This is a genomic window from Dyadobacter ginsengisoli DSM 21015 (assembly GCF_059568735.1).
The window spans coordinates 346,027-461,369 of sequence record NZ_JCANTY010000006.1 but is presented as its reverse complement, the minus strand read 5'-3'; the positions used below and the strand labels follow the sequence as shown (position 1 = coordinate 461,369).

General features: G+C 48.6%; 86 protein-coding genes, 1 tRNA gene and 2 pseudogenes (2 of these 89 only partly in view). 52 read left to right on the top strand and 37 right to left on the bottom strand.

Annotation, left to right across the window (positions count from 1 at the left end; all coding sequences use genetic code 11):
- Together BP71_RS23640 and hslV are read left to right on the top strand one after the other, a co-directional pair.
- Positions 1 to 1,000: the 3' portion of a pyruvate dehydrogenase complex dihydrolipoamide acetyltransferase gene (locus BP71_RS23640; RefSeq protein WP_496383828.1), read on the top strand. 683 nt of this gene lie to the left of the window's left edge; only the last 1,000 of its 1,683 coding nucleotides appear in the window; its start codon lies off the left edge, out of view; it ends in the stop codon at positions 998 to 1,000.
- A gap of 117 nt (positions 1,001 to 1,117) precedes the next feature.
- Positions 1,118 to 1,657, top strand: coding sequence for an ATP-dependent protease subunit HslV (gene hslV, locus BP71_RS23635; protein ID WP_496383826.1), 540 nt, complete (start codon positions 1,118 to 1,120; stop codon positions 1,655 to 1,657).
- Between the two features lie 180 nt (positions 1,658 to 1,837).
- On the opposite strand, the gene dacB is transcribed toward hslV, so the two are convergent.
- Positions 1,838 to 3,310, bottom strand: coding sequence for a D-alanyl-D-alanine carboxypeptidase/D-alanyl-D-alanine endopeptidase (dacB, locus tag BP71_RS23630; protein ID WP_496383824.1), 1,473 nt, complete (start codon positions 3,308 to 3,310; stop codon positions 1,838 to 1,840).
- Between the two features lie 203 nt (positions 3,311 to 3,513).
- Between dacB and BP71_RS23625 the strand changes: the two genes are divergently transcribed.
- Genes BP71_RS23625 through BP71_RS23605 form a run of 5 tightly spaced genes read left to right on the top strand, consistent with a single transcriptional unit; the run spans position 3,514 to position 8,821 of the window.
- Positions 3,514 to 4,935, top strand: coding sequence for an MBL fold metallo-hydrolase RNA specificity domain-containing protein (locus BP71_RS23625; protein ID WP_496383822.1), 1,422 nt, complete (start codon positions 3,514 to 3,516; stop codon positions 4,933 to 4,935).
- Between the two features lie 38 nt (positions 4,936 to 4,973).
- Positions 4,974 to 5,930, top strand: a complete 957-nt coding sequence (locus tag BP71_RS23620) for an acetyl-CoA carboxylase carboxyltransferase subunit alpha (protein WP_496383820.1) — start codon at positions 4,974 to 4,976, stop codon at positions 5,928 to 5,930.
- A 7-nt stretch (positions 5,931 to 5,937) separates the two neighbouring features.
- Positions 5,938 to 6,573 carry an HAD family hydrolase gene (locus BP71_RS23615; protein WP_496383818.1) on the top strand — a complete coding sequence of 212 codons (636 nt, stop codon included), beginning with the start codon at positions 5,938 to 5,940 and terminating at the stop codon, positions 6,571 to 6,573.
- Entirely contained in the window at positions 6,563 to 7,762 is a 1,200-nt protein-coding gene (locus BP71_RS23610; RefSeq protein ID WP_496383816.1) for a site-2 protease family protein, read from the top strand. Before BP71_RS23615 ends, BP71_RS23610 begins: the two co-directional genes overlap by 11 nt.
- A 48-nt stretch (positions 7,763 to 7,810) precedes the next feature.
- Positions 7,811 to 8,821, top strand: a complete 1,011-nt coding sequence (locus BP71_RS23605) for a phosphotriesterase family protein (protein WP_496383814.1) — start codon at positions 7,811 to 7,813, stop codon at positions 8,819 to 8,821.
- 1 nt (position 8,822) lies between these two features.
- On the opposite strand, the gene BP71_RS23600 is transcribed toward BP71_RS23605, so the two are convergent.
- From BP71_RS23600 to BP71_RS23565, 8 genes are all read right to left on the bottom strand, one after another.
- A complete protein-coding gene (locus tag BP71_RS23600; RefSeq protein WP_496383812.1) occupies positions 8,823 to 10,115 on the bottom strand; it encodes a sensor histidine kinase in 1,293 nt (430 codons plus the stop codon).
- Positions 10,112 to 11,482: a sigma-54-dependent transcriptional regulator gene (locus BP71_RS23595; RefSeq protein WP_496383810.1), complete on the bottom strand. Its 1,371-nt coding sequence runs from the start codon at positions 11,480 to 11,482 to the stop codon at positions 10,112 to 10,114. Before BP71_RS23595 ends, BP71_RS23600 begins: the two co-directional genes overlap by 4 nt.
- A gap of 220 nt (positions 11,483 to 11,702) precedes the next feature.
- Entirely contained in the window at positions 11,703 to 12,869 is a 1,167-nt protein-coding gene (locus BP71_RS23590) for an ABC transporter permease (RefSeq protein ID WP_496383808.1), read from the bottom strand.
- 33 nt (positions 12,870 to 12,902) lie between these two features.
- The gene (locus BP71_RS23585; RefSeq protein WP_496383807.1) at positions 12,903 to 14,147 is read right to left on the bottom strand and encodes an ABC transporter permease; all 1,245 of its coding nucleotides are present in this window, start codon (positions 14,145 to 14,147) and stop codon (positions 12,903 to 12,905) included.
- Between the two features lie 157 nt (positions 14,148 to 14,304).
- Positions 14,305 to 14,967: an ABC transporter ATP-binding protein gene (locus tag BP71_RS23580; protein ID WP_496383805.1), complete on the bottom strand. Its 663-nt coding sequence runs from the start codon at positions 14,965 to 14,967 to the stop codon at positions 14,305 to 14,307.
- A 130-nt stretch (positions 14,968 to 15,097) separates the two neighbouring features.
- Positions 15,098 to 16,543, bottom strand: a complete 1,446-nt coding sequence (locus BP71_RS23575; protein WP_496383803.1) for a TolC family protein — start codon at positions 16,541 to 16,543, stop codon at positions 15,098 to 15,100.
- 7 nt (positions 16,544 to 16,550) lie between these two features.
- Positions 16,551 to 17,795: an efflux RND transporter periplasmic adaptor subunit gene (locus tag BP71_RS23570; protein ID WP_496383801.1), complete on the bottom strand. Its 1,245-nt coding sequence runs from the start codon at positions 17,793 to 17,795 to the stop codon at positions 16,551 to 16,553.
- Positions 17,796 to 17,976: 181 nt separating this feature from the next.
- Positions 17,977 to 19,239 (bottom strand): asparagine synthetase B, encoded by a 1,263-nt coding sequence (locus tag BP71_RS23565; protein ID WP_496384274.1) that lies wholly within the window; start codon positions 19,237 to 19,239, stop codon positions 17,977 to 17,979.
- A 171-nt stretch (positions 19,240 to 19,410) separates the two neighbouring features.
- Here BP71_RS23565 and BP71_RS23560 point away from each other — a divergent pair, with 171 nt between their 5' ends.
- The 3 genes from BP71_RS23560 (at position 19,411) to BP71_RS23550 (ending at position 21,841) form a co-directional block, all read left to right on the top strand.
- A complete protein-coding gene (locus BP71_RS23560; protein WP_496383799.1) occupies positions 19,411 to 20,655 on the top strand; it encodes an ABC transporter permease in 1,245 nt (414 codons plus the stop codon).
- 114 nt (positions 20,656 to 20,769) lie between these two features.
- Positions 20,770 to 20,853, top strand: a tRNA-Leu gene (locus BP71_RS23555).
- Positions 20,854 to 21,412: 559 nt separating this feature from the next.
- Positions 21,413 to 21,841: a hypothetical protein gene (locus BP71_RS23550; RefSeq protein ID WP_342083990.1), complete on the top strand. Its 429-nt coding sequence runs from the start codon at positions 21,413 to 21,415 to the stop codon at positions 21,839 to 21,841.
- 602 nt (positions 21,842 to 22,443) lie between these two features.
- Here BP71_RS23550 and BP71_RS23545 read toward each other — a convergent pair.
- On the bottom strand, positions 22,444 to 23,340 hold the full coding sequence (locus BP71_RS23545; RefSeq protein ID WP_496383797.1) for a helix-turn-helix domain-containing protein: 897 nt from the start codon (positions 23,338 to 23,340) through the stop codon (positions 22,444 to 22,446).
- Positions 23,341 to 23,625: 285 nt separating this feature from the next.
- Here BP71_RS23545 and BP71_RS23540 point away from each other — a divergent pair, with 285 nt between their 5' ends.
- From BP71_RS23540 to BP71_RS23515, 6 genes and pseudogenes are all read left to right on the top strand, one after another.
- Entirely contained in the window at positions 23,626 to 24,039 is a 414-nt protein-coding gene (locus BP71_RS23540; protein WP_496383795.1) for a (R)-mandelonitrile lyase, read from the top strand.
- Between the two features lie 65 nt (positions 24,040 to 24,104).
- Complete coding sequence (locus BP71_RS23535; RefSeq protein WP_496383793.1) at positions 24,105 to 25,091, top strand: carboxymuconolactone decarboxylase family protein; 987 nt, start codon at positions 24,105 to 24,107, stop codon at positions 25,089 to 25,091.
- A 21-nt stretch (positions 25,092 to 25,112) separates the two neighbouring features.
- A pseudogene (locus BP71_RS23530) lies at positions 25,113 to 27,032 on the top strand (pyrroloquinoline quinone-dependent dehydrogenase).
- Between the two features lie 721 nt (positions 27,033 to 27,753).
- A complete protein-coding gene (locus BP71_RS23525; RefSeq protein WP_496383791.1) occupies positions 27,754 to 30,114 on the top strand; it encodes an ABC transporter permease in 2,361 nt (786 codons plus the stop codon).
- A gap of 232 nt (positions 30,115 to 30,346) precedes the next feature.
- Positions 30,347 to 34,603 (top strand): T9SS type A sorting domain-containing protein, encoded by a 4,257-nt coding sequence (locus BP71_RS23520; RefSeq protein WP_496383789.1) that lies wholly within the window; start codon positions 30,347 to 30,349, stop codon positions 34,601 to 34,603.
- A 39-nt stretch (positions 34,604 to 34,642) separates the two neighbouring features.
- On the top strand, positions 34,643 to 38,893 hold the full coding sequence (locus BP71_RS23515; protein WP_496383787.1) for a T9SS type A sorting domain-containing protein: 4,251 nt from the start codon (positions 34,643 to 34,645) through the stop codon (positions 38,891 to 38,893).
- Positions 38,894 to 39,065: 172 nt separating this feature from the next.
- On the opposite strand, the gene BP71_RS23510 is transcribed toward BP71_RS23515, so the two are convergent.
- Positions 39,066 to 40,433: an MATE family efflux transporter gene (locus tag BP71_RS23510; protein ID WP_496383785.1), complete on the bottom strand. Its 1,368-nt coding sequence runs from the start codon at positions 40,431 to 40,433 to the stop codon at positions 39,066 to 39,068.
- Between the two features lie 748 nt (positions 40,434 to 41,181).
- Here BP71_RS23510 and BP71_RS23505 point away from each other — a divergent pair.
- Both BP71_RS23505 and BP71_RS23500 read left to right on the top strand, forming a co-directional pair.
- Positions 41,182 to 44,004 carry a T9SS type A sorting domain-containing protein gene (locus BP71_RS23505; protein ID WP_496383783.1) on the top strand — a complete coding sequence of 941 codons (2,823 nt, stop codon included), beginning with the start codon at positions 41,182 to 41,184 and terminating at the stop codon, positions 44,002 to 44,004.
- Positions 44,005 to 44,514: 510 nt separating this feature from the next.
- Positions 44,515 to 46,695 (top strand): YCF48-related protein, encoded by a 2,181-nt coding sequence (locus BP71_RS23500; protein WP_496383781.1) that lies wholly within the window; start codon positions 44,515 to 44,517, stop codon positions 46,693 to 46,695.
- A 239-nt stretch (positions 46,696 to 46,934) separates the two neighbouring features.
- On the opposite strand, the pseudogene BP71_RS23495 reads toward BP71_RS23500, so the two are convergent.
- Positions 46,935 to 47,033: pseudogene (locus tag BP71_RS23495) on the bottom strand (RNase III inhibitor); the annotation flags it as partial.
- A gap of 272 nt (positions 47,034 to 47,305) precedes the next feature.
- On the opposite strand from BP71_RS23495, the gene BP71_RS23490 reads away from it, so the two are divergent.
- Positions 47,306 to 47,632, top strand: a complete 327-nt coding sequence (locus BP71_RS23490) for a hypothetical protein (RefSeq protein ID WP_496383779.1) — start codon at positions 47,306 to 47,308, stop codon at positions 47,630 to 47,632.
- A 102-nt stretch (positions 47,633 to 47,734) separates the two neighbouring features.
- Here the strand turns inward: BP71_RS23490 and BP71_RS23485 are convergent, their stop codons facing one another.
- Entirely contained in the window at positions 47,735 to 48,385 is a 651-nt protein-coding gene (locus BP71_RS23485) for a hypothetical protein (RefSeq protein ID WP_496383777.1), read from the bottom strand.
- Positions 48,386 to 49,154: 769 nt separating this feature from the next.
- Between BP71_RS23485 and BP71_RS23480 the strand changes: the two genes are divergently transcribed.
- The 7 genes from BP71_RS23480 to BP71_RS23450 all read left to right on the top strand — a co-directional run bounded on the left by BP71_RS23480 (position 49,155) and on the right by BP71_RS23450 (position 60,303).
- Positions 49,155 to 52,238, top strand: a complete 3,084-nt coding sequence (locus BP71_RS23480) for a sensor histidine kinase (protein ID WP_496383774.1) — start codon at positions 49,155 to 49,157, stop codon at positions 52,236 to 52,238.
- Between the two features lie 13 nt (positions 52,239 to 52,251).
- On the top strand, positions 52,252 to 52,881 hold the full coding sequence (locus BP71_RS23475) for a response regulator (RefSeq protein WP_496383772.1): 630 nt from the start codon (positions 52,252 to 52,254) through the stop codon (positions 52,879 to 52,881).
- A gap of 391 nt (positions 52,882 to 53,272) precedes the next feature.
- On the top strand, positions 53,273 to 53,779 hold the full coding sequence (locus BP71_RS23470; RefSeq protein ID WP_496383770.1) for a phage tail protein: 507 nt from the start codon (positions 53,273 to 53,275) through the stop codon (positions 53,777 to 53,779).
- A gap of 27 nt (positions 53,780 to 53,806) precedes the next feature.
- Positions 53,807 to 54,853: a phage tail protein gene (locus BP71_RS23465; RefSeq protein ID WP_496383768.1), complete on the top strand. Its 1,047-nt coding sequence runs from the start codon at positions 53,807 to 53,809 to the stop codon at positions 54,851 to 54,853.
- 23 nt (positions 54,854 to 54,876) lie between these two features.
- Positions 54,877 to 55,392 carry a phage tail protein gene (locus BP71_RS23460; RefSeq protein WP_496383766.1) on the top strand — a complete coding sequence of 172 codons (516 nt, stop codon included), beginning with the start codon at positions 54,877 to 54,879 and terminating at the stop codon, positions 55,390 to 55,392.
- 28 nt (positions 55,393 to 55,420) lie between these two features.
- Positions 55,421 to 56,479, top strand: a complete 1,059-nt coding sequence (locus tag BP71_RS23455; RefSeq protein WP_496383764.1) for a phage tail protein — start codon at positions 55,421 to 55,423, stop codon at positions 56,477 to 56,479.
- A gap of 29 nt (positions 56,480 to 56,508) precedes the next feature.
- The gene (locus tag BP71_RS23450) at positions 56,509 to 60,303 is read left to right on the top strand and encodes a right-handed parallel beta-helix repeat-containing protein (protein WP_496383762.1); all 3,795 of its coding nucleotides are present in this window, start codon (positions 56,509 to 56,511) and stop codon (positions 60,301 to 60,303) included.
- Positions 60,304 to 60,723: 420 nt separating this feature from the next.
- Here the strand turns inward: BP71_RS23450 and BP71_RS23445 are convergent, their stop codons facing one another.
- Positions 60,724 to 61,032, bottom strand: a complete 309-nt coding sequence (locus BP71_RS23445; protein ID WP_496383760.1) for a hypothetical protein — start codon at positions 61,030 to 61,032, stop codon at positions 60,724 to 60,726.
- A 423-nt stretch (positions 61,033 to 61,455) separates the two neighbouring features.
- On the opposite strand from BP71_RS23445, the gene BP71_RS23440 reads away from it, so the two are divergent.
- Together BP71_RS23440 and BP71_RS23435 are read left to right on the top strand one after the other, a co-directional pair.
- Positions 61,456 to 62,088 (top strand): response regulator, encoded by a 633-nt coding sequence (locus BP71_RS23440; protein WP_496383758.1) that lies wholly within the window; start codon positions 61,456 to 61,458, stop codon positions 62,086 to 62,088.
- Positions 62,089 to 62,298: 210 nt separating this feature from the next.
- Positions 62,299 to 67,980, top strand: coding sequence for an FG-GAP-like repeat-containing protein (locus BP71_RS23435; protein WP_496383756.1), 5,682 nt, complete (start codon positions 62,299 to 62,301; stop codon positions 67,978 to 67,980).
- A gap of 60 nt (positions 67,981 to 68,040) precedes the next feature.
- Here BP71_RS23435 and BP71_RS23430 read toward each other — a convergent pair whose 3' ends face one another.
- Positions 68,041 to 68,334 carry a hypothetical protein gene (locus BP71_RS23430; protein WP_496383754.1) on the bottom strand — a complete coding sequence of 98 codons (294 nt, stop codon included), beginning with the start codon at positions 68,332 to 68,334 and terminating at the stop codon, positions 68,041 to 68,043.
- Between the two features lie 55 nt (positions 68,335 to 68,389).
- Between BP71_RS23430 and BP71_RS23425 the strand changes: the two genes are divergently transcribed.
- The 4 genes from BP71_RS23425 (at position 68,390) to BP71_RS23410 (ending at position 74,463) form a co-directional block, all read left to right on the top strand.
- Entirely contained in the window at positions 68,390 to 70,153 is a 1,764-nt protein-coding gene (locus BP71_RS23425) for a DUF8693 domain-containing protein (RefSeq protein WP_496383752.1), read from the top strand.
- Between the two features lie 2 nt (positions 70,154 to 70,155).
- Complete coding sequence (locus BP71_RS23420) at positions 70,156 to 70,479, top strand: T9SS type A sorting domain-containing protein (protein WP_496384273.1); 324 nt, start codon at positions 70,156 to 70,158, stop codon at positions 70,477 to 70,479.
- A 484-nt stretch (positions 70,480 to 70,963) separates the two neighbouring features.
- Complete coding sequence (locus tag BP71_RS23415; protein ID WP_496383750.1) at positions 70,964 to 71,734, top strand: hypothetical protein; 771 nt, start codon at positions 70,964 to 70,966, stop codon at positions 71,732 to 71,734.
- A gap of 413 nt (positions 71,735 to 72,147) precedes the next feature.
- Positions 72,148 to 74,463: a BspA family leucine-rich repeat surface protein gene (locus BP71_RS23410; protein WP_496383748.1), complete on the top strand. Its 2,316-nt coding sequence runs from the start codon at positions 72,148 to 72,150 to the stop codon at positions 74,461 to 74,463.
- Between the two features lie 43 nt (positions 74,464 to 74,506).
- Here the strand turns inward: BP71_RS23410 and BP71_RS23405 are convergent, their stop codons facing one another.
- From BP71_RS23405 to BP71_RS23390, 4 genes are all read right to left on the bottom strand, one after another.
- The gene (locus BP71_RS23405; protein ID WP_496383747.1) at positions 74,507 to 74,974 is read right to left on the bottom strand and encodes a glycosyl-4,4'-diaponeurosporenoate acyltransferase CrtO family protein; all 468 of its coding nucleotides are present in this window, start codon (positions 74,972 to 74,974) and stop codon (positions 74,507 to 74,509) included.
- 421 nt (positions 74,975 to 75,395) lie between these two features.
- Positions 75,396 to 76,049 carry an NADPH-dependent F420 reductase gene (locus BP71_RS23400; protein WP_496383745.1) on the bottom strand — a complete coding sequence of 218 codons (654 nt, stop codon included), beginning with the start codon at positions 76,047 to 76,049 and terminating at the stop codon, positions 75,396 to 75,398.
- Positions 76,050 to 76,146: 97 nt separating this feature from the next.
- The gene (locus tag BP71_RS23395; RefSeq protein ID WP_496383743.1) at positions 76,147 to 76,755 is read right to left on the bottom strand and encodes a Crp/Fnr family transcriptional regulator; all 609 of its coding nucleotides are present in this window, start codon (positions 76,753 to 76,755) and stop codon (positions 76,147 to 76,149) included.
- Between the two features lie 10 nt (positions 76,756 to 76,765).
- Positions 76,766 to 77,443, bottom strand: a complete 678-nt coding sequence (locus BP71_RS23390) for a hypothetical protein (protein ID WP_496383741.1) — start codon at positions 77,441 to 77,443, stop codon at positions 76,766 to 76,768.
- 539 nt (positions 77,444 to 77,982) lie between these two features.
- Between BP71_RS23390 and BP71_RS23385 the strand changes: the two genes are divergently transcribed.
- Complete coding sequence (locus tag BP71_RS23385; RefSeq protein WP_496383739.1) at positions 77,983 to 78,549, top strand: ExbD/TolR family protein; 567 nt, start codon at positions 77,983 to 77,985, stop codon at positions 78,547 to 78,549.
- A 234-nt stretch (positions 78,550 to 78,783) separates the two neighbouring features.
- Here BP71_RS23385 and BP71_RS23380 read toward each other — a convergent pair whose 3' ends face one another.
- A complete protein-coding gene (locus tag BP71_RS23380) occupies positions 78,784 to 79,092 on the bottom strand; it encodes a hypothetical protein (protein ID WP_496383737.1) in 309 nt (102 codons plus the stop codon).
- Between the two features lie 457 nt (positions 79,093 to 79,549).
- Between BP71_RS23380 and BP71_RS23375 the strand changes: the two genes are divergently transcribed.
- The 5 genes from BP71_RS23375 (at position 79,550) to BP71_RS23355 (ending at position 83,624) form a co-directional block, all read left to right on the top strand.
- The gene (locus BP71_RS23375) at positions 79,550 to 79,909 is read left to right on the top strand and encodes a ligand-binding sensor domain-containing protein (protein ID WP_496383735.1); all 360 of its coding nucleotides are present in this window, start codon (positions 79,550 to 79,552) and stop codon (positions 79,907 to 79,909) included.
- On the top strand, positions 79,903 to 80,451 hold the full coding sequence (locus BP71_RS23370) for a response regulator transcription factor (RefSeq protein WP_496383733.1): 549 nt from the start codon (positions 79,903 to 79,905) through the stop codon (positions 80,449 to 80,451). The genes BP71_RS23375 and BP71_RS23370 overlap by 7 nt, the downstream gene beginning before the upstream one ends.
- A 271-nt stretch (positions 80,452 to 80,722) precedes the next feature.
- Positions 80,723 to 82,033, top strand: coding sequence for a sensor histidine kinase (locus tag BP71_RS23365; protein WP_496383731.1), 1,311 nt, complete (start codon positions 80,723 to 80,725; stop codon positions 82,031 to 82,033).
- Between the two features lie 146 nt (positions 82,034 to 82,179).
- Positions 82,180 to 82,929, top strand: coding sequence for a glucose 1-dehydrogenase (locus BP71_RS23360; protein ID WP_496383730.1), 750 nt, complete (start codon positions 82,180 to 82,182; stop codon positions 82,927 to 82,929).
- Between the two features lie 113 nt (positions 82,930 to 83,042).
- On the top strand, positions 83,043 to 83,624 hold the full coding sequence (locus tag BP71_RS23355) for a TetR/AcrR family transcriptional regulator (RefSeq protein ID WP_496383728.1): 582 nt from the start codon (positions 83,043 to 83,045) through the stop codon (positions 83,622 to 83,624).
- Positions 83,625 to 83,734: 110 nt separating this feature from the next.
- On the opposite strand, the gene BP71_RS23350 is transcribed toward BP71_RS23355, so the two are convergent.
- The 8 genes from BP71_RS23350 to BP71_RS23315 form a co-directional block, all read right to left on the bottom strand.
- The gene (locus tag BP71_RS23350) at positions 83,735 to 84,478 is read right to left on the bottom strand and encodes a class I SAM-dependent methyltransferase (protein ID WP_496383726.1); all 744 of its coding nucleotides are present in this window, start codon (positions 84,476 to 84,478) and stop codon (positions 83,735 to 83,737) included.
- A 405-nt stretch (positions 84,479 to 84,883) separates the two neighbouring features.
- Positions 84,884 to 85,588 carry a 3-keto-disaccharide hydrolase gene (locus tag BP71_RS23345; protein ID WP_496383724.1) on the bottom strand — a complete coding sequence of 235 codons (705 nt, stop codon included), beginning with the start codon at positions 85,586 to 85,588 and terminating at the stop codon, positions 84,884 to 84,886.
- 150 nt (positions 85,589 to 85,738) lie between these two features.
- A complete protein-coding gene (locus tag BP71_RS23340; RefSeq protein ID WP_496383723.1) occupies positions 85,739 to 86,926 on the bottom strand; it encodes a tail fiber domain-containing protein in 1,188 nt (395 codons plus the stop codon).
- 197 nt (positions 86,927 to 87,123) lie between these two features.
- Complete coding sequence (locus BP71_RS23335) at positions 87,124 to 87,450, bottom strand: DMT family transporter (RefSeq protein WP_496383721.1); 327 nt, start codon at positions 87,448 to 87,450, stop codon at positions 87,124 to 87,126.
- Positions 87,451 to 87,517: 67 nt separating this feature from the next.
- Positions 87,518 to 88,081 (bottom strand): Crp/Fnr family transcriptional regulator, encoded by a 564-nt coding sequence (locus BP71_RS23330; RefSeq protein WP_496383719.1) that lies wholly within the window; start codon positions 88,079 to 88,081, stop codon positions 87,518 to 87,520.
- Positions 88,082 to 88,099: 18 nt separating this feature from the next.
- On the bottom strand, positions 88,100 to 88,459 hold the full coding sequence (locus BP71_RS23325; protein WP_496383717.1) for a DUF4180 domain-containing protein: 360 nt from the start codon (positions 88,457 to 88,459) through the stop codon (positions 88,100 to 88,102).
- A 102-nt stretch (positions 88,460 to 88,561) separates the two neighbouring features.
- On the bottom strand, positions 88,562 to 89,776 hold the full coding sequence (locus BP71_RS23320; protein ID WP_496383715.1) for an MFS transporter: 1,215 nt from the start codon (positions 89,774 to 89,776) through the stop codon (positions 88,562 to 88,564).
- Positions 89,777 to 89,817: 41 nt separating this feature from the next.
- Positions 89,818 to 90,465 carry a FadR/GntR family transcriptional regulator gene (locus BP71_RS23315; RefSeq protein ID WP_496383713.1) on the bottom strand — a complete coding sequence of 216 codons (648 nt, stop codon included), beginning with the start codon at positions 90,463 to 90,465 and terminating at the stop codon, positions 89,818 to 89,820.
- A 480-nt stretch (positions 90,466 to 90,945) separates the two neighbouring features.
- Here BP71_RS23315 and BP71_RS23310 point away from each other — a divergent pair, with 480 nt between their 5' ends.
- From BP71_RS23310 to BP71_RS23300, 3 genes are all read left to right on the top strand, one after another.
- Positions 90,946 to 92,559 carry a sensor histidine kinase gene (locus BP71_RS23310; protein WP_496383711.1) on the top strand — a complete coding sequence of 538 codons (1,614 nt, stop codon included), beginning with the start codon at positions 90,946 to 90,948 and terminating at the stop codon, positions 92,557 to 92,559.
- Positions 92,552 to 92,965: a response regulator gene (locus BP71_RS23305; RefSeq protein ID WP_496383709.1), complete on the top strand. Its 414-nt coding sequence runs from the start codon at positions 92,552 to 92,554 to the stop codon at positions 92,963 to 92,965. Before BP71_RS23310 ends, BP71_RS23305 begins: the two co-directional genes overlap by 8 nt.
- A gap of 294 nt (positions 92,966 to 93,259) precedes the next feature.
- The gene (locus BP71_RS23300; protein ID WP_496383707.1) at positions 93,260 to 94,108 is read left to right on the top strand and encodes a glycosyltransferase; all 849 of its coding nucleotides are present in this window, start codon (positions 93,260 to 93,262) and stop codon (positions 94,106 to 94,108) included.
- Between the two features lie 35 nt (positions 94,109 to 94,143).
- On the opposite strand, the gene BP71_RS23295 is transcribed toward BP71_RS23300, so the two are convergent.
- Positions 94,144 to 95,031: a DMT family transporter gene (locus BP71_RS23295; RefSeq protein WP_496383705.1), complete on the bottom strand. Its 888-nt coding sequence runs from the start codon at positions 95,029 to 95,031 to the stop codon at positions 94,144 to 94,146.
- A 405-nt stretch (positions 95,032 to 95,436) separates the two neighbouring features.
- Between BP71_RS23295 and BP71_RS23290 the strand changes: the two genes are divergently transcribed.
- The 4 genes from BP71_RS23290 (at position 95,437) to BP71_RS23275 (ending at position 100,442) form a co-directional block, all read left to right on the top strand.
- Positions 95,437 to 95,844, top strand: a complete 408-nt coding sequence (locus BP71_RS23290; protein WP_496383703.1) for a lipocalin-like domain-containing protein — start codon at positions 95,437 to 95,439, stop codon at positions 95,842 to 95,844.
- A gap of 103 nt (positions 95,845 to 95,947) precedes the next feature.
- Positions 95,948 to 96,499 (top strand): hypothetical protein, encoded by a 552-nt coding sequence (locus BP71_RS23285; protein ID WP_496383701.1) that lies wholly within the window; start codon positions 95,948 to 95,950, stop codon positions 96,497 to 96,499.
- Between the two features lie 100 nt (positions 96,500 to 96,599).
- A complete protein-coding gene (locus BP71_RS23280) occupies positions 96,600 to 97,715 on the top strand; it encodes a hypothetical protein (protein ID WP_496383699.1) in 1,116 nt (371 codons plus the stop codon).
- A 177-nt stretch (positions 97,716 to 97,892) separates the two neighbouring features.
- Entirely contained in the window at positions 97,893 to 100,442 is a 2,550-nt protein-coding gene (locus BP71_RS23275; protein WP_496383697.1) for a glycoside hydrolase family 20 protein, read from the top strand.
- A gap of 72 nt (positions 100,443 to 100,514) precedes the next feature.
- On the opposite strand, the gene BP71_RS23270 is transcribed toward BP71_RS23275, so the two are convergent.
- From BP71_RS23270 to BP71_RS23240, 7 genes are all read right to left on the bottom strand, one after another.
- Positions 100,515 to 101,096: a DJ-1/PfpI family protein gene (locus tag BP71_RS23270; RefSeq protein ID WP_496383695.1), complete on the bottom strand. Its 582-nt coding sequence runs from the start codon at positions 101,094 to 101,096 to the stop codon at positions 100,515 to 100,517.
- 144 nt (positions 101,097 to 101,240) lie between these two features.
- Positions 101,241 to 102,416, bottom strand: coding sequence for a cytochrome-c peroxidase (locus BP71_RS23265; RefSeq protein ID WP_496383693.1), 1,176 nt, complete (start codon positions 102,414 to 102,416; stop codon positions 101,241 to 101,243).
- 152 nt (positions 102,417 to 102,568) lie between these two features.
- Positions 102,569 to 103,192, bottom strand: a complete 624-nt coding sequence (locus BP71_RS23260; protein WP_496383691.1) for an SCO family protein — start codon at positions 103,190 to 103,192, stop codon at positions 102,569 to 102,571.
- 81 nt (positions 103,193 to 103,273) lie between these two features.
- Positions 103,274 to 104,182: a transporter family protein gene (locus BP71_RS23255; protein WP_496383689.1), complete on the bottom strand. Its 909-nt coding sequence runs from the start codon at positions 104,180 to 104,182 to the stop codon at positions 103,274 to 103,276.
- 19 nt (positions 104,183 to 104,201) lie between these two features.
- Positions 104,202 to 105,296: a cytochrome-c peroxidase gene (locus BP71_RS23250; RefSeq protein WP_496383687.1), complete on the bottom strand. Its 1,095-nt coding sequence runs from the start codon at positions 105,294 to 105,296 to the stop codon at positions 104,202 to 104,204.
- Positions 105,297 to 105,302: 6 nt separating this feature from the next.
- Positions 105,303 to 106,136: an MbnP family protein gene (locus BP71_RS23245; RefSeq protein WP_496383685.1), complete on the bottom strand. Its 834-nt coding sequence runs from the start codon at positions 106,134 to 106,136 to the stop codon at positions 105,303 to 105,305.
- Positions 106,137 to 106,249: 113 nt separating this feature from the next.
- Positions 106,250 to 106,612 (bottom strand): hypothetical protein, encoded by a 363-nt coding sequence (locus BP71_RS23240; RefSeq protein WP_496383683.1) that lies wholly within the window; start codon positions 106,610 to 106,612, stop codon positions 106,250 to 106,252.
- Positions 106,613 to 106,839: 227 nt separating this feature from the next.
- On the opposite strand from BP71_RS23240, the gene BP71_RS23235 reads away from it, so the two are divergent.
- The 7 genes from BP71_RS23235 (at position 106,840) to BP71_RS23205 (ending at position 115,176) form a co-directional block, all read left to right on the top strand.
- Positions 106,840 to 107,424 carry a TetR/AcrR family transcriptional regulator gene (locus BP71_RS23235; protein ID WP_496383681.1) on the top strand — a complete coding sequence of 195 codons (585 nt, stop codon included), beginning with the start codon at positions 106,840 to 106,842 and terminating at the stop codon, positions 107,422 to 107,424.
- Between the two features lie 75 nt (positions 107,425 to 107,499).
- Positions 107,500 to 107,910 (top strand): OsmC family peroxiredoxin, encoded by a 411-nt coding sequence (locus BP71_RS23230; RefSeq protein ID WP_496383679.1) that lies wholly within the window; start codon positions 107,500 to 107,502, stop codon positions 107,908 to 107,910.
- Between the two features lie 231 nt (positions 107,911 to 108,141).
- Positions 108,142 to 110,556, top strand: coding sequence for an FtsX-like permease family protein (locus BP71_RS23225; protein ID WP_496383677.1), 2,415 nt, complete (start codon positions 108,142 to 108,144; stop codon positions 110,554 to 110,556).
- A 124-nt stretch (positions 110,557 to 110,680) separates the two neighbouring features.
- Positions 110,681 to 111,277, top strand: coding sequence for a TetR/AcrR family transcriptional regulator (locus tag BP71_RS23220; RefSeq protein ID WP_496383675.1), 597 nt, complete (start codon positions 110,681 to 110,683; stop codon positions 111,275 to 111,277).
- Between the two features lie 24 nt (positions 111,278 to 111,301).
- Positions 111,302 to 112,453 (top strand): FAD-dependent oxidoreductase, encoded by a 1,152-nt coding sequence (locus tag BP71_RS23215; protein ID WP_496383673.1) that lies wholly within the window; start codon positions 111,302 to 111,304, stop codon positions 112,451 to 112,453.
- Between the two features lie 306 nt (positions 112,454 to 112,759).
- The gene (locus BP71_RS23210) at positions 112,760 to 113,263 is read left to right on the top strand and encodes a methylated-DNA--[protein]-cysteine S-methyltransferase (RefSeq protein ID WP_496383671.1); all 504 of its coding nucleotides are present in this window, start codon (positions 112,760 to 112,762) and stop codon (positions 113,261 to 113,263) included.
- Positions 113,264 to 113,586: 323 nt separating this feature from the next.
- Positions 113,587 to 115,176 carry an ABC-F family ATP-binding cassette domain-containing protein gene (locus tag BP71_RS23205; RefSeq protein WP_496383669.1) on the top strand — a complete coding sequence of 530 codons (1,590 nt, stop codon included), beginning with the start codon at positions 113,587 to 113,589 and terminating at the stop codon, positions 115,174 to 115,176.
- A gap of 56 nt (positions 115,177 to 115,232) precedes the next feature.
- On the opposite strand, the gene BP71_RS23200 is transcribed toward BP71_RS23205, so the two are convergent.
- A protein-coding gene (locus BP71_RS23200; protein WP_496383668.1) for a mucoidy inhibitor MuiA family protein crosses the window boundary here: on the bottom strand, positions 115,233 to 115,343 show its final stretch. The gene runs 1,791 nt beyond the window's last position; 111 of the gene's 1,902 nt are visible here — the last part of the coding sequence; its start codon lies off the right edge, out of view; it ends in the stop codon at positions 115,233 to 115,235.

Here is a 115,343-nt window from a genome sequence, read left to right as displayed (position 1 = left end):
AACCGCCGCTGCATCTGCTCCGGGGGAACAGGCCACGGCACAGGTAAACGGGTCTGACAAAGCTGTATCAGTAGCCGATTCCAATGAACGGGTAAAGGCATCTCCCCTGGCAAAACGTCTCGCCGACGAGAAGGGCATTAACCTCAGCCAGGTTTCGGGAAGCGGCGACAACGGCCGTATCGTGAAACGCGATGTGGACGAGTTCAAGCCTGCTGCCAAAACCGAAGCTACCGGAGTGGCAGCTCCTGCTGCACAGCCCGCTCCTGCTGCAAAAGCAGAAGCGGCACCAGGTACGCCTTCGTCTGACGCCGCAACCGGAGACTTTACCGATACGCCGGTCTCGCAAATGCGTAAAACCATCGCACGCAGATTGAGCGAAAGCTTGTTCACTGCTCCGCATTTCTATGTAACCATGGAAATTACGATGGATAAAGCGATGGCTTTGCGTCCGCAGCTGAACGAAGTAGCTACTGCCAAGATCTCTTTCAACGACATGGTGATCAAGGCCTGTGCAATCGCATTAAAGCAACACCCTGCTGTAAACTCGGCCTGGCTCGGAGATAAGATCAGAAAATACAATTATGTCAACGTTGGTGTAGCAGTAGCAGTGGACGAAGGTTTGCTGGTGCCTGTGATCCGCGATGCCGATAAGAAAACATTGTCGACGATTTCCGGCGAAGTGAAAGACCTTGCGGGTAAGGCGAAGGACAAGAAGCTGCAACCCAAAGACTGGGAAGGCAATACATTTTCCATATCTAACCTGGGGATGTTCGGAGTGGATGAATTCACCGCGATCATCAACCCGCCGGATTCCTGCATCCTGGCGATCGGCGCGATCAAAAAGGTAGCTGCCTTCAAAGAAGATGGAACAGTTTATCCGACGAACATCATGAAAGTAACGCTTTCCGCTGATCACCGTGTTGTGGACGGAGCAACAGCAGCTCAGTTCCTTCTCACTGTGAAAAAGCTGTTGGAAGAGCCTATGAGCATGCTCGTATGATCCGAAAACATATGACAATATGCAAAAGTGTCAGGCCCATCCGCCTGGCACTTTTGTTTTAACCGCCGTTCTGCCGGTTTATGGCAAGGCAAAAACAGAAGATATCAAACGATTAATATGGAAAAAATACACGCTACCACCGTCCTTGGTGTACTGCATAACGGCACCGTTGCCCTGGGCGCTGATGGTCAGGCCACAATGGGTAATACCGTTGCCAAGAGTAATGTAAAGAAAATACGGTCACTGATGGGCGGCAAGATCCTGGTAGGCTTCGCCGGATCCACAGCCGACGCGTTTACCCTGCTCGACCGTTTTGAAGAAAAACTGAACGCCTACGGCGGAAATATGAAACGCGCCGCCATTGAACTCGCCAAAGACTGGCGCACCGACCGCTACCTCCGTAAACTGGAAGCGATGATGATCACAGCAAATAAGGAGGAAATTCTGGTTATTTCAGGAACCGGTGACGTATTGGAACCTGAAAACGGAATCGCATCGATTGGCTCCGGTGGAAACTTTGCGTTGTCGGCTGCTCAGGCGCTTAAAAAACATGCGGGCCACCTTTCGGCCGAGGAAATGGTAAGGGAAGGATTGACCATCGCGGCTGATCTTTGCATTTATACCAATCATAATCTGGTGATCGAGCAGGTACAGTAATGTATTTCAGGTAAAATTCTGGCTTGAATTTTTACCTGAAATACATCTAAATCTCCCTGGATTTCTATAACAAGACCAAGTAATCCTGATAAGTTACTTGGTTTTTTATTAGAAATCAGACTGAAATTTCCCGTATTTAGACTCATATGCCGGATTGGCATTCTAGTAATCTGACTTACTTCACAATTCCGCCATTAACGTCATCAACTTGACAAGCGAATCAGAAATCACCCGATTGCTCCCCGGTACATATTTGTGGGCGATGATTGTGAAGCTTAGCAGTGCGCCCGATTTCGACGTCACGTAACCCGCAAATGCACGCGTACCTTCGATAGATCCGCTTTTCGCATGCACATTACCTGCCGCACGAGTTCCTTTTCCCAGATTCCGGACTGTCCCGTTCTGCCCGAGCACGGCTATGCTCTTGTAAAAATCATTAAAACTTACATCCTTATGCGCCAGGTTCAGTATGTCTGTCAGGCTGGTGCAGGTAATAGACCCTGAGGGTGACAAGCCGCTCCCGTCTTTGATATAAAATCCCCGCAAATCGGCCCCGCGACCCGACCAATACGCGGTAATCGCCGTTGCCGCATCATCAAAGCCCGATTTTCCAGCGAGCCTCTTACCCGCCTGCTTGAAAAACGCATCGGCAAAGAGGTTAATGCTCCAAAAATTGGCCTGCTGACAAAGCTCTTTCAATGGCGGGGATTTGTATTCGTCTATTATACGCCTGGGGTTAGCAAATTGGGTGCTTGCACTCCTCTCAACATACTTTGTTTCAAGCTGCAAAACAGAAGCAGCCAGTAAGCGTTGCTTTAATGCATAGACAATGTAAAACGACGGATCCGGAATTGCGCCCTTTATTGAGAATACAGGAACTCCGGCCGGGATCGTGCCAGATAGCAGGACATTGTCTCCCAACGGATTACCGTAAATAACCGTCTGATCTCCTGAACCTCTCTCGCCCGTTGTAACCTCGTTGGCAAAGGACAGATAGCCAACAGCGGGCTCAGTACCCAGGAATTCGGTGGGATCCCCCACTTCACTACCCGGTTTTAATTTTACGCGATATAAATTTTCATTAAAGTTGATACCATAAACACCTGCTCCGTAATAATTTCCTATGTCTCCCCAAATCCAAGTATCACCGACACCTTTATCGTCAAAAATAGACGCGTCCGATTCTATCCGTCCAGCAATATATTTGATCCCCTTTGATCTGACAGCGTTAGTCCACCTGTTAAGAAGCTGGTCAGCAGATAGATAATCTTTAAACCTGTCACTTCCGAGTGAAGGATCGCCAGCACCACGGATATACAGATTACCGAACAACGTATCATTTCTGATGACACCATCATGCTCCAAAAACGTCTGGAATTTGAAGTCGCCTCCAAACAATGCCAGAACCGTAGCACTCGAAACCAGTTTGAGCGTGGATGCGGAAGGTAGGGACCGCTCCGGATTCAATGCAAAAATGTGTGTGCCTTCCTTAACCGATTTGACACTGACCGCCAGGGAACCACTCCGCATGAATTCGCTATTCTGAAGTTCCAGAACAGCGTCACTGAAATTGGCCAGACCCGTCGTGTCGATCACCTGACCAAAGGCAATATGGCAAACTAGAAGAAAGCTTGCGATAAAGGAGAGTTTCATAGATTTTCAATAAATCATTGGGTACAAAAATCACTAACCCTTATCGAATCTAATAACTAATCTCCGATTCCCAGGCAGTTTTTTGGTACTTTTGTAAGATATTAGCCGAACAATTGGTAGTTTACAAAGAAAAGATACAATAGTGATATTGATTTTTCCGACGAGGGAAAAATCCCAATATAGCTTTCACCCATACTATTTATATGAAATTGACTTTTTGGGGAGCTACGCAGCAGGTTACAGGTAGCATGTTCCTTCTGGAAACAGATGACTACCGGATCCTGATCGACTGCGGCTCCGATTTCGATCTGGATGAGATCGGCAAGAAAACCAGGTATGAACAACAAAAAAGCGTTTTCCCGTTTGAACCGAGCCTAATCAATACCGTGCTGCTTACTCACGCGCACATCGACCATTCGGGGAACATTCCCAATCTTTATAAAGAAGGATTTGAAGGCAGGGTGGTTTGCACGGAGCCCACCATGGCGCTGACCTCCCTCCTGCTCAAAGATGCAGCGAACCTCCATCAGAAGCGGCTAAATTCCCGTCACGGGTCATCCAAAAGGAAAGGAAAGAAAAAGCGGGAGGTGCCCATGGATTACTTTGTTGAAAAACATGTGATCGAGGCACTGGATAATTTCGTCCCGGTTGCTTTCGGGCAGCGTTACCGCATTGCCGACAACGTTACTGTGACTTATTATGCAGCCGGACATTTGCTCGGGGCTGCGCATATCGTGCTGGAAGTGTATGAAGACGGTGAGAAAAAACGGGTCTGCTTTTCAGGTGACATCGGTCGCCGGAACTACCCGCTGCTGATCGATCCGCAGGAGATCCCTCAAGTGGATTACCTGATTTGTGAATCGACCTACGGAAACCGGGTGCATGAAGACAAACGCGGATCGGCGGAAACGCTCGCTGATGTGATCAAGCGCACCTGTATTGATATTCCGGGAAGGCTTATCATCCCTTCATTCAGTGTAGGCAGAACACAGGCATTGCTTTACACCCTCAACCAGCTATATCTGACCCATTCGTTTCCCTTCATTAAGGTCTTTTCCGACAGTCCGCTGGCACACAGCAGCACGAAGGTGTATCAGCGTCATACTCGGATGCTGAACAAGGAAGCCCGGGATTTTCAGGAAGACAATGACATGCTGTTTGATTTCGAAAACCTGATATACCTGGAAAGCGCGGATGCCAGCCGGGCGGTCTCCAATTATAACGAACCCTGCATTATCATTTCTTCGTCGGGAATGGTACAGGGGGGGCGCGTCGAGCACCACGTCGAGGCCAACATTGGCAACCCCTACGCGACGATTCTGATGATCGGTTATGCGTCGGAAGGAACGCTCGGATGGCGGCTGCTGAACGGGCAGGACACGATCTCGATTCGCGGAAAGCAGTACCCGGTCTTGGCTAATGTTGAAAAAATTGACGTATTTAGCGGCCACGGAGACCAAAACGACCTAATTCAATTTGTAAAAATGCAGGATCCGGAAAAACTCAAACGCATTTTTCTCGTCCACGGAGAGCAGCAAAGCATGGCTGAGTTCCAGAGTAAAATTCAAGAACACGGCTACGAATCGGTTGAAATACCGTTGAGAGGCACTACCTACGAACTCTGATTCCTCTCATCGCGCCCACTAATTACCAGAACCTAAATATGAGAACATACCTGGATTTTGAAAAGCCTATGGCCGAGCTCGAACGCAAGCTCGAAGAAATGAAAGCGTTGGCAAATGAAAATAATGTGGATTTTTCAGATGCCATTGCGTTGCTGGAAGGCAACATCACCAACCTTCGAAAAGAAATATTTGAAAACCTCACGCGCTGGCAGCGTGTACAGCTTTCCCGCCATCCTGACCGCCCCTACACACTCGACTACATCGAACTGATCTGTGACGAGTTTATCGAACTGCACGGTGATCGCCAGGTACGCGACGATCCGGCTATTATCGGCGGACTGGCCAATGTCGACGGGCAGTCATTCATGCTCATCGGACAACAAAAAGGCCGTAACACCAAGCAACGCCAGCACCGCAACTTCGGAATGCCTAATCCCGAAGGTTATCGTAAGGCATTGCGCCTGATGAAACTGGCCGAGAAATTCAACAAGCCTATTGTCACACTAATCGATACACCGGGAGCTTTTCCAGGCATGGAAGCCGAAGAGCGCGGACAAGGTGAAGCCATTGCACGCAACCTGAAAGAAATGTTCATGCTTAAAGTGCCGGTGATCTGTATCGTGATTGGAGAAGGAGCTTCCGGGGGCGCATTGGGGATTGCTATCGGTGACCGCGTGCTGATGCTCGAAAATACCTGGTATTCGGTGATCTCCCCGGAAAACTGCTCGGCTATTCTTTGGAGAAGCTGGGATTTCAAAGAGCAGGCAGCCGAGGCGATGAAGATCACCGCAAAGGATATGAAAAACAATAAACTCGTAGACGGTATCATTGCCGAACCACTTGGCGGCGCCCATCTGGACCACAAATGGATGGCCGACGAACTGAAAAGAGTAATCCTCGAAAACATTGGCGAATTGTCCGCGATCAGCGAGCAAGACCGGATCGATCAGCGTATCGACAAATTCTGCTCAATGGGTGTAGTCGTAGAAGCGTAAAAAATCCATGAAAAACGATCAGATCAAGAATATCATTTTCGACCTCGGCGATGTCATCCTGAACATCGATGTTCCTATCGCTTCCAGGTCATTCGCTGAATTAAGTGGTAAGGAGCAAAGTGAAATTCTGACCATTTTTAAAGAAAATGAGCTCTTTCGCCAGTTCGAAACCGGTTTGCTGGATGAAGCTACATTCCGGAACTATGTTCGCGAAATCCTGAATTTTCCTGATCTGTCGGACGAAGCCATCGACACGGCATGGAATAGCCTGCTTCTGGACCTGCCGCCGGAGCGAGTGGAATTGCTCAGAAAACTGGCAACCCGTTATCGGTTATTCCTGCTGAGCAACACCAGTTCCATACACATTACCCAGGTAAATAAGATATTAAAGGCTTCGACAGGCGTCGACAGGCTCGATGACCTCTTCGAAGTCGTTTTCCTTTCCTACGAAATGGGGCTGATGAAGCCCGATGCCCGTATTTATGAGAAAGTCCTCGATAAAGCCGGACTGAAAGCGGAAGAAACTTTATTTCTGGACGACAACCTGGACAATATCCGGGCCGCCTCCCAACTGGGCATAGACACCATTCATGTCCAAAAGCCGGTCACTATTCTGGAATACCTCAAAGACTATGCCGTCTAGCACACGAACCCACATCATCCAGGCTGTTTTATTCGTCGTAACCGTCATTACCACCACTATGGCCGGTGCGGAGTGGATGTTCGGCAACAAATTCGGGTTCGTTTACGACTTCTTTTTTTTCCTGGTCGGGAAAAAGGAAGAGTTGGTAATCCCTGCGAATTTCAAGTCGATGGGCTGGGCAGAGTTCGTTCAGGGATTTCATTTTTCCATCCCGTTCCTGCTGATACTAACCATTCACGAGTTCGGGCATTATTTCGTTGCCAGAGCGCACAAAGTAAAAGTGACGCTTCCCTACTACATTCCGCTATGGTTTGGTATTTCGGAGAGCATCGGAACGCTGGGTGCATTCATCCGGATCAAAGAGGCGATAAGGTCACGGCTCAAATTCTTTGATATCGGTATTGCGGGGCCACTGGCCGGCTTCATTGCCGCATTGGTGGTGCTTTGGTATGGCTTCACGCATTTACCTCCCCCTGAATACATTTTCAGCATTCACCCGGATTATGCCCGCTTTGGACCAAACTACCCACAGTTCGTGTATGAAAACCCTGCGGGAAACCTGATGCTGGGCGACAATATTCTTTTCTGGTTTTTCAAAACCTACATAGCAGACCCTGCCAGGCTGCCCCATTCGTATGAAATGATCCATTATCCCTACCTCTTCGCAGGCTACCTGGCGCTCTTTTTCACTTCACTGAACCTCATTCCCATTGGTCAGCTCGACGGCGGGCATATTCTCTATGGATTAATCGGGAAAAAACGTTTCAACGTCGCAGCCCCCATTCTCTTCGGTATTTTTGCATTCTATGCCGGGCTGGGGATTTTCCGGACCGAATCCTTTGCTACCGGAAGCAATGCGGTGTTTTATGAACGCCTGCTATACCTCGCGATTTACATCTATTTCCTGTACATCTGCTTCAAACGGGCTTTCGATAACACTTCCACGGCATTGATGGTCAGTCTGATCATCGTATTAGGCCAGTTCGCAGTAACCTACGTGCGTCCTGACTGGAACGGGTCCGTGAACCTGTTGCCATTCGTCTTCATTCTGGGCCGTTTCCTGGGTATCAAGCACCCTGAGACCGAAGACAACACGCCGCTCGATACGCCAAGGATCATTCTGGGCATTTGTGCACTCATCATCTTCGTCATCTCTTTCAGCCCTACACCGTTTATTATTATCGAGTAAAGGAGATTAAAGAAATCAGGGCCTTTCGTTTGGGTAAATGGTCTTGGTATGACAAGTCAAATCTCACGGAGGCACTTTCTTACGGCGCTTGCTGCAACGCCATTGATAGCTGCGAGGTTGCCGGAGGCCTCCTTCACTTACTCCGTACTCGGTAAAATTAAAACGGCCAAATTCGGCAGAGCACTCATACACGAGCATGTCCTGGTCGATTTCATTGGTGCGGACCAGATCACGCCTGATCGCTGGAAACACGATGACGTGATCAGGAAAGTACTCCCCTATCTTCTGGAAATTAAAGCAAAAGGTATCAGCACCCTGATGGAATGCACGCCGGCATTCATCGGAAGGGATGTCCTATTGCTAAAAAAACTTTCCGAAAAATCGGGCCTGAATATCCTGACCAATACCGGCTATTACGGTGCCTCGAACAACAAGTACCTTCCCTCTCAGGCATTTACAGAAACCGCAGAACAGCTTGCCGACCGATGGATCAAAGAGTTTAATGAGGGCATTGAGGGAACAGCTATCCGGCCCGGATTTATCAAAACTGGCGTCAATAATGGTAAATTGTCCGATTTACATCAAAAATTAGTCCGGGCGGCCGCCATCGCCCACCTCAGGACTGGCCTGACCATTTGTTCTCACACAGGTCCCGCATTACCCGCGCAGGAGGAGATCAACATACTTCGCGAAGCGGGTGTTCATCCTTCCGCATTCGTGTGGGTGCATGCCAGCGGGAGCGCACTAGCAATGGAGCGTATTGCACAAAGTGGCTGCTGGATCAGCCTGGATGGCGTAAATGAAGACAATATCAGTCATCACGTGGAATTGATCACTTCCCTGGCGTCAAAGGGCTGGTTGGAACAAATCCTGATTTCACATGACGCTGGCTGGTATCGGCCCGGAGAGCCTGATGGCGGCCAATTTCTTGGTTTTACGACCATATCCGATAAATTGCTCCCGGCTTTGAGACAGAATGGCCTTACCCAACGGGAAATTGATACACTGATGATCCGAAATCCTGCACGGGCATTCGCCATTCGTGTCAGGAAAATATGAGTTATCCGATCTCGATCCTGAACTCCGTCCAGCCGTCGCTTCCGGTCTGTAGAGTAAATGCAAATCCGTGATTGCTCAGAATTTCCCTTGTCAATGTTAGTCCGATCCCCTGACCATCGCGCTTGGTACTGAAAAAAGGATTGAATAGTTGTGCATTCACCTCCGCTTCAATGGCTTTGCCGTTATTTCGGATCAATATACTTTCCGCAGTGACCGAAACGATGATTTCATTCCGGACTTCGCAGGCCTCAACGGCATTTTTGATCACATTCACCAAAACCTGTTCCATCTGGCCCTGATCCATATCGCTGAAAACCGGTATTTGGCCTAAATCACATTGAATGGTTACGCCGCGATCGGAAGCTGTACTTTCCATAAACAATGCTACGTCGGCAACCAGCTTACGAACATCCGTATGAGTGAACGTGGGTGCAGGCAGGCGTACCACATCCGCGAAGTTCCGCATAAACCGGGTGAGCCTCCGGTTACGCTCCGAGGCGATTTGCAATGCGTCCTTTACTTCCCGGTAATCAGCATCGGGAAGAAGACAGGTGGTTGTCTGCAATATCGAGTCGGTAGCACCCAGCGTGTTGTTTACTTCATGTGCCATCATCCGGATCACCTTTCCATAGGCATTCTTCTCCGATTCCAGGATTTCGTTCGTCAGCTCCTCGATCATAAGAAATGAACGGCGGAACCCTCGGTCCATGAAATGCGACCGCTGTACTTTGAACGTAACAATGCCGTTGGTTTTAACCATCCTCGATTCGCTATCCTGCATTCCAGAAAGCTCTGCCAGCAACGGCTGACCCGTTTCAGTAAGCTTCCTTCCTGCCAGCGTAGTTCCCGCTTCTTCAAACTGCGCCTTAGCCTTGCTGTTGAACGATTCGACGCGCTCATCGAAATCAAGGATGATGATCGAAATAGGCGATGCTTCAATGAGCTTTTCCAGAAAAAAATGCTGCTCGTTCAGTTTGACACGCTCTTCGCGCAGCTGATCGATCATCATATTGTACACTTCAATCAGCACGTCCACCTCACCCTTGCCGGTCGGGACGAACTTGATCGAAAAATCCTTGTCTTTAATAGCTTCGATTCCGGACTTCACAAATTGGATAGGTTGCATAAAGTTGTTATAGAGCACAATGGAAGTAACCGCCGATGCGAGCAGGAAAATCTCGGAGGCTATAAAAACTATTTTGTCCTGAAAAAGAACCTTATAAACCAGCAACAACAGAACCACGTGCAGTGTGGCGATATAAAAAATGTATTTCTTCTTCGTGGATAGCCTCATACCTCCTCCGAATCAAAAGATATGCCGTATTTTTCCAGCCTGCGATACAATGCAAAACGGGTAATGCCTAGTGAACGGGCGACTTTGCTGACCTTATTCTGGTGATACTGCATGGCACGCACAATCATCTGGTACTCCATCTCTTCCAATGTAATACTACCGACTTCGGGCAAGCTCTTCGCTGGTACCGCATTGCCGGCATTCAGGTTGCGTTGGAAATCGGCGATATCGAGAACATCCGTTCCCGCCAGGAGCACCGTCCGTTCGACCAGGTTTTTAAGCTGACGGATATTTCCCTGTAATGGTAGATTTTTAAGCCATTTCACCGCCTCGGAGCTTAGTTTCAGCTCGGGCCGTCCATAGATCATTTTCAGGTTATTGACAAAAAATACCGACAGCAGGGGAATATCGTCGGGTCGCTCGCGCAATGCAGGCAACTTCACCGTAATGAGATTGATCCGGTAGTACAGGTCCTCTCTGAAGGTCCCTTGCGCCACCATCTCTTCCAGATTACGGTTTGTGGCGCATATCACCCTAATGTCCACTGTACGGCTCTTGCTGCTTCCAAGTGGCTCAAATGTACGTTCCTGCAATACACGCAGCAATTTGACCTGACTGGAAAGATCCAGCTCTCCGATTTCATCCAGAAAAATGGTGCCCCGATTCGCCATTTCGAAACGTCCGGTACGGTCTGTCTTGGCATCTGTAAACGCACCGCGAACATGCCCGAACAGCTCACTTTCAAACAATGTGGAAGAAATGCCGCCGAGGTTTACTTTCACAAACGGACGCACTTTCCGTCTGCTGTTCAAATGGATGGCTTCCGCGATCAGTTCCTTACCGGTTCCGCTTTCGCCTGTGATCAGTACCGGCGCGTCCGTAGGCGCAACCCGTCCGATCGTTTCCAGTATACTGAGCAGTTTGGGATCTTCCCCCACAATGTTGTCGAAATGATACTGCTGATCCAACTTCCGCCTGCTCCCCGCCTCCTGTGCCGGTCTGGCAAGGTTCAGGGTCGTGCGGATAGATTGCAACAGATAATCGTTCTGCCAGGGCTTGGTTACAAAGTCGGCAGCCCCCTCTTTCATTCCCTGTACCGCCAGGTCGATCGTCCCCCACCCGGTGATCAGAATCACCGGAACCGTGGCATTCAGTTTTTTGATCCGCCGCAGCAAATGCATCCCTTCCTTCCCCGATGTTTCAATCGAAAAGTTCAGATCGAGCAATATCATTTCGGGTATCACTGTTTTCAGCACGTCGAATGTCTCTTCCGGCGAACTTACCCCCTTCACGTCAAACCCTTCTTTTTTCAGCATCAGTACCAGGGAAGTACGGATCGCAAGATCGTCGTCAACTATCAGGAGCATATATATTTTAAACTTTGGCTGTCGGCTGTCGGCTGTCGGCTGTCGGCTGTCGGCTGTCGGCTGTCGGCTGTCGGCTGTCGGCTGTCGGCTGTCGGCTGTCGGAAACCTGTCAGTCCGGCGATGGGTTCATTTTATTCCGGTTGTAAGGCAAAAAAATCAAAAATAAATTACCAGGTCATTTTGATTCCGCCGTGAGCCATTCAATTGTTCAATCATCACCCTACTCCTCATGCAGCGCCACCGCCGGATGAATGCGGGATGCCTGCTTGCTGGGGAACCAGGCACAAAGCGTTACAATGATATAAATTACAACGACGGCTGCCAAAATCGCCATCATGTAAATTTCCTTATCCAGATCAAAAACATTCATCAGAGGAAATTGGACTGCAAAAATGAGTCCCAAAATCAGGCTGAATGTGGCAAGCACCCACACTTCCCCCAGAAACAGGGTAGTTATCTTTCTTTCCGTTGCTCCCATGGCGCGACGGAGGCCTATTTCACTTTTACGCCGGGCAATGTTCAGGTTCAGGATCCCGAAAAGACCAAGCGCCACGTTGGTTAGCAGAAACCCGCTTACAATCAGAAATATCAAGACCGGCACAAGCGTCAGGTTTTCCCGGTTTTTGCGGGAGTCCTTGAGATAGCCTACCTCGACACCCCAGCCAGGCAACATCATCGCGATATCCTTCACAAGACGTGCCTCGAAGTTTGCGTCAGTGCCCGGTCTCGTTTTAATAAGGATATTCAAATTCCACTGGTCGTCCTTGGCGATCATCTGAAAAAGCGCAGGATTATCAGACATAAACTGACCTTTTGCCTTGAACTTATCTACGATTCCTACCACTTTACCCGAAGTCTTGTCGTCCAGCTTCACCACCTTGTTCAACCCCGACTCGTTTAGAAAGAGCTTATCCTCCATTTTCTGATTGATTACCAGGGGGATGAACTTGCCCGCCCGGTCACCGTCGCTGTACCACCTGCCCTTTTTCAACGGCAAGTCGATGGTTTTACTAAGTCCTCCATCCGTATAATAGAAATCTGCGCCGACACTTACTTTGTTGTACGTAACCGAATTACCGATCTGATTGGCCGAAAATGGCGTATTACTGCTCATCCGGCTCACCGAAACAACTTCCCTGTAAGACCGGATCCGCTGCATTACCCGTTCCAGCTTCAAACCGACCTCGGTGGTATCCTGATAGCGCGCCAGTTCCAGGTTCCATACCTGCTCATACTGGAACCCGATGGGTTGCATATAATTACGAACGTTATAGACAATAAGCGTCAACACACCGAACAGTACCAGGAAAGCGGCCCAGATTTCGATGATGAGCAGGGAATGCGCGCCTTTTTTATTCCATATCAATTTAAAAAGATGTCCTAGCATGACAATTTGCGATTTAAATAAAGATTATTAACATCAGGCTTTGAGCGCGTCGGCAATTTTCAGCCGTGACATTCTGAAAGCCGGCAAGACGCCCGATAGCAACCCAAAAACCAGGCAAACCAACATGCTGACCAGAAATACCGGGACATTAACGGTCAGATCCGCATAGGCGATCCAGCCACTGGAATTGATAAACCGGATCACAACCAGCGACAGTACCAGCGCGAATGCCCCTCCGATGAAGGTGATGAAGATGTTTTCGATGATAAATTGCCATAAAAGCGCTTTCGAAGGGGCTCCGAATGCTTTTCGGACACCGATTTCCGACGCTCTCTCGAGTATACGGCTTACATTGACGTTAACCAGGTTTACAGCGGGTAGGCCCATGATCATCAGCAGCACCAGCGCCGCAACCGAATAAAACATTACCTTCTCCTTATCACCTCTCGCGAATGTGTTCAGGAAGTGGTCAAAGTACCTTTCCGCCTTCACCACCAGTATATTGTACCTTTGCCCGTCCTGGATTTCCGAACGCGGGATCCGCGAGATGTTACTATCAAACTCCGACTGGACGGCCGGGATATCAGAGGCCGTTTTGGCCAGCACGATGGCTACAAAACGTCCCCGCATACCTTTCTCTTCATAATTGCTCTTGGGTGATGTGTACGGGAAATAAACATCCGAATAGGTGTAAACCCTTGTAGGTGGGCTGCCTTTCACCACTCCGATGATACGATAGTGTATATTTTCTATTTCGATGTTCTTCCCGACTACTGCCTGGTCATCCTTTCCAAAATACTGGTCCCTGAGCGCATCGGTAATTACAGCCACGTGATCGCTATTACGGATATGGGTCTCGTTGTAAGGTTTTCCTTCCAAAAACTGAAAATCGACGACATGCCAGAAATCGGCATCGGTATACTTCGTGTTGAGCTTGATCCGCTTCCCGTTCCTGTATGCATTGGAGAAACCGAAATTGTTCATAATGGAAACACGTTCGACGGTCTTGAGTGATTTGGCATATTTCGTCAAAAAATCGAAAGACGCAGGTCCCGACGACATGGTGGTGTTGGCCGAGTCAGTCTGAAGAATGGTAGCGATGTAAAGCGAACGGCCGCGTTTGGTCTCCGGATAATGTGCGCCGAACAAATGGTCGAGGAACGATGTCACCACCATCAGCACCGTTAGCGTAAGCGTAATACCGAACAGCGTGATGAATGTATAGAAAGGATGCCGCAGCAAAACTTTCCAGGCAATTTTGATATAGTTGGATAGCATAGGGCAAGACTGAATGGTTGAATGACTAAATGAGTGAACGGGCGAACGAGTGAATATTCGATTTTGGATGAATGAACAAACCAATGGAATTCCAGGCGGCCATTTTTAGCAAGGCATGAAACAACATTCGGTCATTCAATCATTCACCCATTCAAAATTAACTAACCTGCGTCCCGTCAAACAGCCTGATCAGCCGGTCGGTTTTTTTGGCCATGGCTTCGTCGTGTGTGACCATTACGATTGTCGCTCCGTCGCTGTTCAGTTTTTGCAGGATGCCAAGGATCTCATTGCCCATAGCGCTGTCGAGGTTACCGGTAGGTTCGTCGGCCAGGATGATTTCCGGGTTACCTACAATGGCTCTGGCAATGGCGACACGTTGCTTCTGCCCTCCCGAGAGTTGCTTCGGAAAATGCTTCATCCGATTGCTAAGCCCTACTTTTTCCAATGCTTCCTGCGCAAGCTCCTTTCGCTGCTTTCCGGACGAATTGCGGTAAAGCAGCGGAATTTCGACGTTATCTATCACTGATAGATCATTGATCAGGTGAAAGCTCTGAAAAATAAAACCCAGCTTCCGGTTGCGCAGCTCGGCGAGATGTTTGTCGGTAAAACGCTCCACCGGAGAGCCATCGATCTCGATTCTACCCTTCGAAGGCGCGTCCAGCAACCCGATAATGTTGAGCAATGTACTTTTCCCGCAACCCGACGGCCCCATGATCGAGACGAACTCTCCTTTCTTTACATCCAGGTTGATGTTGTTAAGGGCTAATGTCTCAATCGAGCTGGTACGGTAAACTTTTTCAACGTTCTGTAATTTGATCATGGCACGGTACTTTAAATTGAATGATGGATTGACTGAATGACTGAATTTTGAATAAGTGAACGTCAGGTTAATAAATTGACGGACTTATCTAATGGCTAAGCCTGAATTCTCCCTTCTCCCTTCTCCCTTACTAATAACTAATCTTCTGATTTTTTTCGAAATCGTATAGTGTTAGCAGCCGTAAACTGTAATATGCCTGCCAATAATCCCTTAATGCCAAAATATAATCGCGGCGGGCGATATCTTTTTCCTGGGTGGCGATGCCGAGGTCGGTTACGCTGAGATCACTGAGAATGAAACGTTCTTTGGCGATCTGGTAACGGTCGGCGGCGATGCCATCGGCAACCTGTGTCAGCTTTACCTGTTTTTGCAGCATTTGCAACAGGGTTACCTGGGTAAATATTTCCTGCTCAAAGGTGAGCTTGTCCTGTTCCACCGATTGCTGCGCAAATTCCTGATTGGCCCTGGCTACTTCCGTCCTGGCTTTATTCCGCCCCCAGGTCAGAATGGGAAGGGTCAGTTGCAACTCCACAAACTCGCGGTCCTGCGGGCTTATGTATACGTCACGCGGGAGATTGCCCTGGTTCGATAACCCGAATGTTGCATTCAGTGTGGCATTCAGCCCATTGTCCTTCCGGGCCTGCTGGACATCACGCTCGGCTTCCAGTAACCGTCTGCGGAATGCGACAGAAGCTGAGCGGTTGGCAAATGCCTCATCCAACGCAACCTGTGTGTTGATCTCAAATTGGGCTGCTTCGAGGGGAATGTCTAATTCCAATTCCCGTTCGTCCCGGGATCCCATGTACATTTTAAGCTTCAATGATGCAACCGCCGCCGACTGTTGGGCGGAGGCGAGATCCTTTTGCGCCGTCAGCAAACCCATTTGCAGTTGCAAAAGATCGTTCTGCGATATTTTACCCAGTTCAAGCTTGTGACGTGCAATCTTGAACAAGGTATCATTGTTGCTCCTGTTCTTTTCCGCAATCTGTAAATTCACCTGCGCCACCAGCAAATCAAAGTAATAACCGGTCGCATTCAGCGCCACCTGTTCGAGCGACTGGATAAACTGCTGGCTTCCTTCCTGGTATTTCAGCGGTTGTATTTTCCGGTCCCATTTCAACGGATTAAACTGAAACAGCGGTTGTTTAAACCCGACCTCAAACGGTATCCCATTGTAACGTGTGACATCACCCTGAAAATCATCGAAACGCTGCATTTGCTGTTGCACATAAACAGTTCCGCCCGTCCATGCGATACTTTGGCTCAACGACAGGTTCAATAGTGAGTTATTCTTCGAAACCTGCTGAAAAGAGACCGTCCCATCCGGCTGCACGACCTCGATGTATGATCTCGTAAAGCCGGGTAATGTACCGGTCAGGCTCAATTGCGGCTTATAATCGGCCAAAAATGAGCGGTATTGCCAGTAATTGGTTTTTTTCTGCGTAACGGCCTGTTTCGAGGCAATAGACTGCGTCCGGGCTTGCTGAACCACTTCGTCCAAACTCAGCTTACGCACCTGGGCCAACGCGCCGCACACCTGAAACAATACAATCAATAAGGGGAAGAGATTTCTCATGAGGCGGTCATTGAATAGTAATCTCTTCCAGGTGTTCATAATCATTCATATTCGTCAGAATCACCCGCTCGCCTGCTTTCAGTCCACCTTTAATCTCTACAAAATCAAAATTTGCCAGACCGGTCTCGATCTCACGCCGGTGCGCTGTGCCATTTTGCAATACATACACATACTGCTTTTGTTTTCCATTGAAAGCTGGACCATTGCTTACACGCAGCGTCCTGATGCTTTTACTCGTCACGACATACACCTCAACTTTCATATTCGGCCTGAGTGACTCGTTTCTGGCATTGTCCAACTGGATCGTAAAGCCGATTACGCCGTCTTTCACGGCAGGTTTTACCTGTGTGATCACGCCACGCAATTGCACCTCATTGATTTTGATGATCGCAGTCAAACCCGCTTTAACCTGATCCGCATATACGTCGGAGCAGCTCCCTTCTACGCGGAAGCTACCCAGATCGGCCACTTTCGCCAGCATTTCACCTTCATTGACCGACGAGCCAATATTTTCATTCACCCAGGTAAGTACTCCCTTGCGGTCGGCGACGATGTCGGCCATTTTGAGTTTATGCTGCAACTCCTGCAAGTTCTTACCTTCGATCTGCGCACCCAGTTCGGTTTCTCGTAAACTGGCCCCCATCGATTCACGATTGTACCGGAGGTCATTTTCCAGCTGCTTCTTTTCCAGCTCCGCAATTTTCAGTGCATTCTCTGCACGGGTAATATCCTCGACGGTACCGCCACCTACTTTCTGCAGGCGCCTGGCATCCTCATAGTCCGCTTTCAGTTTATTGATATTCAAAGATTTAATCTTGTCATTGATCTCTGCATCATAGAGATCTTTATTGAGCTTCATCCGCAACTGATCGATGCTGTTCTTTTTAAGCTCCAACTGGTCCTTGTAGCGCTCGGACTCTATTTCCGTAAGAGATTTGTCGAGTTCCACAATAGGTTGTCCCGGTTGCACGCGGGTGCCGGGTGTCAGCAGGATCCGTTTAATGCTAGCACGAATGGGGCTGGTGAATATTTGTTCGTACGCCGGTATGATCTCCCCGGCAGCGGTGATCGTATTTTCGACACTGCCGGTTTCGACTGTGCCAGTCCTGATGCGTGTCCGTTCAATGGTACTGGACAGCGATTTTTTAAAAAAATAGAGGATGACGACCAGTCCTACCAGAGCCGCGCCGATGATGATCCACCGTCGGTTTCTCGTATGCCTGACAAAATCCGGTGCAATTTCCCGATCCATGAGGGTTGGTTTTAATTGGAAAAATCCATGGCTAATATTCCCTCTTTGTATCCGAAATCCGTGCCAATAGCTAAAAAGCTAACAATCAATTAATTACATCGATTTTAAAAACAAAAAACCGTGCGATAACGCACGGTTTGTGTGATTGGGAACGCATATTCTTCCGCTGTTAACTTTTCGATCAAGTTTTCAATTTTTTCTTCTTGGCGGCAGGAAAAAGTATATTATTCAGGATCAAACGGTAGCCTGCCGAGTTGGGATGCAGGTTCAGGTCTGTCGGCTCTTCTCCTACCCGATGCTGGTAATCCTCCGGATCGTGCCCGCCATAAAAAGTAAAAAAGCCTTTCCCATGTGTGCTGTGAATGTAGCGGGCCTCTTTTGAAATTTTGTTCTCAGCCAGAATGATCACCTCGGGCTTGATCAGATGGTTCTTGAATGCGGTTGTTTGCCCCAGGAAACCTTTAATCATAATCTGATGGTTCTGCGTCAGCATACTCGGGACGGGGTCCCATTTGGCGGAGAACTGGAATAATGAAAAGAAGTCGTTCCCTTCCGTGACGCCCCGTTCTTCGGGCTGGTTATCAATATCCGAAAATTCAATTTCATATGGATATGAAATGGCTTTGAAGTCACGGAATGCAAACGTATTGTCGTAGTTCAACTTCCCATTGGCGGTAGGATCTGCCGGGGTACCATCGTACATCGCATCTACAATATCAACGCCATCGGCGGCCAGCGCGATATCGAACGTATCGGTAGCATTGCACATGGCAAACATATAACCACCGCCGGTCACGAACTCCGCGATTCTTTTGGCCACCGCCAGCTTCATCTGCGGAACATTGTTAAACTGAAATTTCGCGGCTGTCTCTTCTGCGTCCTTTTTTTGCTCGCGGTACCAGGGCCGGTCTTTATACTGAAAAAACTTGCCAAACTGTCCGGTGAAATCCTCATGGTGCAAATGCAGCCAGTCGTATTCAGGAAGTTTGTTGTTCAAAACTTCGTCGTCGTAAACCACATCATAGGGAATCTCTGCATAAGTCAACACGAGTGTTACCGCATCGTCCCACGGAAGCTTGGATTTGGGAGAATAGACGGCGATTCTGGGCGCCTTCTGCAATTTCACGGCATCCATATTCACGTCTGCGGCACTGATCTGGCTGAGAATCTGGCCCGCCTGACCCTCAGATATGACTTCGAAACTCACGCCTCGCACCGTCATTTCAGACGCAAACTGCTGGTTGTAAGCCACCATAAAACTGCCACCCCGGTAATTGAGGAGCCAGTCCATTTCCATTTCATAATTTTTAAGTATCCAGTAAGATATGCCATACGCTTTCAAATGATTCTTCTGTGTCTCGTCCATCGGGATCAGAAGTCGATTGGCAAGCGCATTGAACGTGCCTGCCAAAAAAATGACAAGCGGGATAAAGAGGCGTACCACTGGTTTGATTCTTTCGACTTTCATGCGCAGTTTTACATCAGGTAGTGAATAAATATATAAAGAAACCGCAACGATCTGAAATTTGTCATAAAAGTCGTACCGGTTTTTGATCTGCCCAAGTCCATATCTAACGATCAAATTTCGTTTCTGGTGCACCAGTTTTAAATCGCCATGATCATACGCGAAAACATTGAGGAAGGCCTGCGTTCCATTCAAAGCAATCTGCTCAGGACTGTCCTGACTGCCCTGATTATCGCAATTGGGATCACTTCACTCGTAGGTATCCTCACGGCTATCGACGGCATTCAGGGGTCTGTCAACAGCAGCTTCGCCGACCTCGGAGCCAATACCTTCACCGTCCGCAACAGGTCGGACGATGATTTCCGGAGCGGCGGTCGTCGTAACAAGCAATATCCTGCGATCACCTATCGCCAGGCCAAAGCCTTTGCGGAGAAATTCAAGGCGTCGTATACCGCCACCGCTTCGCTATCTGCCGACATCGCAGGGGCAGTTCAGGTGAATTACCGGAGCAACAAAACCAATCCCAACAGCCATGTCGTAGGCTCCGACGAGCAGTATTTGCCCATCAACGGTTATAAAATCGACCTGGGCCGCAATCTGGATCGGAATGATATGGAAAACGCTTTGAATGTTGCAGTGCTGGGACAGGAAATCGCCCGCAAGCTTTTTGAAAGGGTTGATCCTATCAACAAAGAGATCACATTCAAAGGCAGCAAGTATAAGGTAGTGGGTGTGTTGCAAAAAAAAGGCTCACTCGGCGGCAGTAGCGATGGTGACCGGCTCATTCTGATACCGCTTGAAAATGGTCGGGGGCTCGCGGCGAACCGTACGCTCACGTATAACGTCACAGCCTCCGCCCCAAATGTAACGGACGGCGACTTCATTGTCGAAGAAGCCCGTGGAATCATGCGCCGCATCCGCAATGACGCATTGGGCAAAGAGGATTCCTTTGCAATCGACCGCGCTGACGCTATGGCGAAAGATTTCGAGAATATCACCGGTTATCTGCGCATCGGCGGTTTTGTCATCGGAACCGTTACACTACTGGGCGCGGCCATCGCGCTGATGAACATCATGCTCGTGTCTGTCACCGAACGTACACGCGAGATCGGCATCCGAAAGTCGCTGGGGGCAACGCCAAGGGTAATCCGGCTACAGTTCCTCATTGAAGCCATCGTCGTGTGCCTCATCGGAGGGATCGGCGGACTGATTCTGGGAATTATCGTGGGCAACGGCATTACGGGGCTCATCAGTTCCAACAGTACTTTTGTGGTCCCCTGGCTATGGATGGCAGTAGGCATTGCAATATGCGTAATGGTGGGGGTACTTTCCGGCATCTATCCAGCCATCAAGGCCTCACGGCTCGACCCCATCGAAGCATTACGCTATGAATAAGCACATTATCGAATGCTTTGGAAATTCCTGTCAAAAATCCACGAAAAATTTGCGTCCGGAGCTTGCTTAATCTCTTTTTCTCCCTACTTTTGCACTCCCAACAAGTAAGAGAATGCCCAGATGGCGGAATCGGTAGACGCGTTGGTCTCAAACACCAATGAGGTTACACTCGTGCCGGTTCGACTCCGGCTCTGGGTACGGAAGCTCTTCAACGCAAGTTGAGGGGCTTTTTTGCATTTACAATCACTGAAAATTGCAATTCGGACTTTCTTTGATCACTTCTTAACAGGCTTTTGGTTCGACTTCGGTTGTGGGGACTAAACAGGATTTTTCATGCAAGCCTATAAAACCAAGGGGAAGATTATACTATATTAATTTGATTTTCAGCTAGATACAAATCAAAACCGGAGTATATATCCGGTTCGACATGCTATGCTCTGAAAGCCACCAAACAAGCCAAGAGTTTGGGTGCCATTATTGGATAATTTGTATCATAAGCCAGTAGATCAAAGTTTTTGAGTCATTCAAATGTGAGATGGCTATATGAGATTAGGTCTCCAGGCGCGGGTAGGTGCTTGTCATTATTCTTCGGTCTTGGAAAACGTCGGTGGCAGTTTTGCAACAGCCACGGAGGTTTTCGGAGACTAAGATATTTGGTGTAATGAAACTATTAAGGACGTTACATCCGTGATTAATAAAATTCCAAGGTTTCCAACTATTACGGATCAACACCCATCCTATTCAAAAACTTCAAAATATGAAAAATCTCGTACTAGCACCAATACTCCTGTTTGCTTTTTTTGCTTGTAAAAGCGATAATCCAAAACCGGCTCCGGAAATCGAAGGCATTGTTGGCACTTGGAAATATGTGGCCACAGAAACAATTGTGAATGACAAACCAGAATGGGTTTCTGTCCCTGGAGAATCGAATGTCAGTTTTAGGCACGATGGTGTTATACTAGATTCTAGGAATTTGCCTAATTGCTGCGCACCCAAGGCGTATCAGGTAAACGGGGAGTGGTTTGTCATAAATAAAGATACAGCGAGGGAAATTTCCGAGAAATGTGGGCCAGTAGATTGTATGGTTTGCACTACTGCATGGAACATTTTTCAGACAAATGATGAGCTAGTAGTATTTTCAGGTTGCGCGCCGCGCGTGTTAACGAAGAAATACATCCGAGAGTAGTTACTAGATTGTTTACTTATCCATGAGTCTCAAAAAACCCTCATTTTTTTGTGACGAAGGTTGTCGCATCCGTCTATTTGGCTGTATACAAAACCGCTTGAATGTGTGCGGCTATATTCCTGGCGCTCCAAGGAAACGGCAAGAAGATACCCATCTATATTTTGAAAAGTTTCAATGTAATAACTTCGGACAGATGCTACACTTCCTGTGTCACGGCCTCGCACACGAGGAGTTTTCATCGCAGCCACCACACATTAATAAATTAATCAACAAATAATAATTTCATTTTTAGATAATTATATCTGACAACTTCTGTAACTCGATCAGAATTTGGTTCGACATTTGTTCCGTTGCGGGTACGGAAGCCCTTCACTTGCGTTGAAGGGCTTTTTTGTGCCAAAATTCTAGAAATATTATACTCCGGCCTCGTTTTGATGTAATTGTTGACGCAACAAGTGGTTCGACATCCGGTTCATGACGGCACCCGAAATTTGTAAGCATTCGATCAAAAATCCAGAGAGCGCAACATACAGTAGTGGGTATTGCCCTGAAATAGCTTCGCATTGAAACTTGCCCTGACGGTAAGTAGATAAATTATCCATTCAGTTTAGCGACCGATAGTCATTCGGTGTAAGCCCGTTCGCCTTCTTGAAAAGGCGGGTAAAATGCTGTGGATATTTAAAACCCAGCTCGAATGCGATTTCACTGATAGATTTGCGCCGGTTCAGAATTTTCTCCTTTGCGAGATTCATGACTTTCAATTGAATGTACTCCGTGGGGGTTTTTCCTGTTTCCTTTTTGACGAGATCGCCGAAATAATTGGCTGAAAGATGCAGCTGGTCAGCACAGTAGCTGACAGACGGCAACCCGATAACCTGGGGCTTGTCAGACTGAAAATAGCTATTCAACAATGCCTCAAACTTTTCCAAGCTGTCCCTATTGACATCCTGTCGGGTAATAAACTGGCGGTCATAAAACCGCATGCAGTAGTTCAAAAACAGTTCGATATTGGAGGAAATGAGCGTCCTGCTGTGTTTGTCTGTTCCCTGTTCGAGTTCATACTTGATTTTCTCAAAACAATCCAGGACGATTTTTCGCTCTTTTTCGGATAAATGAAGGGCCTCTTTGCTTTCGTAGGAAAAGAAGCTGTAATCGTCGATGTGCTTACCTAGCGGGGTTCCGCGAACCAGGTCGGGATGAAACAGCAGCGCATAACCTTGAGGCTTATAATCCTTGTTGATGTCTACATTGATGATCTGGCCCGGTGCTACAAAAACCAATGTCCTGTCCTGGTAGTCGTAGGTGTGGCGGCCATACTTCATATCACCGCACTTTACATCTTTTAAATACACCGCATAAAAGCCGAAATTCATTTTCGACGCATATACCTCCGGCGTCCTGCCGGTGAAGTCAATGACGCTTACCAGAGGGTGTAGGTTTTGTTGATGGTAAAACGCATCGTGTTGGCTCACGGTGTCAATCCTCAAAATGTTATCCATATCCCTGGTGATTTGTTGACGCAAATTTACCGGTAATTGAATGCTAACCACGTCTGTAAGTCCGAATCTGTAAAAATGGTAGGTAAACCTGTAAACTGTATAAGTCCGGATTATCAGCACTGTATGACCTTTGTGCAGATAGCACATACACTGGTAGTAGATGGCGGTTACAGTATTCACTAGCTAAAAATTATGGGTACATTCATCAAAAGTATTTTCATTATTCTATCCGCCTCAATTCTGATCTGCATGACCGGTTGCAGCATTAAAAACCAACCGAAAATCATGTCAGAGCAAACGAATTCTTCTATTTTTCCCAAGGGCGAAACGCTGCCAGCCTCCTATTTCACTGGCAATGCATTTGTGTATACCCTGGCTTCCAGAGACAAAAACAATGAGTTCGCGCTCGGTAGTGTGACCTTCGAGCCGGGTGCGCGCACGAATTGGCATGCGCACCCCAAAGGTCAGGTGCTGATCGCTACGGAGGGAGAAGGGTTTTATCAACAGAAAGGGAAACCCGCACAAGCCCTGAAAAAAGGAGATGTAGTAAATATCCCGGAAGATACCGAGCACTGGCATGGGGCGTCTGCGACCAGCAAATTTGTCCATATCGCCATCACTAATTTCAAGGATGAGCAGAATGTGGTCTGGCTTGCGCCAGTGACAGATCAGGAATATGCCACAGTCAATCAAAAATAATAGGAACTATGACCAATCCCGGATTTTCGAAATGGATTTTAACAGGGATAATTCTGCTAATTGTCATGGATGTAAACGCGCAAAACAGCCGCACGGATGATCAGTCGCTCGACGCCCAGCAGCGTAGTATAGTGGCGATTTCCGCCGCCACAGCGACCGGTGATCTACCGACATTGAAAGTATCGTTGAGCACTGGCCTTGATGCGGGCCTTACTGTCAATCAAGCCAGGGAAATACTGGTACAGCTGTATGCCTATTGCGGTTTTCCACGTAGCCTGAATGGGATCAATACTTTGATAGCGGTTTTAAGTGAAAGAAAGGCGAAGGGCATTGCTGATAAAGAGGTGACCGAGCCGGAAATCAGGGCAGATACAACCGACAAATACGAGAAAGGCCGAAAGGTCCTTGAATCGCTTACAAAAGTGCCTCAGGCAAAACCTGCACCGGGTTTTGGAGCGTTTGCGCCACGCATTGATGCTTTTTTGAAAGAACATTTGTTCGCCGATGTTTTTGAAAGCAGTGTTTTAAACTATCAGCAGCGGGAACTAGCCACCATTTCGGCATTGGCAGCGATGACGGGCGTGGAGTCACAATTGAAAGCCCATCTTTCCATGGGAGCTAATACAGGCCTTACACCGAACCAGCTAACCCAGGTAATCAGGCAGGTAGGAAAGCAGCAAACTGGAACTGCACAGGTATTATCCGGACAGGTAATTAATGCAAGTCCATGGATCGTCCGCCTGGCAAAACTTGAAATTCATCCCGATTTTCTGGACCAATATAAAGCTGCTATTGAAGAACATACTCAGGCGGCGTTGGAATCAGAGCCTGGCGTTCTTACCCTTTACGCGATGACCGAAGAAAAGCATCCGAACCGGGTAACGGTTTTGGAAATATATGCCAGCAGTGAAGCGTATCAGGCTCACCTGAAAACAGCGCATTTCATAAAGTACAAGACAGGAACGCAAAAAATGGTGAAGTCACCCGAATTGGTCGATGTTGACGCGATTGCATTTGGAGCGAAGTCCGATGTGCTGCAATTGAAAAAATAGTGATCGATAGACTGCAAAATTATGAGAAAACTGAAATTGGTAGCATTCATCGCACAAATCGTTGTGTTGGCTACCCCCATTCTTTTTACCGGATGCAAAAAGGATCAGGAAAAAGACAGGACGTGGTCGGTTTATAAAGCCGATGCCAACAGTTCCAATTATTCGCCTTTGGATGAAATCAACATTTCGAATGTAGCTCAGTTGAAACTTGCCTGGACATTTGCCATCAAAGACAATGCAACCCGAACCCGCCCGAGCCAGGCTAATCCGATTATCGTCGATGGTGTCTTATATACCACTTCTGCAAGCCAGCACGCCTATGCCATCAATGCGAAAACGGGCGAGCAGCTTTGGTCTTTTGATCCCTTTAATGGCGGGGAAAGCGGTGGAGAAGTAAACCGTGGACTCACGTATTGGGAGAGCGGAACGGACAAACGGATATTGTTTACTGCAAACAATAATCTCTTTGCTTTGGATGCGACTACCGGTAAACTGATCAGCTCTTTTGGAAATGCGGGTAAAGTGGATATGCGGGTTGGTTTGCGTGACACTTCCGAAGATATTTACGTTTCGTCCACTTCTCCGGGGATCGTTTATAACGACCTGATTATTATGGGTTGCCGGGTGCCTGACGTTTATGGCGCGCAGCCTGGCTACATCAGAGCATACGATTGCCGGACGGGTAAGCTAGTCTGGACATTTCATACAGTGCCGCTACCTGGCGAGCCTGGCTATGAAACCTGGTCAAAGGATGCGTATAAGGTTGTGGGTGGGGTTAATAATTGGGCAGGCATGAGCCTGGATAAGGAACGAGGAATGGTGTTTTTAGCCCTCGGATCACCTTCCTACGATTTTTACGGTACTGATCGAAAAGGAGAAAACCTATATGGTAACTGCGTACTGGCGCTTAATGCGGCGACAGGCAAACACATCTGGCATTTTCAGACCGTACACCATGATTTATGGGATTATGATCTACCTGCACCGCCCAACCTGGTGACGTTGCAACGTGATGGAAAGCGTGTCGATGCGGTGGCGCAGATCACCAAGCAAGGTTTTGTATTTGTATTTAACCGGGAAACCGGCGAACCTTTATTTCCGATCGAAGAAAGGAAAGTGCCTGCATCCAACCTGCCTGGGGAACAGGCCTCACCGACCCAGCCGTTTCCGGTCAGGCCCAAACCATTTGCAAGGCAATGGATCACCGAAGCCGACCTTACCAGTTACTCAACCGCAGACCATGATTCGCTGGTCAGGAAATTCAGGTCGATGCGTTACGAGGGACTTTATACTCCGCCTGACCTGAAAGGAACGCTTCAACTGCCCGGGACGCGTGGCGGTGGCGAATGGGGCGGCGCTGCTTTTGATCCTGCGACTAATTTCTTATATATCAAGTCTAATGATGCCCCGGATATAATTTCTATTATTAAAGGTGATCAGACGAAAGCAAGCAGTGAGTCCGCCGCTCCGTCGAGCCTGTCGAGCCAGCTAGGCACGACGGAGCGTTTTGCAAAGGCGGATCAATACCTGAACGCCACGGGGTATAAAACCTGGAAAGACCCAAGCAGCAACCCCGCCATTCAGCCACCCTGGGGAACCCTACATGCATTGAACCTTTCTACCGGGGAATATGAATGACAGATTCCGTTAGGTAACGATGAGTCACGGCAGATTAGAGGAGCGCCTGAGACTGGTCAGGAAGGCAAAGCAGGGCCAATTGTCACGGCGGGTGGTTTAATCTTTATCAGTGGTACCGAGGATAAAAAATTGAGGGCTTTTGATAAGTCGACTGGAAAACTACTTTGGCAGACTACATTGCCTGCATTTGCCAACGCTACCGCATGCACATATCAGGCTGGCAGGAAGCAATACGTGGCTATTTCCGTAGGCGGAACAAAAGAAAATCCGGCCGGATATGTGATGGCATTTGCGCTGCCTTGACTTAGCTAACTTATTAATGATCTGTCGGACAAAAGTGATGTCTTGGCCGACAGATCTCTTTTTCTCCTTATTCCACAAAGATGCGCTCGTTCACGAGTGCGCCCAACAGAGCCACACACACCAATCTACTTATTATCAATTACTTAATTGACAAATACTTTGCAAATCGACCAGCATTTGGTTCGACATTTGTTCCATTGCGGGACGGAAGCCCTTCAGAGAAAACTGAGGGGCTTTTTGCGTATAGAGCTGCTAAAAAACATGAATAGCAGGGCCCTTCAGAGCAAGCTGCCGCATCTTCATTTCAGCCTGCGTCGAAACGCATACGAATGCTTCCGTAGATTCCCGAAACGAAACTTCCGGACCGATCATTTCAAGAATCACCTGGACTGGCAACAAATTGCATTCCGCTAGCAAGCTCAAAAAGCTACTTGGGGTGAAGGCTGGCAACAGATACAATACCCACCTCTTTAATGAATAATGCTAAAAGGCCCTTTTGACAAATCAGTTACTAGCCTTTATAGAGACAATGGGTATCTCTTTTCTACACCGACGCGGTGGAAAAGGTGGTCGATGGTAAGATGGAATTGACTGTAAATGTTTCTGAAGATGAACGAGTATGGGTCAACGATATAACCGATAAATAACGTTTGCTTATGAGGTATCGCAACATTACTACGACTAAATTAGTAATGCTTATAAATACTTAACATCCTTAGCCATGATCCGAAATTATTTAAAAATTGCCTTTCGCAATCTGCGTGCGGGCGGCTGGTATTCTGCATTGAACATTGGCGGCCTGGCCGTAGTACTGGCGGTAAGTCTGCTATTGTTTTCATGGGTTCGCAATGAGCTAAGTTTTGACCGTTTTCATACCGATGCCCAACGGATCTATCAGGTTAATGTTCATTTCGGTAAAGGTGAGGATGAATACACATCGACGTCAACACCCGGCCCTATTGCAGCAGCAGCACTTAGGGAATTACCCGAAGTGGAAAGTGCTGTGCGAATGGGTGACTATCCGTCAGCAACATTCCGGGCAAACAACAACACGTTCACTGAAAAGGATAATCTGGCCTATACAGATACAAATTTCATTGAAATCTTTGATGGTTTTAAAGTGCTTTATGGTGACAGAAATGCACTTTTCCCTTCTCCTGATGCGGTTGTGATTTCTGAAAAACTCGCCCGTAAATTTTTTGGAAAAACTGATGTCATCGGCAAAACCTTCTCCAATGTTGAACGCAATACCATCTTCACAGTAAGCGCAGTTTTAGAAGATGCCCCGGACAACTCATCATTTAGACGAGATATGTACGTAAATCTGGCCATTTTGAAAGCCGTTGATCCACAAAAAGGTACTCGCCGCCCTGTGGACGAAAATTGGGATGATTATGGCTTTGGAACTTATATCAAACTGGCCGCCAATGCAGATCCCTCAACGATTGAAAAAAAGCTGACCGCTTTGCAGGCCAAGGCTCACAGAGATGCCTCCAATCCGTCTGAATTCCTGTTACAACCGCTTTCCGAAATTCACCTTTACCCCGTGGAGGGTAGTGAATCGGAGAGCAAGCAAGTGGGCATGATGGGAGCCGTTGCGCTGCTTCTACTCAGCATTGGCTGTATCAACTATGTGAATCTGACCACGGCCAGGGCCACGAGGCGGTCTAAAGAAATTGGCATTCGTAAAATTGTAGGCGCCGGCTCGCCGCAACTGGCCATGCAGCTGCTAGTGGAATCATTGCTGACATTAACCATGTCTCTGATTTTGTCAATAGTGCTGTTGCAAGGGATGCTGCCGTTTTATGCCAGTATAACCGGCAAGTCAGGTCATTTTTCACTTTCTGATATGCACACCTGGCAGATTCTAGTGGGTGCGCTTACTTTCTGCTTCGTTATGGCAGGCATTTATCCTGCATTTTTGATTTCAGGATTTAGTCCGATTCAGGCCTTGAAAGGCCGTTCCAGCCGGATGAGTGGTGCTGTACTACGCAAATCATTGGTAGTAGCGCAGTTCGCACTGGCCACTATGCTTATTGTGGGCACTTTTGTAATTGGCAGTCAAATGCGTTTTATAAGAGATCGCGATCCGGGCTTTGACAGAAAACATACCTTCACATTTGATGGGCGCAATTTTACCCCACAAATTAAGCAAGCGCTAAGTGGAGAGTCGAGCATCCTGGGTGTAAGCACCTCTACGGATACGCCCGTCAATGTCTTAACGGGAACTTTATCCACGGATTGGGATGGAAAAGCCAAGGATAGGGCGCTGATCATGGCGCAGCTAAGCGTAGACCCTGACTTTATTCCAAATTTCAAGCTAAAACTGCTCGCCGGGCGGAATTTTAGAGGTACCAAAGCAGATTCAACTTCCATTATTTTAAATGAAACGGCTGTTAAACAAACAGGAATAAAGGATCCAATTGGGAAGCGGTTCAAATTGAATGACACGGAAGGCACCGTCATTGGTGTTGTGAAAGATTTTAATATCACCTCGATTCGCGAGCCGATCATGTCTTTGGTTATATACAGTCATCCGAACCAAAATTACAGAGTGCATGTGCATACGACACAGCAGCTAGCTCCTGATGCGATAAAGAAAGCCGAAAAGCTGTGGAAGCAGTATATGCCTGCCTACCCATTCGAATATGCTTTTCTGGATGCAGACTACAATGTAATGTACCGCACGGATGAACAAACCAGACAGCTCTTTAATTTTTTTGCCGGCATTGCGATTGTGATCTCATGCCTTGGACTTCTGGGGTTAACATCCTTTACCACCGAACAGCGAACCAAAGAAATCGGAATTCGGAAAGTGCTTGGCGCAACGATTTTGAATATTACTACGCTACTTTCCAAAGATTTCTTGAAACTAATCCTGATTGCCATCGTGATCGCTTCGCCCATAGCCTGGTTTGGCATGGATCATTGGCTGGAAGATTTTGCTTACAAGGTGGAAATTCAATGGTGGATTTTCCTGCTGGCGGGACTGTTGGCCATGGTCACCGCACTGCTTACCATTTGTTTTCAGAGTATCAAAGCGGCTTTGATCAACCCCGTCCAGTCGATCAAAGCTGAGTAAAAGCGACACGATCAAGGTATAGTCAATATTTTTCATACAACGGCGCCTTTTATGGATCACAACGTTTCAACCGGATCGCCGGGCCGCCCTCCAAAATTAGTTATCTGGATTTCTTGACAATTGTATTTCTAGCATAAAAAATTTTCCAAAAACCGGGTGTGGTCAAATATATACTTTTGGTTACACTCGGTCATTTTCATTATGTTTGGGTGGTTTAATACTCCACCTCTCTATGAAAATTGCTTACCTCCTTTTTGCCTGGATTTTTATATCCTCTTTCTCCGCTTTTGCCCAATCCCCTTCCATTACCATTACCTATCCCGAAACTGCCTGTCTGAATGCAGTTCAGAAAATTCAGGTGGCAATCAGCGGCAAGTATAATCCCGATAATAAGTTCGCCGTGCAGATCAGGAAAGAGGAAAACGAGCAAGTGGTCGCTGAAATCCCCGCACGGTTGGTCGATGGCAAAATCGAGGTGATACATTCCGATTCCAGCCTTTCGCTACTCCGCTATATTCAGGTCCGTGTCGTGACGATTTCTCCCAAAACAGAAAGCAATTGGAGTAATGTCATCATCGATACGAAAGGAAGCGTCAGCCTCGCGCTGGCCGCGCCGGATACCATCAACGCAGGGGAAGACCTGATCCTCAAATTCACGACATTCAGCCGCAGTACGGCGGAAGTGACGCTCAACGACAGTTCTTTCTTCACGCTCTCGTCTTTTGAGGCCGGGTATTTTAACAGCTACCATCATAAGGGCGTCAATGCAACCACGCCTTTTTACATCGCGCATGCCAGGAACGCCTGCGGTCCCATGAAGGTGAGCGGCCAGGTGAAGGCTACGATCAATCCTACTGCAATAAGGGTGTTGTCTGTTTCGCCTACTGCGGCTTGCGAGGGCAGCGAAATGAAAGTGAGCTTTGGCACCTCCGGCCCGGCGCTTCCTGCAAATACGCGGTACCGGCTGCGGATCGCGGTGTTTAGTGGCGATCACATTAATCCAAAGACAGCGGAAGTACCTGCCCAGTTGAAGGATAATGTGCTCGTAGCCAACTTCCCAAAGGCGTTCAATCTGAATAGAAGAAGCGAGTACAAGCTGCGGATTGTGACGGATAATCCGGCACTTCTCGGGACGGATACGGATTTCAATTTCATCGTGTATCCGGGAGGCGCCGTTACGATCAATACACCGAGCAAAAGCATCGAGATTGGCGAAAAATTGCCGCTCGGATTAACGTTTTCCGGTATTGCGCCTTATTCCGCCACTTTGCAGGACGGTACGATCATTTCTTCTTCTCAGGGGCACACCCAGGTAGACCTGCGTCCGGAAAAGACAACAGCATATTCCATCAAAAGTGTAACCAGCGGCTGCGGCACGCAAGCCATTACTGGTGGTCAGACGATGGTGGCCACTGTGAAACCAGGCATTGCCTTGGATCCAACAACAGGCGAACGCACCTTTTGCGCAGGCACGCAGGCGAAGATGAGAATGATGTCGAATATTGAATTCAATGCAGCGACTACTTTCACGGTCAATGCTATCATCAATAACCAAACCGCCTATTCATTTCCTGCCAAAAAGAATGGCGATTTTCTTGAATTTCAAATTCCGGTTTTGTCCAAAAACGTTGACTATGCATTGAGCTACGACAAGATTTCCGGATTTTTTATTTCTACCAATAATCCTGCCTATCAATCGAAATATTCATCCGAATACTTTATCCGAAGCATGCCGGACATGGTTGTATTGCCTCATTCGGATTTAAAATATACCGCACCCTCAGAGGCTAATTTCGGATATGAGCTGCGTGGTAACGGGCCTTATAAAATTGAAGATGCTGCGGGTAAGATTTACAATATCGACGGTTATTCGGCGTGGTATCCAAGTTTATATGTTAAAAATAGCTTTGATTTTAAGCTAAAATCGATCAGCAATGCCTGCTTTAAGAATGAAACGCTTCCCACAGTCCACGTCACATTTGATACGACCAAAGCGGAGCCCGGCATTTTTATACAGCCGTTGGAAAAAACGATTTGCCGGCAGGATAGCATTGAGATTACTTTCATCAAAACCGGGACGTTCAACCCTGGTAATGTTTTTAAAATAGAAGGTTACATAGACTGTTGCACGTTCCAGACGCTGGCGTCCGTAAGCAAGGATGGCACCTACAAAGTGAAAATACCGGTGAGTCAAGGCCAGGTAGCCTACCCGAATTTCAGGATCAACTCCACCAGTCCGGCACTCACGAGCAGGCAGTTAGAAATATTCCTGCAAAGTCCGCCGACCGATTTTGAGATCAGGCCCGCAGGCACGCGGGAAGCGCCTGCCGAGTTTCTGCTGGGACAGGAAGTTGGTTTTTCGCTTTCCAGCCGCAATAGCGCCATTTCATCGTTTGTATACACCGATGGTGTGACGGAAAGAACGCAGGAGTTGGAGCCATCGGTATGGCAAGCCGTTGTGAAGCCGCCTCTCGGTACGGTTACTGCATACACGATCAAATCGGCGCGTAACTACTGTGGCAGCTTCCCCGTCGACCTTACGACTTACATCCGTGTAATCCCTTATCAGATCGCCATTTTGAATGGTGAAGGAGCAAGGGACATTCCGGCTTGCCAGAACGGCAACATCGCGGTTCCGTTCGTGATCCTGAATGGGGATGCCTCGAATGCAACCTTCTCGCTGCAAATCGCGCCGGAAAAGACGTCCGATTTTGTGGATATCGCCAAGGGTGTTACCTCACGCATTTTTAATGCGACCATACCTGCCAATGCTACGACCGGCCGCTATCTGATGCGAGTGGTGTCGTCGGAAGGAAGCGTTTCCAACAGCGTCGGCCTGGTGATAGGCTCGAAGCCTTCCGCTACGATCAGCTCCGCCGAGCAAGGGCCTATTGTCCTGAATCCGGGCCAGGGAATTTACACGGACGTCAATTTCACCGGAACAGGCCCGTGGACGATGGTGTATGAAAACAGCGAAAAGCAAACCACCGACCAGAACCCCTACAAGCGGTCCGTCTCAGCTACGGAGTCGAAAGATTTTTCGCTGATTTCAGTTTACAATGCCTGCGGCTACGGACAGGTCTCGGGTAAAGTTTCCGTAAAGGTGAACCCAACGCTTCACGCGAATGCCGAGACGGAGGATGTTTGCAGTGGCGCAAGCGTTCGTGTCAGGTACGTACTGCAAGGCGATGCAACGCTGGAAAGCGATTACATTGTCTTCCTGCTCGTGGATAAACAAACCGAAAAAATTACCCGCCTGGATTCCACCCGCGTACGGGAAGGAGCATTGACATTAAAAATACCGGCGGGCCTCACGGGCGATTCATATGATGTTCGCTGCGTAGTCAGGAGCTACAATCTTTCGGCGCTTGTGAGATTGAATATCAAAAACAAGGTCGATGTTTCCATTAAAGGAAATACCACCATTAATGCCGGCGAAAGTACTCAACTGCAACTGATTAGCAATATGCGGGCCAACGAGGCTATCAAATACCAGTTGTCCGACGGAAGCGCGGGAACATTCTATGGTGGTACTGCAAATTCCGAATACTTCGTGAAGGTAAGCCCTACCAAAACGACCACCTATACCATTATATCTGCCGATAATGGCTGCGGTGAAGGTAAAAAATCGGGAAGTGCCACCGTGGAAGTGAATCCGGCGGGCGAGCGCACTGTGTCGGTTACGAAATGGGAGCCGTCGGACGGTTCGGCATTCTGCCTTGGGGACGCTATTCTCGTTTACTATACATCAAAGGGCAGTTTTTCAGCCGGAAACGTTATGACCGTACAGTTTTCGGATACTACCGGCCGCAACTTCAAATCAGTAACGACTACCGGCAATGCTTCTCCATTGAAAGCGGCTATTCCCAATGATTTTTTTACAGGTAAAAAATACCGCGTCCGCGTGGTAGCATCCGACCCGGGCACAGGCAGCGGTGCTTATGAATACCCGCTGGCACCCGGTAAAAAAGCTTCTGCCAGGTTTTCTTCCGAATCGCTCGTACAGGATGGATCAGGGACACCCAAACTCGTGATGTCGTTTACTGGTACCGGGCCATGGGAATATGATTTGGGCAGTCCGCTCGGCACGAAGCATTATTACAGCAGTGCCGCTATTGACTCAGTCCATCTTACCGAACAGCCGCTTGCGGAATATTACCAGATTCTTAGCGTGATGAACCAATGTGGCCCTGGCACAGTGGAAAAGCCGGATGTGGTGAGGGTAGAAGTGATTACAGCCGAGCCGAAACCGGCCGGTTTATGGGTGAGTGCAGCGCCTAATCCCGTGGCAGACGATTTGATTGTCAAGTTTGCGGATACTTCCGACAAAGTGATCCGGCTTGCTAATGCGGCTGGGATTACCATATTAACCAAATCGTCTTCACTCAAAGAAGAAACGATCAAAATCAGTCACTTGCCTTCCGGTATCTATGTACTGAGCGTTGAAGGGAAGCATTTTAAAACTGCACATAAAATCATCAAGCGTTAGCCCAACCAAGGCATCCGATTACCGCAAACGATAGTAAAAATGAAGCAAATTTTACTGGGAATACTCTTTTTGGTCCAGGCATCGTTCCTCGCTAACGCCCAGACTCCCTCAGTTACCATTTTGTATCCCGAACTGGCCTGCCTGGGTCGGGTCCAGCGCATACCAGTCACAGTTACGGGCAATTTTAACGCAGATAACAAGTTTTCAGTCCAGGTAAGAGCAGACGATAAATCGGCCGTTTTGGGAACTATCCCGGCAGTTTTGAAGGGCGACAATATCGAAGTGCTTTACCAGGATTCGACGCTGTCGGTTTTGCCGATGCCGCAGCTCCGGATCGTGTCGAGCGCGCCGAAAACGGAAAGCGAATGGAAGTCATTTAAAGTCCATAGCAGAGGCATTATCCAGCTTAGCGCAGCCATTTCGGATACTGTAAATTTGGGGGAAGAGCTGGTTTTGAAATTTACGACATTCAGTTCAACAGAAGTCGACGTGACGCTGAATGACGGTTCGCAACTGGAAATATCTCCCTATTCACAGTCGGAATTTGTTACTTACCACACCATTGGGGCCCGCAGTACCGAGCCATTTGCGATCCGTTCGGCCACTAACTCCTGCGGCGCCATGCAAACAAGCGGGATCATCAAGCCCGTGACCAACGCTACTTCCGTGCGCACCAGATCGGTGGACGCATTGAATGTCTGCGAGAATAGCGAGATCAGGATAGCATTCACGACGATCGGGCCGGCGCTTGCTCCCGGTTCCAAATACCGGGTACGGTTCAGGTCGTCGGACAGTTCGCCTTATTCCCCCGTCCGGACTATGGAAGCGCCTGCGGAGTTGAAGGACGGGTGGATCGTAACCCGTGTCCCTGATCATTTGAAGTTACAAGACAAACATAATTTTAATGTGATCATTCTGGCCGATGCACAGGGTATTGTAGGCTCGCCCGGCAATTTTGTCCTGACGGTTTTTCCCAAGCCATCGGTTAGTTTCTTTACCCCGGATGTCAATATCGGCATAGGTACCGAAACCCGCGTCGGTGTTATTTTCAAAGGCGTTCCGCCATTTTCGGCACAGCTCGGTGACGGTTCTTCCATTACCGCCAGTTATTCGGGAGAGGTCTATGTTTACAAAAGTCCGGAAAAGACGACGGTTTATGGCATTGAAAGCATGTCGTCAGGTTGCGGGGTAACCAACCTTCCAGCCCGGCAAAGTATGACGGTGCGGGTGAGTCAGGGGCTTGCACTGGTGCCTGAATCTAATCCGCAGATACTGTGCGCAGGCACCAGGGCGAGGGTCAAAATCAGGGCGAACGGCAACATCAATGCCTCAACCTCCTACACCGTACATGCCTATTATAGTTCTCCCAAATCGTATTCGTTCCCGGCAACACGAAACGGCGACTACCTGGAATTTATGATCCCTGAACTGCCCGCAGGAACGGCGCCCGAGCAGCTTTATGACGGCCTTTATTATTTGTATGTAACCTCTCAAAGTCCCGTCCTGAAATCGGAGCCTACTTACATTTATGTTATCCAGAGCAAGCCACAGGTCGTTGCATTCAAGGGTCAGTACACTTTCGATGAGCCGGGCATGGTTACATTGAGTTACACATTTTACGGAAAGTCGCCATTTACCATCGAAGACGAAGCCGGGAACCGCACCCTGGTGAAAGGTGACTGGTGGGCGCCACAGGTTTATCTCGATAAGACCAAGGATTTTAAGATCAAATCCATCAGTAATAGTTGTTCTAAAACAGAGAATATCCCCGCTACACGTCTTACGCTCACCAATAATGCTGCTCCGGGCATCTATCTCGAACCCGTTCCCGCCCGGGCTTGCGCGAACGACAGCCTGGAAGTGCGGATCGTGGCCCCGGGGAAATTCAATGAGGATAATGTGTTTCAAATCCAGGCCTATGCCGATTGCTGTAATTTCATAACCCTGAAAACCGTTCGCGCCGGTGGTACTTACAAGGTAAAAATCCCGGCCAGCCAAAATGGTTACACGTACCCTGCGTCTATAAAGGTCGTTTCCACAAATCCTTTTTTAACCAGCGAAACCTATCAATTCGGTGTCGATATGCCGTTGAAGGACTTTGTGGCTAATCCGGCCGGTACCGAAGCAAAGCCTGCATTGCTACCCAATAATGGCGAGCAAGCCATTAATTTCTCTGCCACAGGCGGAGGATTGCTGTCGGCGGTCTATTCGGATGGAAGTGCAGACAAGCACGTGACTTTTGAGGAACCTTACAAAACGGCCATTCCGATTAGTCCGGTGTTGGGGCAAACGACGATGTATACCCTCAAATCGATGACCAACAGCTGCGGTACCCAACCGGCCAACATCTCTACCTACATTAAAGTACTACCATACGAGGTCAAAATCGCCGATTTTGACTTTACCGTCAATAAGTTTTGCGCAGGAAATGAGATCCAGGTTCCTTTTTCGATCATGAACGGCGCCGCCGGTAATGCGACCTTTGGGATAGAAATTTCGCGTGCAGACGAGAGCAATTACCGAACGATTGCCACCGGGCAACGTTCCTCGGTCGTTAAGGCAACCCTTCCAGCTGATCTGGCGGAAGGAAATTATAAGATCAGAGTCGTGACTTCGGACGGCGTGGCATCTAATGCGGCCAGCTTCCAACTGGCAGTGCTACCCGGCGCTACCATTTCGAGCAACTTGCCACAACCGATCACGGTGTCGGCCGGAGCGCGTTTGGAACTTGATTTGCGTTTCACAGGAACATCCCCGTGGACAGTAGTTTTTGAGGACAATACCAATATCACCACTACCTATAATTACGATTTCAAAAGAACGGTTAATCCGACAATCGGGAAAGTATTCGGGCTCAAAGCAGTCTACAATCAATGCGGCTACGGAGCTATTTCCGGCTCGGTAGAAGTGAAAGTACCTGTACGCCTGGAATTCTCTGCCGATAGTTACACAGCTTGTAGTGACAACAACTATAAGGTTAACTATGAGCTTTTCGGGGATACCAATCTCGCTAAGGAATACATCCGTTTCGAGCTCATTGATCCGCAAACTTCGAAGACTATTGCGCTGGATTCGACCAAAATCAGGAAGGGAACTATTGATCTGAAAATGCCGGCCAACCTGACAGGCAGCATTTATCAGGTCAGGTGCACTTACAGGGAGTCGGGGCTGAGCAGTGAATTCGGCATTTACATTACCCGGCCGGTGCACGCGACGATCAGCGGAAGCACCGTTATCAACAGCGGTGAAGAAACGCTATTGTTTGTGCAGACCGACAACACGGTCCCTGAAACCGTCAGCTATCAACTTTCAGACGGTAAAAAAGGTACTTTTTTCGGTGGTTCCGGTAATGAGTTCATTAGCGTAAAGCCCGAACAAACAACTACCTATACTTTTACATCCGTATCCAATAGCTGTGGCGTCGGGAAATGGTCGGGCAGCGCGACAGTGGAAGTAAACCCGCCCAGCGAACGTACCGTGAACGTAACAAGCTTTGGCTCTCCCACTTTTGGTTTTTGCGTGGGCGATTCGATACTTGTCTACTACGAGCAAATCGGCTCATTCACCCCAGGCAATGTGCTCACCGTCCAGCTTTCGGACTCTACGGGAAGGACATTCAGATCGATCCCAACTACCGGAAAAACTTCACCATTGCGCGCAATGCTCCCGCTCGATCTGTCGGCGGGCAAGCAATACCGCATCCGCGTGGCGGCTTCCGATGCAGGTACGGCCAGTGGAGCCTACCGGTCGGCGTTGTTTACTGGACAAAAAGCCACTGCCAAATTTGCCTCCGACTTTGCTGCTTACAAGGAGGGCAGCGATCCGGTAGCCGTCGTGCTGTTATCTGGAAGCGGGCCCTGGCAATACGAAATTGGCCTGGGCAACGACAAGCAAACCATGTATACTGCCAGTGCCGTTGACTCCGTGGTACTTTGGCAGGCGTTACCCGGCCAGGTTTACAAGCTGCTGGCTGTGTACGGCCAATGCGGTCTCGGGAATGTATTGACTCCTTCGACGGTGACGGTGTCGCTCATTACGGCAGAACCCGGAGCTGTGAATGCACGTGTAATTGTAGCACCAAATCCGGCCAGAGAGTATTTGCAAATCACCTTTGAAACCGCGCGTCCCAGAAACGTCACGTTGTTCGACAGCCGGGGAATTTCAGTTTGGCAGGGGAAATTTCAAAGACAAGAAGAAGGCCTCAACATCGCCGACTTTGTTCCGGGCGTGTACTTATTGCGGATTGAAGAATCGGGTAAAGAACGTGTTTACCGGGTTGTCAAACATTGATCGGTATCATTCATTTGTCGATCCAGACTTCGAATTAGCCAATCGATACTTTGTCATCGGCCAAGTAGCGGAGCGGGCCCCTGCCCTGGATTGCCTCGCGAAACTCGAATGGATATTCCTCTCCAAAGTGGCTCAGGAACACTGGTTTACTTAGAACCGAACTTTCGAAAGATCAAATATTCGGCGCAATCGCGCTCGCTGCGTAATATCGGTTGCTATAAAACATGGTGTATGCACCGATAAGTATAAACGTCAGTATTTCCGCCAAAGAGCGAGACAACCAGATACCTGGTAAGCCAACGTAACCAGGTAGGATCAGCAGTGCCGGGATCACTAGAACAAGCCCTTTTGACAAGTTGACGCAAAGAGAAAGTGTCGTTTTTCCCGTACTTTGCAGAAAAGCGGCAAGCAGATAGTTGGGGCCGGCGGCTAAAAATAGAAGAAAATACAGGCCCATTGCCTGACTCGCAGTTTTCCGATAAACTATATCCTGTTCTCCTGCAAATAACGCAACTAGTTGGTCGGATAAGAGCAGGCCGATAGCAGTCACCGCAGCGCCCAATAACAATGTAAAGCCCAGCGAAAAACGTAAAGCTTCCAAAACACGTTGCGGTTGTTTTGCACCGATATTGAACGACATAATGGGAAGTGCGGCAATCATCGCAGCAGTAAAAGGGCGAATGAGCAGAAAGCTCAGGTAGTTTACCAAGCCAAACGCGGCCACAGAGGTGGACCCATAACGGATCAAGGACTGGTTTATCAACAGCAAGCCAGATGAAAATGCAATTTCAGATGCGAATGAGGGAAGTCCGATTTTAAAGTACTCCTGCCATTGTTGGAATTTCAAGGTAAAGCGAAAAGAAGAAAAGCTAAGATGCGTATTACCCCTGAAAATGTAGATGAAAAGATATATAGCGCCGCTGGCTAATGCGATTGATGTTGCTATGGATGCACCTTCTACCCCCATGCCGCAACCGACGATCAGTATCAGGTCCAGGATGATATTGACCCCGGTAGCCAGAATGGATGCATTCCGCGCCGTTTTCGGTGCATTGTTCGCCCGGACAAAATTACCCCAAATCATTCCAAGGAAGAAGAAAGGGAGGCTCGTCAATTGCCAAAAAGCATAATCCGCAGTGTTTTTAACCAAGGTTAAATCACCGGTGCCCACCAGGAACCGGGCGAGTAAGTTTACTGTGAACGGTGCACTGATCGCGACGCAACCTCCAATAAGAACCACCAGAGTTGTGGCAAATTGAAATACTTTCTGTACTTTTTCAAAGTCTCCCGCTCCAATACTTTTGCCGATTAATACACCGCCACCTATCATTATTGGCAGACTCAGCGCCACCAAAACAATTACTACCGGACCGTATAGCCCGACTGCTGCCAGACCATCCTTTCCTATTTGTTGACCAAGAATCAGTCCATTGATAACCTGATGGATTATTGACGAGAGCAGGCTGATTATCGCCGGACCATAATTTTGAAAAAATAGCGTCTTAACAGGAGCTTCTCCTAATTGATTTGCGGCAGTCATGGCGAGACGATTTGGAAAATGGGGGCGCAAAGGTAGCATAATCGCCTAGCTTTGCAAGCTACCCGTTCCAATAACTTGCTATTTAAATGCTTCTTACACCAATCAGTGTCGCATCAGGGCAGACAATTCAGGCTAACGCCTCTACCCTGCCGCCATTCAAACGGGGTACACCTTAGCAACCGCCTACCTGTATTCGAAAAAAAAATCCAACTACACCACAATTAACTCATAATAGGGAATTTAATATCAATGTTAAATCTTCAAGAATCCGGTTCGATATTTATTCCGTTGCGGGTACGAAAGCCTTCCGGCGAAAGTTGGGAGGTTTTTTGTTGTTTAATGCCTCAAAAATGTCGATTGGCTGGTTCTTATTTGATTTTTGGTTCGACTTCGGTTTTGGCAACCAAACCGTATTTTAGCTGCCCATATTTTCTAACGAAACACCCCCTGACGTTAAAACGTTGACCAGATGACTTATCCAGCAAAGACATTGGTAATAAGTTAAATATAGGTGGAAACAGTCAAATACCACATCAAAAACACCTACATCAAACTCCAGATATCTAGCCGGAGCGAGTTGCTGCTGGGTTTCAGGAATCCGTTGGGATATTCCTTGCCGAATTGGTGAAGTAACGACGCAAAGACAGCAAAACGGACACAAAACTACCCGGATGGGTAGGAACTGCTTCGCGCATTGCAATTTCCTTTGCGAAGAGGATCGTGATACTTGAAAAACCTCCATCAATCTATGTTTGATCTCAAAAAACTTGTTCTGTCTATTAGCTTCGTCCTTTACCTTTCTGCCGGGGTTGTCCACGCGACTGTATATAATGTGACTAATACTACCGACGGCATTGGCCTTAACCAGTTGAGAGGTGCGCTCATGGAAGCAGGAAAGACCGCCGGAACACACACGGTCAATATCAGTGCAGGGACTTATTACGTGGATTATGGCTTAATTTTGATTGGAACGGCCAGCAATGTCACTGTCACAATCAATGGAGCAGGAATAGGGAGCACGATTATTGACGCGCGCCAGCTCAGTCGGGCTTTTGTGATTGACCCCGCTAGCAATCATGTTAATGTTAAAGTCTATTTCGTTGGGCTAACTATCCAGAATTGTAAATCAACGTCCACCACTGGTGGCGGGGCGGTTCTTGCTTTGGGTCGTGAAGGATCTGCTTACAGCTTTGATAACTGTGCATTCCTTAATAATACGGCCACGAATGGGACGTCGATTGCATCCGGAGGCGCAATTTTGTGTGCCATCTCTTCTCTTTCTATCTCCAACTGTCTGTTTTACAATAATAGAAGCGAAACGGGAGACGGAGGGGCCGTATATGTTAAATTCACCTCCGGAAGCCGCGGGGTACTCTCGGGGTCCGTCACGATTTCTAATTCCGGGTTTACCTCTAACTCTGCTTCGTCAGAATTTGCTCGCGGAGGAGCTATTTTGGTGTTCGTGGACGGGGCCGGGGGAACGTTTTCGACATCGGTGACTGAAAATACATTTACCTCAAATTCGGCGCCATATGGCTCTATGGGCGCAATTGGAATAACAGGATATGTAAATAATTGTCCGGTAAACGTCAATTATAATCGATTCTCCAGCAATACTTCAAGTTCTGAGTTATCAGATCGAGGCGCGGTTTACATCTTTGGAATAGCAAGTCCACTCGATGGTAAAAATAACTGGTGGGGTTGCAATGACGGCGCAACAGGATGTGCTGATCGCGGAGTGTGTGGTGTCGAGAGTGCGGGAGACATATTTTCCCCCTATTTACAGTTAAAGACAACCATCGATGCGGAAAGCATCTGCTATGGTACCGGCAATACAGTACAAATCTCGGGCGGCTTTACTTCAAACTCTGCCAACGAAGCAATTGACGCTTCAAACCTGGGTGCCTTAATCGGGCAGTCGATATCTTTCTTAGTCCCGAATGCCTTGGGTAACCTGACCGGTACGCAAACGACCATTCAGCCAAATGGCATGGCTACCCGCACGTTCACTGCCAACGGTACCCCCGGCACAGGCAATATTCAATCCATTTGTGACGGCACAGTTTCGGAGGGAGTACCGCTTACGGTGAATGTAGCAGGTAGCTGGCTTGGGACATCCAGCACGAACTGGGACCAACCCGCCAACTGGTGCGGCGGAGCCGTTCCTACCTCTGGTACCAATGTCAACATCCCGGCGGGTACACCCTATGCACCAACCATTGGCTCTACCAGCGCTGTTGTCAATAACGTTACCATTGCAACGGGCGCAACACTCACACAGGCAGCGTTTTCCGTCATGCATGTGAAAGGAATTTTTACTAATAACGGAACCTTTTACGCAAATGCTTCCGGTGCAATTACTGCATTCTCTGGTGCCGTTGCCCAAACCATCCCGGGAGGAGACTACGCAACCCTGGCTGTGGACGGTGGTTTAAACAAAACACTTGGTGCCAATGTTACAGCACATGCTGGCTTTTTATTTACCGGTAATACCAAATTGTTACTGGGAAACCATACTTTAACGCTCGAAAGTGGCGCTCGTTTTACTGGCCACAACGCGTCAAATTACATTGTTACAAATGGCACAGGCGGCGTCAGAAAGAAGAGTTTAGGCTCACTGGGCTTTACTTTTCCAATAGGTTTGGAAACATCTCACAATCCTGTAGCAGTAAGCAATGACGGAACTCTGGATCATTTTACAGCCCGTGTTGGTAATGGCGTTCACCTCTCTTACGTGAACGACGTGCCCCAGGGTAGTGCCATAAGTGAAAAAGGAGTAAACAGGACATGGTATATCAGTGAAGATACTCCGGGAGAATCTAACGCGATAGTTACGGTAGGATGGACTGTTGCAGACGAACTAACCTCGTTCGTACGCAGCAATTGTTTTATTTCACATTATGAAAATAATAAATGGGATGTTGTGGCAGGCACTGCCGCGATTGGAACCAATACCTATTATCAGTCCCGCTCCGGCATCACTAGCTTCTCCCCTTTTGCCGTCACCAATCCCGATTCGCCCCTACCTGTTACACTGGCACGCTTCGATGCGGTGAAGGAGGGTACCACGGCCCTGCTGAGCTGGTCGACCACAGAGGAGACCAATAGCGACCGTTTCGAAGTAGAGCGCAGCATCAATGGAAAAGTCTGGAAGAAAATCGGCACCGTCAGGGCAAATGGCGAAAGCAAAGTCTGGGCGGACTACCGCTTTACAGATGAACAGCCGGTACTTTCGCAGGAAAATCTTTACCGTTTGAAGATGATCGACCGGGTGCCGGACCACCACCATGAGGGCGCATTTGCGTACAGCCGTATCAGAAGCCTCAAATTTGATAGCGATAACGATCCCGTAGTTTTCCCCAACCCGGTAAATGATAGACTATTTGTACAAGATTTTACCCGCGTTTCAGGTCTTCGTATTATAGATGTAAGCGGTAAGGCAGTCTACCAATCAGGCACAATGAAAAACAACGGAATCAGCGTCAACAAACTCACGGCAGGGCTACACCTTGTGGAGATCAAGTGGCTCGATGGAAGAAAAACAGTAAAGAAAATTGTGATCAATCCGTAGGTCGGGCCGCGTAGGTTTCATTCCAAAGGCTGGGCACACAATACCACTATTTTAGCGTCGCCTGGCCAATTGCCGCCAGAAAGATATACAGTTCATTCTCAGTTATTTATTTTTGAAATTTAATTTTAGGCGCCAAACAATCGGTTCTACATTTGTTCCGTCGGGATTACAAAAGCTCCTTAGCGCAAGCTGAGGGGCTTTTTTGCTTTTAAAACTTTTGACAAAGGCATATTCCAACGCTACAAGCAACATCACTGGTTCGATTCAGGTTGAGTTAACTAAATTATCTACCAGTAATCGGCCGCTGAATTCCCCCCAACACCTCACCCTGAGGGTTTAGCTGCCCTTGTGCACCTTTTGTATACCCCCGTTTAAAGGTCGTTTACCTTTTGTGTACCCCCTGAAATTGTTGCCGGCATTTATCCGCCCTAGGTTTGCATTGCCTTCGGAGCAGACATTCTAGTTTGTTTTCCAGAAGGGCAGTTCAGCCATTATTTCAAATTATCAGTCATGAAAAAAATTGTTACCACCAGACCATTCCATTATTTCATTCACACACTGACATTTGTTTTTTTATTATTAAAAATCCTCACTGCGAATGCTCAAATTCAATGGACAGGCTTGACACTGAGCCCGGAGCAACAGCTTCAGGACGTGGCCTTTGGAGCGGGCAAATATGTTGCAGTAGGTGAAAATAATATCATCCGTACTTCGACAGACGGCGCAACCTGGAAAACACAGCAGTCTGGCCTGGGCAACACTGGCACATTATACGGAATCGTATTTGCAAACAACTTGTTTGTTGCAGTCGGCAGTCCGGGTGTGATCCTCACTTCGCAGGATGGGATTTCGTGGAGCAAAAAATCGCTCGGTACGGGACAGCTACTCAAGAGTGTCGCCTACGGTTCCGGAACATTCGTAATCGTAGGCTCAGCAGGCGCATTACTGACATCGACAGATGGCCAAAACTGGACACAACAGCCAAATGGTCTGGATAATCTGAATGACGTTGCCTATCTGAATTACATGTTTGTTGCCGTAGGATCGAACGGAGTGATCAAAATTTCTCAGGACAATGGCACAAACTGGTCCGTGAGAAGCTCTGGCACGAATAATGAGTTGCGGGCGGTAAAAGGTGGCTTGAACGGAAGTGCTGTAATCGTTGGTGACAAGGGAACAATTTTGTATTCAAACACCGGTATATTCTGGACTTACACGCCAAACCAGGACAAAACGTTGTCCCTGAGTGGTCTCGACTGCAATCCGTCGAACGGCCGGTTTGTAGCCGTTTGCTCGAATAAAAGTGTGGCACTGGTGTCTCCCGATGGCTCAAACTGGGGCGACGCACCCAAGCCAACCGGATCAGCCTGGTATTTCAACTGCGTCCGTTTTTTACAGAATTCATTTCTGGCTATTGGAGGCAAGGGAACGTTCCGTTCATCGTATAACAACGGTTATTCGTGGTCTTCAACAACCACCAATTTCAGAACCATGCAGTTGAATGGCTCGGCCTACGGAAACGGGACTTTTATAGCGGTAGGAAGTGCCCCGCTGGACAATGGAACAACGGGGCTTGGAAATACAAACCTCGCTATTGCCTCGACAGACGGGGTGAATTATACGGTCGGGCAAACGATAAAGCTGGTCGGTGGCGGAAAATCAATTCATGATGTAGCTTTCGGAAATAATTTATTTGTAGCCGTCGGGTCGGATGCATTGATCCAGACTTCGCAGGATGGGAAAAACTGGAGTTATAGCCAGGTTGAATTTGGAAAAAATCTTTACGGCGTCACATTTGGCAATGGAAAGTTTGTGGCAGTCGGGAACCATGGCCTTATTCTGTATTCTTACGACGGAAAGGTTTGGAAGAAATCATCTAACACGGTCCTTTACTCATTCAATAGCGTGGCCTATGCAAACGGAATGTTCGTGCTCGTCGGAAATTCGGGTGTTGTTGCAACTTCGACGGATGGAAATGCCTGGTCGTACCATTACAGCGGCACTACGAACCACCTCAAAGGTGTGGCATTTGGGCACGAACAATGGATTTTGGTTGGACACAATAATACCATCCTCACCTCTCCCAACGGCAATAAATGGACACCGCTAACCCCCGCAATTAATATAGGCCAGACCGACTTTACAGATGTCATTTACCACAATCATTTTGTGTTTACCGGGACTAACGGTAAGATTTTAAGATATATACCCAACACATGGTGGTCAAACCCATCATCATCCACCTATAAACACCTGAATACCATTACCTACGGCAATGGCCTGTATTTTGCGGGTGGAAATTCCGGGGCATTGATAACATCGGTTGATTATGTTTTTCATCCTGATACCCCGGCTTCGCAAGCCGAGGAAGCTGCCTGCGACATCTGCCGCACGGCCCAGGATGAAAATGTGGCGGTCGAAGAAGAAACCCCGAAAGTAGCGTTCAGCGCTACTACTTATCCTAATCCCGTGGATGATCAGTTTTCTGTCAATATAGAAGGTGTTGGAGGAAAAAAGGTAAGGCTGCAGCTGCTGGACATCTCTGGCCGTACGATCCTGGATAAAGTGATGACCGCCGGAACAGGCACCTACCAGGAGACCATATCGATGGCTCAAAAACAAGCCGGAATGTACCTCCTGCGAGTTAGCACCGCCGCTCACACTCAAAATTTGAAAATACTGAAAAGATAGGTGCAGATGCACTGGTCTAATTGGAAGAATCATGTGCGGGGGCAGTAATTACTCACACATTCATCAAATCTATTAAACCTGGTTCCGGATGCAGTACCTCAATGCATACTTGCGCCATGTCAGAACAGTCACGCCCAAGTTTTTACAGTACCAGCCTAGCTAAGGCCGTCATTGATACTTGGCGGGTCTCGTTCGTCGCTTAACTCCGCTAACATCACTATAACTTCATTTATTGAATACCCATCCACCCCGCCACCTCCAAGGAGCGAAGTGTTCGCCGCATTGACAATGGCATCAACTGCAATTTTCGTAATGTCCCCTTGTATGATTTCAATCATCAGCTATCGTAGCCCGCAATTCCTTCATATTTACTATGTTTTTGGTAATAACCATAATATCTGGCTGGCGTTTCCAATCACGTCGTTTTCTGAGTCGATCCGATGGCGGTTCAACGATCAACAATGAACGTGTTGGTTTCGATCTTCTGCTAAGACCTAAATGCTATCTTTGGCGTGTCGAACTCGCACGTATTTTTTAAAACTCCGGCGTACACGTCAACGGTCAGAGCTGACATAGAAAAAGAGTTTACCCGTTATTTAACCACAAGGCAATGAAGGAATCAATCAGCAAAAAGGTATTTATTCCAATAGGGATGCTGCTCAGTTTGGGTGTACTATTGAGCTTCGTCTTGTGGTTCAAAGTGACTCTGGTCAACAAGATTGATTTTGAGACCGCCAGGCAGTTGTATCTATCAAATTATCCGCCATTCGTAAAAAACGCCCGTGTTCTAACCGCGTTACATATCGTTCTGAGTGTATTAGCCATCATCTGTCTTTTAAGGACTCCACTTTCTTCACCCAAACTCACTGCACTGGTTAGATTTTTCGTTATTCTCAATGTTGTGATGATGATGTGGCAGATCTTTAGCTTAATGTAAGGTCCAAGACATTTTTTCAAAACTTATAGACCATTTGATGTTACTCGTTTTTTGAGACGCCAAGAGAAGTAACACTCAACCCATTTTTGTATCCGGTAAGCTTCACTCAACAATAAACCCAAAGCTTTCTTCCAAGCCCTGTGGCAGTACCGGATAAATTTCGTTGATTCGGTTGTTCCTCGACCTGATCCGGATCATAGCGTTGTATTTCTCAGAGTCGCCGAGCATGCAGGTACCTTTCGGGAGCACTTCTTCGGTTTGCAAAAAATCCACCGCGGGATAAATATCGAATGCCCCCTTCCTTTTGGCAACAAAACCAATGTTCAGGTTCCAGAAGCCGCCTTGGTTAATGGCCTCGAAGCTGTAAGTGGCTGTTTGCTTGCCATTGCGGACAAAAGTATCAAAATAAGTATGAAAGACACGGACAATAGTGGTATCCACCGCAAACGGTGAGGTGCTGGTAAAATAAGAAGCCGTCGAAAGTCTGAAGAACAGGCCAAACCGGCCGCGCACCGCCACCGGTCGGCCGCTTAGTGAATCAAATATGGCTTCGGGAATATGCGCGCGAATGAAAATAGTGTCGCCTACTTTCATTTTCCTGGAGGTGGTCCAGATTTCGGCTTCCTGATAACCGAATTTGTATTTCTGCGGAATGTAGGTGCTACATTTCTTTTCAAAAATGTCGAGGTCAAGAAAATTACATCCCAAGCATACCGGGAGCAAAAGCGAGATTAGGAAGTATCGATGCTTCATGGCGCTGTCCGCTAACTATCACTGAAGTAGGTTGCTTTCAAATTACAAAAAATTCGTACAGGAGAATACGGCTCACGAGTATTGTAGGCCCGAACCAGCACTAATGGCAAATTGTGACAAATCACTCCTATTTGAAACCTCCAAATAAAGAAAGCCGGGACATGCAAGTTCTGACAATTGTTATTCGAAAAGAATGCCACGCGGGAAAAATCCATCGTAAAAGAAAGCCTCAAAGCACTTAAATAAAGGTGGTCATATTTAAAAATCACCAATAACTTAAATCGCATATTTTTCGCAAATCATTCAATACCTGGTTCGACATTTGTTCCTTTGCGGGTATGGAAGCCTTCCAGATTATCGCTGGGAGTTTTTTTCTTTTTTATCCTATAAAAAACTCTCCCTATTTATTTTTTGGCATATTTGGGAGTTCATTTTAGGCTGACCAGATCATTTCGGTTTAAATTCCCTACTCTATCTTTCTTTTTCGAAATACAGCGAATTACGGCTGGTGGTCAATTTGCCACGGAATAAGATGGTCGGAGGCATCGTATTTTTTCTAACACAAGACCCTTTCTTTGTCAATTACTGAGGGCGGCGAGTTTTACGGCAACCGTTTAAAATGTGACGTTTTCGTGACGTCCTGTTTTAACGATTCCGCAACATTAAGTGCTTTATTTGCCAGGTTACCAGTTTTTATCGTGAACAACATAACGGATGGCACCGGTATCGACCTGCTTCACACCATTCTGACTAAAAAGACCCTTTCCTAATGAAAACTTTCTCCGTTCCGGATTTAGCCAGAGTATCTAGTGTGTCCGGCAAACAGGGCGATTTTTGTCGGAAGTTTATTTTCCCGGTATTGCTGGGTTTCTCTTTACTTTCCTTTACGCACGCCTCCGGGGTCAGGTTACAGATAACGGACATATCTCTTCCCAGGCAGTTCAAGGATCGCAATATTAAACAGGCGGTCTACGACTCAAAAGGGCTTCTCTGGTTTTTTACCAACCGGGATATATACCGCTTCGACGGAAATAATGTTATAGGACTGGGCCCACAATTTGGGATACAGCCTTATACCATCAAGTTTATTCACTGCGATGGTCACGACCGCCTGTGGATAGGCACCCGGCAAATGCTTATCCGGTTAGACCTCAAAACCTGGAAACATCATTCTTTCCCATTTCCTACCGCTGCACAGGATACGGATAACGCTGGCGCTACCGGTTATGTAATGCAGACCCGTGCAGGACGTGTACTGGTAGCGGCAGGATGGGGAAAACTTTTTGAGGTGAAATCAGACAGTTTGCATCTGGTATTTGACCTGAAAGACAACATTAATGAAGGGACAAGGAAAGGGGCGGTCAACTGGATTCACGAACAGGCCGACGGCGATATATGGCTTACTACCGGCTACGTTGGCCGCATCGTGAGGCTTCATCCTGAAACTGACAAATACCTGCTGAAAGATATCATCAGGCAGGACAGCTTGTCTGATAAATCTATTCAACACCCGGTCTACCACAATTCGGGAAAAATACTGTTTCTGACCGACCGGGGAGAGCTGAAAATACTGGATTGCAATTCAAAAACCATACAAAACGTGGGACTTCCCCAACCCATGCGCTGCGCTTACCTAACCCCGCTTTCCAAGCATCAGGTATTGGTAACTACCATCGAAAATGAGCTTTTTATTTATGATTTTAATAGCAGCCGCATTACATCGGCCGGCCAGGGAGTCCAAAGCCTTATCGCCGGAAAGCGCATTCCCGAACACAATAATTACAACCTCAGCCAGCTTATCGTGTACGAATCCGGTCAGGAGAGAGGAATTTTTCAAGTCGCCCTTGCACCGGACAAACCAGGCATCGAGGCTATCGATCTGACCCGGGGAAACAGCATAAGATCCATTTACAAACACCCGAACGGAGATATATTCCTGGGGACCTACTCAGAAGGGTTTCTCAAAATTGACGGAAGCACCGGCATCAAAAAGCAGCTAACCAATTTGCTTTTCGTCTACAAAATCGTCCCGTGGTCGGCAGATACGCTCCTACTGGGCATTGAAGGCGGTGGTTTGTATTGGTACGACATTCCAAAAGGAACCTTTTCGCAGGCCATGAACGGATACAGGCATCCGTACGAAAAATATGTCACCTCTATTGTCCGTACAGGCGATCTTGTTTGGGTGGGATGCTACCAGGGTTTTTATCTTGCTGATCTTAAAAAGAAGCAAATCATCGAAAGCAATGGAAACAATGCTGAATTTGCTGCGCGCCAGGTGCATGTTTCCGCCTTATACATGCAGGATAACCTTTTATGGGTATGTACTGTCGATGGCCTTTTTGTTTTTGAATATGGTAAGAAAGGAGTTGGCAAAATTGTCTACCGCAGCAACGACCAGACCAGTTGTACCTCGCTTGCTTTTGTAGGAAACCGGGTTTATATAGCCACCATTGGCAAGGGGCTTGTCGTGCTCGATCGGCGTACCTTTTCCAGGGTAGCATGGATCGATGAAACGAAGAACCTGGCCGGTAGCCTGGTCTACTCCATTAGTTTTCGGAAGAATGTGCTGCTCGCAGGTACAAACAACGGGCTCAGCCGGATCGACCTGCAAAACGGCCTGATCCGGAACTACAGAGAAAACGACGGCTTACCCTCGAACGAATTTAACACCGGCTCCTCATTTTTGGCGGGCGATACGCTCTTCCTGGGAACCGTCAGCGGTGTAGTGGTAATACCTATCGACAAGCTTCTGGCATCCGGCCCCAAAGCTCCGGGGGCACTTTACGTGACCCAACTTCTTACTCAGACAAGAGACAATGACCGGAAATCTGATTTTACGCTTCTGTATCATTCAGGGAAAGAAATCGTGATCCCCTCTGACGTCATCTCATTTACGGTCCACCTGGGTGGGGACATCAGCGGAGCTACCGATGAGACCCCCTATTTTTTCAGGCTCAATAAAGACATGGCATGGAGCAGGCTGGGAAGTAACAAAGAGATTTCACTCGTAAGGCCGCAGCCGGGATCTTACCGGCTTGAAGTGGGTACGGCTGCGCCCAACGGGCAGGTCAGCACGATCGTGGCGGCGGAAACAATCATGATAAAGCCACAATTTTCAGAAACGATATGGTTTAAAATATGGATAATCATTGCCGCCCTGGTTTTGGGGGTGGCCGTATTCCGATACCTGGAGCGGCAAAAGGAAAAAGAAAGAGGTCTGCGGCTCAAAATAGCCGAAGATCTTCATGACGAGGTAGGCGGACTGATTTCAGGTCTTGCCCTTCAGGCTGATTTTCTCCAGTATGCCGACGATAGCCAACAAAAGGAATATCTCCGCAAAATTATAGAGACAGGGCGTTTGGCTGTAAAAAGCATGCACGACGTGGTGTGGAGCATCGATCCACGGAACGACAATGCCAAAACATTAACCGAACGGATGAAAGATTATGCCGAATTTGCCCTGAAGCCTCTTGGGATACAATACGGGTTTGAAAATGATGGAATTAATGAGCTCACTTTTCTTTCCCAGCAGGTTCGACAGAATATGTGGCTCATCTATAAAGAGGCGATCACCAACGTATGTAAACATTCGCAAGCCGGGGAAGTGCAGATTACCCTTGATTTCAACGATTCGCAGTGGCGAATGTGCATTACAGACAACGGGAAAGGGCTCGGTGATTTTTCCAGCCAGGGAAACGGGCTTAAGAATATGCACAACAGGGCGCACAAGATTCGCGCTGAGCTAAAAATAGAATCCGGAAAACGGGGAGTAATGGTCACATTGGCAAAGAAGCAAAGCGGTATAGAACTACCTGTACGGGTGGGAAAACACACCCAGGATCCCGCTTAACTTTACAGCTACGATGAATAGACTAGCTATTATTGAAGACACAGCAGGCATTCGGCAGGTGCTGATCGACTTTTTTGAAGTGCAACCCGATTTCGAACTCATCCTATCTGCCGCTTCGTTTGAAGAATTCGTGGATCGTTGGAATCCCGCACAACGTCTTGACCTGCTCCTGTGCGACATCGGCCTGCCGGGAAGGTCCGGGATCGAAACTGTATGGCACATTAAAGAAAGCAGCCCGCAGGCAATGGTGATGATGTACACCGTGTTTGAAGACCGGGAGAAAATATTCCAGTCACTTTGTGCGGGGGCAACCGGCTACATGCTCAAAAGCTCTCAGTTGAGCGAACTCCGGGCCGGGCTGAGAGAAATGCTGGCCGGAGGGGCAGCCATTTCTCCGAAAATTGCCATGGTAGTAATCCGTTTTTTCAACCGGCCCCAGCAAAAGCAACCGGACGCTAAATTAACCGTCCGGGAAATCGAGATATTATCGTTACTACAAAATGGCTTATCCAACAAAGACATTGGTGATAAGCTGTACATATCGGTGGAAACCGTCAAATACCACATCAAAAACATCTACATCAAGCTCCAGATATCGAGCCGAAGCGAGCTGCTGCTGCGTTTCAGGAATCCGTTGAGATAGTTCGCACCGGATTGGCGAAGTAACTCTGCAAAAAATACCAAAACCGATTTAAAACTACCCGGATGGGTAGGAAATGATTTGTGAATAGCAATTTCCTTTGCAGAGAGCATTGTGATACTCAAAAAACGCTATCAATATATGGTTTGATCTCAAAAAACTGGTCTATCGGTTAGCTTCGCCCTTTGCCTTTCTGCCGGGGCTGTCCATGCGACTGTATGTAATATGACTAATACCACCGACGGCAATGGTCTTGACAAACTGAACACGCTTTATTTGTCACACTTCACTCCACGGTCGGTCGCGGGAACAAGATGCTGCAAGATCTTCTATCATTTACCTATTTCAAAATTTATCAGATTTCAACCCTTAACCACATTCAATATCAGATAATATGGAACCCTACGTTGGTGAAATCAGGGCTATTGGCGGAGTTAAACTTCCGACTGACTGGGCTTATTGCGACGGTTCGCTGCTCGCAATTGAAAAATACTCGGTGTTGTACACGTTAATCGGCACCACTTATGGCGGCGATGGGATCACGAATTTCGCGTTGCCGGATCTCCGGTCGCGAATCCCGCTGGGGCAAAGCTCCAACAATCCCATCGGGCGCCAGGGAGGCACGGAAACTGTGAAGCTGGCAACGGAAAATTTACCCGAACACAGGCATGCGCCCGCATGCAGTACCGACGACAAGACTAACTCGAAAAACGCTACGGACGCTTTCTGGTCGGCTTCCCCGGATCACGGGAAGCGGTACGCACCGCCGCCGGCAACCATCGGCATGAACGTGGAAGGGATACAAGCGGAAGGTGGAAATCAGCCGCATGAAAACCGGATGCCTGTTCTTGCCGTCAACTACATTATATCGTTGTTTGGCCTGTACCCGCCACGTGGATAGTAATCAATCTTTAATCATTCAATCACAATGAGACCATACATTTCAGAGATCAGGATGTTCGCCTTTCCGTGGCTGCCACAGGGATGGAGGTTCTGCGACGGCTCGGCGTTGTCTGTCCATCAACATCCCATATTATACCAATTGATCGGCAATACTTTCGGAGGAGATGACGACTATTTTAATTTGCCCGATCTCAGGAACAAAGTGATTATTGGCAGGGGGCCGGAATATCCGGCTTTTACCATGGGAGGCGAGGAGACTCATGAGCTTACCGTTCCGGAAATGCCTAAGCATCGCCACCAAGCGATAGCGAGCGCAAACGGATCGGACACTGCCACTCCCAAAGACCATTTCTGGCCTTCGGATGCCGGGTATGTGATGCAAAGTAACGGCAATATGAGCGATCAGGCCACCGAACCGGCCGGTAGCGGCATTGCACACAGTAATATGTCGCCCTATCTGGCCATCAATTATGCGATGAGCCTCCAGGGTGGTTATCCCGACGATACTTATCGGGTTCAAGATGATTTCATCGGTACGATCAGAGCTTTTCCAAAAAAATTGACGCCCGGCTGGTGGGTTCCCTGCGATGGGACGATTTTGCTGGTTGAAACCCATTGGTCATTGTTCCTTGAGATCGGTGCGACTTATGGCGGGGATGGGAAAACTACTTTTGCATTGCCCGATCTGCGGGGACGTTCGACGGTCTTTTGCGGCGAACCTAAGGGGCTTTCACATTACAAGTTGGCAGAAAAGGGCGGGGAAGCGTCGGTAAAACTGACCGTTGCGGAAATGCCCCGGCACAGCCATCTCCCGCTGGCAGCCGCAAAAGCCACCACTTCAAATCCTGTCGGGCAGGTATGGGCGAATGAAGACTTGCGTCCGCCGATCAACGGCTTCGCGGGAGCGAAAGGGGCGGGTGAAGTAATGAACCCGGCAGCGATCGGCGAAGCGGGGGAAGATGCGCCGCACAACAATATGATGCCTTACCTCACGATGGAGTATATGATTGCAGCCGGGGGTGATCGGCCTTTGTCTTCGGATGAAATCCGTGATAGTAATATTAACCCTTAACCTCAATTCAAATACTAAATAATATGGAACCTTATGTTGGAGAAATAGCACTGTTTGCCCTGGATTTTGTGCCCATTCACTGGGCCCTTTGTAATGGCGCCATCCTTAAGATAGCGGATTACTCGGTCTTATTCCAGTTGCTGGGCAACCGGTACGGGGGCGACGGGGTGACAAATTTTGCACTGCCCGACCTGCGGTCACGTATACCGCTGGGCCATAGTGACCGTAATCCAATCGGGAGAATGGGCGGTTCGGAATCAGTCAGGCTGGGATTGGAAAACCTGCCTCGACACAGCCATATCGCTAATTGCAGTACTTCTGACAAGGTCGACTCGAAAGACGCAACCAATGCGCTATGGTCGGCTTCTGAAGAACACGGGCGCCGGTACGGCGCAGCCGACGTTTTCCCAAACAATATTCTAATGAACACGGAAAGTATCATGCCGGAAGGAGGCGATCAGCCACATGAAAACCGGATGCCGATCCTGGCACTCGTATACTGTATTGCGGTTGACGGCGAGTTCCCGCCTTTTGTTTGATCACGTCTAATTCTTAATCGATTTTTTTATGGCACAAGGATTTATCGCAGAAATCAGAATGTACGCTTTCCCAGGGGAGATCAAATATTGGGTACCCTGCGATGGCAGAACATTGCCAGCAGACAGGTACCATGCCCTTTTTGATCTGATTGGCACGACATTCGGCGGAGATAACAGAAATTTCAAGGTACCGGACCTTCGCAACCGGGTGCTGATCGGCAATGGCCCGGATTATCCGAGCTTTGCTCACGGCGGGGAAGAGGCCCACGGCCTTGTCATGCAGGAGATGCCGAAGCACAATCATAAAGCCCTGGCAAGTTCCTATACCTCAAACGTTATGAGCCCGTCAGATAACTACTGGCCTTCGGACCCCGTATACGTCAGGCAGCCCAACGCCACAATGAGTGATCAGGCCCTCAGCCAGGTAGGGTTTGGCGTGCCACACAATAATATGTCGCCGTACCTGGCAGTCAACTATATGATTTGTGTAGATGGCATTTTTCCGGGAGAAGACTTCCAGCTCGAAGGTTATTTAGGATGTGTCAGGATCTTTGCCGGGAACGTGAAGTCGGAAAAGTGTCTTCCCTGTGACGGGCGACTAATGGTAGGCAGCAAGAATACAGCGATGCTTTCCCTCCTCAAGAAAACCTTCGGCGGTGACGGCGAGACCACTTTTGCATTACCTGATTTGCGCGGAAGGGCCGCGGTTGGTTGTGACCTGTATGGGCAGATGTCGCCACCGAAGCCCGAAGAAGGACCGTCGGAGCAACTTACATCTTACAAATTCACCGAAGCAGCGGGCGAAGCAACGGTGAAACTAAGTGTCGCACAAATGGCGACGCATTATCATCCGGCTTTTGCCAGCAAGTTTAAAGGCAATATAAAAAACCCAAGTGGCCAGATGTGGGCCAATGCGGATAACCGGCCTCCGATAACCTGCTTTACAAACACCAAAGGGGGGGGCAATGTCATGAGCCCGGCGGCCATCAGCGAGGTCGGTGGGGACCAGCCTCACAACAACATGATGCCCTACCAGGCGATTAGATACTTAATGTCTACTTCAGGCGTTTACCCGCCTCGGTCGTGATGAGCCAAGCTCACTCAATAATTTACACTATGATGAAAATTTCTATCAGTTTTTTCCTGAGCAGGGTACTGGCTGTTATGTTGTTAGGTGCCGGCGTAATAATGAACGCTCATGCCAATACTTTTAACGTAACCCAAACCACCGACGGCAACGACCCGTCGCAGCTCCGCGGGGCGATCCTGGCGGCAGACGCCCTCGGGGGCGGGCCGCATACCATTAACATACCTGCCGGCACTTACAACCTTACGCTTGGAACTATCGAATTCGGTACCAAAGCTCAGAATATTTCGATCATCGGGGCCGGGCCGGGCTCGACGGTCATCAATATGACTACCACGATGCAGGGGCGTATATTCTTCATCAACCCGCCTGGGACTGTGTTCGGTGTGACTACCGCTATTTCCGGCATCAAATTCACGGGTGGGAAGAACTCCGACAATTATGGAGGAGGGGCGATAATCTGTGGAGGGCCTGACAATGTTACCAACATTTCCAATTGCACATTCGAAGGCAATGTAGCCGAATTTTTGGGTGGCGGGGCTTTGGCGATGGCAGGTGGAGGCGCGTTGACCGTGGATAATTGTACATTCCACGATAACAAGGTGCTTTCTTTGACCGACAACGCCACCGGCGGGGCGATATCGATCAGTTATTACAACTCGTCCATCACGACAACCGGCAGTGCGACGATCATCAATTCCACATTCACCAATAACCTGGCAACTTCCGGACATTTTACTTCCGGCGGAGCGATCGGCCTAAGCGCCGCCTATTCGGTTTCGAGCCCTTCTTTTTATACCAAAATCGAAAAGAATAAATTCCTGAATAACACCACGGGGTTGACGAGTAACAGCGAAGGCGGGGCTGTTTCTATCATCAGCAGTTTTGCAGTTGATATTAATTACAATGTTTTTACCGGAAATAAACTGGGTAATGTAGTGAAGGATGCCTTGTCGGTCCGCAAATCGGTCAATGGCGCGGTGAATGCTACCAACAACTGGTGGGGCTGCAACACCGATCCGCAGGCGGGGGGAACATGCAGTGAGCCCGCTTATATGATCGACGGGTTGGGTACCGCTTCTCTGACGACCACTCCCTGGCTTGTTTTGAAGCCGTCGGTCGTCAATTCAACACTTTGTATTCCTTCCGCGAGCCAGACCACCGTTACCGCCAGCTTCCTGAACAACTCGGCTGGTACACCCCTATCACTATCCAATCTGAGCCAATTGATCGGCTTGCCGGTCAGTTTCAGTGCTGTAAATGGCAGTATTTCAGGTGCTCAGGCCAGTATTCAGGCGGATGGCAAGGCCACGGCGACCTATACGGCAAGTGGCGCGGGGAATGGCAGTTCCAATGTCATGGCCGGTTATTTGACCAATGCCGATCCGACCGGAAGTGTTGCTATCGTCGCGGGTGCGTCACCTGCGATCAGTGTGGCTCCCGTGAAGGTCACAACTTGCCCCGGTACTTCATCAGTTAATTTCTCGGTAACGGCTGGCAGCGCTACCACGATGTCTTATCAATGGTATCTTGGAAACACACCGCTGTCTAATGACGGCAAATACAGTGGCGTCAACACGGCGATGCTGACGGTCCATAACATTGTAGCCGGCGACCATGGAGGGCTATATAAAGTTAAAATCACTAACACGTGCGGCGATACTTTCTCAACCGCGGTGGGGCTGAATGTACTCTCAGGCCGCTTGTATGTGGCCGAAGGAGCATCAGGGGAAGGTTCAGGATGGGGCGATGCGCTCGGGGATCTCAGCACTGCGCTGAACATCGCGACGGGCTGTCCGGGTATTACCGAAATATGGGTAAAGGCCGGAACGTATAAGCCTTCAGGTCAGCCTTACAACCTCAATCTGGGTGGTGCGCGACACAATGCATTTTACCTGATCAACAATGTGTCGGTCTATGGTGGCTTTAAAGGGGATGAAACCCAGCTTTCCGCAAGAAATGCGGGGGCTAATCAGACTGTTCTTTCAGGAGATATAGGTTCCGCAGGGGATACCGATAATTCCTATCACGTTATTGTTGCAGTAAATACCAATTCGGCCGCACGACTCGATGGCTTTATTATCCGCGACGGGAACGCCGATGGAACGGGCCTCAGTGTCAGTATATTCGGAGCATCCGTAGACGCGTCCGCGGGCGGTGGGATTACCTTGAACGCGTCGTCACCGAAGATCACTAATTGTGTTTTTACAGCTAATAAAGCCAATAATGGAGGAGGAATTATGCTGTTTGGAGATGGTACCGCACCGACGATCAGCCAGTGTGTGATTTCTGATAATTCGGGCACGAGTGGTGGCGGTGGGATTTTTAATGGATTTCACTCCACGGGAACCATTCACCATTGCACGGTCGCACGTAACACATCTGTGATCGAGGGAGCCGGGATATACAACATGTTGTCAACTCCATTGATCGTCAATACGGTGGTATGGGGTAACAGCGGACAGGACCCGGCGGGGGTCCACGATCTGATCTCGACTCCGGTCGTAGCGCATTCCATTGTGCAGGACGGACACAGTGGTACCGGGGTTGTGAATGCGGACGCATTGTTTACCAGCCAGGCGGATCCGGATGGTGCGGATAACAAATGGATGACGGCCGATGACGGACTTAGGCTGTCGCCTTGCAGCCCGGGGATCAACACCGGTTTTTTTGCCGTCAATATTCCGCCGACGGATATTCTGGGGCTATCTCGGGTATTCGACGTGACAGCGGATATGGGCGCTTATGAATTGCAATCTTACCGCGATGGCAGCAGCTTGTCATTGAATGGCGATGTGGTTTCCCAGACGATTGTCGGCAGTACTACCAATGGTTTCGTGGTATCCGGGTGCCGGGTCATCGCGCAGGTAACGCCTTCGGGCGCAGTGCCGGTGAGCGGGAGCGTACAGGCGAAGGTGTTCGTGGAAGGAGCGGTTATTCCGGCAGCGGCGGTTCAGTTTGTCCAGCGGCATTATGACATCCTTCCCGCGAGCAATGCAGGAAGTGCTACCGCGAAGATCAAACTGTTTTTTCTCCAATCTGAGTTCGATGCATTCAACAGCAGTGTGAGCGGTCCAAAATTGCCGGCTTCGCCTTCCGACGGATCGGGGAAAGCCAATCTGCTCGTTGTCCAATACCACGGAACCTCGGCCATCGGCCAGCCCGGGTCGTACAGCGGCAGCATTACCACCATCGATCCAGCCGACAGCGACGTCTCCTGGAACGGCGATCTGAGCCGGTGGGAAATCAGTTTCGACGTTACCGGTTTCAGTGGTTTCTTCATCAGTAATGTCGATCCGCTCCCTTTGAAACTGATCCGCTTTGCGGCTAAAAAGGCTGAAAATACGACAACGCTTGAATGGCTGACGGCGGAAGAAGCCAATACTAGCCATTTCGAAATATATCGCAGCTCTGACGTCCGTAACTGGGTACTTTTGCCTGAGCAGCCCGCGGCCATGGGTTCGGGCGGGCATCGCTACTCTGCTACCGACTACCATCCGGCAACGGGTTTAAACTACTACCGCCTGAAAATGGTGGATACCGACGGTTCGTTTGCATGGAGCCAGATCGTGAACGCCGATCACGGGAATGCGGTTCAGATACAAGTGTATCCCAACCCGGCAACCACGGTGCTCCAACTCGAAATGGCCGGAGTACTTTCGGGTAATGCCGCATTGATTAGTTCAAATGGTGTAGAGGTGATCAAAGCCGATTTAAAAAACGGTCGCACTTCATTGCCGGTAGGGGATTTGCCGAAGGGTATTTACCTGCTACGTGTTCAAACGGGCCCCACTATACATACACAAAAAGTCGCAGTCGAGTAGGTCAGATAGCCATCACCGATCTTCCCGGCTCTGGTCATCAGGCACATCGATCTTTTTCAGCAGCCTGCATTTAGTGGTACGCACGGCATTGCTGCTGATGCCCAGCGTAGCCGACATTTCCTGATAAGCCAGTCACAGTTTGGTCAGCGCTATGAAACGTATCTCGCTCTGGGTAAGCTCTGGGAATTTCTCCCAGAGCCGATGTAGATAACCACCGTGCACCTTGCCGAAAAGCCTTTGAAATAATCCCAATCCCTGCGACAGGGTGGCACCCCGTTGACACACAACGTTTGCGATGACGGGCTTACCGCGGCACTGCCGGTAAAATGCGTCGGCCAGTTTGGTATAGACAATGTCGGTGTTGGGAGGCCGGCCAAACCTGCTTGAATTGGTTAGGGGAAAGTCATTTGAAGGTAAAGTTTAGATGATACAGATCCCATTTGCATCTGACTCAATCATTCCATTCCCCGCGTCTGCATTATCGGTCCCGACCAGATAGGTAGCGGCAAGCACTTCTCTGGTACGTGAATTCAATCTTGCGTATGCGAGGTCGCTATGAATTCCCAGATGAACCGTACCATTGGTAACAGGGAAGTTAGTCGAAGAGGTAGAGGTCAAAATGTCCACCATATTTGCATTGACATACATACCCATAAGGGCTGACCGGGTGCCCGCAGCAGCGTTGCCACTGAGGATTGCAGAGGTGAGGATAACCTCCCGAAGAAGCATTCAACTTGGTGTAGACCACCCCGGTTCTTGTATGGCAACCCCGGTTGTAGCTGGATAATTCGCTGATCCGGTTGTTGCGCCTACATGCTCTTCGTTGCCGCAAACCTCTATCCGGGTCCCGAATATTTCCCGGCTATTTTGGCCGTTTGGAAGAACCTACGGGCGCGGGTTTTGTCTATTTTCCCTCAGATCCATGTTAGTAATAGAAATGGCAACCTCAAAGTAACCATAGACACCATTGAAATGCCAGGAATTAAAGCAAACGGAATTCGCAAAAATGCGGCAAAGAATTACCCGTTAACTGAATGAAAAGGAATTGTTTTTATATTAATTAACAAAGTTCGTTGCAAACAGGCCGCGGTACAGAACTACCTGTATGGGTGGGAAAACACACCCAACATCCCGCTTAACTTTGCAGGTACCATGAACAGACTAGCTATTATTGAAGACACGGCGGGCATTCGACAAGTGCTGGCCGACTTTTTTTCGGTGCAACCCGATTTCGAGCTCATACTATCTGCCGCGTCGTTTGAAGAATTCGTGGATCGCTGGAATCCCGAGCAACGTCTTGACCTGCTCCTCTGCGACATCGGCCTGCCGGGAAGGTCCGGGATCGAAGCCGTATGGCACATCAAGGAAATCAGCCCGCAGACAATGGTAATGATGTATACCGTGTTTGAAGACCAGGAGAAGATATTCCAGTCACTGTGCGCAGGGGCAACCGGCTACATGCTCAAAAGCTCTCAATTGAGCGAACTCCGGGCCGGGCTGAGAGAAATGCTGGCCGGAGGAGCCGCCATTTCCCCAAAAATTGCAATGGAAGTGATCCGCTTTTTCAACCGCCCCCAACAAAAGCAACCGGACGCCAAATTAACCGTCCGGGAAATCGAGATATTATCCTTACTACAAAATGGCTTATCCAACAAAGACATTGGTGATAAGCTGTACATATCGGTGGAAACAGTCAAATACCACATCAAAAACATCTACATCAAGCTCCAAATATCGAGCCGGAGCGAGCTGCTGCTGCGTTTCAGAAATCCCTTAGGAAGATAGACAGGAAAGGGCTGGTTTACTACGTGCCGAAGCCGGCGAAAACGCAAAGAAAACGGCATCACCCACATAGAACTACCCAAACGGGTAGGAAATTCCTTGTTCGCTGCAATTTTCTTTGCGGAGAGTAAGCTCGTATGTGCTAAAACGCCTCTTCTTTCGACTCTACGTTCTGACAAAGCCCAACCTATTCACGACTTCCAAATGAAACAAATGAGAAAAAATTCTACCAACCAAACCTACCCCGATTTCAAAAACAGGAACATCAAAATAGTTGTCACGATGATTATAATGATTGCTGTATGGGCTGCAATACAGCGCATTTCTATTCATGGTGAACAAACAGCCTCTGTAAAGGAAAATGCGGTTCGGACTCTGCCAGCTGTTCAAAAAGGAAGGTTGTTGAAATCCGACCAAAGTAAACCGAAAGGCGATACCCTGGCCAATAGCGAATGGTATGGCAACGTCATGAAGGCGATTGAAAAAGCGGAGTACAAAGTTACGAAGATCGACAGCCTGGGGAAATACAGTTCGCCCAACCGCAAGAACAATATGCGCTTCTACTATGACGAGAACGGATTTAGCGCAGAGCCCCGCACCACAAAAATTCCCGTGGGGGAACCCGATCCCCAAAAGCAACCCCATGAAAGAGAATATAAAACCATCGGAGACTGGGAGGTGGATTTCTTGCTCGATAAAAAACAGGTAGGTGAAGGAAAGTGGTCGGTGCAGGACCATCAGGCTGAATACATCACAGAAAATATCGCCGTACAATATATCAATGGCGAGGAAGGCATGCGCCAGAATTTTATCGTCAAAAAACCTTTAGCGGGCAGCGAAGAACTGAAAATAAATTTTACAGTAAAAACAAAACTTAAACAGGAATTCAGCAGTGACCGGTTGTCGTTTATCCATCCCCGTGAAGGCGCTGTGCTCAACTATGACGGGTTAAAGGTATGGGATGCCAAAGGGAAAGAACTGGCTGCACAGTTTGAAAAGCATGGCGAAGGGTATTCCATCCATGTCAACACACTCGGCGCCACTTACCCGGTAACGATTGACCCGATCAGCAGCACTCCGTCTGGATCCATTGAAAGCAATCAGGCAAATGCCCAGCTAGGGTATTCTGTGGATGGCGCTGGCGACGTGAATAATGATGGCTTTGATGATATCATTGTCGGCGCTCCTTATTACGACAATGGCCAGGTGGATGAGGGCGCTGTATTTATCTTCTACGGATCTTTTCTAGGCATCAGTACAACTCTTGGCGTTCCCTCAACAGAATCGAATCAGGCAGGCGCACTAGCAGGATTCTCTGTGGCTGGTGCTGGCGATGTAAACAATGACGGATATGATGACGTGATTATAGGAATGCCTTATTTCGACCATGTAAATGTTGATGAAGGCAGGGCCTTGCTCGCCTTCGGTTCTAATGCGGGGGTAACATTCACTCCTCAAAGCACTAACGATTTATACATGGATCAATCCAATGCGCAGTTCGGTTGGTCAGTTGATGGGGCAGGTGATGTAAGTGGGGACGGATTCGACGATCTAATCGTAGGCGCTCCTAATTACGATGGAGGTGGTGTCAATTCGGGTGCCTACGCTATTCTGCGAGGGTCTTTCAACGGTATTGTTACACTGAGTCCAACACATAGTCTACAGGCTGGTGCCAAGCTTGGCTGGTCCGTAGCGGGCCTTGGGGATGTTAATAACGATGGGCTGGCAGATGTAGGGGTAGGGGCTCCTCTTTTCGACAACAATTTTATCGACGAAGGACTTTATGTGATCCGTTTTGGGTCCCTTAACCTTACTACTTCTCCAGTTCAAAAGCAGTATGTCAGCAACCAGGCAAACTGCCAAATGGGATATTCCATCAGTTCCGCTGGCGACATTAACGGTGACGGTTTTGATGAAGTTATGGTAGGAGCGCCATTCTACGACAATGGTAATGTCGATGAAGGTATTGTGGTGATCTGGAACGGGGCCAGCAATTTTCCAGGAACTTATACCAGTTGCGATGGCGGTCAGGACAATGCGCATTTTGGGATCTCACTTGCATCCGCAGGCGATTTGAATCAGGATGGGTTTGGGGACATATTAATAGGAGCTCCCGACTATGATGCCAATGGCGCGCCAAACGCAGGCGTCGCATTTCTGTATACCGGATCAGCGGCAGGTCTCAACTCCGCCTATTCTCAGATTTTCATGTCTACCCAGCACGACGCTAAATTTGGGCAGTCCGTGGCCGGAGGAATGGATCTCAATAAGGATGGTAATCTTGATCTCATCATTGGTGCAAGTCAACACGACAATGATCAAACCAACGCGGGGGTCGTATTTGTTTACTATGGCTATGACCAACCTACATTGGTGGTAGATGTGAATATTCTTGCCGAAAGCGATCAACTTCACGCCTGGATGGGGTCTTCGGTATCTGGCGCAGGTGATGTGAACGGAGATGGGTATAGCGACGTCATTGTCGGAGCGCCATACTACGACAACGGTCAGGTGGATGAAGGTGTAGCTTTTTTATATTATGGCTCGGCCGCTGGAATCAATACGGCCTCACCCGTACTACTTGAAAATAATCAGGAACACAGCATCTTCGGCAGCGCAGTCTCAACAGCTGGTGATGTAAACGGCGATGGTTACAGTGATGTCATTGTCGGAGCGCCGAATTGGACCCAAGGTGAGCAGCGGGAAGGAGGAGCATTCATTTTCTATGGCTCAGCGTCAGGTATTACAACCACGCCCGCCGCCACCATGGAATCGAACCTCGTTTTGTCACTTATCGGTGTCTCTGTTGCCTGCGCAGGTGATATTAATGGCGATGGCTTCAGCGATGTCCTTGTTGGCGCGCCCAACTACGGCAATGGAACCACCAACCAAGGGGCAGTCTTCATTTATTATGGGTCCGCGTCCGGTATCGCCGTTGCATCGCCGACCCTGTTTGCGTTCGGACAAGAAGGCGCGAAGTTAGGCTATTCCGTAGCCGGCGCGGGCGATGTCAACGGGGATGGGTTTAGCGATATAATAGCGGGTGCACCGGATTATGACAATGGTGAAGATGAACCAAATGTTGGTGTTGCTTGGTTGTATTACGGTTCTGCCGGGGGTGTCATTCCCTCACCCGTGACGCTTGAAGGCGGTGCCGGGTTGTTTGGATTCTCGGTATCCGGTGCCGGTGATGTCAATGGAGATGGATACAGTGACGTGCTAGTCGGCTCGCCTTCTTTTGGTACCAATTTTAATCTGGAAGGTGCTTTTTATTTCTTCACGGGTAGTTCGTCGGGAATCAATACTAAGCCGGCAGGCCGTAGAAAGTCCAATTCGTCCCAGACTTATTTGGGCGGAAGTATATCAGGTGCCGGTGACTTGAACGGAGATGGTTTCGCCGATGTGGTAGTAGGTGCAACTTTTTATTCAAACGCACAAAATGAGGAAGGCGCTGCTTACATTTATATGGGATCCCCTCATGGGCTGAGCGAATCTGCTACGAAAATTATTGAGACTAACCAGGAATCGGGCTATATGAGCTGTGTCTCCTCTGCAGGTGATGTAAACGGAGACGGATATAGCGACTTGATCTTCGGGCATCATGGGCTTGACAATCCAGAGGAAAATGAAGGTGGTATCTCTATGATGTACAGTTCTGCCGATGCGATTCGAACAAGCTATTCTTCCAAAATTCAGCTCAACCAGGCCGATGCCAGGCTGGGCACTTCGGTTGCCATTGCAGGTGATGTGAATGGGGATGGATTTAATGATGTGATCGTGGGGGCGCCGCAATATGATTTGGGTGAGTATAATGAAGGCATTGCCAGTGTTTACCTTGGAAGTGTCAACGGACTCAGCGTAGTTCCAACCACGTTACAGAGAAACCAGGAATCCTCGGGCTTTGGAACTTCCGTAGCGTCCGCAGGTGACGTGAACGGCGATGGGTATGATGATGTGATCGTTGGTGCCCATTCATACAGTAACGGAGAGGCAGTTGAAGGCGCCGCATTCCTGTACTACGGATCTGCCGGAGGCCTTGCTGGTGCCCCGGTCTTACTGGAAAAAAACCAGGCTCTTTCATTATTCGGTTTTGCGGTAAGCTCCGCGGATGATGTAAATGGCGATGGATATGACGATGTGCTGGTCGGTTCCATATTTTTCACCAATGGTCAACCCGGAGAAGGAGCCGCCTTCCTGTACCTGGGCTCCGCCTCTGGTATCAATACCACTTCTGCCGCCACCTTGGAAATGAACCAGGCTGGTGCGGGCTTCGGCGCTTCTATTTCCCGTGCCGGCGATGTTAACGGGGATGGGTTCGCAGACGTTGTAATCGGTGCATACCAGTATGATAACGGTCAAAACAATGAAGGTGCTGCCTTTATCTTTCACGGCTCCGCTTCCGGTCTTAACCTTACACCTGCACGCATACTGGAAGCAAACCAGGCGGACGCTGGCTTTGGCGGGGCTGTGGCATTTGCCGGCGATGTAAACGGCGACGGGTTCAGCGATATCATTGTCGGAGCGGCAACTTACGATGACGGGCAGACCGATGAAGGAAATGCATTCGTTTATCATGGATCAGCAGCCGGCATTGGCGCTTCGCCGGCACTTGCAATTCAGGTCAACCAGGCAGGAGCTAACTTCGGAAGCAGTGTATCAAGTGCAGGCGATGTCAACGGCGATGGTTACTCGGATGTGATTATTGGCGCGTTCTACTATACCGCTCCGGAACTCTATGAGGGCGCTGCGCTGATCTACCTGGGATCTCCGTCAGGCATTACCGCAGACGTGGCCAAATTACTGGAAAGCAACCTGGCAGGAGCGCAACTCGGAACATCTGTCGCCGGTGGTGGTGATATTAACGGGGATGGTTTTAGCGATATCATCATAGGCGCCAGCCGTTATGCAGAAGGTCAAACAGATGAAGGTATGGTGTTTATCCACTACGGAAATGCCGCGAAAAACTTCAAACGCAATAATGTTGACCTGTACAATGTCGACCTTGTTACACCGGTGAATACCTCGAATTTCGACAATGCACAATTTGGTGCAGGGTTGTTCGCCAAAGCATTCATGGGTAGGGATAAGGGCAAACTGGTATGGGAAACCAGGCGAAATGGCACTCCTTACAGCGGTTCGCCCATCTCCAACAGCGGGGCATTCACCGCACAGCAAAACGCATACAGTGACCTGGGGATATCAGGCATCGAATTAAAAAACGTGGTCGACAAACTTCCCGGCCGCCTTACCCAGGTAAGGGTACGCGTTAAATACAATCCCGCCACGGCTGTTACCGGACAGTTATATGGTCCCTGGCGCTATGTCCAAACCGTATCAGGCCCTTCAGGCGCCTTGCCAGTGGATCTTATCTCGTTCAATGTAGCCTGGCAACTGCAAGGTCAGGTGGCGATGGTCAATTTTATTACCGAAAATGAATCAGAAATTGATCACTACGAGATTGAGAAAAGTACTAACGGAAAAATCTTTACCAGACTGACAGAAGTTGCCGCCGACAACATTCCGGATCTTCATCAATACAGCTACGTTGATAGCAACGCTACGGCCAGCAGACAATATTACCGGCTGCGTACAGTGCACAGTAACGGCTCCGCAGACTACAGCAGGATCGTAGTGTTAAATAATAGTGAGGCAGCTGAGATTACAATGTACCCGAACCCGGCTGCCGATATCGTGAACCTGAAAATGAACAAGATGACCGGCAAGTTCAATTTGCGGATAATAAACAGTTCGGGTCAAACTGTGAAACGACTCAGTATTCAGTCTGTGGCAGGCGAGCGTATACAGGTACCTGTACGTGACCTGCCGACGGGGATATATTACCTGCATTTACAGAATGACGAACAAGTACAAGTCTTAAAGTTAGTAAGGCAGTAGTTTGGTAAGCAGGTCTTAAAAAAACACTATCAATATATGTTTGATCTCAAAAAACTGGCTCTATCGGTTTGCTTCGCCCTTTACCTTTCCGTCGGGGTTGTCCACGCGACTGTTTACAATGTGACCAATACCGCCGACGGCAATGGTCTTGACCAACTGAGAGGAGCGCTTGTGGACGCTGGTAATAACCCCGAAACGCATACGGTTAACATCAGTGCAGGAACCTATTATATCGACAATGGAGACATAGGGATAGGTACAGTAAACAATTGCAACATTACCATCAACGGTGCCGGCATTGGAAACACGATCATTGACGCTCGTCGGAATGGCCGTGCTTTCATCCTTAATCAAGGAAATAACCGGAGTGGTTTGAAGATTTCTTTTAACGGCTTGACCATTCAAAATTGTGCTTCCTATTCATCCCTCAGGCGGCGGTGCAATTGCAGCGGCAGGCGGACTTGGAAATGCTTACAGCTTCGATAGTTGTTTGTTCTATAACAATGGGATCTACTATGGACCAAACGCGCAACCTGAGGGAGGCGCAATCTATTGCAGGGACGCATCTTTGTCCGTCACTAACTGTTCGTTTATAAGCAACAAGGCCGCGGCTGGTAACGGAGGGGCTATAAGTTTTAGGTTCCAGATGGGGTCTCGCGGGAATCTCTCCGGGAATCTTACTATCGCCAATTCCAAATTTTCGTTCAACACCAGTGCTCCGGTTTCTGGTGGAGGAGCACTCTTCATATCAACCACTGGCTTCGTCGGCAATTTTTCAACTTTGGTGACCGGATGCACATTTTCTTCCAATTTCATACCAGATGGGTTCGGCGCGGCGATCTATTACACGAGTATGTTCGATAAGGCGTCGTTAAATATCAATTATAACCGCTTCACTGGCAATACATCAAAAAGGGCCGCCGTAGAGGTCTCTTACCATAAGTTTGTTGGCAACGAAGCAGTCTATCCTCTAACTGATCTGCTCAATGTGAAAAACAATTGGTGGGGCTGCAATGAGGGCGCTGAAGGATGTAGCGACTATGGCCATACTGTAAATGGCCTTTGGGAAGGTGGCTTCGCCGCGATATTTACCCCACACTTGCAGTTAAAAACTACCGTCAGTGCACCGAGCATCTGCTACCCCGGCACCAATTCGGTTCAAGTCTCGACGGGTTTTACCTCCAACTCTGCCAACGAGCCGATCGACCCCGCCAACCTGGCACTTGTCGGACGGTCTGTTTCGTTTATAGCGCCGGGTACTATGGGTAATTTTTCCGGAGCACAAACAAGCATCCAGGCGAACGGCAAGGCCGTTGCGAACTTTAATTCTAACGGAACACCAGGCCTGGCGGAAATTTTTTCGATCTCGGATAATGCCTCCAATACGGCGCTGCTGACCGTGAACACGCCAGGCAGCTGGCTGGGCACTTCCAGCAGCGACTGGTTCTTGCCCGCAAACTGGTGCGGCGGGGCTGTTCCCACCGCCAGCACGAATGTCAACATCCCGGCAGGTACGCCCCGTTCGCCCTTCATCGAGTCAGTTTTTGGTGGGGCTAACGTCAATAATATCACCATCGCTGCTGGTGCAAAACTTACTTTGGGTAACGATGCTGGATTGGACGTCAAAGGCGAGTTTACCAATAATGGTAGCGATATTGCCACCGCCCCGGTCGCACTTACGGTATTCTCCGGCCCCGGTAACCAAACCGTGCCGGGAGGAGACTACTCGTTTCTTGGCATTGCGGGTGGTGGGATAAAGACCCTTGCCGCCGACGAGCTTACCTCATTCGACCGAAGCAACTGCTATGTGGCACATTATAAAGACGGCAGCTGGAATTCGATCACCAGTGGCCCTGCATTCGGCAGCAATCCATTTTTCGCGAAGCGCTCCGGCATTACCAGCTTCTTTCCTTTCGCCATAACCAATCCCGATTCACCGTTACCTGTTACACTAGCACGCTTCGACGCGGTGAAGGAGGGCTCCACGGCCCTTCTGAGCTGGTCGACCACCGAAGAGACCAACAGCGACCGTTTCGAGGTGGAGCGCAGCATCAATGGCAAAGTCTGGCAGAAAATCGCCACGGTCAAGGCACAAGGCGAAAGCAAAGTCTGGCAGACTATCGCTTTACAGATCAGCAGCCGGTACCTTCCCGGGAAAATCTCTACCGCTTGAAGATGATTGACCGCGCGGCCGGTACGCCGGTGCGGGACGACCAGGAGGGCGCGTTTGCATACAGCCGTATCAGGAGTCTGAAATTTGAGGACGCCGATATCCCCGTCGTTTTCCCTAACCCTGCAAATGATAAGCTGTTCGTACAGGATTTCACCCGTGTTTCAAGCCTGCGCATCAATGACCTGAACGGAAATGTGGTGCACCAATCCGGGGCGATGAAAAATAATGAAATCAGTGTCAACAAATTCACCCCAGGAGTACACTTTGTGGAGATCAAGTGGCTTGATGGAAGAAAAACCGTAAGGAAAATTGTGCTCAATCCGTAGGTTGGGCCGCGTAGGTTGCATTTCAAAGATTGGCCACACAATACCACTATTTTAGCGTGGTCTGTCCAATTGCCATCAGAAAGGTATACAACTCATTTTCAGTTATTAATTTTAGGTAGTCAAACAACCGGTTCGGCATTTGCTCGGTTTTGGGTGTAGAAGCCTTCTAGTGACGAGCTTGAAGGCTCCGCACCAATTGCATGCTGCCGTATTGCGGAAGGAGAAATTGTGAAATCTCGCTAATCGCTTGTGGCTGTTGCACAACACATAGGTAGGTAATTCGCCTTGAAACGAATGCTTCCGCCAAGGCTTCTAACAGAGAATATCCAAGTCAATACTAATATTCTGCGCTGTCTGACCAACATTTGATACAAGGTTTGATGTATTGCTCAGAAGGGTTTTGAATCCGTCCAACTGCATATTGATCTAGTCACCATTGTGGCAAATCAATGCGAATCCAAGATTTGTCATGATCACAAAACTCATGAAATACAGATTTTTTCCCGCGGTTTTCAAGGTTCTGATATACCTGGCTATGTCTGTACCGCTCATGTTTTGCACTAACCGTGAGGGCAGGCAAATGATCAGCACTGATGGCTTCCTGGTCATAAGGGGAAGTTCCGATTGGCTTTTTTTTCCTGCCAAGAGTTTAGACCTGGAAACTTGTCAGCGGAATTTTACAACCGATAACTTGAAATTAGGCATCCAAGTTGATCCAAAGCAGTTGACCGACACCACCCATTCAATATTAGAGCGATCAGTCGACACAATAGTGCTCACACGGCCGATTGAAGTTGAACACGGATACCACACTTATATAAAAGTTGCACCTGTTTCGGTAAAATATTCAATTGAGAATAGATTTGTAGCGAAAGTGAGTCCGTTAAGATCCAATTTCTGCGTCAATACCAAAACAAATAAATTGAGCTTTGAGTACGATCAGTTTCCTTTACAGATCGTCAGTATACATCCGATCTTCTGCCTTGGTAAAAAAAGAAATGATGTCGCAAAAACAGAGTGCGCCCATAAGAAAGACGATCCCGACGGGTATCTCTATAAGATTTGCGAATACTTAACCTTGCATAATAAATACGAAACACTGCCAAGCCGGTATAGGATAAGATCAGTCAAAATGGATACTCTGAAAGGACAACAGGTTATAGCAGTAGAATTGACATGCTGCTATTTGGGAGACATTGCATATTTTGACCCAGTTTCCAAAGAACTTCTTTCATTGAAGTATGGTGCTAAATAATCAATTTTGCACCTGCTCCCGGGGGATAATGCTAATTGATATTAAGTCGCTCTTGCCAAATTCATAAGTTACCCCCGCCCAATCTGTCAACAGATGAGTCACAGGCAGATCACTACAACAGCCAATGAGTAGCGCAGAAGAAATCCTAAACCAACTAGACAAGTACTTGGTTCGACATTTGTACGCCTAAATCTTTCAAATAACCTCATCCTGAATGTTCTGAGCGGTTTTTTTGGAAACCGGGGTCCTATCACTTCTTCCACGATCCTACCCCTGGCGAACAGGGGTGCTTAGGTTCCAGCCCAACCGCGGCTTTAACAGCTTCCAATGAAGGTCCGAATGACGCATCTGAGCCCCCAACGATGTAGCTAAAACTCTACAACTAACAAGTACTAATTGGTACATTCTGTTAATTGAAGCGCACGTACCTTTCCGGCCCGTTGTCACTTTCAGTCACCAGTACCGTGCTTCGGAACATTGCGGCTGCTCATAACAATACTTACCACTACGTTACTTCCCCTATGAACAAATTTTACAGCTTAACATTCTTGTTTTTGATCTGCGCATTCCATGCGAGCGGTCAGTACATCACAGTCTGGAAAACCGATAATGACGGTACCAGCAACAGCAATCAGATCATCATTCCGGCAACAGGAGTCGGTTATAGCATTGCCTGGGAAGAAATTGGCAATCCGGCGAACAACGGCACGGCAATCGGAACAAACAATCATACACTCACTTTTCCCTCCCCGGGAACCTACCAGGTAAGTATTACGCCAGGTAGTGGAACGTTCACAAGAATTTCATTCGCCAGCCTGATCGACTATCGCAAATTACTGGAAGTAAGGCAGTGGGGCGATATTCAATGGACAAGCATGGAAAGCGCGTACCTGGGCTGCTATGACGTAAAAATTACAGCAACGGACGCTCCCGACCTCCGTAAGGTGACTTCAATGCGAAGCATGTTCAGCTCATGTAGTTCGGTCTCAACTGTTCCCGGGATCAACAACTGGGATGTGAGCTCAGTAAAGGATATGAGCTTCCTGTTTTCCGCAGCTTCTTCGTTCAACGACCCTCTCGACAATTGGGACGTCAGCAATGTCACCGATATGACCGGGATGTTCCGGAGCTCGGCATTTAACCAGCCAATCGGCAGCTGGGACGTAGGCAACGTCACCAACATGTATGTCATGTTCGAAAATGCATTTAATTTTAATCAGCCGATCGGTTCGTGGAATGTAAGCAACGTCACCAGAATGAGCGGGATGTTTAGTGCTGCAGCCGTATTTAATCAGCCTCTTAATGACTGGGATGTGAGCCAGGTTATCTACATGGACGGCATGTTTTTCGATGCGGAATCATTCAATCAACCAATTGACAATTGGGATGTTGGAGAGGTGCAGAGTATCGGTGCGATGTTCTCCCGGGCCGACGCATTTAACCAGCCCATCGGATCATGGGACGTAAGTAATGTGCTTTATATGTCCAGTATGTTCAATGACGCCATCAGCTTTAATCAACCCCTCAACAACTGGAACGTAGGCAATGTGGTTGATATGTCGTCGATGTTCAATGGGGCTGCCAGTTTTAATCAACCCCTCAACAGCTGGAACGTAAGCAATGTAACTGATATGTCTTCGATGTTCACGGGAGCCATTGTATTTAACCAGCCGATCAGTAGCTGGAACGTTGGGCAGGTGACGAGTATGACCTCCATGTTTCGGCAGACAGCGGCTTTCAACCAGCCCATTAACAACTGGGATGTAAGTCAGGTCACCGACATGTCGATGATGTTTTTCTTCGCACGTGATTTTAACCAACCTCTCAATGACTGGGATTTAAGTCAGGTTACCAATATTTCGGGCATGTTTTACATAGCAGGATCTTTCAACCAGCCTGTCAACGAATGGAACGTGAGCGGGGTTACCAATATGTTGGGAACATTTTATTATGCAACTGCATTTAACCAGCCACTCACTGACTGGACGCCTTCCCCAGGCGCTGACCTGACCGCCCTGCTTTTCGGCTCTGGGATGGATTGCGTGAATATGACCCTGACATTACAGGGATGGGCTGCGAATACCGCTATGCCTGATAACATTACATTTGGCGCTCAGGGTATCACATATGGCGCTCCGGCGGTCCCGGCGTTGGAAACTTTGAGAGATGCCAAAAATTGGACCATTGACATTGGCGACGAGGTGGTATGCGAAGCCCTGGATGTTTCGCTGATCAGTTTTGATGCAAAAAGGGCCAACGGAACAGTGCAGCTGGAATGGGCCACGGCGTCGGAAACTGACAATGATTATTTCGATGTGGAGCGCTCGCCCGATGCAAGAAATTGGAAAGCTATCGATCGGATCAAAGGCGCCGGAACTGTGAATACTACCCGCAATTATGCAATGACCGATTCAAATCCATTGGAAGGCAGATCGTATTACCGATTGAAAATTGTGGATTTCGAAGGAAAAGCGGAGTACTCCAACATACGCGTTATTAAAATGAACACGGCACCTGCCCCGAGCTTGTACCCCAATCCCGCGACAACCTCTCTAACACTTTCAGGAAAAACAGATGGCTATGTTAAGATATACAGCATGTCCGGTCAGGAGGTTGGACAAACAGAGGTGAAAGGTGAAAAGACGATTATTCCCGTAAAGGAACTTCCTGTTGGATCTTATTTGCTAAAATCAAACGATGGATGGAGTTCAAAATTCATCAAGCACTGAATAGAAATCTTTTCGAGCATTGTTGCCAACTCTCCAAAATATTCTAAAATCTCTCAATCATACGCCTCAGCCTCGGCCGGGTGTATCGTTGCAATAAAACAGGATAAAAATTCAAAAAAATGTTAGACAACAATAGCCATCGGGCATCCAGGGCTGAATAGGCAAATAAAACGTAGCCGGTGACGACCAAAACAATGATTCCAACAATTACATGTCCAAGTTCTGCCACCCGGGTCCCGCGCTCATATGCTTGAAAATCATGAAGGTTTTTTTTAATAGGCGTCTGCTGTTGTCTCAGCCGTTCCCATCCGCTTTTAGTTAAAATAGCCCGATACCACTCTACACCTAATATCCGATACAGCTTTCCTTGCCTTTCAAAAGGATAGGCGTTAAAGTATGATGAGTTCAGAGTCGGCTTGAGCTGAGATTCAAGTATTGTGAACCAGAACATCAGCGCAAAGTTAAATCCTAAACCAAACCCTCCCGAGGTAATATCCATGTAGAGAAGCATAAGGCTTATAGTTAATGCCGCGAGGCAGACTATAAGCAGTATTTTGACCCATTTGAGAAGCATGCGAGAGCTGTTTATTTCTAATATGTTTACTATTGATTTACTTAAAATAATGCTTTGACCCGCCCTCATTATACGTCCACCCTACCCCTTTCGCGCCCTGCTGTCAGGCTTTTCCCGAAATTCAGTTCAGGTTAATCAGGTCTTTGGCGACCGGCCAGGCCGTTCGCCAAAGACTACGATCCAAAGGTTATCTTCGTTGTCCCATTTACTCAGCCAAAGGTACAAGAATGTGACATAGTATTGCGAGATAACAATTCCACACACGATCCATATCGTTCAAATTTTTCAGTGAGTTGATTCGTCACCCAATTTGCGCATTCAAAAAACTCAGTCAAAATTTAATGATAGTTTCACAGGATCACGCCAGGATTTGGTTTGCCTCTTTCAGTGTAATGGTTTTACCCAGTGCGCCAAATTCGTGCAGGTCGCCGAATACTTCTATCCGGATGGATTGATCCAGCCCCCCAACCCGCACCGCGTCAAATCCGCTGTCTGAAATCAATTCCTCTATTTCGCCGTTTATGCCGGTGTCATCTGAAGCATAAAACAGAACGGCCTTCTCAGGCTGCCTGAAAGCACCACCAGCGAGCGAAGCAGCGCTCAATGTGCCGAAAGCTTTGGCTAGCTTCGCGCCTGTTGGCAAAAGAGCTGACAGAACCTGACCAGCCGACTCTTCTTTCCCGATTATTTTTTTGAACCCACCCTTCTCATCCGGCGCAATCGGGTTGGAGGGATCGATCATGATCTTGTTTTGAAGTTCCGGCCCTTCGCTTTCCAGTAGCTCTTTGATTGCGTTGAACCAGACGGCCAGTATAATGATATCAGCTTCATAGAATGCATCGGCAATCTTTCGGGGGGCCGCAAGCGCCCCCAATTGATCAGCCAGTTGCGAGGCCTTTTCGAATGTCCGGTCTGCGACGATTACGGGGCGATTGCCTTTTACCAGGTTGGTTGCTACCACCGTACCGATGTTTCCCAGGCCAATCACTGCAACTTTTGTTTTTTCTGACATAACTATTTCTTTTTTATGGACGATTTATGAGTACAAATTTTGCCTGAAACCGGCAGTAGCTCCAATGACCTCGTTTAAGAAATAGCCTTGATCCAGATCAAGGTTTTGCCTTGCTGCGGAGGTTGCGCAACCGGCTAAGAAATTCGGGCGTAACGCCCAGGTAGGCCGCAATCTGGACTTGCGACAGACGGTTAATCAAGTGAGGATACCGTTCCAGAAATGTTTCATATCGCTCTTCAGCCGTAGAACTGATGTTTTGCAGCAACCTTTCCTGCAAGCTTACGAGGCTATTTTCAACCAGGACACGGAATATCCTGTTAAACTCGGTGCCTTCCGTGTACAAGACGATCAGATCGTCCCGGCTTATCTGGAAGACGACCGTGTCTTCAAGGGCCTCGATGTTCAAAGTGGAAGGTTTAATACCGTGAAAGCTCCCGAGGTCATTGATCCAGCTATTTTCAGTGGCGAATTGAAGCACATGGGCATTGCCCTTGTCGTCTATCTTATACATTCTCAGGCATCCCCTCACAATGAAGCTGAATTGGGTGCATACATCCCCTTCCTGCAATACAAATTGCCTCTTCCTGTATAGCCGCGGGTGAAACCGCGTTTTTACTAATTCCTGATCACGGCTACTCAGAGGAATGTACCGGTCAAAGTAATCCAGCAATGGCTGTATGGACGTGGTGTAAGTGCCGTATTTCATCTATTGCGGATCAATCTTTCCTGGTGATAATTAAATCAGAGAAAAAGCCTTCCGTGCCGACTTCTACCCATAAACCGATTGCGCCGGATGCCTCTGCGCCATGAAAAAGATCATTGACGATGAGTGCCGGCTGAGAATTACCATCCAGATATAATTTGGCTTGCTGGCCGTTTACTTCAATGCGCATGGTTATCCATCTGTTCAGCTCCATATCTGCGTACGACTCATACTTTTCCGGGAATTCCTTTCGAAGCCGGTCGAATTTGTAATCCGGGTAAGAATAGTACTGAATGGAATGGTTGCGTCTTACCTGATCATCCGCTCTGCCGTTGGTTGGCCGGATGTAGATACTCTCATACCTGGAATTGTCTCCGTTGATCCTGAATGCAACTCCGATAAACCCTCTGGCGTGGGCAGGAGCGTTTTTCAATAACCTGCCAAGAACCTTTACTTCAATCGTACCATTGCGAAAGCCAGTCCCTTTTATCTTTACAAAAGTAGGTTCGTCGTCGAGCTTAACAGCCGGGTCTTTAGTGACTTTTAACACCGACTTTCCGGTTTCCTGAACCAACTGCGTCGAAACCTGATTTGCTTCGAGCGTAGCCGCGTTGAACAAAACCTGTTGTGCGGTCACGTCTATGCTAAAAAGAAGGATTCCGCTTGCTATCGTAACCAAAACATTTCTCATTGATTGGATTTTAACGGATGTCATGATTCAAGTCTCTCATCTGGATATTCTTTTGTACAAACTTTCGCCTCCTCCCATCCTTTCACTGCTTCGTCAACGGCTACTGGGTCATGAGCGAATGAGATGTCAAAGGTCTGGATTTACATCTGATTGCTCTATTGACCTATATTAAGAAGTAGCCTTGATCTGGTTTAAGATTTTTGCCCTATCTCGGCGGTTCTCACAATAGGTGAAACAGATGCTTGTGCACTCCGCCGGTGTTTTTGATCCACCAGAGTTCATCCTGGAATTAGAATTAGCTTCCATCGACGGCATGACCGGGAAAGCAAGAAGCTCCCGGGGCGACCATGGTTTAACGACTAACCAGAGTTGCCCAGAATAATTTATAAGAAATTTGTATTTATATATAGTTAAATTATATATTTGAAGTAATAGACCCTCAGTTGATTCAAAGCAGGAAACGTGGATCGATGCCGAGCTCAAAAAATGCAATCTGCGACATCCGAGGGAAATTTTTTCATTACTAACAACCTAACAACATGACAGCAATCGAAGTATCCGGTAACACCCATGGCGGCCGCCATGGTCATTTGAGAAGCAACAGAGTCTCGACACGCGTCGATATGACGCCGATGGTCGACCTGGGCTTTCTATTGATTACGTTTTTCATGCTAGCGACGACCATGAGCAAGCCAACATCTATGTCGGTATTCTTTCCGGACAATACAACGATCGATACCGACCCTATCCGTGCCTCCCGCGTACTGACGCTTTTCCTGGGCAACCACGACGAAATATATTATCTGGATGGCGTCGCGGCTAATGATGACATTGCGCCGGTTGCGCTGAAAATCACCCGACCCGGGTACGAGCTGAGAAATGTCATCTTCGCCGCTCACAAACGCGTAGATGCATTGCCCGGTTCTGAAGGCGTTAACAGTTCGCTGATCGTAGTTATAAAACCCACGGGCGTTTCCAGCTATAAAAATATGGTCGATGCGATGGATGAGATGGCTATTACCAAAACGAACCGGTATGCGCTTGTAGATAAGCTCACGGAATCGGAAACTAAACTGCTTGGAGAAAAAATACTTGGCCAAAAATGAGCCGATAACATTGCGCAACATCGAAAGACCATATTCCTGACATCCTTCGGCAGGTGGCGGGTTTGGCTTCGGTTCCGGCTTCCTCATCACTTATCGGCGACAACCGGATCCGGCAGTGAATCTGCCAAAACCCGATTGTGAACCACCAAAAACAGCAGCGAAAGGTAAATGCCAACAAAAAAAGTCTGATACATGAAATTCCTATGGAAATGGTTTCATCTGAAAAAGAGTAACCTACTGGGTCAGTAGCGATTCACTGTAATAAATCTCGCCTCCGATCTCATCAGGTACCTTGGTGAAATTGATGATCATTTTGATTTTGTTGTCTTTGGAGGTCTTATACAGGCGGGGGGCGGCTGTATTCAATTTCACCCCCGCCTTCTTATCCATTTCTTTCGGGACATTCCAGGTTTGTACCCAGACTTCTCTCTTCTTAGGATCTTCCCGATATTCAACTGCGTCCGGATGAGCATCCGGAAAGGGTTGTATGGTAAAAAAATCCCGTTCCAGCTGGTAACGAAGAGCAAGTTTTACAAACCGCACTTTGCGAATTCCCGGATCGTATCGGGCGGCGCTTGTACCGTTGTAGAACTTAAAATCATCGGCTAAATAGCTTGCGATTTTTTCCGGGTCACCACTGATTGTGGCTGCTAAAAATTCGTCTACAAGTGTGATGGCCCGGATGCTCCAAACAATCTGTTCTGTGCATTTTTTTCTGCGTAAATGCGGTCGTAACGGCTGATAAAGTAATAGCGAGGAGGAGGTGGTGATTTTTCATTTCAGTTGTTTTAAAACGCTTCGAAAAATCGGAGCATTGATTCCCAAAGTTCCGGAGTAAACGGGTGCTTTTGTGAGGAGTTTCTTCGCTTTCGATGCTACATTTCCTTCTTTAAGCGGGACAAACTGTGCACTATCAGGACAAATTCAGCTTTTTACTCAGAAATGGTTAAAAAGTATACGCTCGGTATGGTGCAATAGCCAGGGGAGGCTATATTTATAGATGACTCAACTCCGCTATCTTTCTGTCCTTTTCCTACTGATCCTCCTTTCTTGCAGAACGCTTGTTTTCGCCCAAACAGCTTCTGATTATGAATTCATATCCACCGCTCAAGGCCTCTCCCAGGGATTGATTAACGATATGGTCCAGGACCGGGAGGGCTTTATCTGGATAGTCACCAAGGGCGGTCTCAACAGGTATGACGGGTACACATTCAAAACATTTACCACAGACCCGCAGGATTCCAGTTCGATCAGCAGCAACTCGGTCAGCAATTTGCTTGAAGACAGCAAGGGCAGGCTGTGGATAGGCACGCGCGACGCGGGAGCGAAAACACCAGCCATATTCCTGTTATCATGCTGACGGCAAAAGCGGATATCAATAGTAAGATAGAAGGCTTGCAGCAAGGCGCCGACGCGTACCTCGAAAAACCATTTAACAGTGAAGAACTATTGGTGCGTATCAGGAAGTTGCTGGAAATGCGTAAAAAGCTGCAACAATATTACCTCAAAAAAGCTGGTTTTGATCATCCACGCTTACAGTCGGCAAACGACTCGGATAAAATCAGCGATCACGCCTTAGAGGATCGTTTTGTAAAAAGGGTCCGGGAAGCCATCGAGCAAAACCTAAATGATGCTGATTTTACGGTCGAGAAATTAAGCAAACTGATTTTCATGAGCCATTCGCAACTGCATCGGAAACTGGACGTGCTAACAGGCTGCTCTCCCAACAGATTTATCAGGGTGATCCGGCTCGAAAGAGCGAAGGAGCTATTGCAGGGCCCGGCTAACAGTGTTGCGTCGGTTGCGATGGATTGTGGCTATGAAGATCCGGGATATTTTGCACGGATATTCAAGCAGGAGTTTGGTGTAACCCCGCAGAAATGGAGGAGCATGGTTGACTAAAAAATAATCCAATTCACTATCCTGCGATACTTATTTTAGAACTTTCTAAAATCATTGCACGTATTGCTCCATCACCGGCTGTATCTGGCTCATCAATCGGTCTTTTTATACGATTGAAAATAAAACTTTGATCGTATTCCGAAAACAGGAGCTTCCTCCAAGAGTGCTGCTTCTGTTTAATAAATCATAAAGTTTCCACACCTGGCCTGAACTTACTATCGGGAGAAAACAAAGTACCTGCTATATTGCCCAATTTATTGCTCCTGGTACTATGATTTCCATAAAAAGATACAATCTGCAACTCGGTGCGGTGATCGCGACCGTTTTAGCCACGTCGATCTTGCCCGTGAGGCTTTCCGAAGGCCAGGGCCACAACCCTATAAATCTGATCGGATCAGAAATTGTAATCTGGGTGATGTGTGCGACGATGTGGACGGCCACCTATCACATCTATTATCGGATTGGGACAGCCAAATGGCAAAAATTTGTCATCGCATTGCTGGTTTGCGGAGCGCTCTCTAATCTATTTTACTTCGGATCTAATCCGCTTTTCGAGGACTATCCGCTTAAACCAATGCGTGAACTTCCTTTTTGGTTAGCCGCCGTTCGCCTTTCCATCCGGGGATTTTTGGTGGGACTCATTATGATTCCGCTCATTTTTCTGCTTGAAAATGAGCGCCAACAACAACGGGAGGAGCTAGATAGAGAAAGAAACAAAGCCAAAGATGCCGAGCGACAAAAACAACTGCTGGAAGTCCTTGTCGCCGAACGAACCAGAGAACTCGAACGGACACTTTCTGTTCTGAGCGAATCTCAGGATGAGCTGGATCATCAGGTCTATCTGCTCTCACGCGTAGTCGCGTCGATCGCCCATGATGTGAACGCGCCGCTCAGACATATTATCTCGGGTACAGAACTTATCGGACAGTTCATCAGAAACCGGCAGGTGGAACAGGCGGGTGAATACAATCAGCAATTGGAAAATGCGCTGAACCATATGGCCACGTTTATGCACAATCTGCTTGAGTTTGCCAAGGGCCAGATTCATAAAGGGTCCCTGCATATGGGTAATGTAAATCTGGCAGCGGTGATAAGCGAAAAAGCACGCCTGTTTGAACAGATTCTTAATTCGAAAAACAACACATTGCACATCCGCCTGGACGACAGCCTGAGTGTAACCAGTAATGCCAATCTGCTAGGCGTGGTATTGCATAATCTGCTTGACAATGCCATCAAAAACACTGGGATGGGCGAAATTGAGATCTCAACCGACGTTTTGGATGACGAGCTGCATCTGCTCATTCAGAATGCGGTTTCAAAAACACCCCGGAATGGAAACCTGGAGCAGGATGAGTCACGTACTTCGGCTTATTGGGATATCGCCAAAGCAGGCGCAGACGGTCATGGGCTGGGTCTAGTGCTGGTGAGGGACATTTCAACGCTTCTGAACGTCAGATTTTTGATCGAGGCCACCGCCGGTAAAGTGACAGCCCGGATCATCTTTAATGAATTCAACACTGATGATCTCGTTTCTGACAGCGCGGCCACCGACGTTCGAATTGCTGCGAACGCTGGCGAATAAGTAAATACCGGTACTCTGTTTTCAAAACTAAAAGCTCCGGGAGCAGGCAGCAAAAAAAATTCAGCATAACGGAACGTTTGTTCCGGTTTGTAGCTTTATATATTCGGAACGATCATTCCGAATAAAAATCTATCATAACTGAACAAATGGAAAAGTTAGCAAACAAAGTGGCCGTTGTGACGGGCGCGTCCAAAGGAATCGGAGCCGGCATTGCAAAAGGTCTGGCAGCAGAAGGCGCAGCGGTCGTTGTAAATTACGCATCAGCCAAGGAAGGGGCTGAAAAATTAGTATCCGAAATCGTCAATAACGGAGGCAAAGCGATTGCAGTCCAGGCAGACGTTTCCCAGCAGGTAGACGTTGACCGGATTTTCACAGCAGCGCAGGAGGCTTTCGGAGGGGTAGATATATTGGTTAACAACGCGGGTGTCTATCAGTTCGGTGCGATCGAAGATGTAACGGCCGAAGAGTTCAACCGCCAGTTCAATACGAATGTGCTTGGCTTATTGCTCGTTACCAAAGGAGCTGTCAATAGCTTCGGCGACAAAGGCGGAAGCATCATTAACATCAGCTCTACCGTAACGCGGATCACCCCTCCCGGGAGCGCTATTTATACAGCCAGTAAAGGTGCCGTCGACTCCATCACACAAGTACTCTCCAAAGAACTGGGTCCCAAAAAAATACGGGTCAATGCGATCAATCCGGGAATGGTAGAAACAGAAGGCACGCACACGGCTGGGTTTATCGGCAGTGATTTTCATGCCAATGCCGAAAAGACAGCGCCATTGGGACGGATCGGTCAGCCGGACGACATAGCTCCGATCGCAGTTTTTCTGGCATCCGATGATTCCCGCTGGTTAACCGGCGAAACGATCATCGCGAGCGGCGGCATACGCTAACTAATTGTATTTCAAAAACTAGTCTGCGATCCGAGGTCATCTCCGATGAGGGGAATCGCGAATTAATTCAAAATTGAATAGCTTTGCTCATCATTGGGTAAAGCTTTTCTGCCATGGCAAGAACGAAGGATTTTAATGAGGATGAAGTATTGGGCAAGGCCGTGTGCCTTTTTTGGCACAAGGGCTACAATGGGACATCCATGCAGGAGTTGGTGGACCATCTGGGTATCAGCCGGTCGAGCTTGTATGATACTTATGCCGATAAACATACGCTGTACATTAAAGCGCTCGAATTCTACCAAAACAGCGCAAGTACCCCAATGTATAATATCATTGCCAACACTGCGTCTGCCAAAGAGGCGATACGGCAGCTATTGGAGCTTTTCATTCGGGACCTTCTGAATGACGAGCAAGGCAAAGGGTGTTTTATGGTGAATTCGGAGGTAGAAGTGGCGCCGCATGATGCAGAGGTAAAAGAGATAATCTCTAAAAATGAGCGCCGCATAGAAGAGCTGTTTTACGCCGTTATTCAGAAAGGGCAGGTAAACGGAGAAATTACAACCAAACAGGACGCCAGGGCGCTGGCCCGTTTCATCTTTAATACGGTAAAAGGTGTGAGAGTGTCTGCAAAATTAACGGCTGACAAAGCCTTTTTTGATGATATTATCAAAGTAACTTTGTCTGTCCTGGATTAAGCCCGTTAAAAGCGCTCTTTCAGCGATCTCGATCTACCTGTTTTGAATGAAGATATTCCGAAAGCATCAGACCCGATCAATTTCTATTAAGCCTGTTCCAGGGAATAGAATTATTTCCTTTGGTATCCTTTATAATGGGCTATAATATCCCGGTCCTTAAATTTAAAATCCGGATCTTTTTTCCCCAGAAAAAATACGCCACTCGCCGTATCAATGTTAAACGCATCTGGTACCAGCTTATCAAACAACCGAACCCAGCCAAATATCAGGGAAGCCAGAATACCTAATTTCTTGCTCCGCGTTATCCCCCATGTGGCGTACCGAATGTTCCACAGTACCACTGAACCGAAACCGCTTACAAAACCAGAGTCCAGTAATCGAAAATCCTTAAACAAAAGCCGGTGCCCACTCTCGGTAAATCGGGTAAAGTCATACGGTCCTTCATGTACATGCTGCTGAAAGGGTGTCTCGGCATACACCACACCATCCTTTTTCAATACACGAAGTATCTCAGATACGACCTGATGGGGATACAGTACATGTTCCAAAACCGCCTGAATCCAAATACCGTCTATCGTTCCACTTGCAATGGGAAGTGAATGGCCGTCCGCGACAAAGTGCGTATTCGGCGATGCATAAATATCAAAAGAAAGAATGTCGATTGTTTTATCGTCATACATCCCTCCTGCCCCATTCCCTATGGCCCCGCCTCCAATTATGAGGACCGTTGCCCTGCGATCCGGATATTTTGGTAAGGCACCGAGAAACTGATCCAGATTCTTCCGGGTTGTACCGCTGCTATTCCAAAATATTTTTTTAATCAGATCGTACTTATTTCCTGTTCTTGGGATCAAGCTTTCTCCGCTTGTAGAAAGCAATGGATTTTCATCGAGAATCGAACGATCGAAATCTACCAAAACCGGAATTCTATTTTGTATTAATGGAATGGCATTCCGAGAATGATTACATTCCAAATTGGAACATAATATTTGATCCCCGGAAAATTCGAGTTTTCCCAGGCACAACGGACAGGCCAAAGTATTGTCTCCGATTTTACTATTGACAGTAGGATCTATATTCATCGTAGCTTAGAGAAAGGTAACCCACACGTAACTTAACCAATTCTACGACAATACATTTAAATTTCGGATCTAGCTTATTAAACGGCACTAATTATTTATCCATTAGAATTTTGATAACTTATTAAATAATTCACCATGCTTTTTTAGCAATTGATTATCCGCAATAGCCACTACTATTTACTCACGGATACGAATATTCCGGAACCATACTTTTTCCTTCGCATTATGGTTCTGTAAAGCAATTTTTCCTCGGTGATGCGGAGTTGCGTAGGGCCAATCCTTGAATTTACTTTTGGCTACGGCTTCTTTCCAGGCATCGCTGCCATATGTATAATCAGCCACGATCTTTCCATTCAGATAATGTCGGATATGCTCCTTTTCAACTACGATCTTCCCGGTATTCCAGCTTCCCGCCGGTTTGAAGGCCGTCGGGTCGGAGGGCGGGTTCATGTCGTAGTTTGCCCCAGTCAGTTGTACGGGTTTCAGACCAACGTTTTTCCCACTCTCGTCTTTGACCAGATAATTTTTATCATCGATGATCTGGTATTCCGGGGCTGAAAAGACGGTCCGTTTGATTTCCGGCTTTTCAATTACCTTATACAGCACTCCGCTGTTACTTCCTTCCGGAATCTTAAACTCAAATTCCAGTTCAAAGTCTCCATATTCCTTGTCCGTAACCAGGTCGCCACCACTGCCGTCACTGGTTAGCATTCCATCTTCGACAAACCAGCCCACAGCCTTCGTTTGATTGTAACTGTGCAAGCCTTTTATTTCTTTTCCATCAAAAAGAGTCACCCAGCGCCCGGGAAGGAAAAAACCCATGGTGGATATGAACATTGGAAACAGAAAAATAGCCGCACGGCTGATTTTAAAATATTTCATGTCTGCAAAAATTGGTTTAAAAGCGGTTTCAAATTAATGATTTTCAATCCGATCTGTCTGGATTAATCAAAAAAAATATCTGGTCAATTGCCAAAAGGCCTCCGACAGTTTGCCGGAGGCCTTTTCCATGTATCGATCATCTCAGTTAACCTAACGGGAAGCCATTACCTTTTCCTTCTTTGCCACATTATTGATCATTTTTTCCATAGAAACCATCCGCTTGTCCAATGCCTCCAATCTCGCACGGAGCTGATCATTCTCCTCCTGCAATTGCTTCGTTCTCTTTTCGAGTGCCTGAATCGCGGCCATATTTACGCCGTCGATATCAATGGTATTGATGGTCGTATCGTTCCCGATGCCCTCCTGCCCGAACGCGGCATAGAAGTCCTGCGCCATCGGACCAATGTGCCGCGTCGCAGCTGGTTGCGATTTGTAGTTCCAGCTTGTAACCGACATTCCGGCTACTTTCATCAGAATCTGTTCCGTGTCCAGGTTCCTGAAGTTGTCCTTTTTGCGGCGGTCACTGACACTTGCCCAGGCACCATCGCCCGGCGCGAGCGTCACTCCGGTACTCAGGTTCATCGTTGTGAAAAGCCTGAAACCTCCGACAAAACGCATCGTCATCTGGTTGTTGCTGCTGCTATATGCGCTGTCGCTGCTGAACCCGGCACTCGCGTCGCTGATTACACACGCTCCCTGGTGCCGCACACGGGCGTTCTTACCCATTGCGAGGGAAAAATTGCCCCGGGCACTATTTTGTAACCCGATAGCAATCCCAAAAGCGCCGTAGGCGATCGAAGGGCCAATCACCACCGAGGCCAGTCCACCGGCAATCGACGACGGCCCCAGTGCCATCGCATCATCAGCGGTCGCCTGTGCGCCGCTTCCCATTGCGATCGCTCCGACGGCCGAAGCAGTACCATTGAATGCCAACGCACGATCCGCTGACGCTGTACCATAGCTGCCGAGTGCCACCGACTCATTCCCGGAAGCGGTGGTCGCAAGCCCCACAGCAAACGAATGTTGCCCCGACGCGCGCGTATTACTGCCGGCGGCAAAAGAATAATTCCCGACCAGACCATTATCCCAATAGGAACTTCCGAAACTGCCAACATAACCCGCCCGGAAAGCGGCTTTGTCGGCATACCACATCATACGCCGGCCTTCTCCTGTTGCAGGTATTCCGGATGGGCTGGTCGCCACATCTCCTGATGCCGAAAAAAGCACGCTGCTGTCGGCGACATGGAGGCCCGCTTTCGGGAAGATAGTCCCGATCCCAACCTGTGCTTTTGCGCAGAGAGAAACTAAAACTAGCAGGAAAGTAATGGTTCTTTTCATGTTTATGAGATAGTTTTTGTAGAACTATTTTTATAACTATCCCATTAAAGACGCTACCATCAGCTTTCTAACAATTTGTCGCCGCCATTTAACTATGTTTTGTATTTACGGAAAAAGCCTGGTGATCAGGCCTCTGCGCCCAAGGCTCCGTCTAAGCGATTCCAAAAAATGAATCCGAAAAGTACTGTCACGATCTGTCAATGCGCCACAGATTTCAAGCCAATAATGGAGCAGATGAGCGTGGTAATGAAAAACACGCGCCAAAAGCTGACCGGCTCTTTAAAGACCAACATCCCTACCAGGACTGTTCCCACCGCACCAATGCCGGTCCATACCGCGTAAGCTGTCCCGATCGGCAGTGTTTGCGTAGCTTTCAGCAATAATGCCATGCTGACGACCAGAGAAACGACAAATCCGGCAAACCACCAGTACATCTCCACGCCGCTGGTTTCGCGTACTTTTCCCAGGCAGGAAGCAAATGCGACTTCAAACAGGCCTGCTACAATCAAAATTATCCAGTTCATACCTTTTTTGTTTTCTACAAAGGTCCGCAACCGGGTTGACAAAAAATTTTACAAATGTTAAAAAGCGCTACCTGATCCCGGACCGGATCCGGCTCAAAGTAACTTGTGTAATGCCTAGGTATGAAGCAATGTGGCACAATTGTACCCTTTGAAGAAGGTCCGGACTCCCGGTCATCAGGGCAATGTATCTTTCCTGAGCAGTTCTGAATTGCGCTGCAATAATCCTCTCCTCGGTTTTGATGAGCTCCTTTTCCGCGAGTCTCCGCCCCCAATTGGCGATATGGATGTCATTAGCAAATAAATTCCGCAGATTCTGAGTCGCCAGCGCGTAAAGCTCACAATCTTCCAGCAACTCCACGTGCTCGTAACCTGGCTCACCGGCGACATAACTTTTCATGGAAATGACGGTATCCCCCTCCCTCCCAAACCAGAAAGTAACGTCGCCGCATTCTGAGTCGGCATAAGCGCGGACAATACCTCTTTTGATGAAGTAAAGCATCGGCTCAACTTTCCCTGCCCGCAATAAAATATGACCTTTGGGATAAGCTATCTGGGAGATACTCGCCTTTAATGCTGTCCGGGAGGCCGCGGGCAATTCATAGAGCCTGTCCAAAATTTCGTCTACTTCCATGGCACAAAGTACGGTTGCTCAGCGCGCAAGTCGCTCGACAGCCTCCTCCACTGAATCTAAAAAATTAACCTGCCGCCCCTTATTGCTTTCAAATATGAAATCCCTCAGACTCTTTCCCGGATAGGCCATAAAATCGCCCACGATCGCCAGCCTGATCCGGTAGTTACTAAACTTCTGAAGAATTTCGCCGGCAATGCCCGTTTTCAGATCAAAGAAATCCGGCGAGATATTCCGCTCGTGCAAAATAAACTCGCCGAAATCCTGATAATACAAATCAACCATTAACTGAAGTCCTTCTTCTGCCGTGCTGATCAGGATGTCATCCGATTTAACCTCCGCAATTTTTATCCCCCTGGCCTCGTGTACCTGTATGTTCATGAATATGGAGTTCTATCCGAAATATTTCTAGCGGAACCGCCCCAAGGTAATAAAAGTTTCGGCTAAGCGGGCTGCCTCCGCCCGCTTAGCCGACGCATTGGCCTATCTCCGCGATCCTTCGATGTTTGGTAGAAAAGCGGTGAGGACCCCAATCAGAGGCAAATAAGCACAAATACCGAACACGTATTCAATACTAGTATAGTCCGCCAGCCAGCCGAGCACCGCTGAGCCGATCCCACCCATTCCGAATGCAAAACCGAAGAACAAACCGGAAATCATACCGATTTTGCCCGGCACCAGATCGGTTGCATATACCAATATCGCCGAAAATGCGGAGGAAATAACGACGCCGATTACCGCAGAAAGCACCACCGTTCCCAAAAGACCCGCGTGAGGAAGCATCAGTGTAAACGGTGCGGCACCCAGAATCGAGACCCAAATAATGTGTTTCCGACCGTAACGGTCACCCAACGGCCCTCCTATAATGGTTCCGGCAGCAACCGCGGCCAGAAACACGAACAGGTAATATTGCGACTGCTCGACGCTGATATGAAATTTGTCGATGAGAAAAAAGGTGAAATAGCTCGTCATCGAGGCCATATAAAAGTATTTGGAAAAAATCAGGACGAGCAAAATCCCGATCGAGGTAGTCACTTTTCTCTGGTTCAGCTTTGGCATAGCTGATGATGAAACCGTTTGTCCGGCATACTGCCTGGTTTTCACGACCAGGTTAATCCGGTACCAGGAGCCGATCCGCGCCAGAATCAGCATGGCGAGTATCGCCACCAATGCAAACCAGATGATATTAAACTGTCCGTATGGAACCACGACAATCGCGGCCAGCAACGGACCAATAGCACTTCCCGCATTACCGCCTACCTGGAATATCGACTGTGCCAGTCCTTTCCTTCCTCCCGAGGCGAGATGCGCCACGCGCGACGCCTCCGGATGGAACACCGATGAGCCCATCCCGATCAGACTCACGGCAACCAATATCATTCCGAAGCTCACAGCGAGGCTTAGGGCGATCAGGCCCAGGAAGGTAAAGCCCATGCCGATAGCCAACGACATGGGCGTCGGTTTCTTGTCGGTATAAAAGCCCACTACGGGTTGAAGAATGGACGCTGTTAGCTGAAAGACAAGCGTAATCAACCCGATTCTGGTAAAACTGAGGCCGAAATCATTTTTGAGCATCGGGTATACGGACGGGATCACCGACTGGATCAGGTCATTGAGCAAATGGGTAAAACTGATCGTCAACAAGATCCCATAGACTGTCGTCCTGACGGTTTTGGAAGAAGAAAGCGTTGTTTCCATGTTTAATTCATCAGATCATCTGATGTTTAAGGTTAAAAAAATTAGACGCGCCCAATGATATTTCCGGCTGCGACCATCGCTTTTTGTGAAGCTCCTGCTTTGATGTGTTCGAAAAGTTGTTCGTGAAGCACCTGGGTTGTCCTGAATATTGCTGTGTCGGTGTAAGTCAGCATGAACCAGCTCATCACGTGCTCAGACACCGAGTGGTATAGCTCCGTAAGTATCTCATTACCGCAGGCTGATGCAATAGACAGATGAAATTCTACGTCTGCGCGGATACAAGACCGGATATCCCCCGCATCCGCGTAGGCTCCCCGCTCGGTAAGTTTTGCCTTCATGGTTTTCAAATCATCCTGCGTCCGGTTTTCAGCGGCTTTGCTTGCAATCCTGGGTTCAAGCAGCTCCCTGACCTCCATAAGATCATTAATATCGGCCCTACCCAGCCAGTTGCTCAGCGGTTCGCTGCCACGAACGCTCTCCACAAACGTCCCAACCCCTTGCTGCACCCGAAGAAAACCGGAGTTGACCAGGATCCGTATGGCTTCGCGGACAGAAGACCTCCCTACTCCGAATGTTTTCATCAATTCCGGCTCCGTAGGCAAGCGGTCGTCGACCGCATACTGTCCTTTCTCGATCTCTTCACGAATCCTTTGCGCAACTGCATCGGCCAGGGATTTTTTTTCTATCATGATCTCCAACTAATTCATCATATCATCTGATGACTACAAAAGTAGCGAATACTTTGAAAAATGCAAGAATAACAACTCATGACCTCGGCCTGGGAATCTCAACTTTTTTCTACATACGAAAATATTTATTCTATTCCCTCTCATCGCCGATATCGACGATCCTACGCCAATCCGTTCCGCAGCCAAAACTTCGATGGGCGCCAGGGATGATGATCATACCGATTAACCCACCTATTCGACACCCGAGAACATATTTTACGATGCTCGATCCCAATAGGCTTAGCAACCTGAAAACTCTACAAAGAACCTTCGATAACAATTTTGGCCAGCGTTGTCATTTCCAATAAAAATACTTCTATGCGTAAATAAAGCAATATTTTTACACCCTTGGGCATCCAAATCAGGTAATCAAATTTACAGTTGTTCGGAATAGTAATAATCACTAATATTCGATTTGCACCCTCGATTACTTGACGATTCATGGTCCCGGAAACAACCCTTCCAGAAGTGGTTCCGACTGAAAATATTCCTGTTTGCCGTGTGGGTATGCCATCTGCCGCGCCCAGAGAAGATCGTTTATCACAACAGGCAGGAGATTTTTTCAGTGGACTTTTCAGCATCAACGAATGGCCTGCCCGCTGGCACTGCGGCTCGTGGTCGGATTTTCACGGATGGCTTTATATCGTTTCTGATATTCTTATCTGGGCTGCTTACTTTCTGATTCCCGTCTTCCTGATCCGGTTTACACTGAAAAGAAAGGATTTCCCATTCCCCAAAACGATCTGGCTTTTCGGTGCCTTTATCTTGCTCTGTGGAACCACGCACCTCATCGACGCCGTGATCTTCTGGCTGCCGGTATACCGTTTCAGCGCGCTCGTACGGTTCGCAACGGCCATCATTTCGCTCACCACGGTTTACTACCTTTTCAAAGTCCTTCCCAATGTACTGCTGCTCAGATCTGTGTATGACCTGCAAAAGGAGATCGACGAACGCACAGCGGTGGAAGATAAACTGGCTGAAAGCGAATTCCTCCTCTCCGCTGCGGGAAATGTCGGGAAGCTGGGTGGCTGGGAATTTGATACTACCACGAAGCAATTCAAATGGACAGCCACCTGTGGCAATATCTTCGAAACCGATGAGTCGGAGATCAGATACCAGCAGGACTTGTTGCGTTTCTTTCCCGAACCCTATCAGCTTATCATCCGGGCTGCATTGCGTGACTCCCTGGAATGCGGTAACACATGGGATCATGAATTGCAGCTACTCACGCGGAACGGAGTAAAAAAATGGGTGCGGTTCTCCGCCACACCGCTTTCAAACACCGGTGGACAGATCAATAAGGTTCGCGGTATTATTATGGATATCGACAAGTACAAAACACTGGAAATCAACCTGGTCAAGTCCATCGATCAGATGGCTCAAAAAAATAACCAACTTCAGAGCTTTACACATATCCTGTCGCATAACCTCCGCAACCATTCCGGCAACATTGCACTTCTGACTGAATTCGTTGATGAATCGACACTGAACAAGGACAACGACGAAATTTTTCAGAAGATCAAAACCGTTTCGAAATACCTTAGCGGAACACTCGACGACCTTTCTCAGGTTATCAAGATCCGGGACAACCATCTGAAGGGTGAGAAATTGGATATCAGGGAGGTAACCAACCAGGTACTGAGCGTGCTGGACGAGAGTCTTCACAAAAACGAGGCGCGCGTTGAGATAGATTTCGACGAAAAAACAATCTTTTTCCCCCGCATCTACCTTGAAAGTATCCTGCTGAACCTGATTACCAACGGCATCAAGTACAAAAAAGACCATCAGCATCCTTGCATTAAACTACGGTTTTACCGGGACCGGGCGGGCTTAAAAGTGCTCGAATACGGCGACCAGGGAAAAGGGCTCGACCTTTCGCTCCATGCGGGTAAAATCTTCGGGCTGTACAACACCTTCCATAAACACGAAGATGCTCACGGTGTGGGACTATTTTTGATAAAAAATCAGATTGAAGCTCAGGGCGGGAAAATCGAGGTATTCAGCGAAGTCGGTACCGGCATTACTTTTAAAATCACTTTTAACGAAAATGCTTGAAATACTCTGCATCGTCGACGACGACAAAATCTTCACGTTCCTGCTAAGAAAAATTATTGAAAAGGCCTGCATAGCCCGGAAAATCATCTTTTTTGAAAACGGCCAGGATGCCATAGAATATCTGGTCCGGCACAAAGAAGATACCATGAAGTTACCGCAGCTCATCCTGCTCGACATTAATATGCCTATTCTGGATGGCTGGCAGTTCCTGCATGAATATGGAAAACTGGAAACAGCGGTAGCTGATCTGATCAAAATCTGCGTGATGAGCTCCTCGGCCGAAGAAGATGATTATAATCGCGCCATGCATTCCGGGTACGTGATGGATTACCTGCAAAAACCATTGCAGGTCCCGTTACTTCGCGAAATAACAGATCGTGTACTCACGTTTCATAGTTCAAAATAACACGCTACCTACTATTTTTATCGTCATAATCAAAATTACGTCACCCTGCCGTTCCGTATCCTGATAGCGCCTCTGGACTGGGGACTGGGACATGCTACCCGCTGTATCCCTGTCGTCCGTTATCTCCTTGAAAAAGGACATACCGTCGTTGTCGCAGCATCCGGACCGGCGGGCGCGTTACTGAAAAGCAATTTTCCGGAATTGGATGTCCTGCCTTTACCCGGGTATGAAATAACTTACAGCCGTAGCGGACGGACTTTCACCGCCAGAATTCTGGCTCAAATCCCCAAAATATTGAGTGCGATCCGTCGTGAACGACGATGGCTCACCGATGAACATGCGCGCCGGTCATTCGATCTCGTCATTTCCGACAACCGCTACGGACTAAAAATCCCTGGCGTTTACAGCGTGATCATGACCCATCAATTACAAATCAGGACCGGCTTCGGGCAGGTTTCAGATCTTGCTCTGAGGAAACTGCATTACCGGCAATTGGAAAAATTCGATGAATGCTGGGTCGTCGATTATGCAGGTGCGGGCGCATTGGGCGGAACATTGTCGCACCCTAACCGCCTGCCTGCCAATGCGCGCTACGTGGGTATGCTTTCCCAGTTACAGCGGCATTTCGGGCGTTCGTCGGGGCAGGAACACGAGATCCTGATCTTGCTTTCCGGACCGGAGCCCATGCGCGGAATGCTTGAAGAGATAATTATTTCGCAGGTCGCACGCATTTCCGGATATCAATTCCGCTTTGTTGCGGGTCATCCCGCGGGGCATGTGCCATTGGGCCTGCCCGCGCACATCAGCTACCACACGCACCTGAATGCGGGCCAACTGGCAGACGCGTTGGACAAAGCGCAACTGGTGATATGCAGAAGCGGCTACTCGACACTGATGGACCTCGCTACATTTGGAAAAAAAGCATTGCTGATCCCTACTCCCGGGCAATCGGAACAGGAGTACCTGGCGGAGCATTTGCAGGCGGAAGGCTTGTTTCTTAGCCGCAGGCAAGACGCATTCAATCTGGAACTGGATATCCCCGCATCATTCCGGTATCCGGGGTTTCTCCGACCGGTTCACGATGACCCGATGGAACTCATCAAACCTGCGGTTGACGACATACTTGACAAACTGAGAAAGTAGTTCCCGGACAAACCGGGAACTACTTTTCGGATTCATCACGCCGGTACCTGACCTTTTCTATGATCCCTTAATACATTGAACATCTGTAATATTACTGATAAGACAATCAGTATCAACCCAAGGTAAAAGGCCCAGTTGAGCTCCTTATTTTCATGATAAATAAGAATAGCCAACGCTATCGTATACACCGGCTCGAGGTTCAGGCTGAGATTGACCGTAAATGCGGAAATACGATTGAGCGCCTGAGTCTGCAGCATATATAGCACTACCGTACAGAAGAACGACAACAGCAACAGGTAACCCCAATCGGACCAGGAAGGCATCAGCGTGGCCACGGGAAAGAAATGGAAATAAGCCGGCATCAGCGGCGTGAGGCTCAGCGCTCCGCCGATCATGGAATATACCGTCACCGTTTCGCTTCGAAATGAATGCGCCAGCCGCTCATTGGTGATCATATACAGCGACCCGATGGCCGAGGAAACGACACCCAATGCGATACCGGTCCGGTAGCGCGAATCAAAACTAAAAATCAATGCAATACCAGCCAGCGTGAGCATGCTCAACAGTATTTCTGAAAGCACGAATCGCTTCCGGTTGATCAGTGGCGAAAAGATCGCCGTAAAGAACCCGGCCAGCGAGAAACACACTACCCCTACCGAGATATTGGAATACTTGATATTGCCGTAAAAGAAAATCCAATGCAGGCCAAGCAGCAAGCCCGCCAACGAAATGCGTCTGAACTCGGTAAGTGATACGCGTGGGAGTTTTTGGGTCAGCATGAGAATAATCACCATCAAAATACCGGCTAGCCACATCCGGTACCAGGCCAGCAAGCCTTCGTTAAGGGTGATCAGTTTTCCGAAAATACCGGTAAACCCGGCGAGTATAATTGCTATATGTAGCTTGATGAAAGCTTTTTTCATTGTTATGGTCGTTCAAATAATTGATAAATGGACATCGGGCATTCGATGTGACCGGTTCGGCGTAATGGCATACACCGGCTCATGGAATCCCTGGCGGGTTCCGGCCAAACAACCTTTGAACTAAGGAAACTGCAATAGCAAGTCTACTTCCTGCACAAACAGAAAGCACCTGATTTGACTCCGGTTGTTAAGCCCGACTGGCTACCGGAGGGGGAAGGATATTGCGGAAGAACTGGTTATCGTACATTGCTTTTTGAAAATTACCTGCACAAAGATAGGCGGATTGCTCCGGATTTGCCACACATAACCTCTTTCCGTCGATTTGAAATGTCGCTCGTCGATTCGGTGTTGAGTCCTCTGTTCCGGGACGATACATTTGCTGCACTACCAAATGGAACAAGTATCATGAAAAAGCTGATGTTTCTGCTAATGTTGTCCTGCACTTCGACATTGTACGCGCAAAGTCCCGTGGGCAACTGGAAAATTGTTTCGCACCTGGGCACATTCGAAGGCAAAACGTTCGATTCCCATGTGGCTTTACTTACGCATCGCCCCTGCGCAGCCAAGATCGTTTACCGCATTACGGAAGACGGCAATTACCGTCTGGATGCATCTGCCTCCGGTTGTGACGAGGCTTACAAAAATATCCAGCAACGGCTCTGGGCCAAAACCAAATGGAAACTGAACGGCAACAAAATTTCGACCTCCGCCACCAACTTCGCAGTTTCCAACGATTATACCGTCAGTTTTTCCGGCAACCGCATGACATGGAAAAATGAATATGATGTTATTATCTATCAGCGGCTCGAATAACCGAGGTGATACCATTTGCCCGCACTATTTTCATTGTACGATCTTTGCATTTTTTTGACTTTATTTTACATTTGTATAAAGAACAAAACTGCTGCGATCGAATTTGGGCCGAATTTTATCATTCCTGCTTTTCGGGCTTCTGCTTTACAACATGATAGGCTACCCCATAGTGTATCTGTTGGAAGAAAAGTATGTGGCTACCGGGGCAGGACCGGACTATATCGAACGTAGTTCCTATTCGAAGGACATTGTCGTGAAGGTGCCTGTATCGCTGCCCTACCAGGTAAGCTGGTCGCACCCGGAACCCTCGGAAGGAAAAATCGAGCACAAGGGAGAATATTATCAGATCAGGGCAAAGCAACTCGTCAGCGATACCATGTACGTGTATTGCGAGTACGACCAGAATGCCCGCGACCGGTTTGCGGAGCTCGCCGAGCACATCCTTGACGAGACGACCAGGACTCCTTCCGGAGACCACTCCCGATTGCTCAAAAACTTCATGAAAGAATTTATGACTTCATCTCAGAAGCATATTTTCTTTGTGATGGAATGGCTCGAAACAACACCATCAGCAACAGACCAATACAGTGACCCGGTTTCTCAAACCAGTCTCAGCACACCAGCCCCGCCTCCCGAAGGAGCCTTGCTCTCTTAATTAGTTCAAAAAACTGCCCGGCGCAACCTGTTAAAATAACAGGACCGCCGCGGCGTAAGCATCCCTTTCCACCCATCAGGAACATTTTACCAAGACTCTTATGAAAGTCATCATATACTTACAATTCGCCCTGTTACTTACACTTTGCGCCACTCAAAACACATTTGCCCAGGGCTGCGTCGCCATTCGTGGTACCGGTAGCGCGTGTATGCTTGCCCATGCCGACAGCTCCGATCACCAGCAATGGGTATTCAGCACCAGCGCCCGGTATTTCAAATCGTTCCGCCACTTTTCGGGACCCGACGAAAACAAGGAGCGGCTCGTCCAGCACACCGAAGTGATCAACCATACCGCTTCTCTGGACCTCAACCTGACCCGTATCCTGAACGATCGCTGGTCCATTATGATAGATCTGCCCATTATTTCCAATACAAGGTCATCGCTTTATGAGCACGGGCTGGTCAATGGCGCCAACAAGTTCAATGAGCGCCACAGCATGCATTCCTTTGGTATCGGCGACCTCCGCATTGCAGCCTATCGTTGGCTGTTCGACCCTCGTAAAAGCATGCGGGGCAATATCCAGGTTGGCTTGGGCATCAAGCTGCCTACCGGCGACTACAAGTATGAAGACTATTGGTACAATGTAGGCCCCAATGGCACCAAGGAGCTTCGTACCGTGGATCAGTCGATCCAGCTTGGCGATGGTGGTACCGGTGTTACCGTCGAACTGAACACCTATTACAATCTCTTTCACAATTTCGGGGTGTATGGTAACTTCTTCTATCTCCTGAACCCGAGGGAACAGAACGGCGTCCGCACCTATCGTGAAACATTGACGCCCCGTCTGGCCAACGAAGCCATTATGAGCGTCCCCGACCAGTACATGGCCCGTGGCGGGTTCAGCTACTCGCTCAATACACTGGCCCACGGCCTGTCCATTGCCGCAGGCGCGCGCCTGGAAGGTATTCCCGTTCACGACATTGTTGGCGGAAGCGGCGATTTCCGTCGCCCGGGTTATGTATGGAGTGTTGAGCCGGGTATTAATTACTCAGGTAAAAAGTTCAGCTTCTTTGTGACGGCCCCGGTTGCTTTCATTCGAAACCGCACCCAGAGTGTTACCGACAAAGAGAACTCTGTTAAAACCAATACATTCGTCCGTGGCGACGCTGCATTTGCCGACTACTCGGTGAATGCCGGTGTATCATTCAAGTTTTGAGGTGAAACAGATTAAATAGTTATTTCAAAACTTGCCCTCCGGCACCACTTTCAATCCCGTATACGCACAGTCGTATGCGGGATTTTTTGCTTGCCAGCCCTCTCCGGATAGTCCAAGAATCTCATCAGTGAGTACTATTTAAACCTGATTGACTGATTCAACGCTATCCTGATCATCATGCAACGAAAACTGACACTCAAATGCATTGCCATTTTCTGCTTTCTAACCTCCTCCGTATTCGCTCAACAACCTGTTAAAGACGGCCAATGGCTCAGTAGCTGGCTGCTCTGCGGTCCCTTTCCACTCTCGAAGTCAAACGATCCCGCCCAGGCCTGGGACCACCTGCCCGGCTATCAGGCCGCATTTCTGGCAAAAGCAGGCGGTGAAGAGAAGCTCTTCCCGAAAGAAGGAGCCAGCATGAAGTCAGGGAAACAATCCTTCCAATGGGTAATGCATCATTCGAAAGATTCCATTATCGACCTGAGGAAGGCACTTTCGGCGGGCTCTCCTCTTTTTGCATATGCCTACACGGAAGTCTACTCACTGCGGAATGAGATCCGTTCGCTAGCCTTAGGTACCAACGATGGCGGCAGCTTGTGGCTTAACGGACAGCTCGTTTGGGATCATCCGTCGGAGAGAGGTTTAAAATCCGACGATGATATCGTTCCTGTCGCTTTACAGAAGGGGGCCAACAAATTGTTGCTGAAAGTGGAACAACGTGGTAATCGCTGGGAGTTTTGCGCCCGTTTTCTGCCATTCAGTGTGGCAAAGCTCGCTAATCAACGCCTTTTCCGTATTGAGCCCAAAGTCAACGGGGAAGCGGTCATTGCATCTGCATACTCGCCGGTTGTACTTCGTGAACTGGTTGGAAAGATGAAATTGTCCGTAAAGAACGAAGTGGGCCAGGAAGTAGCGTCAGAAGAAAAGACAAGAGATTTTACAGGCATCATTGACCTGAAAAGCTTAGATTACCAAAACTACAACGCCTCATTTGACATCCAACTCACCAGCGGCGAAACCATCCGCCTCGATCAGCAGTTCATTTCGGGCAAGAGAGAGGAGTATATCATGTTTAAAGACCGCGCCACCGCTTACCGCATTGCGATCGACGCCAGCGCCTCCGAATCGGAGCGATGGGCCGCGGGTGAGTTGTCGAAATGGCTCAAAGAAGTTAGCGGGGCAGCGTTTCCGGTTCAGGAGCTCGGCACACAGCACAATGGGCCTCAGATCGTGGTAGGTTTCAATGATTTGGTAAAACAAAAAATCAAAATCAATGCACCGCTCGATACCGACGAAGGTTATCGTTACCTGAATGCCGGACAGGACATCCTGATCTTTGGAGGAAAGCAACGCGGATCGATGTACGGTGTGCTGGCGTTCCTCGAAAATGAGCTGGGCTGCCGCTGGTACACGCCGGCCGTCCAGTCGATCCCCACCCGGTCGGAACTGAAATTCACGCGGTTTGCGCACAGCGAACAACCCGGAGTGCGGGTACGCAATGATTTCTATTTCGAGGCATTTGATCCGATATGGGCCACACGTAACAAAATGAACGGCTCCATGAGCACGCCCAAACAACCCGGGGGCATTGAGAGCTATTGGGCCGTGCATACCTTTTACCCCTTGATGCCCCCCGAAGAGTTCTATGGTCAGCATCCCGAATATTACAGCCTGATAAACGGGAAAAGGATACACGATCACGCTCAGTTGTGCCTGAGTAATCCGGATGTGCTGCGGATTATCACCGAACGCATTAAGAAACGGATGCGGGAAAGTCCGGAATATCTGATCTACGACGTTTCGCAAAACGACTGGCATAACCCCTGCGAATGCAGCCAGTGCCAGGCCATTGTCAAACAGGAAGGGACCGAATCGGGCATCATCATCTGGTTTGTGAATCAGGTTGCCGATGCCGTCGCACAGGAGTTCCCCGATAAATTCATCGGGACCCTCGCCTACCAGTATACGCGCAAGCCACCGCTCCACATCCGTCCGAAAAACAATGTCGTCGTCCGTTTATGCAGCATCGAATGCTGTTTTGCCCATGATTTCAAGTCTTGCCCCAAAAACCAGGAATTTCTGGCAGAACTCAACGACTGGTCGGCCCGGGCACCGCATCTTTATATCTGGGATTATGTCGTGAATTTCAGTCATTACGTAATGCCCTATCCCAATTTCAGGGTATTGCAGCCCAACATCCGCACATTCCGCGAAAACAATGCCATCGGGATCATGGAGCAAGCCGCTTACCAGAGCCGCGGCGGAGAATTTGCCGAACTTCGTGCCTATCTCATTGCTAAACTCCTCTGGAACCCGGATTGCGACCAGGAAGCCGTCATCGACGATTTCATGAACGGCTATTATGGACGCGCAGGAAAACTCGTCCGTCAATACTTCGACCTCCTACATAGCCGGTTGACGCCGAACACCCATATTTTCCTCGGCTTGGAACCCGGCGATTCCCTTTTTTCAGACGAATTTGTACATGAAGCTTACCGGATTTTTGAAGAAGCCCGGAAAGTGGCCGGGGATGAAGCCAGCCTGAAACGCGTTGAAATGGCTTCCCTCCCATTACTCTATCTCAAATGCAGAAGAATGCCCGTCGTCGCTAAGTATGACGGAACCTATGACCGCTTCTGCCGGATCGCAGAACGGGAAGAGGTCAAATTCTTTGCCGAGGCCGGCGGCCGGGAAGCATTTCACAGCTGGGTAAAGAACGCCAGATAGCGGACCCAAATGCAAAGCAGGCCGGCACTATTTGGGCGCCGGCCCGCTCTGGCTTACATTCCTCTTATTAGCTCAGATACCACTAATCTGAACGCCCAGGAGCTTGTAAAATTCTTTTAAAATAGCCGGATGCCCTGGCCAGGCCGGGGAAGTTACCAGATTGCCATCCACAACAGCCTGGTCGGCAGGAATGTTTTTCCAGGTTCCCCCAGCCAGCTCAATATCCGGCCCTACGGCCACGTACGCGGTGAGGGTACGCCCCTGCAACACCTTCGCAGCAGTCAGGATCTGAATACCGTGACAGATAGCCGCTACCGGTTTGTCGGCCTCAAAGAAATGCCGGGTAATTTCAAGCACACGCTTGTTCAGCCGTGTATACTCGGGAGCACGCCCGCCTGCAATGTACAATCCATCGTAATCGGCAGGATCCACACTGTCAAAGTCCGCGGTAATGGCGAAGCGGTGACCTTGCGTCTCCTTATAAGTCTGGTCACCCACAAAATCGTGAACGGCCGTCGGTACGGTATCACCTTTCTTCCGCTCGGGCGCCAGGGTATCTACTTCCAGTCCCACCGACAGCATTGCCTGATACGGCACCATGGCCTCATAATCCTCGACATAATCTCCGGCCAGCAACAAAATTTTCTTTGACATAGCGGTTAAAGTTTAGTGATTTAAAAGTTTGTTCTCTCCTCAAAATACGCCAAAAGAACCGTTCTGGTTCCGGCTACATAAAAGTTATCCGGATGATTATCGTCAGGTTTTGCCCGGATACCAAAGCTTCCCGGGAGCAGAATTTTACAAGCCCGAAACCGGCAAACCGCTAGGAACTTTGGCAGGGATAGTCTTTTCGAAAGAATCGTCATTCAATGCATTCAGGAACTCCACAATGCGATCGATATCCTTAAACTTAACTTCCATCTGGTTGATGAGCGTGTCCATCTGATAAACTGCCACATGGGGATTTTCAATTTTCCCTCCGGCGAGGTCTTCGTAAAAAAGGAGTACCTGATCGAGCGTCTTGAACGTCCCGCTATGCATGTACGGACCTGTATAGCGGAGGTTGCGCAACGTCGGCGTGCGAAATCCATAGTTTGGGTTACCACCCGTGTCACTTTCTTTGCGGTTTGGCGTATCGGGCACGCCGAGGGTATGCAGTTTGAAGTCAGAAAACATCGGCCCCGAATGACATTTGGCACATCCGGCTTTCAGGAACAGGTTCATACCTTCCTTTTCGCCGGTCGTGAGGGCACTGCTGTCACCCCGCATATATTGATCAAATCGCGAATTGGTGGCGATCAGCGTTCTTTCGTAGGAAGCAATGGCCTTGGCAAGATTACCGGCATTTATCGGATTGTCCTCGTTCTTGAACGCGGCAGCAAACAATGTACCGTATTCGGGGATTTTGGCCAGTCTGCCCACGACCTCTTCCACTACTTTTTCCTCTTCATACCCGTGTCCGCGCATTTCCTCAAAGGTCTTAACCGGGAAAAGGGCCTGCGCTTCAAGCCCTTTGGCACGCATATCCCAGAACATCGGGGCCGACTCAGGATGATAGGGTTCATCGTTCCGGATGCCATTAAATGCTGCGTTCAGGATGCTCTGCGAATTTCTCTTTACAAATGGAATGTCGTTCGGATCCTGGAAATAACGCTTGGAACCGCGCCCTACACCGTTGACCCCGATAGAGGTTTCCAGAAATTCCGCATAACTGAACTCCGGCTGATGGCATGTGGCGCAGGATACGTCCTTGTTTCCGGACAGGATCGGATCAAAAAAAAGTAAACGTCCGAGCTGTACCTTTTCCGGACTCGTAGGATTATCCACCGGATCGGTTGCATACCGGGGCAATGCCCCCAGGTCGGCGATGGTCTCGGTTTTCGGCTTTTTTTTCGTGCGCGCCGATTGCTGATCAGTTCCGCACGAAGCACACCCCAACGCCAGCATCGCCGATAAAGCATAAACACTTTTCAAAACGCTATACAACTTACACATGACAAAACTACCCACTACTCAACCCCGACTTCCTATTGCTAAGTACGATGCCCAGCGATTTTAACCATTTCAAAAACTGATTTTCGTCATAAACATCCTAAAACAGCTGTAATCAATTCATTACAACGATCTTATTCTTTCAAAAGCACACGGATATCGCGGATCAGGTCGAGCGTCCCCGCGTCGGTAGTACCATCATAGATACCCCGAATGTGCTTATCCTTGTCAACCAGTACAAACTGCCCGCCATGAATGTAGCCGCCCGGCGCCTTAGCATCCTCTCCCGCAGTAACGAGATAGTGCTTCTGTCCTATCTCGTATATCTTGCTTTTCTCTCCGGTCACGAACTGCCACATCCGATTGCTCACGCCCAGATCATCGGAATATTCCTTTAAAACAGCCGGCGTGTCATGCTGAGGATCAATAGAATGGGATAAGATCTTCACATCGGAATGGTCTTTAAAAACGTCGTACACTTTGAGCATATTCTTTTTCATGACCGGGCAGATGGTAGGGCAAGTCGTGAAGAAAAAGTCCGCGACGTAGATTTTGTCCTTGAAATCCTGCTCAGTGACGGTTTGGTTGTCCTGGTTCGTAAAAGTAAATTCCGGGATGACCGGGGGAATGGTTTCCTCGACCGTTTTGCCGTCGACCGTTTTCACGACCGTCTCCGGTTCGCCCAGGTAAGGTAGTTTTCGCTGCTCGCAAGCCAACAATGCCTGGATCAGTACTGCTGTCAGAATTAGATTTTTCATGATGGATTAATGTATTATAATAGACTAAGGATTTAATAGTCAGCCAGCAGCAACGCCGCTGGCTGATCAGAATTGCAGATACTAGAACAGCCATCCGAGCTGTACCAACATCCGCTCTTTGGCAACGACATGCCCGGAAGCGCTTTCCTGCGCAACAGGCTTCTGCCCGCTGGCGCCCAGCATCCAACGGTTAGCAAACAAATTGATACCTAGCGTCGCGTTCAGAAGCTTGCCCCCTGTTTCGTTCAACACCTCGCCGTGCTGCCGCCCGTGTGCCGACTGCTCCGCGTACAAACCCACATTCGGAGTGAGCGTCAGCTTCCCTAACCGGAAAGACCGGTAAAGATCCATCGTTCCATACCATTGGTTACCAAATCGGTACGCCTGCGAATTGGTCGTATTGAACTTCCGCGAGACATTCATCGCCAACCCCCAGTCGCTGTGGTTCACGGTGTAGAATGCTTGCAGGATGAAATCGGTACTGCCTGTACCCGGCTGGAAATTGGCATTGGCTACCTGCAAAACATCATCTTCATCGAACTTGAACCGGCCGGTCGGCAACTTCACACCTCCGCCAACCAGCAGCGTATGAGTGAATGCTACCGATGTTTCTTTGTCCATGAGCGAGTTAATGATATTGTAACTCGCCAGGACCGTCACATCTCCCAGCCCGTTCTGCTTTTTCGTATCGGCGGTAGTTTGCTGGCGATCGATGCGGTAGGGCACAAAAGCCATTACCTGCACACGTTTGACTGGAAAAAACCGTCCGTACAGTTCGGTAACATGGAATGTTTCCTCGGTCCGCAGCACTTTACTATCGGGATGCGTCACGAAATGCAGGCGCTGGTGCCGGATGCCGATCAGCGATTTGTGTGATTGCGGCATGAGACCGAAATAAGAGCCGCTGTTGGCACACCCGCAAATGTCACAGGCGGACGCCGCGCGGGCGAGGCCGGTAAGGATTATCAGATACAAATATGTTCTTTTCATTTTTTTAGATTTTGTCAGATCAGAAAGCATTGCCGACGCCCGGGTCTGACAGCTTTTCGTTACGGATAAACTGTTCATCGGAAAGGGAATGCAGGAATGCGATCAACGATCGTTTTTCCATATCCGATAATGCGATACCGGGCCGGCCATTGGCCTGCATCAGCAACGGGTCGAGCGTTCCGGATTTCCGGATGCTGTCGGTGTAATGATCCATGACCTCTTCCAAAGTATGGTACCGCCCGTCGTGCATGTACGGGGCCGTCAGCGCCACATTGCGAAGGCTGGGGACCTTGAATTTGTATTCATCACTCGGCTGTCCGGTGATCGCAAACCGTCCCCGATCGTCATTCCGCTGCGGCACGAGGCCATTGTTCCGGAAACTGAAATCCGTGAAAAGCTCTCCCTCGTGGCAGGAGGCACATTTGCTCCGGAAAATCGACAGCCCTTCCAGTTCTTGCGCATTCAGCGCATTCGCATCCCCCATTTTGAAATAATCATAGCGCGAAGCCGCCGAAACCATCGTAATCATAAACTGCGACAGTGCTTTCATCATCCGCTCGCCATTGATATCCTCCGTCCCGAAAGCCGCTTTAAACATTTCGGGATAGCTGATCGGCTTACCGGCAGTCTTCCGCAGCTTTTCGAGCACATTACCCACTTTCTCATCCATTTCCACCGGATTTTCGATCGGATTGAAGGGCAGCAGGTCGAGATCATGCACGCCTCCGTCCCAAAAAAAGGAGGTATTCCAGGCCATGTTCTGGACGGCCGGTGAATTACGTACGCCCAACTTATCCTCCACTCCGTGGCTCAGTTCGTGTCCGTGATGCGTGAATGCGGCCTGCTGCTGGTGGCAGGTCCCACAGCCAACCACGTTGGTCCTGGACAGAATACCGTCGTAAAACAGGAAGCGTCCCAGCCTGACCCCTTCTTCGGTCAGTGGGTTCCGGCTCATATCATACACCGGATCTGGGAAATGTGCCGGTTTTTTCCAGGTTATGGCGGTTGGGCCGGCGCGATCGTCCGGGACAGGCAAATTGCCCGGACGCTTGCAGGAAGCGCCCATCTGGCATATTGTTAGTCCCCATATTGACAGCATTAAGAATCTGTTCATACTCGATCAATGAATATGGTCCAGTGAGAACATATGGGCATAGTTATTCGCAATTTCCTGCGATTTTACCGGCTGCCCGCCCATGATGCTGTTAGATTCCGAAATTTTGGCCCGTGTCCCCGGCCCGTCGAACATTTTCAGGATATCGACGAGCAGATGCACCTCCGGTGTTTTGGAAGCATTCACGGAGGCTTTCAGTTCTCCGAAATCCACGCGGACAGCCCGGGTATTGTTGACGGTGCGCTGCGAATACCCTCCAAACAAACCAATGTGATAGTAGAACTTGCCGTTTACCGGGTTGCCCTGTGATGACGTGCCTTCGAGCTTCACGAAAATGTACCCCGAGTTCCACGACCAGTACATGCCGTCTTCCATCATCGAACCCGACGGATCGAGCACCCCTTTGCGTTTTTCAATGGGAGCGGTACTGCGCAGGCTGTCGACTCCGACCATAAACTCCACGCTTTTGTAATCCCCAAACGGTATGTTGTTAAGCGTTACAAACTGGGAAGCTTTGGTATCCTCCCGGATCAGAAAATAGCTGGAATCCTGAGGCACGACAAAGCTGCTGCCGTCGGATTTGATGAGTTTAATATTGGAAACAAAGTAGTTAAACTTGGTCACTACAAAATCCTCATTAGCCGCATTGCGATAGGTGACGCTGTTCATCACCAGGTTTTTATCTCCAACCACATTATCGAACTCGACGCGCAACTTCCCACTCCCGGAAGGATCGGGAAGCGAATCAGGGTTACCCGATGACCCGGAACAAGCACCGAGCGCGACAACAGACAATACAGCAACCAGGACGGCATAGCCGAAGGAAAAAATATTTTTCATCAGTAAAAAATAAGGACAGTACAGCCTTGGACCATTACGGCCGGCCGATCTGAAAATGAATAAATGGACATGATTACCTCCCGCAAGGAAGGTCAGAACTGAAAAAAGCCGGGTCAGGCCAGCGGGGGATGAAAAATATCTTCGGCTACGATACGCGCCAGAAATGGAGAAGAATAATCAAACGTAATGTCAGCCGGAACCTCAAAATGCTCAGGCACCTTCAAAGAGAACGGCTTCCGGTTATCCATGACCTGGTACAGAAACTGGGCCATGGAGGTCTGTTCGGCGCGGCGCTCTTCCTGCTTTTTAGCATCGGCCACGTTTTTTGCGAGATAGCACACACCACCGCAGACGGTGATCGGGTTATCGCGGTTTACGCACAGGTTGGCGATGATGTACTCCTTTCTCAGCTCAAAATCCAGGTATAACAACGGAATCACCCATGCTTTTACGAGCATCAGGACCATGAGGCTCATGGCTATCCATTGTTTGCTAAAATTTTTCAAGAACCGGGATCCGGATTACGATGATTTGTAGAGACTACAAATGTAGTATCCGATCGCCCGGATAGCAAACAAAATGGATGCAGTTGCCGGAAAAAGCCTTTCCTAAACCGGCTTGAAAAAAATTTCAGGAAAATAATGGTTTTTATTTTGTACCAATTAGTAAAGTATTACATTTGCATTATCAAAAAGCAATCACAATGGCGGGCAGACCTAAAATATACGACGAAACGGCAATCCTGGACAAGGCGGTGGATGTCTTTTGGGAGAAAGGATATGCTAATGCGACCGCCGACGACCTCCTGGCTGCGATGGGCATTGGAAAAGGCAGTTTTTACTTCGCATTCAAAGGCGGAAAAGAGGAATTGTTCCGGAAGTCGATGGAGCGGGTCGTTGAGCTGAACTTCCGGTCGCTCCGCGAGGCGTTGGACTCCTGCGATGATCCGGTGCAGTTCATCAGGGATTTTTTCATATCGCTCTCCGGCAACGAATCGCCGATCGGCAATAAAGGCTGCTACTTTGGCAATGCATTGATCCAGGTTTCGGCGAACGATTCAGGCCTGAAACTGATCGCAGCTCAATACCTGCATTTGCTGGAAGAAATTTTCGCGGAAGCGGTGCAAAAAGGGAAAGACCTGGGCCTGCTGACTACGAAAGAGTCAGCCGCAACGCTGGGCGCATATCTCGTGAATCTATGGAACGGCATCAATGTTACCCGCCGAATAGAAACGGATCAGCAGAAACTTGCACAGCTTGTCCGGATGAATCTGAAAATTTTATACTAAATTTTTTTAATCAATTATGTACTAAACAGTACAGTTTAATATTAACCATTTATCAATTTAAAACTCTGAAATATCATGAAACGCAAAGCAACAGCCGTATGGAATGGTGACATCAAAACCGGAGCAGGACACATCACCACAGGAAGCACCGTTTTGAACAAAACACAATATTCGTTTAACAGCCGCTTTGCCGACGGCATCGGTACCAACCCCGAAGAATTGCTGGCCGCTGCCCATGCCGGCTGTTTTACCATGAAACTGGATCTCGACCTCACACAGGCCGGCTACACGGTGGATGCATTAGAAACCCAGTCGGTAGTAACCCTCGACAATGGTAAAATCACCCGTTCGGAACTGTCGTTGCAGGCCAAGGTGCAGGGCATCAGCGAGGAGGAATTCCAGATTATCGCGAAAGAAGCCGAAAAAACCTGTCCGGTAAGCCAGGCTTTCAACTTCGAAATCCTTCTGAATGCGACCCTGGTGTAACCACCCCATCTCATCAGCAAGCGAGGCATCCGGTTTAGCGCCGGATGCTTTTTTGTTTTTTGGCAAAAGCCTCCCAAGCCTGTTCCTTCCCGAACAAGACTTGTACGAAACCGAACATTTCAACGATATTGGCATTATTTAAATTACTGAAAAACAGACTGTTATAATTCTGGCATTTATTTTGGACATAACAGGAATACCTGTGCTATTCCTGACCCAAAATCTGCTCATATGTTTAAGAACTACATAAAAATCGCCTGGCGTAACCTTTGGAAAAGCAAGACGTTCTCGACCATCAATATCGTGGGCCTGGCAGTCGGCATAGCGGGTTCGCTGCTCATCATTTTTCACATCAAACATGAGCTGAGCTACGACAAGGGTTTCAGCAAAGCCGACCGCATTTATCGCGTCACGTACGAAAGCAAAGGTGCAGATTCCCGTCACTGGGCGGCCACTGCGCCAATGCTGGGTCCATCACTGCAACGCGGGTTCCCCCAGGTAGAGCAGATGGTCCGTTTCCACAGATTATTTCCCTATCAGCTATTCAGCTACGCCGGCCCTCAGGGCGATGTGAAGCGGTTTGAAGAGAAGGGCGGTTTTTTCGCCAATGAAGCGGTCATTGACGTTTTTGATTTGCCGTTCGTAAGCGGTAACGCAGCATCGGCTTTGTCGGAAGCTAACACGATGATCATCACGGAAGCAATGGCCCAAAAGTATTTCGGAAAGGCTGATCCGGTGGGCAAGATCATCCAGGACGACCGCAGGAAGCTCGCCCTAAAAGTAACGGGCGTCGTAAAGGAGTTTGATTTTCCGAGCCACCTGCAATTCGACTATCTCGTCTCTATGCCCACCATCGACAGCTATATTGACAAGGAATCCATGGAAAAAGTCGGCTGGTCGGGATTCTACACTTATGTAATGCTGCGGAAAGACGCTTCCCCCGGGCAACTTGAAGCGAGCCTACCCTCTTTCGCGACCCGCTTTTACGCCCCTTCGGGTGAATCGGCACAGGAAATACTTGCAACACGTCAGCTGCATTTGCAACCGATCCGGGACATACACCTGCATTCGAAGCTGGAAAAGGAGATGTTTCCGAACAGCGACATTACTTATGTCTACATTTTTTCCGTTGCCGCGCTGTTCATATTACTCGTTGGAACCGTAAATTTCATCAATATTTCCACTGCGCTCGCGTTCAACCGTATGAAGGAAATCGGTTTACGAAAGGTGGTAGGCGCTACCCGTCCGCAGCTCATCCGGCAGTTTTTGGGCGAATCGTTCCTGGTTACCCTCCTGGCGACCGGCCTGGCTGTATTGCTCTTCAAATTAAGTATCCCTTTTTACGCCAATCTGGCGTCGGACGGCTTTGTATTCTCCGAGATATTCACTTTACCAAACATTTCCATCGTCGCATTGCTGGTCGTGCTCATCGCGCTATTCGCGGGATTGTATCCCGCGTGGTTCGTAGCGCGGTTCAATCCGGTGGTTTCTTTGAAAGGCAAAAGACTTGCGGGTCCGGCTGTCAATATAGTGCGGAAGGGGCTGATCGTATTTCAGTTTACCGTCTCGGTATTCATGATCTTTGGCACCATCATCGTGTATCGCCAGATGCAGCTTTTCCATAACCAGGATCTTGGATTTGACAAGGACCAGATCATAGCCGTCACCATGTATGACCAGATGTGGGAAAAATATGGGGTACTGATGAACGAAATGACCCGGAATAAAGCGATCAGCGGCTTCTCGGTCACGTCCACACTGCCCGGCGAGCGCTTCGGTAATTACAGCGCTTCCCCACTCCACCGCCCCGACCGGAAAGAGGTGCCTGACAACGCACGTATGCTGTGGGCCGATGAGAAAATGCTGGCTACATTGGGAATACCTCTGAAAGAAGGAAGGGATTTTCGCAACCAGTTTCCGAAAATTGAAAACCCTGAGTTCATTCTCAATGAAGCTGCCGTAAAAATGTATGGGTTCAAAAATCCGGTGGGCGAAGCATTTGTGGCGGACGCCGATACAGGCACGGTCGTGGGGGTGGTCAAAGACTTTAATTTTGCATCCCTGCATTCAGCCGTCGAACCGCTGGTGATCCAGTACAACCCTTACCGGGCCAATTATCTGATGGTGAAAGTTAAAGGTGACGCATTAACCGAAACAATCCGGTTCCTGGAAGGCCAGGTACATCATCTTTCTCCTTCGAGCAAATTCACTTACTCGTTTATCGACGAAAATCTCGAAAAACTATACACGTCGGAAAACCGTATGAGCCAGGTTTTCAATGGGTTCTCGGTATTGACAATCTTTATTTCGTGCCTGGGTCTTTTCGGCTTGTCGGCTTACTCGGCAAAACTCCGGATCAAGGAGGTAGGTGTGCGGAAAGTATTGGGCGCGTCGGTAAGCAGCGTTACGGTACTGCTTTCAAGAGACTTTGTCATACTGGTGGCAATAGCGATCGCCATATCGTTGCCGCTGGCATGGTGGACAATGGAGCAATGGCTTAATTCTTTCGCCTACCGCATTACTATCGGCTATGAAACCTTTCTTTTCGCAGGACTGTCGGCATTGTTGCTGGCCGTGGTTACGATTAGCTTCCAGGCCGTCAAAACAGCCCTTCTCAACCCCGTCAAGAATCTGAGAGCGGACTAGCCACCGTTCCATTCCCACTATTTCCAATTCGTTTGAAAGAATTTCTCAAAAGTTTTTCAAGTTTTGAAGAGTTAGTAAATAAACATTTACTTATATTTGAGGTGTAGTTTTAAATGCAACGATTATGAGACCCAAAAGCATAGAAAAAGAGGAAGCCATCCGCAAAATCGCCTTGCAGATCATCGCCAGAGAGGGATTGGAAAATCTGAGTATGCAAAAACTGGCGAAAGCAGCGAATATTTCACCCCGGACGATTTACATCAAATATGAAAACAAGGAAGACCTCCTCATCCGGCTGTTCATCGAAGAAGTATTGGGTAACTATGAAAAAGCAGTGCTCCATGATTTCACACCGGAAATGGGTTTCGCAGAAGGTGTCAGGAAGATTTGGGCGAATGTCTTCAGCTATCTGACCGGCAACCGGGAGGCGTTTGCATTGATCCGCTACGGACAATCTTCGCCTCTTCTCAACAAAGCGTACCAAAAAGCGAACATCCGCGAAGGGCAGTTTTTTGTGCCGGTGCATAATTTCCTGCAACGGCATATGGAAGCCGGTACAATCCGGCAGTTCCCGATCGACGTACACCGGGCGTTGCTATTCTCACCTTTGCTGGATCTGGTGAATGAATATTTCGATCACCTCGACCGGCCGCAGCAAATCATCACGGATCCTGTCTTCTCCGATTGCTGCGATGTCATTATTAACGGACTTTCAAAGTAGATCAACAAACCAAAAATGATTGTTATGAATGCGATACAAGACAAAAGGATCGCTATTATAGGTGGTGGCCCGGGCGGGCTTACCCTCGCCAGATTATTGCAGCTAAAGGGTGCCGAAGTAACCGTTTACGACCGCGACTATGGACGTGATACGCGCGTGCAAGGCGCCACGCTGGATTTGCATGTTGATTCTGGTTTGCTCGCATTAACGGAGGCCGGGTTAATGGAAGCATTTCAAACACATTACCGCCCTGGTGCGGACACACTCCGGATCTATGACCGGCAGGCGAAGCTCATACTCGATGAAAATGGGTACGATGATCTGGACAGCACCCGCCCGGAGATCGACCGCGGCCCGCTAAGAAAGTTATTGCTGGACTCGCTCCGCGAAGGCACGGTCGTTTGGGACAGTCATTTCGTGTCGATGGATCGGCAGGATGACGACACCTGGCTGTTGGCATTCCGCAACGGAACGACGGCCGCGGCAGATCTGGTAATCGGAGCCGACGGCGCGAACTCACGGATCCGCCCCTACATCACACCGGTCAGGGCCACTTATTCGGGCGTAACCATTGTGGAAGGTGCCGTTAGCGATTCGGCGAACACAATGCCGGACCTCCATGCCATGCTGAATGGTGGGAAGATATTCGCAATCGGTGACAGCAAGACGCTGATCGTTAGCTCAAAAGGTGACGGAAGCCTGGTATTTTATACGGGTTGCAAGACGACAGAAGAATGGGTACGGGAAAGCGGCATCGATTTCAGTGACAAATCACAGGTTATCAGGTGGTTTCAAAAAGAATTCGCAGGCTGGGACCCCGTATGGTCCGCAATGCTTGAAAAAGCCGAACCCGTTTTTACTCCCAGACCCCAATACTACATGCCTATGGATCAAAACTGGGAATCGCTGGCCGACCTGACAATGCTCGGTGATGCCGCGCACGTCATGCCGCCTTACGCGGGAGAAGGGGTGAATATGGCTATGCTCGATGCATTGGAACTGAGTAAAGCTCTTACCGACCCGGCTTTTGAGGACACCCGGTCCGCCATCGGGGCCTACGAGCGTGGCATGCGGGAGCGGGCATCGGAAGTTACTGAAATGACACTCACGTCAACCGCCGCATTGCACTCTTCCCGGGCGCTTACATTTCTGCTCGATGTATTGAATCCCGAATAGGCTTGCCTCGGAGTGCAGGAGAGAGAATGGCCCAAAGTTTATAGAAACCTTGCCGATAGCAGGTGGACGCCGCCCCGATGCGACCATAGTCATGGACAAATTCTACACGGGTTACGGCGGTGCAGCCGTTTTATAGATTTCTATTACCACTTTGAAGAAGCGGTTCAAAAAGACGCTGTAATGGCATAAATGCCCTTCCAAAACAGACCATGTTTAACAACCGGCAACTTCATCTGCATTTCCCCTTTCGGTTTGCGAACTGATCAAATCTGTTTTCGTGTTCTTCCGGAACGAACCGCAACCAATATGGAAACTTATTTCAAAACAATGGAATCCCCCGTAGGTCGGCTAACGCTCGTCGCCAGCAGCAAGGGGCTCCGAGCCGTGCTTTGGGACAGGGAGGATCCCGACCGGACAAGTTTGGAGCGCGGCAAGGAAGACATCCATCATCCTGTGCTGGTGGAGGCAGAAAAACAACTCAGGGAATATTTTGCAAAAAAGCGGAAAGCTTTCGAGCTTGAACTGGATTTTGTGGGCAGCGACTTTCAAAAGCAGGTCTGGGAAGCATTACTGACGATTCCTTTTGGTGAAACACGCTCCTATGGCGACATAGCCCGGCAGATCGGCAATCCTGAGTCGGTGCGTGCAGTGGGCGGCGCCGCTAACAAAAACCCGATCTCCATTATCGCGCCGTGCCACCGGGTGGTGGGGGCGACCGGGAAACTCATCGGCTTTGGCGGAGGCCTCGCCAACAAGGCGTTTCTTTTGGAGCTCGAAGCGCCTTACCGGCAAATATCATTGTTCAGCTAAACTGGCCAACCCCGGCAGCGTCGCTCATTTGGCATAATCCCTGTTCTTGTAAACCTTCTTTACAATTTTTACCTGCGAATTACTTTTAAAATTCTACGCAGTGTTATATATTTAATATGTTTAATCATACCTGATTAAACTCCCCCGGTGCAGAAATCTGAAAGACGGACGCACCGGGTTTTATGTATTTAGCTTTTTTGCTACCTTTGTAACCATTATTCACTAATCACAACACCAGGTGTAAGAGACCATTTCTTCAGAAAAATAAATGCATGCGGCCGTTACGGCGGCGGCGATTATTCATTCTCCAAAGAAATGTACTTATGCTTTTTCTTCAAGGTGTTACCTATGCACACCCAAACCGGGATGTGCTGTTTACGGATATCAATCTGACCGTTAACAAGCAAGACAAAATCGCTTTAACCGGGAACAATGGCACAGGGAAATCTACCCTGCTGAAATTGCTGGCCGGCCATTTAAAACCTGTCTCGGGTGTGGCGAGGGCCGAGTCGAAGCCCTATTATGTGCCGCAGCTTCTCGGGCAATTCAATGACCAAACCGTTGCACAGGCATTAGACGTCCACGACAAATTGCTCGCACTGAAAGAGATACTGGATGGCCACCTCACCGACATCAACCTGGAACTCCTCGACGACGACTGGGGCATCGAAGAGCGCTGCCAGGAAGCATTTGCCCACTGGAAGCTCGGCGACATAGGTCTTTCGCAGCCTATGGCAACATTGAGCGGCGGACAAAAAACAAAGGTTTTTCTGGCCGGGATCATCATCCATGAACCGGATATCGTGTTGCTCGATGAGCCGAGTAACCACCTGGATGCCGGCAGCCGGGCTATTTTGTATGATTATATTCAATCCACCAGTCAAACACTCGTAGTAGTCAGCCACGACAGGGCATTGTTAAACCTGCTCTTCACCATGTGCGAACTCGGCCCGCGCGGAATAACCGTTTATGGAGGGAATTATGACTTTTACGTCGCCCAGAAAAAGATTGCAAGCGAAGCGCTGAACCAGGACGTCAAAGCCAAAGAAAAGGCGTTGCGGAAAGCGAAGGAAGTTGAGCGGGAGTCGATGGAACGTCAGCAGAAGCTGGATGCACGTGGCAAAAGGAAGCAGGAAAAGGCTGGCCTGCCAACCATTGTAATGAATGCATTCCGGAACAATGCGGAAAGGAGTACCGCACAAATGAAGGGTGTACATGCTGAAAAGGTAAGTGGTATCACCCAGGAGTTGAGCCAGTTGCGGGGCGAGCTGAGCACGGAGAGTAAAATGAAGATCTATTTTGACAACTCGGGACTGCATAGAGGGAGAATACTCATCACCGCTGAGCAATTGAATTTCAGCTTTGACGAACAACCGCTATGGACCGAAGCCCTGACTTTCCGAATCTCCAGTGGCGAACGTATTTCACTCAAAGGCGCGAATGGTTCCGGAAAAACTACTTTGATACGGATACTCCTCGGCCAGATCCTTCCTAGCCAGGGAACGATAGACCGATCGGATTTCAAACACATCTATATTGACCAGGATTATTCTCTGATCGACAATCACCTCACGGTGTATGAACAGGCTCAAAAGTTCAATTCCGGCGCATTGCAGGAGCACGAAATCAAAATACGTCTTAACAGGTTCCTTTTTGCGAAGGACTATTGGGACAAACCCTGTGCAGCATTAAGCGGTGGCGAAAAAATGCGGTTGCTGCTATGTTCCCTGGCGATCGGCAATCAGGCACCCGACCTGATCGTACTCGACGAACCGACCAATAACCTCGACATCCAGAACATCGGGATATTGACCCATGCGATCAACGAGTACGAAGGGACATTGATCGTTGTCTCACACGATACCCATTTCCTGAAAGATATCCGGATAGAGCGGGAGATTTTGTTACAGTAAATGTTCATCAAAGGTCCGGCGGGCAAGCCATCATAACGTGTGCTGCCCGCCCAATTTTATTCCCTGGTCACATAGCCGGCTTTCGGATATTTAACGGAATAACGGAAGGACAATTCTTTACTCTCCCCGCCAGGCAGCACGACTGTCCAGGTAAACTCGCCCGTCGT

Bases quoted from the DNA above. Each gene is read 5' to 3' on its own strand.
- hslV (WP_496383826.1), top strand. From the start codon at position 1,118: ATGGAAAAAATACACGCTACCACCGTCCTTGGTGTACTGCATAACGGC.
- dacB (WP_496383824.1), bottom strand. From the start codon at position 3,310: ATGAAACTCTCCTTTATCGCAAGCTTTCTTCTAGTTTGCCATATTGCC.
- BP71_RS23625 (WP_496383822.1), top strand. From the start codon at position 3,514: ATGAAATTGACTTTTTGGGGAGCTACGCAGCAGGTTACAGGTAGCATG.
- BP71_RS23620 (WP_496383820.1), top strand. From the start codon at position 4,974: ATGAGAACATACCTGGATTTTGAAAAGCCTATGGCCGAGCTCGAACGC.
- BP71_RS23615 (WP_496383818.1), top strand. From the start codon at position 5,938: ATGAAAAACGATCAGATCAAGAATATCATTTTCGACCTCGGCGATGTC.
- BP71_RS23610 (WP_496383816.1), top strand. From the start codon at position 6,563: ATGCCGTCTAGCACACGAACCCACATCATCCAGGCTGTTTTATTCGTC.
- BP71_RS23605 (WP_496383814.1), top strand. From the start codon at position 7,811: ATGACAAGTCAAATCTCACGGAGGCACTTTCTTACGGCGCTTGCTGCA.
- BP71_RS23600 (WP_496383812.1), bottom strand. From the start codon at position 10,115: ATGAGGCTATCCACGAAGAAGAAATACATTTTTTATATCGCCACACTG.
- BP71_RS23595 (WP_496383810.1), bottom strand. From the start codon at position 11,482: ATGCTCCTGATAGTTGACGACGATCTTGCGATCCGTACTTCCCTGGTA.
- BP71_RS23590 (WP_496383808.1), bottom strand. From the start codon at position 12,869: ATGCTAGGACATCTTTTTAAATTGATATGGAATAAAAAAGGCGCGCAT.
- BP71_RS23585 (WP_496383807.1), bottom strand. From the start codon at position 14,147: ATGCTATCCAACTATATCAAAATTGCCTGGAAAGTTTTGCTGCGGCAT.
- BP71_RS23580 (WP_496383805.1), bottom strand. From the start codon at position 14,967: ATGATCAAATTACAGAACGTTGAAAAAGTTTACCGTACCAGCTCGATT.
- BP71_RS23575 (WP_496383803.1), bottom strand. From the start codon at position 16,543: ATGAGAAATCTCTTCCCCTTATTGATTGTATTGTTTCAGGTGTGCGGC.
- BP71_RS23570 (WP_496383801.1), bottom strand. From the start codon at position 17,795: ATGGATCGGGAAATTGCACCGGATTTTGTCAGGCATACGAGAAACCGA.
- BP71_RS23560 (WP_496383799.1), top strand. From the start codon at position 19,411: ATGATCATACGCGAAAACATTGAGGAAGGCCTGCGTTCCATTCAAAGC.
- BP71_RS23550 (WP_342083990.1), top strand. From the start codon at position 21,413: ATGAAAAATCTCGTACTAGCACCAATACTCCTGTTTGCTTTTTTTGCT.
- BP71_RS23545 (WP_496383797.1), bottom strand. From the start codon at position 23,340: ATGGATAACATTTTGAGGATTGACACCGTGAGCCAACACGATGCGTTT.
- BP71_RS23540 (WP_496383795.1), top strand. From the start codon at position 23,626: ATGTCAGAGCAAACGAATTCTTCTATTTTTCCCAAGGGCGAAACGCTG.
- BP71_RS23535 (WP_496383793.1), top strand. From the start codon at position 24,105: ATGGATGTAAACGCGCAAAACAGCCGCACGGATGATCAGTCGCTCGAC.
- BP71_RS23525 (WP_496383791.1), top strand. From the start codon at position 27,754: ATGATCCGAAATTATTTAAAAATTGCCTTTCGCAATCTGCGTGCGGGC.
- BP71_RS23520 (WP_496383789.1), top strand. From the start codon at position 30,347: ATGAAAATTGCTTACCTCCTTTTTGCCTGGATTTTTATATCCTCTTTC.
- BP71_RS23515 (WP_496383787.1), top strand. From the start codon at position 34,643: ATGAAGCAAATTTTACTGGGAATACTCTTTTTGGTCCAGGCATCGTTC.
- BP71_RS23510 (WP_496383785.1), bottom strand. From the start codon at position 40,433: ATGACTGCCGCAAATCAATTAGGAGAAGCTCCTGTTAAGACGCTATTT.
- BP71_RS23505 (WP_496383783.1), top strand. From the start codon at position 41,182: ATGTTTGATCTCAAAAAACTTGTTCTGTCTATTAGCTTCGTCCTTTAC.
- BP71_RS23500 (WP_496383781.1), top strand. From the start codon at position 44,515: ATGAAAAAAATTGTTACCACCAGACCATTCCATTATTTCATTCACACA.
- BP71_RS23490 (WP_496383779.1), top strand. From the start codon at position 47,306: ATGAAGGAATCAATCAGCAAAAAGGTATTTATTCCAATAGGGATGCTG.
- BP71_RS23485 (WP_496383777.1), bottom strand. From the start codon at position 48,385: ATGAAGCATCGATACTTCCTAATCTCGCTTTTGCTCCCGGTATGCTTG.
- BP71_RS23480 (WP_496383774.1), top strand. From the start codon at position 49,155: ATGAAAACTTTCTCCGTTCCGGATTTAGCCAGAGTATCTAGTGTGTCC.
- BP71_RS23475 (WP_496383772.1), top strand. From the start codon at position 52,252: ATGAATAGACTAGCTATTATTGAAGACACAGCAGGCATTCGGCAGGTG.
- BP71_RS23470 (WP_496383770.1), top strand. From the start codon at position 53,273: ATGGAACCCTACGTTGGTGAAATCAGGGCTATTGGCGGAGTTAAACTT.
- BP71_RS23465 (WP_496383768.1), top strand. From the start codon at position 53,807: ATGAGACCATACATTTCAGAGATCAGGATGTTCGCCTTTCCGTGGCTG.
- BP71_RS23460 (WP_496383766.1), top strand. From the start codon at position 54,877: ATGGAACCTTATGTTGGAGAAATAGCACTGTTTGCCCTGGATTTTGTG.
- BP71_RS23455 (WP_496383764.1), top strand. From the start codon at position 55,421: ATGGCACAAGGATTTATCGCAGAAATCAGAATGTACGCTTTCCCAGGG.
- BP71_RS23450 (WP_496383762.1), top strand. From the start codon at position 56,509: ATGATGAAAATTTCTATCAGTTTTTTCCTGAGCAGGGTACTGGCTGTT.
- BP71_RS23445 (WP_496383760.1), bottom strand. From the start codon at position 61,032: ATGCTTCTTCGGGAGGTTATCCTCACCTCTGCAATCCTCAGTGGCAAC.
- BP71_RS23440 (WP_496383758.1), top strand. From the start codon at position 61,456: ATGAACAGACTAGCTATTATTGAAGACACGGCGGGCATTCGACAAGTG.
- BP71_RS23435 (WP_496383756.1), top strand. From the start codon at position 62,299: ATGAGAAAAAATTCTACCAACCAAACCTACCCCGATTTCAAAAACAGG.
- BP71_RS23420 (WP_496384273.1), top strand. From the start codon at position 70,156: ATGATTGACCGCGCGGCCGGTACGCCGGTGCGGGACGACCAGGAGGGC.
- BP71_RS23415 (WP_496383750.1), top strand. From the start codon at position 70,964: ATGAAATACAGATTTTTTCCCGCGGTTTTCAAGGTTCTGATATACCTG.
- BP71_RS23405 (WP_496383747.1), bottom strand. From the start codon at position 74,974: ATGCTTCTCTACATGGATATTACCTCGGGAGGGTTTGGTTTAGGATTT.
- BP71_RS23400 (WP_496383745.1), bottom strand. From the start codon at position 76,049: ATGTCAGAAAAAACAAAAGTTGCAGTGATTGGCCTGGGAAACATCGGT.
- BP71_RS23395 (WP_496383743.1), bottom strand. From the start codon at position 76,755: ATGAAATACGGCACTTACACCACGTCCATACAGCCATTGCTGGATTAC.
- BP71_RS23390 (WP_496383741.1), bottom strand. From the start codon at position 77,443: ATGAGAAATGTTTTGGTTACGATAGCAAGCGGAATCCTTCTTTTTAGC.
- BP71_RS23385 (WP_496383739.1), top strand. From the start codon at position 77,983: ATGACAGCAATCGAAGTATCCGGTAACACCCATGGCGGCCGCCATGGT.
- BP71_RS23375 (WP_496383735.1), top strand. From the start codon at position 79,550: ATGACTCAACTCCGCTATCTTTCTGTCCTTTTCCTACTGATCCTCCTT.
- BP71_RS23370 (WP_496383733.1), top strand. From the start codon at position 79,903: ATGCTGACGGCAAAAGCGGATATCAATAGTAAGATAGAAGGCTTGCAG.
- BP71_RS23365 (WP_496383731.1), top strand. From the start codon at position 80,723: ATGATTTCCATAAAAAGATACAATCTGCAACTCGGTGCGGTGATCGCG.
- BP71_RS23360 (WP_496383730.1), top strand. From the start codon at position 82,180: ATGGAAAAGTTAGCAAACAAAGTGGCCGTTGTGACGGGCGCGTCCAAA.
- BP71_RS23355 (WP_496383728.1), top strand. From the start codon at position 83,043: ATGGCAAGAACGAAGGATTTTAATGAGGATGAAGTATTGGGCAAGGCC.
- BP71_RS23345 (WP_496383724.1), bottom strand. From the start codon at position 85,588: ATGAAATATTTTAAAATCAGCCGTGCGGCTATTTTTCTGTTTCCAATG.
- BP71_RS23340 (WP_496383723.1), bottom strand. From the start codon at position 86,926: ATGAAAAGAACCATTACTTTCCTGCTAGTTTTAGTTTCTCTCTGCGCA.
- BP71_RS23335 (WP_496383721.1), bottom strand. From the start codon at position 87,450: ATGAACTGGATAATTTTGATTGTAGCAGGCCTGTTTGAAGTCGCATTT.
- BP71_RS23330 (WP_496383719.1), bottom strand. From the start codon at position 88,081: ATGGAAGTAGACGAAATTTTGGACAGGCTCTATGAATTGCCCGCGGCC.
- BP71_RS23325 (WP_496383717.1), bottom strand. From the start codon at position 88,459: ATGAACATACAGGTACACGAGGCCAGGGGGATAAAAATTGCGGAGGTT.
- BP71_RS23320 (WP_496383715.1), bottom strand. From the start codon at position 89,776: ATGGAAACAACGCTTTCTTCTTCCAAAACCGTCAGGACGACAGTCTAT.
- BP71_RS23315 (WP_496383713.1), bottom strand. From the start codon at position 90,465: ATGATAGAAAAAAAATCCCTGGCCGATGCAGTTGCGCAAAGGATTCGT.
- BP71_RS23310 (WP_496383711.1), top strand. From the start codon at position 90,946: ATGGTCCCGGAAACAACCCTTCCAGAAGTGGTTCCGACTGAAAATATT.
- BP71_RS23305 (WP_496383709.1), top strand. From the start codon at position 92,552: ATGCTTGAAATACTCTGCATCGTCGACGACGACAAAATCTTCACGTTC.
- BP71_RS23295 (WP_496383705.1), bottom strand. From the start codon at position 95,031: ATGAAAAAAGCTTTCATCAAGCTACATATAGCAATTATACTCGCCGGG.
- BP71_RS23290 (WP_496383703.1), top strand. From the start codon at position 95,437: ATGAAAAAGCTGATGTTTCTGCTAATGTTGTCCTGCACTTCGACATTG.
- BP71_RS23280 (WP_496383699.1), top strand. From the start codon at position 96,600: ATGAAAGTCATCATATACTTACAATTCGCCCTGTTACTTACACTTTGC.
- BP71_RS23275 (WP_496383697.1), top strand. From the start codon at position 97,893: ATGCAACGAAAACTGACACTCAAATGCATTGCCATTTTCTGCTTTCTA.
- BP71_RS23270 (WP_496383695.1), bottom strand. From the start codon at position 101,096: ATGTCAAAGAAAATTTTGTTGCTGGCCGGAGATTATGTCGAGGATTAT.
- BP71_RS23260 (WP_496383691.1), bottom strand. From the start codon at position 103,192: ATGAAAAATCTAATTCTGACAGCAGTACTGATCCAGGCATTGTTGGCT.
- BP71_RS23255 (WP_496383689.1), bottom strand. From the start codon at position 104,182: ATGAAAAGAACATATTTGTATCTGATAATCCTTACCGGCCTCGCCCGC.
- BP71_RS23250 (WP_496383687.1), bottom strand. From the start codon at position 105,296: ATGAACAGATTCTTAATGCTGTCAATATGGGGACTAACAATATGCCAG.
- BP71_RS23245 (WP_496383685.1), bottom strand. From the start codon at position 106,136: ATGAAAAATATTTTTTCCTTCGGCTATGCCGTCCTGGTTGCTGTATTG.
- BP71_RS23240 (WP_496383683.1), bottom strand. From the start codon at position 106,612: ATGAGCCTCATGGTCCTGATGCTCGTAAAAGCATGGGTGATTCCGTTG.
- BP71_RS23235 (WP_496383681.1), top strand. From the start codon at position 106,840: ATGGCGGGCAGACCTAAAATATACGACGAAACGGCAATCCTGGACAAG.
- BP71_RS23230 (WP_496383679.1), top strand. From the start codon at position 107,500: ATGAAACGCAAAGCAACAGCCGTATGGAATGGTGACATCAAAACCGGA.
- BP71_RS23225 (WP_496383677.1), top strand. From the start codon at position 108,142: ATGTTTAAGAACTACATAAAAATCGCCTGGCGTAACCTTTGGAAAAGC.
- BP71_RS23220 (WP_496383675.1), top strand. From the start codon at position 110,681: ATGAGACCCAAAAGCATAGAAAAAGAGGAAGCCATCCGCAAAATCGCC.
- BP71_RS23215 (WP_496383673.1), top strand. From the start codon at position 111,302: ATGAATGCGATACAAGACAAAAGGATCGCTATTATAGGTGGTGGCCCG.
- BP71_RS23210 (WP_496383671.1), top strand. From the start codon at position 112,760: ATGGAAACTTATTTCAAAACAATGGAATCCCCCGTAGGTCGGCTAACG.
- BP71_RS23205 (WP_496383669.1), top strand. From the start codon at position 113,587: ATGCTTTTTCTTCAAGGTGTTACCTATGCACACCCAAACCGGGATGTG.